Annotated in this window: 94 protein-coding genes and 5 tRNA genes (1 of these 99 running past the window's edge); 54 read left to right on the top strand and 45 right to left on the bottom strand. The window is 52.3% G+C overall.

Going from position 1 to position 115,343, the window contains the following annotated elements; genetic code table 11:
• From HW115_RS10695 to HW115_RS10675, 5 genes are all read left to right on the top strand, one after another.
• On the top strand, positions 1 to 2,644 hold the 3' portion of the coding sequence (locus HW115_RS10695) for a hypothetical protein (protein WP_178932731.1). 1,157 nt of this gene lie to the left of the window's left edge; the window shows 2,644 of its 3,801 coding nt (coding positions 1,158–3,801); its start codon lies beyond the left edge, outside the window; its stop codon occupies positions 2,642 to 2,644.
• A gap of 31 nt (positions 2,645 to 2,675) precedes the next feature.
• A complete protein-coding gene (locus HW115_RS10690) occupies positions 2,676 to 3,425 on the top strand; it encodes a hypothetical protein (protein ID WP_178932729.1) in 750 nt (249 codons plus the stop codon).
• A 60-nt stretch (positions 3,426 to 3,485) separates the two neighbouring features.
• On the top strand, positions 3,486 to 4,691 hold the full coding sequence (gene trpB, locus HW115_RS10685; protein ID WP_178932727.1) for a tryptophan synthase subunit beta: 1,206 nt from the start codon (positions 3,486 to 3,488) through the stop codon (positions 4,689 to 4,691).
• Between the two features lie 23 nt (positions 4,692 to 4,714).
• Positions 4,715 to 5,524, top strand: a complete 810-nt coding sequence (locus HW115_RS10680; protein ID WP_178932725.1) for an LpxI family protein — start codon at positions 4,715 to 4,717, stop codon at positions 5,522 to 5,524.
• A 128-nt stretch (positions 5,525 to 5,652) separates the two neighbouring features.
• On the top strand, positions 5,653 to 7,323 hold the full coding sequence (locus HW115_RS10675; protein WP_178932723.1) for an arylsulfatase: 1,671 nt from the start codon (positions 5,653 to 5,655) through the stop codon (positions 7,321 to 7,323).
• A 171-nt stretch (positions 7,324 to 7,494) separates the two neighbouring features.
• Here the strand turns inward: HW115_RS10675 and HW115_RS10670 are convergent, their stop codons facing one another.
• The 4 genes from HW115_RS10670 to HW115_RS10655 form a co-directional block, all read right to left on the bottom strand.
• Positions 7,495 to 8,424, bottom strand: a complete 930-nt coding sequence (locus HW115_RS10670) for a putative selenate ABC transporter substrate-binding protein (protein WP_178932721.1) — start codon at positions 8,422 to 8,424, stop codon at positions 7,495 to 7,497.
• Positions 8,425 to 8,550: 126 nt separating this feature from the next.
• Complete coding sequence (locus tag HW115_RS10665; RefSeq protein ID WP_178932719.1) at positions 8,551 to 9,669, bottom strand: ABC transporter permease; 1,119 nt, start codon at positions 9,667 to 9,669, stop codon at positions 8,551 to 8,553.
• The gene (locus HW115_RS10660) at positions 9,666 to 10,583 is read right to left on the bottom strand and encodes an ABC transporter ATP-binding protein (protein ID WP_227021434.1); all 918 of its coding nucleotides are present in this window, start codon (positions 10,581 to 10,583) and stop codon (positions 9,666 to 9,668) included. Before HW115_RS10660 ends, HW115_RS10665 begins: the two co-directional genes overlap by 4 nt.
• Complete coding sequence (locus tag HW115_RS10655) at positions 10,576 to 11,544, bottom strand: HlyD family secretion protein (RefSeq protein WP_178932717.1); 969 nt, start codon at positions 11,542 to 11,544, stop codon at positions 10,576 to 10,578. Before HW115_RS10655 ends, HW115_RS10660 begins: the two co-directional genes overlap by 8 nt.
• Positions 11,545 to 11,793: 249 nt before the next feature.
• Between HW115_RS10655 and HW115_RS10650 the strand changes: the two genes are divergently transcribed.
• Together HW115_RS10650 and HW115_RS10645 are read left to right on the top strand one after the other, a co-directional pair.
• Entirely contained in the window at positions 11,794 to 13,746 is a 1,953-nt protein-coding gene (locus HW115_RS10650; RefSeq protein WP_178932715.1) for a hypothetical protein, read from the top strand.
• A gap of 88 nt (positions 13,747 to 13,834) precedes the next feature.
• Positions 13,835 to 15,166 carry a dicarboxylate/amino acid:cation symporter gene (locus HW115_RS10645; RefSeq protein WP_178932713.1) on the top strand — a complete coding sequence of 444 codons (1,332 nt, stop codon included), beginning with the start codon at positions 13,835 to 13,837 and terminating at the stop codon, positions 15,164 to 15,166.
• Here HW115_RS10645 and gltS read toward each other — a convergent pair.
• Together gltS and HW115_RS10635 are read right to left on the bottom strand one after the other, a co-directional pair.
• On the bottom strand, positions 15,163 to 16,389 hold the full coding sequence (gene gltS, locus HW115_RS10640) for a sodium/glutamate symporter (RefSeq protein ID WP_178932711.1): 1,227 nt from the start codon (positions 16,387 to 16,389) through the stop codon (positions 15,163 to 15,165). The genes HW115_RS10645 and gltS overlap by 4 nt on opposite strands.
• Positions 16,390 to 16,459: 70 nt before the next feature.
• Positions 16,460 to 16,547: transfer RNA gene (locus HW115_RS10635), tRNA-Ser, on the bottom strand.
• Positions 16,548 to 16,758: 211 nt separating this feature from the next.
• Between HW115_RS10635 and fabD the strand changes: the two genes are divergently transcribed.
• A complete protein-coding gene (fabD, locus tag HW115_RS10630; RefSeq protein ID WP_178932709.1) occupies positions 16,759 to 17,685 on the top strand; it encodes an ACP S-malonyltransferase in 927 nt (308 codons plus the stop codon).
• A gap of 115 nt (positions 17,686 to 17,800) precedes the next feature.
• Positions 17,801 to 17,877: transfer RNA gene (locus HW115_RS10625), tRNA-Asp, on the top strand.
• A gap of 159 nt (positions 17,878 to 18,036) precedes the next feature.
• On the opposite strand, the gene HW115_RS10620 is transcribed toward HW115_RS10625, so the two are convergent.
• The 13 genes from HW115_RS10620 to HW115_RS10560 form a co-directional block, all read right to left on the bottom strand.
• Positions 18,037 to 18,690 (bottom strand): metallophosphoesterase family protein, encoded by a 654-nt coding sequence (locus HW115_RS10620; protein WP_178932707.1) that lies wholly within the window; start codon positions 18,688 to 18,690, stop codon positions 18,037 to 18,039.
• A 72-nt stretch (positions 18,691 to 18,762) separates the two neighbouring features.
• The gene (locus tag HW115_RS10615) at positions 18,763 to 19,434 is read right to left on the bottom strand and encodes a phospholipase D-like domain-containing protein (protein ID WP_178932705.1); all 672 of its coding nucleotides are present in this window, start codon (positions 19,432 to 19,434) and stop codon (positions 18,763 to 18,765) included.
• A gap of 212 nt (positions 19,435 to 19,646) precedes the next feature.
• Complete coding sequence (locus tag HW115_RS10610) at positions 19,647 to 20,078, bottom strand: ribosomal maturation YjgA family protein (protein ID WP_178932704.1); 432 nt, start codon at positions 20,076 to 20,078, stop codon at positions 19,647 to 19,649.
• 33 nt (positions 20,079 to 20,111) lie between these two features.
• Complete coding sequence (lepA, locus tag HW115_RS10605) at positions 20,112 to 21,908, bottom strand: translation elongation factor 4 (protein WP_178932702.1); 1,797 nt, start codon at positions 21,906 to 21,908, stop codon at positions 20,112 to 20,114.
• Positions 21,909 to 21,998: 90 nt separating this feature from the next.
• Positions 21,999 to 23,813, bottom strand: a complete 1,815-nt coding sequence (rho, locus tag HW115_RS10600; protein WP_178932701.1) for a transcription termination factor Rho — start codon at positions 23,811 to 23,813, stop codon at positions 21,999 to 22,001.
• A 508-nt stretch (positions 23,814 to 24,321) separates the two neighbouring features.
• A complete protein-coding gene (selB, locus tag HW115_RS10595; protein WP_178932700.1) occupies positions 24,322 to 26,235 on the bottom strand; it encodes a selenocysteine-specific translation elongation factor in 1,914 nt (637 codons plus the stop codon).
• An 88-nt stretch (positions 26,236 to 26,323) separates the two neighbouring features.
• A complete protein-coding gene (locus HW115_RS10590) occupies positions 26,324 to 27,865 on the bottom strand; it encodes a hypothetical protein (RefSeq protein ID WP_178932699.1) in 1,542 nt (513 codons plus the stop codon).
• A gap of 33 nt (positions 27,866 to 27,898) precedes the next feature.
• Positions 27,899 to 29,227: a hypothetical protein gene (locus HW115_RS10585; protein WP_178932698.1), complete on the bottom strand. Its 1,329-nt coding sequence runs from the start codon at positions 29,225 to 29,227 to the stop codon at positions 27,899 to 27,901.
• The gene (locus HW115_RS10580) at positions 29,214 to 30,767 is read right to left on the bottom strand and encodes a hypothetical protein (protein ID WP_178932697.1); all 1,554 of its coding nucleotides are present in this window, start codon (positions 30,765 to 30,767) and stop codon (positions 29,214 to 29,216) included. Before HW115_RS10580 ends, HW115_RS10585 begins: the two co-directional genes overlap by 14 nt.
• A gap of 3 nt (positions 30,768 to 30,770) precedes the next feature.
• Positions 30,771 to 31,757 carry a prenyltransferase/squalene oxidase repeat-containing protein gene (locus HW115_RS10575; RefSeq protein WP_178932696.1) on the bottom strand — a complete coding sequence of 329 codons (987 nt, stop codon included), beginning with the start codon at positions 31,755 to 31,757 and terminating at the stop codon, positions 30,771 to 30,773.
• A 77-nt stretch (positions 31,758 to 31,834) separates the two neighbouring features.
• Complete coding sequence (locus tag HW115_RS10570; RefSeq protein WP_178932695.1) at positions 31,835 to 32,134, bottom strand: hypothetical protein; 300 nt, start codon at positions 32,132 to 32,134, stop codon at positions 31,835 to 31,837.
• A gap of 18 nt (positions 32,135 to 32,152) precedes the next feature.
• The gene (locus HW115_RS10565; protein WP_178932694.1) at positions 32,153 to 32,530 is read right to left on the bottom strand and encodes a hypothetical protein; all 378 of its coding nucleotides are present in this window, start codon (positions 32,528 to 32,530) and stop codon (positions 32,153 to 32,155) included.
• Positions 32,531 to 32,563: 33 nt separating this feature from the next.
• Complete coding sequence (locus HW115_RS10560; RefSeq protein ID WP_178932692.1) at positions 32,564 to 35,278, bottom strand: coiled-coil domain-containing protein; 2,715 nt, start codon at positions 35,276 to 35,278, stop codon at positions 32,564 to 32,566.
• A gap of 432 nt (positions 35,279 to 35,710) precedes the next feature.
• Between HW115_RS10560 and HW115_RS10555 the strand changes: the two genes are divergently transcribed.
• The 3 genes from HW115_RS10555 to HW115_RS10545 all read left to right on the top strand — a co-directional run bounded on the left by HW115_RS10555 (position 35,711) and on the right by HW115_RS10545 (position 38,863).
• Positions 35,711 to 37,174: a PLP-dependent transferase gene (locus HW115_RS10555; protein WP_227021433.1), complete on the top strand. Its 1,464-nt coding sequence runs from the start codon at positions 35,711 to 35,713 to the stop codon at positions 37,172 to 37,174.
• Positions 37,175 to 37,578: 404 nt separating this feature from the next.
• Positions 37,579 to 37,806 carry a hypothetical protein gene (locus HW115_RS10550; RefSeq protein ID WP_178932688.1) on the top strand — a complete coding sequence of 76 codons (228 nt, stop codon included), beginning with the start codon at positions 37,579 to 37,581 and terminating at the stop codon, positions 37,804 to 37,806.
• A 541-nt stretch (positions 37,807 to 38,347) separates the two neighbouring features.
• Entirely contained in the window at positions 38,348 to 38,863 is a 516-nt protein-coding gene (locus HW115_RS10545) for a hypothetical protein (RefSeq protein WP_178932686.1), read from the top strand.
• A 127-nt stretch (positions 38,864 to 38,990) separates the two neighbouring features.
• Here the strand turns inward: HW115_RS10545 and HW115_RS10540 are convergent, their stop codons facing one another.
• Positions 38,991 to 41,264: a glycosyl hydrolase family 95 catalytic domain-containing protein gene (locus HW115_RS10540; RefSeq protein ID WP_178932684.1), complete on the bottom strand. Its 2,274-nt coding sequence runs from the start codon at positions 41,262 to 41,264 to the stop codon at positions 38,991 to 38,993.
• A 574-nt stretch (positions 41,265 to 41,838) separates the two neighbouring features.
• On the opposite strand from HW115_RS10540, the gene HW115_RS10535 reads away from it, so the two are divergent.
• Together HW115_RS10535 and HW115_RS10530 are read left to right on the top strand one after the other, a co-directional pair.
• On the top strand, positions 41,839 to 42,129 hold the full coding sequence (locus tag HW115_RS10535) for a hypothetical protein (RefSeq protein ID WP_178932682.1): 291 nt from the start codon (positions 41,839 to 41,841) through the stop codon (positions 42,127 to 42,129).
• Positions 42,130 to 42,274: 145 nt separating this feature from the next.
• Entirely contained in the window at positions 42,275 to 44,314 is a 2,040-nt protein-coding gene (locus tag HW115_RS10530) for an ATP-dependent helicase (RefSeq protein ID WP_178932680.1), read from the top strand.
• A 23-nt stretch (positions 44,315 to 44,337) separates the two neighbouring features.
• On the opposite strand, the gene HW115_RS10525 is transcribed toward HW115_RS10530, so the two are convergent.
• Positions 44,338 to 44,823: a hypothetical protein gene (locus HW115_RS10525; RefSeq protein WP_178932678.1), complete on the bottom strand. Its 486-nt coding sequence runs from the start codon at positions 44,821 to 44,823 to the stop codon at positions 44,338 to 44,340.
• 71 nt (positions 44,824 to 44,894) lie between these two features.
• A complete protein-coding gene (gene floA, locus HW115_RS10520) occupies positions 44,895 to 45,929 on the bottom strand; it encodes a flotillin-like protein FloA (protein ID WP_343219700.1) in 1,035 nt (344 codons plus the stop codon).
• A 279-nt stretch (positions 45,930 to 46,208) separates the two neighbouring features.
• Here floA and HW115_RS10515 point away from each other — a divergent pair, with 279 nt between their 5' ends.
• From HW115_RS10515 to HW115_RS10480, 8 genes are all read left to right on the top strand, one after another.
• Positions 46,209 to 47,360, top strand: a complete 1,152-nt coding sequence (locus tag HW115_RS10515; RefSeq protein ID WP_178932674.1) for a DUF3142 domain-containing protein — start codon at positions 46,209 to 46,211, stop codon at positions 47,358 to 47,360.
• Between the two features lie 47 nt (positions 47,361 to 47,407).
• Positions 47,408 to 49,492: a hypothetical protein gene (locus tag HW115_RS10510; RefSeq protein ID WP_178932672.1), complete on the top strand. Its 2,085-nt coding sequence runs from the start codon at positions 47,408 to 47,410 to the stop codon at positions 49,490 to 49,492.
• A gap of 62 nt (positions 49,493 to 49,554) precedes the next feature.
• On the top strand, positions 49,555 to 49,806 hold the full coding sequence (locus tag HW115_RS10505) for a hypothetical protein (RefSeq protein WP_178932670.1): 252 nt from the start codon (positions 49,555 to 49,557) through the stop codon (positions 49,804 to 49,806).
• A gap of 70 nt (positions 49,807 to 49,876) precedes the next feature.
• Positions 49,877 to 50,806 (top strand): hypothetical protein, encoded by a 930-nt coding sequence (locus HW115_RS10500; RefSeq protein WP_178932668.1) that lies wholly within the window; start codon positions 49,877 to 49,879, stop codon positions 50,804 to 50,806.
• A gap of 48 nt (positions 50,807 to 50,854) precedes the next feature.
• Entirely contained in the window at positions 50,855 to 51,394 is a 540-nt protein-coding gene (gene hpt / locus HW115_RS10495; protein WP_178932666.1) for a hypoxanthine phosphoribosyltransferase, read from the top strand.
• Positions 51,395 to 51,416: 22 nt separating this feature from the next.
• Positions 51,417 to 52,538: an LOG family protein gene (locus HW115_RS10490; RefSeq protein WP_227021432.1), complete on the top strand. Its 1,122-nt coding sequence runs from the start codon at positions 51,417 to 51,419 to the stop codon at positions 52,536 to 52,538.
• A 139-nt stretch (positions 52,539 to 52,677) separates the two neighbouring features.
• Entirely contained in the window at positions 52,678 to 53,781 is a 1,104-nt protein-coding gene (locus HW115_RS10485) for an N-acetylmuramoyl-L-alanine amidase (RefSeq protein ID WP_178932663.1), read from the top strand.
• Positions 53,782 to 53,837: 56 nt separating this feature from the next.
• Complete coding sequence (locus tag HW115_RS10480; protein WP_227021431.1) at positions 53,838 to 54,242, top strand: YkgJ family cysteine cluster protein; 405 nt, start codon at positions 53,838 to 53,840, stop codon at positions 54,240 to 54,242.
• Between the two features lie 18 nt (positions 54,243 to 54,260).
• Here HW115_RS10480 and HW115_RS10475 read toward each other — a convergent pair whose 3' ends face one another.
• Entirely contained in the window at positions 54,261 to 55,058 is a 798-nt protein-coding gene (locus HW115_RS10475; RefSeq protein ID WP_227021430.1) for an HAD-IIA family hydrolase, read from the bottom strand.
• A 254-nt stretch (positions 55,059 to 55,312) separates the two neighbouring features.
• Here HW115_RS10475 and HW115_RS10470 point away from each other — a divergent pair, with 254 nt between their 5' ends.
• Positions 55,313 to 57,391, top strand: coding sequence for a hypothetical protein (locus HW115_RS10470; RefSeq protein ID WP_178932659.1), 2,079 nt, complete (start codon positions 55,313 to 55,315; stop codon positions 57,389 to 57,391).
• Between the two features lie 87 nt (positions 57,392 to 57,478).
• Here HW115_RS10470 and HW115_RS10465 read toward each other — a convergent pair whose 3' ends face one another.
• Both HW115_RS10465 and glnD read right to left on the bottom strand, forming a co-directional pair.
• Positions 57,479 to 58,030, bottom strand: coding sequence for a dihydrofolate reductase family protein (locus HW115_RS10465; RefSeq protein WP_178932657.1), 552 nt, complete (start codon positions 58,028 to 58,030; stop codon positions 57,479 to 57,481).
• A gap of 42 nt (positions 58,031 to 58,072) precedes the next feature.
• Positions 58,073 to 60,835 (bottom strand): [protein-PII] uridylyltransferase, encoded by a 2,763-nt coding sequence (gene glnD / locus HW115_RS10460; RefSeq protein WP_178932655.1) that lies wholly within the window; start codon positions 60,833 to 60,835, stop codon positions 58,073 to 58,075.
• Between the two features lie 155 nt (positions 60,836 to 60,990).
• On the opposite strand from glnD, the gene HW115_RS10455 reads away from it, so the two are divergent.
• Entirely contained in the window at positions 60,991 to 61,965 is a 975-nt protein-coding gene (locus HW115_RS10455) for an archaemetzincin (RefSeq protein WP_178932653.1), read from the top strand.
• A 67-nt stretch (positions 61,966 to 62,032) separates the two neighbouring features.
• Here HW115_RS10455 and HW115_RS10450 read toward each other — a convergent pair whose 3' ends face one another.
• Positions 62,033 to 62,890: a metallophosphoesterase gene (locus HW115_RS10450; RefSeq protein WP_178932651.1), complete on the bottom strand. Its 858-nt coding sequence runs from the start codon at positions 62,888 to 62,890 to the stop codon at positions 62,033 to 62,035.
• 47 nt (positions 62,891 to 62,937) lie between these two features.
• Between HW115_RS10450 and HW115_RS10445 the strand changes: the two genes are divergently transcribed.
• Positions 62,938 to 63,390: a deoxycytidylate deaminase gene (locus HW115_RS10445; RefSeq protein ID WP_227021429.1), complete on the top strand. Its 453-nt coding sequence runs from the start codon at positions 62,938 to 62,940 to the stop codon at positions 63,388 to 63,390.
• Positions 63,391 to 63,424: 34 nt separating this feature from the next.
• Here HW115_RS10445 and HW115_RS10440 read toward each other — a convergent pair whose 3' ends face one another.
• The 4 genes from HW115_RS10440 to rsmB all read right to left on the bottom strand — a co-directional run bounded on the left by HW115_RS10440 (position 63,425) and on the right by rsmB (position 66,564).
• The gene (locus HW115_RS10440) at positions 63,425 to 64,189 is read right to left on the bottom strand and encodes a tetratricopeptide repeat protein (protein ID WP_178932649.1); all 765 of its coding nucleotides are present in this window, start codon (positions 64,187 to 64,189) and stop codon (positions 63,425 to 63,427) included.
• Between the two features lie 72 nt (positions 64,190 to 64,261).
• Positions 64,262 to 64,888: a nicotinate (nicotinamide) nucleotide adenylyltransferase gene (gene nadD / locus HW115_RS10435; protein ID WP_178932647.1), complete on the bottom strand. Its 627-nt coding sequence runs from the start codon at positions 64,886 to 64,888 to the stop codon at positions 64,262 to 64,264.
• 27 nt (positions 64,889 to 64,915) lie between these two features.
• A complete protein-coding gene (locus HW115_RS10430; RefSeq protein ID WP_178932645.1) occupies positions 64,916 to 65,056 on the bottom strand; it encodes a hypothetical protein in 141 nt (46 codons plus the stop codon).
• 248 nt (positions 65,057 to 65,304) lie between these two features.
• The gene (rsmB, locus tag HW115_RS10425) at positions 65,305 to 66,564 is read right to left on the bottom strand and encodes a 16S rRNA (cytosine(967)-C(5))-methyltransferase RsmB (protein WP_178932643.1); all 1,260 of its coding nucleotides are present in this window, start codon (positions 66,562 to 66,564) and stop codon (positions 65,305 to 65,307) included.
• A 62-nt stretch (positions 66,565 to 66,626) separates the two neighbouring features.
• Between rsmB and HW115_RS10420 the strand changes: the two genes are divergently transcribed.
• Positions 66,627 to 67,664: a COX15/CtaA family protein gene (locus HW115_RS10420; RefSeq protein ID WP_227021428.1), complete on the top strand. Its 1,038-nt coding sequence runs from the start codon at positions 66,627 to 66,629 to the stop codon at positions 67,662 to 67,664.
• A 102-nt stretch (positions 67,665 to 67,766) separates the two neighbouring features.
• Here HW115_RS10420 and ald read toward each other — a convergent pair whose 3' ends face one another.
• Positions 67,767 to 68,879: an alanine dehydrogenase gene (ald, locus tag HW115_RS10415; RefSeq protein WP_178932639.1), complete on the bottom strand. Its 1,113-nt coding sequence runs from the start codon at positions 68,877 to 68,879 to the stop codon at positions 67,767 to 67,769.
• 138 nt (positions 68,880 to 69,017) lie between these two features.
• On the opposite strand from ald, the gene HW115_RS10410 reads away from it, so the two are divergent.
• Positions 69,018 to 69,093, top strand: a tRNA-Thr gene (locus tag HW115_RS10410).
• 117 nt (positions 69,094 to 69,210) lie between these two features.
• Here the strand turns inward: HW115_RS10410 and HW115_RS10405 are convergent.
• A complete protein-coding gene (locus HW115_RS10405) occupies positions 69,211 to 69,561 on the bottom strand; it encodes a hypothetical protein (RefSeq protein ID WP_178932637.1) in 351 nt (116 codons plus the stop codon).
• Positions 69,562 to 69,713: 152 nt separating this feature from the next.
• Here HW115_RS10405 and HW115_RS10400 point away from each other — a divergent pair, with 152 nt between their 5' ends.
• Positions 69,714 to 70,472: a hypothetical protein gene (locus tag HW115_RS10400; protein ID WP_178932635.1), complete on the top strand. Its 759-nt coding sequence runs from the start codon at positions 69,714 to 69,716 to the stop codon at positions 70,470 to 70,472.
• A gap of 55 nt (positions 70,473 to 70,527) precedes the next feature.
• Here the strand turns inward: HW115_RS10400 and HW115_RS10395 are convergent, their stop codons facing one another.
• The 6 genes from HW115_RS10395 to dnaB form a co-directional block, all read right to left on the bottom strand.
• A complete protein-coding gene (locus tag HW115_RS10395) occupies positions 70,528 to 71,832 on the bottom strand; it encodes a type II toxin-antitoxin system HipA family toxin (RefSeq protein WP_178932633.1) in 1,305 nt (434 codons plus the stop codon).
• Entirely contained in the window at positions 71,829 to 72,179 is a 351-nt protein-coding gene (locus HW115_RS10390) for a helix-turn-helix domain-containing protein (RefSeq protein ID WP_178932631.1), read from the bottom strand. The genes HW115_RS10395 and HW115_RS10390 overlap by 4 nt, the downstream gene beginning before the upstream one ends.
• Before the next feature lie 628 nt (positions 72,180 to 72,807).
• Positions 72,808 to 72,881: transfer RNA gene (locus HW115_RS10385), tRNA-Arg, on the bottom strand.
• Positions 72,882 to 73,053: 172 nt separating this feature from the next.
• A complete protein-coding gene (locus tag HW115_RS10380; RefSeq protein ID WP_178932629.1) occupies positions 73,054 to 73,335 on the bottom strand; it encodes a CopG family antitoxin in 282 nt (93 codons plus the stop codon).
• An 11-nt stretch (positions 73,336 to 73,346) separates the two neighbouring features.
• Positions 73,347 to 73,625 (bottom strand): BrnT family toxin, encoded by a 279-nt coding sequence (locus tag HW115_RS10375; RefSeq protein WP_178932627.1) that lies wholly within the window; start codon positions 73,623 to 73,625, stop codon positions 73,347 to 73,349.
• Positions 73,626 to 73,725: 100 nt separating this feature from the next.
• A complete protein-coding gene (gene dnaB, locus HW115_RS10370) occupies positions 73,726 to 75,195 on the bottom strand; it encodes a replicative DNA helicase (RefSeq protein ID WP_178932625.1) in 1,470 nt (489 codons plus the stop codon).
• A gap of 475 nt (positions 75,196 to 75,670) precedes the next feature.
• Between dnaB and trkA the strand changes: the two genes are divergently transcribed.
• Both trkA and HW115_RS10360 read left to right on the top strand, forming a co-directional pair.
• On the top strand, positions 75,671 to 77,017 hold the full coding sequence (gene trkA / locus HW115_RS10365) for a Trk system potassium transporter TrkA (RefSeq protein WP_178932623.1): 1,347 nt from the start codon (positions 75,671 to 75,673) through the stop codon (positions 77,015 to 77,017).
• 16 nt (positions 77,018 to 77,033) lie between these two features.
• Positions 77,034 to 78,515, top strand: a complete 1,482-nt coding sequence (locus HW115_RS10360) for a TrkH family potassium uptake protein (RefSeq protein WP_178932621.1) — start codon at positions 77,034 to 77,036, stop codon at positions 78,513 to 78,515.
• Between the two features lie 72 nt (positions 78,516 to 78,587).
• On the opposite strand, the gene HW115_RS10355 is transcribed toward HW115_RS10360, so the two are convergent.
• Positions 78,588 to 79,142 (bottom strand): YqgE/AlgH family protein, encoded by a 555-nt coding sequence (locus HW115_RS10355; RefSeq protein ID WP_178932620.1) that lies wholly within the window; start codon positions 79,140 to 79,142, stop codon positions 78,588 to 78,590.
• Positions 79,143 to 79,557: 415 nt separating this feature from the next.
• Between HW115_RS10355 and HW115_RS10350 the strand changes: the two genes are divergently transcribed.
• The 6 genes from HW115_RS10350 to HW115_RS10325 all read left to right on the top strand — a co-directional run bounded on the left by HW115_RS10350 (position 79,558) and on the right by HW115_RS10325 (position 83,133).
• Entirely contained in the window at positions 79,558 to 80,460 is a 903-nt protein-coding gene (locus HW115_RS10350) for a thioredoxin family protein (RefSeq protein WP_178932619.1), read from the top strand.
• A 183-nt stretch (positions 80,461 to 80,643) separates the two neighbouring features.
• A complete protein-coding gene (locus HW115_RS10345; RefSeq protein WP_178932618.1) occupies positions 80,644 to 81,234 on the top strand; it encodes a TraR/DksA family transcriptional regulator in 591 nt (196 codons plus the stop codon).
• A 198-nt stretch (positions 81,235 to 81,432) separates the two neighbouring features.
• Positions 81,433 to 81,606: a 50S ribosomal protein L33 gene (gene rpmG / locus HW115_RS10340; protein WP_178932617.1), complete on the top strand. Its 174-nt coding sequence runs from the start codon at positions 81,433 to 81,435 to the stop codon at positions 81,604 to 81,606.
• A gap of 40 nt (positions 81,607 to 81,646) precedes the next feature.
• A complete protein-coding gene (rpsR, locus tag HW115_RS10335) occupies positions 81,647 to 81,898 on the top strand; it encodes a 30S ribosomal protein S18 (RefSeq protein ID WP_178932616.1) in 252 nt (83 codons plus the stop codon).
• Between the two features lie 111 nt (positions 81,899 to 82,009).
• Positions 82,010 to 82,798 (top strand): GTP cyclohydrolase FolE2, encoded by a 789-nt coding sequence (gene folE2, locus HW115_RS10330; RefSeq protein WP_178932615.1) that lies wholly within the window; start codon positions 82,010 to 82,012, stop codon positions 82,796 to 82,798.
• Positions 82,799 to 82,812: 14 nt separating this feature from the next.
• Positions 82,813 to 83,133 carry a DUF3820 family protein gene (locus HW115_RS10325; protein WP_178933356.1) on the top strand — a complete coding sequence of 107 codons (321 nt, stop codon included), beginning with the start codon at positions 82,813 to 82,815 and terminating at the stop codon, positions 83,131 to 83,133.
• A 336-nt stretch (positions 83,134 to 83,469) separates the two neighbouring features.
• On the opposite strand, the gene HW115_RS10320 is transcribed toward HW115_RS10325, so the two are convergent.
• Positions 83,470 to 83,967, bottom strand: a complete 498-nt coding sequence (locus HW115_RS10320) for a Fur family transcriptional regulator (RefSeq protein WP_178932614.1) — start codon at positions 83,965 to 83,967, stop codon at positions 83,470 to 83,472.
• A gap of 86 nt (positions 83,968 to 84,053) precedes the next feature.
• On the opposite strand from HW115_RS10320, the gene HW115_RS10315 reads away from it, so the two are divergent.
• The 4 genes from HW115_RS10315 (at position 84,054) to HW115_RS10300 (ending at position 85,711) form a co-directional block, all read left to right on the top strand.
• Complete coding sequence (locus HW115_RS10315) at positions 84,054 to 84,557, top strand: hypothetical protein (protein ID WP_178932612.1); 504 nt, start codon at positions 84,054 to 84,056, stop codon at positions 84,555 to 84,557.
• Between the two features lie 19 nt (positions 84,558 to 84,576).
• Positions 84,577 to 84,822 carry a hypothetical protein gene (locus HW115_RS10310; RefSeq protein ID WP_178932610.1) on the top strand — a complete coding sequence of 82 codons (246 nt, stop codon included), beginning with the start codon at positions 84,577 to 84,579 and terminating at the stop codon, positions 84,820 to 84,822.
• 81 nt (positions 84,823 to 84,903) lie between these two features.
• Positions 84,904 to 84,978: transfer RNA gene (locus HW115_RS10305), tRNA-Thr, on the top strand.
• 250 nt (positions 84,979 to 85,228) lie between these two features.
• Positions 85,229 to 85,711 (top strand): very short patch repair endonuclease, encoded by a 483-nt coding sequence (locus HW115_RS10300; RefSeq protein WP_178932608.1) that lies wholly within the window; start codon positions 85,229 to 85,231, stop codon positions 85,709 to 85,711.
• 833 nt (positions 85,712 to 86,544) lie between these two features.
• Here HW115_RS10300 and HW115_RS10295 read toward each other — a convergent pair.
• The gene (locus HW115_RS10295; protein WP_178932606.1) at positions 86,545 to 89,694 is read right to left on the bottom strand and encodes a DUF3427 domain-containing protein; all 3,150 of its coding nucleotides are present in this window, start codon (positions 89,692 to 89,694) and stop codon (positions 86,545 to 86,547) included.
• Between the two features lie 565 nt (positions 89,695 to 90,259).
• On the opposite strand from HW115_RS10295, the gene HW115_RS10290 reads away from it, so the two are divergent.
• Positions 90,260 to 91,549 (top strand): hypothetical protein, encoded by a 1,290-nt coding sequence (locus HW115_RS10290; protein WP_178932604.1) that lies wholly within the window; start codon positions 90,260 to 90,262, stop codon positions 91,547 to 91,549.
• A gap of 123 nt (positions 91,550 to 91,672) precedes the next feature.
• Positions 91,673 to 92,026, top strand: coding sequence for a RidA family protein (locus HW115_RS10285; RefSeq protein WP_178932603.1), 354 nt, complete (start codon positions 91,673 to 91,675; stop codon positions 92,024 to 92,026).
• A gap of 36 nt (positions 92,027 to 92,062) precedes the next feature.
• On the opposite strand, the gene HW115_RS10280 is transcribed toward HW115_RS10285, so the two are convergent.
• Both HW115_RS10280 and HW115_RS10275 read right to left on the bottom strand, forming a co-directional pair.
• A complete protein-coding gene (locus tag HW115_RS10280) occupies positions 92,063 to 92,749 on the bottom strand; it encodes a vWA domain-containing protein (RefSeq protein ID WP_178932601.1) in 687 nt (228 codons plus the stop codon).
• A 201-nt stretch (positions 92,750 to 92,950) separates the two neighbouring features.
• Positions 92,951 to 93,271, bottom strand: a complete 321-nt coding sequence (locus tag HW115_RS10275) for a hypothetical protein (protein ID WP_178932599.1) — start codon at positions 93,269 to 93,271, stop codon at positions 92,951 to 92,953.
• A 188-nt stretch (positions 93,272 to 93,459) separates the two neighbouring features.
• On the opposite strand from HW115_RS10275, the gene HW115_RS10270 reads away from it, so the two are divergent.
• The 3 genes from HW115_RS10270 to HW115_RS10260 all read left to right on the top strand — a co-directional run bounded on the left by HW115_RS10270 (position 93,460) and on the right by HW115_RS10260 (position 98,902).
• Positions 93,460 to 94,458 carry a helix-turn-helix transcriptional regulator gene (locus HW115_RS10270; protein WP_178932597.1) on the top strand — a complete coding sequence of 333 codons (999 nt, stop codon included), beginning with the start codon at positions 93,460 to 93,462 and terminating at the stop codon, positions 94,456 to 94,458.
• A 96-nt stretch (positions 94,459 to 94,554) separates the two neighbouring features.
• Positions 94,555 to 97,527: a PA14 domain-containing protein gene (locus HW115_RS10265; RefSeq protein WP_178932595.1), complete on the top strand. Its 2,973-nt coding sequence runs from the start codon at positions 94,555 to 94,557 to the stop codon at positions 97,525 to 97,527.
• Positions 97,528 to 97,543: 16 nt separating this feature from the next.
• A complete protein-coding gene (locus HW115_RS10260; protein WP_227021426.1) occupies positions 97,544 to 98,902 on the top strand; it encodes a glycoside hydrolase family 99 protein in 1,359 nt (452 codons plus the stop codon).
• Positions 98,903 to 99,135: 233 nt separating this feature from the next.
• Here the strand turns inward: HW115_RS10260 and HW115_RS10255 are convergent, their stop codons facing one another.
• Together HW115_RS10255 and HW115_RS10250 are read right to left on the bottom strand one after the other, a co-directional pair.
• Positions 99,136 to 100,083 carry a hypothetical protein gene (locus tag HW115_RS10255; protein WP_178932591.1) on the bottom strand — a complete coding sequence of 316 codons (948 nt, stop codon included), beginning with the start codon at positions 100,081 to 100,083 and terminating at the stop codon, positions 99,136 to 99,138.
• Positions 100,084 to 100,105: 22 nt separating this feature from the next.
• Positions 100,106 to 101,416 (bottom strand): purple acid phosphatase family protein, encoded by a 1,311-nt coding sequence (locus HW115_RS10250; RefSeq protein WP_178932589.1) that lies wholly within the window; start codon positions 101,414 to 101,416, stop codon positions 100,106 to 100,108.
• A gap of 662 nt (positions 101,417 to 102,078) precedes the next feature.
• On the opposite strand from HW115_RS10250, the gene HW115_RS10245 reads away from it, so the two are divergent.
• The 9 genes from HW115_RS10245 to HW115_RS10205 form a co-directional block, all read left to right on the top strand.
• Positions 102,079 to 103,461 carry a sulfatase-like hydrolase/transferase gene (locus HW115_RS10245; protein WP_227021425.1) on the top strand — a complete coding sequence of 461 codons (1,383 nt, stop codon included), beginning with the start codon at positions 102,079 to 102,081 and terminating at the stop codon, positions 103,459 to 103,461.
• A gap of 62 nt (positions 103,462 to 103,523) precedes the next feature.
• On the top strand, positions 103,524 to 105,116 hold the full coding sequence (locus HW115_RS10240; RefSeq protein WP_227021424.1) for a sulfatase family protein: 1,593 nt from the start codon (positions 103,524 to 103,526) through the stop codon (positions 105,114 to 105,116).
• A 62-nt stretch (positions 105,117 to 105,178) separates the two neighbouring features.
• A complete protein-coding gene (locus HW115_RS10235; RefSeq protein ID WP_343219699.1) occupies positions 105,179 to 106,723 on the top strand; it encodes a sulfatase family protein in 1,545 nt (514 codons plus the stop codon).
• Between the two features lie 208 nt (positions 106,724 to 106,931).
• On the top strand, positions 106,932 to 108,431 hold the full coding sequence (locus tag HW115_RS10230; protein ID WP_178932587.1) for an MFS transporter: 1,500 nt from the start codon (positions 106,932 to 106,934) through the stop codon (positions 108,429 to 108,431).
• Positions 108,424 to 109,068 carry an ankyrin repeat domain-containing protein gene (locus tag HW115_RS10225; protein WP_178932585.1) on the top strand — a complete coding sequence of 215 codons (645 nt, stop codon included), beginning with the start codon at positions 108,424 to 108,426 and terminating at the stop codon, positions 109,066 to 109,068. Before HW115_RS10230 ends, HW115_RS10225 begins: the two co-directional genes overlap by 8 nt.
• Positions 109,069 to 109,108: 40 nt before the next feature.
• On the top strand, positions 109,109 to 110,896 hold the full coding sequence (locus HW115_RS10220; protein ID WP_178932582.1) for a POT family MFS transporter: 1,788 nt from the start codon (positions 109,109 to 109,111) through the stop codon (positions 110,894 to 110,896).
• A 252-nt stretch (positions 110,897 to 111,148) separates the two neighbouring features.
• Positions 111,149 to 111,991 carry a PEP-CTERM sorting domain-containing protein gene (locus tag HW115_RS10215; protein ID WP_178932580.1) on the top strand — a complete coding sequence of 281 codons (843 nt, stop codon included), beginning with the start codon at positions 111,149 to 111,151 and terminating at the stop codon, positions 111,989 to 111,991.
• Between the two features lie 342 nt (positions 111,992 to 112,333).
• A complete protein-coding gene (locus tag HW115_RS10210) occupies positions 112,334 to 113,086 on the top strand; it encodes an SGNH/GDSL hydrolase family protein (protein WP_227021423.1) in 753 nt (250 codons plus the stop codon).
• A 263-nt stretch (positions 113,087 to 113,349) separates the two neighbouring features.
• On the top strand, positions 113,350 to 115,343 hold a 1,994-nt coding region (locus HW115_RS10205; protein ID WP_178932578.1), incomplete at its 3' end, for an alpha-mannosidase.

Here is a 115,343-nt window from a genome sequence, read left to right as displayed (position 1 = left end):
TCGCAATTACCCGGGCACGCCATGGGAGGTATACCGCGCGTATGTCCGCGGGGGAGAGGAATCCTTTGAGCCGGAATTGGTAGGGCAGGCTCCGGTTCCGGTGATGTCCCAATATGCCAACACCTTGGAAAGTGGTGACAGTCGGCCTCATTTGTTTGAGCAGGGGATGTCAAATTCCAAGATGAAGGCGCGTTTGTTGAGGCGCTCCCCGGTTCTATTGCGGGCTCAGATTGCCATCGATTATTCCGTCTCTCAGCCGATCGTAGTGAAAGACAGCTCAGCGCAAGGGGGCGCGGAATCCGATTATTGGGAGTTTTATCTTCGTATGCATTTTATGCCCTTGTTTGTGTTTTGGAACCCCTACAACGTGACGATGACCTCTGCGGGACAAGGGCACTATTCTTATTACACCAATCGAGATTGGGGGACAGGTGATCTGTCCACGCCAGTGCATTTTCACTTCCCCCAGAATCGATCATGGAAAGCATACCGCTATAAAGAAGGATATGGAAAAGGCGTTGTCGGCTCTGGCGATTTCGTAGGGGGAAAGCGTCTGTTCTATCCTTACGCCAATTCCTCTTACCGCTACGCCATCACCAGTATGGCATTTCAAATCCCGAGATACACACTGGAGCCAGGGGCTTCTGTTGTCTTTGGTCTGACTGAAAACCGAGAACAGAAAAGCGGCCGGGTGAGTCAGGCACTGACGGCCTTGACCGATATTTCCGAATCAGTTGGCCGCTCGGTGTACATGAAGCATATGAAAATCCGGGTGAAGAAGCTGCCCGGGGAGTCGATGGAGGACATGTTGCCTGAAATTGATCTGGGAGGGTTTCGAAACAGCGGAGATCTTGGGCGCCTGACGAGCGGGAATACACCGGGCTTTGAGAGGGTGAACTGGCTGTGGCAGCACGTGGTCAATGCCTCGAATGTGCCTTCTTTTACACCCACAATCGTGGATGACGGGCAGCGTTTGCCTGTGGCAGACGCGAATGGAACCGAGAGCCCGAAGTACGCCGGTGTGGTGATTCGCAAGATGGCTGACACCTCCCGGTACTTTGGTGAAGAAATGGGAGACTCCTTTGGTTCGGGGCACACCGCCGGGAGCTACGGAGGGCAAAGCTCAAACCGTTATCTTGCTCCATGGATGGCTCTGTATAATGGGGCCGGTAGTCGCCAGGGCGTTTACAAAGGTTTTAATGCTCCTTTTTTGTATTTGAGTGCCATTGCCTGCGGCCGGGGATTGTTTGATTTGGTTCAGCCGGACATGACCGCCGATGCCCAGGTTTATGTGGGTTACGATGATACGGTTACAGGCGGGGTTTCCAAGAGTGTGCTGTATCCTGTTCGCAGGCGTGAGCTCCGAATCATGTCGCTTGGACATTTTCGTCATCTGGATGTCGGTAAAATTATGAATAGTCTGACCAATGATATGAGTCATTCAGCTTCGACAGATTCTTTGATGCCCATGAATGCGATTGGCAATGCCATGGCATCACCACATTTGCCGCTCAATAAAACGTCTCTGGCGATGTGGGACGGGAAGTCATATGTGCCTCCGTTCAATATTTACGATCATTCATTCCGCTACAACGAGGCCCTGTGGGATCGCTATTTTTTGACCGGGCAGGAAAGCGGAGAGTCCTTTGACGGAGTGGACGAGTTTCAGCAAAAAGTGGCGAACCGATCCCTGCGTCCGGTGGGCGAGATTGATGCTGAGCTGATGAATGACGTCCACCAATCAGCGGGCCACGTGCTGGTGGATGGGGCCTTTAATATTAATTCGACTTCGGTGGAGGCATGGAAAGCATTTTTGTCATCCACCCGTGGGCTGCTCAGTTCTCCGGGCGATGTGATTTCGGATGATTTGGTGGGTTTTCCCAGGGGGATGTATGTAAATGCGCAGGCGGATGCCCAGCAACCGGTGGAAGTCAAAGACAGGAGGTATTACTCCGGTGCGGTTTACCGGGCTCTGACGATGGAAGAAATTGAATCTTTGGCTGAGCACATGGTCAGGCAGGTCAAGTTGCGTGGGCCGTTTTGCTCCTTGTCTCAATTTGTGAACCGGAGCCTTTCGACCGATCTGCAGTATCGAAAATCTGTCCTGGGGGCTTCGGTGGATCCGGATGCCGTGTTGTATGCTGGGACGGTTCAATCCGCGATTGACGCCACAGATATCAATGGCGTGTTTAATCAGAGCAATGCGGAGATTCCCGATGCTCAGCTTGGATCCGAATGGAACGAGTCCGATTACTTGAATGGCAAAGTCAACGCCAAGGCGATCAGGCATCATTCCGCGTATGGCACCCCGGGGACCTTGACCCAGGCGGATGTCTTGGCTCGCTTGGGGCATTTGATGACGGCCCGCTCTGATACCTTTACCATTCGCTCATATGGGGATGCGAGAAATGGCAAGGGCCAGATTGTTGCGAAAGCCTATTGTGAGGCCATTGTCCAGCGAGGACTCGACTACGTTGACGCTTCGGATGACTCCAGTGAGATGGCGCATCGATGGCAGTGGTCATCACCCGAGGATGGGAGTGGGAAGTGGAGTCAAAATGAGGACCTGAGTGAACTCAACCGTCGGTTGGGGAGAAGATTCCAAGTCATGCGGTTTCGTTGGTTGAGTGAGGATGAAATATAAGATAACTCAGACCGTATGAGTTCTCGTCACGATGAATGTTCTTTTGAAGTTGTTATACTGTGTTTTGGTTGCTTGGCTCGTGTGTCTGGAACCGTTACGGGCAGAGGATGTGGAAATTCAGGCGGCACTGGTCTTTTTGGTTCCGGCGAATGCGCCTCAGGCACGCTTGGTGGAAGGGCCGGCAAAGACCGGTAAATTGCCGAAAATTCACGGGAACTTTTTTATCCAATCCGGAGGGGATTATAGATCTGTTTCCTTTAAACAGGGGCGCCGGACAAAGTCCGTGAGCTATCGGGGAGGCAAGCGATGCGTGCTTTACCGGGGGGCAGAAACGATTGCCGAAGAAGAGGCGTCAGAGGAAAACCTCACCAAGTGGACTGAATTCCAGCTTCCCTCTTCGGGTGAATATTTGGTGGTGCTTACCCCCTCAGGCAAGAATGCAACGACGGTAACCCCCTTGGTCTTGCCGATGCACGAGAAGGTGCTTCCCAAAAACCACATCTACATGATGAACCAATCGGGCGAGGAACTAGCCTTCCGTCAAGGCAAGGGAAAACCTGTTCTTTTGAAAGCCGCTACCGGTCGGTCAACTCGTCTGATTCAACCCGATGTGGCCCACCTGCGTGTGTATCGTCTGCTCCCGGGCGAGGGGGGGAGAGCGCGTTGGGTTGAGCAAACTTCTAAGGCATATCCCTTGGTGGCCGACTCCAAGTCATTTTGTATCATTACTCAAAACGTCAGAACCGGACGTTTGGAGATGCGGTTTTTATCCGGTTATTAGTCTCGGAGGGGGGCAAAGTCCAGACTTGCAGGAAGCGAGCAAGGAGACTAGTTTGCGCGCGTGTCAGCGACAACCTCAACAGAACGACTCCCCGATGCTCACGGGCACTTCGGAACCTATGGCGGGATGTTTGTCCCGGAAACCTTGATGGACCCGATGCAAACGCTTGCGGAGGAATACGAAAAAACCAAGCTGGACCCCGAATTCCAAAAGGAACTCGACTATTTGCTGCGGCAATACTGCGGCCGTCCGACACCTCTGTATTTTGCCGAACGCTGGACCGAGAAGCTTGGTGGCGCCAAAATCTATCTCAAGCGAGAAGACCTACTTCACACCGGTGCCCATAAAATCAACAATGCGATTGGTCAGATTCTTTTGGCGAAGCGTTTGGGCAAAAAGCGGATCATTGCAGAAACCGGGGCCGGGCAACACGGTGTGGCCACCGCCACGGTGTGTGCCCGATTTGGTATGGAGTGTATCGTTTACATGGGAGCGGTCGATATGGAGCGCCAGGCATTGAATGTGGCCCGGATGGAATTGCTCGGGGCCAAGGTCGTTCCTGTGACCAGTGGTCAGGCGACTCTCAAGGAGGCCGTGAATGAGGCCTTACGTGATTGGGTTTCCAGTGTGGAATACACTCATTATATCCTTGGCTCTGCCTTGGGCTCTCACCCGTTCCCGATGATGGTGCGCGATTTTCACCGGGTGATCGGCCTGGAGGCCCGCGAGCAGATTCTTGAGCAGGAAGGTCGACTCCCCGATTTATTGGTCGCCTGTGTCGGTGGTGGATCCAATGCGATCGGCTTGTTTCATCCTTTTATCGGTGATGAATCGGTCCGTATGATGGGTGTTGAGGCTGGTGGAGACGGTATTATTCCCGAGCGGCATGCCGCTCGATTCCAAGGTGGAAAGCTTGGAGTTCTGCAAGGGTCGAAAACCTGGTTGTTGGCAAATGAGGATGGACAGATTGAATTGACTCACTCGGTCAGCGCCGGACTTGATTACGCCGCCGTTGGACCGGAACATGCCTACCTCAAAGATATCGGCCGGGCTGAGTATTCTTACGCAACGGATGACGAGGCATTGGCCGCATTCAAAGAGCTTGCTGAAACCGAAGGGATCTTACCAGCTTTGGAAAGTTCCCACGCGATGGCTTATGTCTCCAAAACCGCTCCATCAATGTCAGAGGACAGCGTGATTATCGCCAATCTATCAGGGCGGGGTGATAAGGACGTCGAGCAAGCTGCCAAGTACTTGCTTAAGTAATGTCTTTTCGCTAGCCTGCCCCCATGTCACGCACCATCGGAATCATTGCCGGTCGGGGGATTTACCCCAAGACCTTTATCGACGCGGCCCACGCATCGGGGGAAGACCTTCGTTTGGTTCTGGCTGGTGTGGTTGATGAGACCGAGCCCTCCTTGGTGGATGAAGTGGACGCCCACGATTGGTTTCGGGTGGGGCAGTTGGGGAAGATGATCAAATTTTTCAAGCGACAGAAAGTTGCCGAGGCGGTGATGGTTGGGCAAATCACCCCGCGAAACTTATTTGACCTGAGACCGGATGTTCGCACCATGATGCTGTTGGCCAGAGTGAAGGAGCGCAATGCCGAAACCTTGTTTGGAGGCATCGCCGATGAATTGGAAAAAGATGGTATTCATTTGCTGCCCGCCACTACTTTTCTCGAAGACCGCCTGCCTGGCGCAGGTATGGTCGTTGGCCCGCGACTGAAGGAGAAGGCTCTGGAGGATGCCCGCTTTGGTTTCCGGATAGCCAAGGAGACCAGCCGCCTGGATATTGGTCAAACCGTGGTGGTTCGCCACGGGACGGTGCTTGCGGTAGAGGCCTTTGAAGGTACCAATGCCTGCATCCGCCGCGGAGGTGAACTCGGTCATGGGAAAAACATCACCCTGGCGAAGGTTTCCAAACCCAATCAGGATTTTCGTTTTGATGTGCCGGTTGTTGGGCCGGACACCGTGAAAAATTGCGCCAAGTCAGGAGTGGGCGTCATTGCCATCGAGGCTGATAAAACTCTGATGTTGGGGCGCGCGGAAGTCGAACAATTGTGCCGCGAGCATAAAATCAGCATCGTGGCCTTGTAGCCCATAGAAGCGATTTTCTATTGCTTGTCTTAACTCCCTCCACTGGTTTGAGGTTGATGGAAAGGCGCATGGGGGCGTTGCCGATTGTTCTTGGCATGCCGTCGCGGGGATCTATGTTCGGGATTAATATGAATACAAATCCCTACCTTCTTTTCAGAAACTGTCATTTTCTAGCAATAGCAGCCGCACTGTTCATATGTTCCGGAATTGTTTGTAATTCGAGTCTTTCTGCTGAGAGTAAGCCCAACATTCTTTTGATCGCCGTAGATGATATGGGGTATTCTGATATCTCTCCTTTCGGGGGGGAGATTGCCACACCTAATCTGGATGCTCTGGCGAATCAGGGGGTGAAATTTACCAATTTCTATGCCGGTCCTAGTTGTTCCGCTACACGTTCCATGTTGTTAACCGGGCATGATAATCACGTTGCTGGCCTTGGTAACATGTATGAACGTTTATCGGAAAACCAGAAGGGAAAGCCAGGTTACGAGGGGAGTCTCAATGAACGGGTAATATCAGTGGCGAGTATCTTAAAAAAAGCACAGTATCACACATACATGGCTGGAAAGTGGCACCTAGGTCATACGCCTGAGCAAGATCCCTCTAAACGGGGTTTTAGCCGCTCCTTCACCCTCTTACAAGGGGGGGCGAGTCATTTTGATGACGAGTGGATGATGTACGCTAGCTACACCCCCACCTATCGTGAGGATGGTGTGCGTACTAGGGTCCCCAAGGGTTTTTACTCAACCGAGTTCTACACAAATCAAATCATAAAATACATCGATGAACAAAAAGACTCTAAACCCTTTTTCGCCTATCTTGCCTACACTGCTCCCCATGACCCTCTTCATGTTCCCGATAAGTGGCTGGAGCATGGGAAGGGGGATTACGAAAAGGGCTATAATCAACTGAGAAAGCAGCGTTTGGCTCGTATGAAAGCAATGGGGATTCTTCCCAAAGGCGCTGACTTGGGTCCTTGGGTCAAAGGAATTCCTACGTGGAAAGAGTTAAGCCATGAACAAAAGAAACATGAAATTCGCCGGATGGAAATTTACGCAGCAATGGTGAATAATATCGACCACCATGTCGGTCGCGTTATAGATTATTTGGAAAAGTCTGGGAAACGAGAAAACACCCTGATCTTATTTTTCTCAGATAATGGAGCCAATGGTTTTGAGATGCATATGTATCCTGGAACCGATGAGGCCTGGGTTGAGAGGAATTCTGATAATCGAATTGAAAACTGGGGCAAGCGTGCTTCCAGAATTGCTCAAGGCCCGGGATGGGCTCAGGCGAGTTCAACCCCCTTTCATCTCTACAAGCATTACCTGGCTGAGGGAGGCATTCGGTCTCCACTTATTATCAGTGGTCCCGGCGTGGCCTTTAAGGGGGAGACTGTACACGCGGTGAGTCATGTTATGGATTTGGCTCCGACTTTTATGGAACTTGCAGGGACCTCATATCCTAAAACACATGAGGGAGAGAAAATGGAACAGCCCTTGGGTAAATCCCTTGTATCCTTTTTATCCAAAGATAAGCCTTTCATCTACGGTCCAAATGATCCATTGGGCTGGGAATATAATGATCTCAAAGCTATTCGTATGGGTAACTATAAGGCATCTTGGGCTGTGAAACCCTATGGAACCGAGAAATGGCAAGTGTATGACCTCAGTAAAGACCCTGGTGAAAGTATCGATATTTCAGGGAAGGATCCCGAACTTACAAAACGGCTTATTGAAGCCTATGACAATTTCGCTCAAAGGGTCGGTGTTATCCCATTAGAAGCCGCGACAAAGTAGAAGTTTTTTTTGTGATGTCGAATGCTTTCAAGCTCGTCCTCACGTCACGCCATAAAGGCATGATTCTTGCATTTCTATCTGGAGTTAATCAATCTCAATTACATCAGTAACAAAAAAGAACCCACGCCCGAAGATGTGGGTTCTGTGATGTAAAAAGTGTTCGTGGCTCGTTTACTTGAGTTTCACCTTCTTCATGACATCGGCGATGCCCTGGAATGTGCTGTTGTCCACTTTGACAAATTGTTTGCGGTCGAAGGCTTTTAAAACCGCAGGGTCTTTGCATTCAAGCAGAGCTGTTTGCAGTTTGTCGGTGAATCCTTCGCCGAAGGTTTTGTCCAGATCACCGTGCGCGGTGAAGTTGTAGTCGGCATAGGGTGGAGTCTCCCAGATGACCAGACACTTTGCGGGGTCGATTTTCTTCTCCGCAACCATGCGGTCGTAAGTGCTGTAGTTCATGGCGCCTGTTTGGAAGACACCATTCTGAACTTGGATGGCGGTTTTATCATGCGCTCCTGAGAAACCAGGCTTCTGGCTGAAGAAATCGAGCGGCCCTTTACCGCTATTCTCCAGAATGAAGAAGGCGGGCATGATGCATCCCGAGGTCGAGCCGGAGCTGCCGAAGGTAAAGGTCATGTTGCCAATCCCTTTCGGGAATTCATCCGATTTGGTCAGGCCGGTGGATGCATTGGCAATGAAGTAGGATTTGAATTCGAGGTCCTTGGCTCCCGCAACGAGAGCTCGTGAGCCTTTGATCGCGTCACGGGCTTGCACTCCACTGACGCCGCCGAACCAGGCAAGCTGGATGTCGCCGTTTTCAAACTTATCCACCGATGCAGCATAATCGCTGGAGGGAACAAATTCGAAAGTGACGCCAAGCTGTTTGGATAGCCATTTTGCGGCCGGGGCATAGCGTTCGGTTTGGGCGGTGGTGTCTTGGTCGGGGATGGCTGAGAAGCGGAGCACTTTTTGGCTTGTTGCTTCGGCTGTTGTGCCCGTGGTCTCCGTGGATTCCTGTTTGGGTTTGCAGCTGCTGAACAAAGCTCCTGCGGCAAGGCTTGCTGCCAGGAGAGATGTCGGGGTAAGTTGGAACGTTGTGTTCATGGTGGTAGTTTGGTTTGTGTTGAAGACGCCCGCATCAGGGGATGCGAGGATTCACAAATCACCAGATAGCAACATGGGGAGACTGTCTAGTAAAAAGCCTGTGTATGACGGGTTGGCTCAAGTCCATTAATCCAATCTCTGACGAAACCTCAGAATGGCAAGGCTGAGCGTGACGATGAAAAATCCAGCCAAAAAGCGCATGTCCGCTTGGATGCCACTCCATTCGGCATCGCGCAGAATGATCCCCCGAATGATGCGCATGAAGTGAGTCATCGGGAGCAGTTCGGCAAGTTTCTGGGCAAGCACCGGCATGCCCTGATAGGGAAACATAAAACCGGATAAGAGAATGGATGGGAGAAAGATGAAGATAAACAATTGCATTGCTCCCATCTGATTCGGAGCAATGGTTGATAGTAGCAGGCCGAGCCCAAGGTTGGCGAAAATGAAAAGAAGGCAGCTGGTGATTAATAAAATCCAACTGCCTGAGACGGGCACCTGAAAAAGCAGTTGTCCGAGCCAAAGGATGATCCCCATTTGAATCAAGCCAATGAACACATACGGAATGAGTTTTCCTAACATGAGTTCAACCGTGTGGACAGGAGTGGCAATCAGGAGCTCCATATTGCCTCTTTCCCGTTCTCTTACGATGGCGATCGCGGTGAACATGACCATGGTCATGGTTAGGATTAATCCGAGCAGGCCGGGCACGGTATTGAGCTCGGATCGTTGAGCTGGGTTGTAGAGCAACGTGACTGAAATATCTCCCGGGTTGTGGGTGAAGGATGAGACGCCGCCGGGGATGAAGGGGAAGTGCCCCAGCGATTTGAGAGCGCTGGCCATGACGGTATCCGAGCCGTCGACGATGAGTTGGGCGACGGCTTCCTTGTCCTCGGCGTAATACCGTCGTTCACTGTCTTGCGGAATGTAGAGGCCGGCGGAAACTTCACCGTTGCGGACCATGGAATGCAGCGTTTCCGGGTGATCGACATAGGAAGAAATCGTCACCACTTGGGAGGCCTGAACATCCTCTGCTAGTTGGCGGGAGAATGAGGATGCACTGTGGTCGCAGACAGCAATAGGAATGTTGCGGACTTTGGTGTTGATTGAATATCCGAACATCAACAGTTGCATCAACGGAATGATGACGACCATGGCGAAGGTGAGTCGGTCACGCCGAAGCTGGGTGATCTCCTTAATACAGATGGCCCAGATCCGGGCCAGTGAAAAACCAACTCCGGACCTCATGCCCGTCTCCCTTCGCTGGTGGCTTGGACAAAGACATCTTCGATACTTGCGGCAACCGGCTCCACCGACATGCCAGACGGGAGAACCTCCAAGATGTCATGGCGGGCTGAATTTTTGGTGCTTAGCACCCTGAGGGCGATGCCAACCTGACTGACGTGGCTCACGCTGTCGAGCGCAGCCAAGACTGGAACCATCGGGGTGACTTCTCCTCCTTTGACCTCAAGCACTTGGTTGGGGAGGCTCTGCTTTAACGCCATGACTGCTCCGTCTGCTACGATTCGACCCTGATTCATGATCGTCAGGTGATGGCATCGCTCGGCTTCATCCATGAGATGGGTGGACACCAGAAGGGTGGTTCCTTGTTGGGCGAGATTAAAAAAGTGTTCCCACATTTCCCGGCGGGTGTTCGGGTCGACTTCGGAGGTCGGTTCGTCGAGAATCAGGAGTTCGGGTTGAGTCAGGACTGCTGCGGCCAGGGCAATGCGCCGTTTTTGCCCTCCCGACATCGGACCAACGCGTTGATGGGTCAGAGGCTCCAAGTTAAATTGTTCAAGTACTTCGCTGATTCTTTCGCGGCGGCGCTGGCGTTTCATACCGTGGACTTGGCATAAAAAACGCATGTTTTCACGAACTGTCATATCTTCGTAAAGAGAAAAGCGCTGGGTCATATAGCCAACATGGCGGCGAACGATGGCTGCTTGTTCCGGAACGGGCATGCCGAGTACGCTAATGTTTCCCCGGGATGCTTGCATCAGCCCACACATCATTCGGATGGCGGTTGTTTTTCCCGACCCGTTTGGCCCCAGAAAACCATGCACCTGACCACGGCGGATCGACATGTCGATCCCGTCCACAGCGGTCAAGGCTCCAAACTGTTTGGTTAGCCCTTCAACGGTTATGACAACATCATTCATGTGGCTCAAGCATTCGAACGGGCAGACCAAGTGGAAAATCTTTGGCTATTTCAGGATCAAGATCGATTTCCGTAACATAGGAAAGTCGGGAGCGGTCTTCCTCGGAAAGGGTATAATAGGGCGTAAACGATGCGTTGGATTCAATATGCCTGACCGTTCCTTGGATGGGCTGCTCTCTTCCGTCCACCATGATGTCGACCTGGTCGCCAGCTTTAATCCGGCTAAGCCAAGGAGCGGGAAGGTAGACACGGGCCCACGGGGCCTTACCCGCTAGGATGGTTGAAACGACGGCTCCAACCGGTGGTTTGTCACCGAGTTTGAATGGCAGGCTGTCCAAAAGCCCGGCCCGTTCCGCCGTCACGGTGTAGCGACTAAGTTGTTCTTTGGCGTGATTGAGTTCGGCCTGAGCTGCGGCGAGGTGTGATTTTGCCTGTTCAATTTCCTCCTTGCGGTAGCCTTTTTTGAGCATGTTGAGTTGTTCCTTGGCTGCTTGTTCCTTGGCCTGGGACTGGGCGTAGGCATTGGCGCTCAGGTTGACCTCACGTTGGCTGACGGCGGTGCTGTCCTTGAGTTCTTGTTTCCGTTGGTATTCGATCTCCATCGCTTTTCGGTTGGCCTGTGCTCCCTCGAACTCGGCTTGTGCTCGCGCGATTTCTTCACTGCGGTAACCGTGTTGAAGCTGTTGAAGGTTCCATGATGCTTGCTCCATATTGGCCCTCAGTCTGGCAACCTGGGCTTCTTGAACCCGGGTGTCCAGTTTGAGGATTTTTTGTCCACGCTCAACGGGTTCACCTTCCTTGGCGTATATTTCAACGATGGTTTCGGAGTCAACAGCCCGCCCGTTGATTCGGTCCCATTCCAAGGTTCCCAGAGCTTCTTCGCGTTGTTTCGAACACGACGGACCGATCAGCATGAGTAGGGATAGTCCGCCAAGTAGATAGGGAATGGAAAACGACATCATTGCATTGATCATAAAATCACGAAAGGGTCAGGTAAATGATAAAAAATTATCGCTGATGGTGAGTTTGAAATCGTTGAGTGATTGATAAACAATGGTTTAGGCGGTGGTGAGGTGGGGCGCAGCTTTGTTGTGAAAATAGTTAAGATGGCTGAAAAATGCAGATGTGGGTGGTCGTATTGCAGGTAACGGAAGCTGCCGAATGCTTGCCTGTCGAATGCCGGAGAGCGGCGTAGCGAAAGATCACACATCATGAGAGCGTTAAACATTCATTGGAAACACATGATCGTCCCTTCAGGGATTGTTCTGGTTTCGATTTGGACGCTTTATCTTGGTGCGGTAGCCATATTTAAGCCTGTTCAGAAAGACGGGAGTGATGAGCTCTCGAGCTCTGTGCGTGCGCGGTCATCTTCGACGGTGTTTCATGGTCGTCCGGCATCCTCCGAGCCCCTTGAAGTTCGGACACGGAGTGGGAAGCATGGAGGCGGTCCCTCCAAGGAGCCTGAGGCGGGAAAAAAAGCAACGGGGGCTAAGCCAAAAGCGGGAAAACAAGTGGCAAAAGCTTCACCGAAAGATTCTCAAAACGGAGCAAAAGGGAAAGCCAAGCCTGTTGCTGTAGCAAAGCGCCCCACACTTAAGCCCTCGGCAGCCGTGGCCAAGCACGGTCAGGATGCCAGAATGATGCTTCGTGAGAGCATCATGACCGAGGCTTTTTCTTTGGCCATGAAAAGTGAAAAGCCATGGCAGAATCTGATCGCCGTGGGTAAGGTGCAATATAGTCAGGGGCAAAAAGACGCTGCACGGGATATTTTATTGATGGCTGAAAAGATGGCAGCAGATCCCGACGATAGCCAAAAATCATCGATTGCGGTCAGAGAAGTTGTCAAGGTGATGCTGGCTCAACGACTGAATGATGAAGCCACGGCGGCATTGCAGAATATTCAAAACCCCTATGAACGGGAGCGAGCCATTTCCGAAGTGGCCGCGTGGTCGGCTAGACAGGGGAGGGTGGATATTGCCAGAAACCTCGTTGGTCAGATCATCAATGCCGGTGCCCGAGATGTGGCTTTGGTTGCGATTGCGGAAAGTGAAGCGTCTTTTGAAGGTGGCTCGTTGGCCATGCAGACCGTCAGCACCATCGTCAATCTGAATAAAAAGGATGATGCCTACAGACGTATTGCGATGAAACGCGCCGTCCAGAAAGATTTTATCCAGGCCGAGCAGTCGGTACAACTGATTCGAAATGACCGTGTAAAAAATGCAACGCTGGCTTCTCTCGCCCGCTACCGTGTGCGCTCTGGTGACTCCCTCGGCGGTATGAACTTGTTGCAGAGGATCACGGACCCCACTCTCGAGGATACAACACTCAGAGAGTTATCGGCTGAGTTGGCCCGCGTGGGCCGGTTCTCGATTAGTGAGTATGTGAGCAGCCGAATCCGCGGAGATTCTGAAAAATCGTATGCGCTCGAGACCCTCTCGGTAGAGCTCGCTCGCTCAGGAGATTTGAGCCGATCACTGGTCAGCACCTCCTCGATCCCTGTTAAATCAGTAAGAGAGCGGGCGCTGCGCTCGGTTTCTACCGTAACCGCTGATATCGGGAGTCCGGGCCTGGCCCGTAACGTCGCATTGCGTATCCATTCCGAACGTGAACGGAACCGGGCGTATCGTGGGATTGCTCAGGCCGCCGCAGCTGATGGAGACCATTTGAGTGCCTACAATACCTTGCAAGAGATTGATCGTCCCGACGAAAAAGCTCTCGCTCTCGTATCAATGGCGAGAATGAGGCAAAAACAAGGAGACAGCCGCCAGGCATTGTCGATGTTGGAGGATGCCGGCCGTGCGGCCGACCTGGTTTCCTCGATTGCGACTCTGGATCGTATCCAATCGGATCTCGCCGTGGCATATGCTGAACGCCGGGATGCGAGCACCTCCATGTTTTTGGCCGAAAAAATCAATAGCCTGAGTCGCCGTGATGCCACCTATGGGTATCTTGCAAGGACTTTGGTAGGCAAGCTGGATGTGACCGGCGCCCAGCAATCAGTGCAAGCGATCACTTCTGAAAAGCTGCGCCTGAAGGCAGAGGATGACGTGGCGAGGTCCTTGGCCCAGCGAATCAAGCCTCAAGAAGCATTGAGCCGTGCCAGATCGTTAGGCTCGAGCCGACAAAGGATCATTTTTTTGTTGGAAGTTTCCCGGAAGACCTGAAGCTTGCTTTTTTGTTGAGTGACATGACCTGTCATGAGGTGGGCTTTTACTATTTCCTCGGGAGTCATCTTGCGTTAGGGTCGCCAGCATGAAAAAACTTGCAGCACACTGGCAGATACTGATCGCTTTGTTATTGGCCACTCTGTTGGCCTCAGGATTCAGGGCCCTTGATGGGATCTTCGCTGAAGATGATTGGGGGAGGGGGGTGATGTTGAACACGATCACCGTTTGTGGTTTTGTCGGAGGGCTTTTTATTCAGGCTTTGAAAATGATCATCGTGCCCTTGGTGATGAGTGCGATTATTTCGGGGATCGCGAGTCTTGGTGGCGTGGAAGGGTTTGGCCGCCTTGGGTTGAAGACCGTTGGTTTTTATATGACCACGACTTTTTTTGCTGTGCTGGTCGGCTTGTTGTTGGTCAATACCATTCAGCCCGGCTTAAGCGGAGGGGAACCGGATTTAGAGATTCGTGCGGCGTTGGAGCAACAGGCTGCCGGTGCTTCGGATGAAGAAAAAGAAAAGGTGGCCGTCGCCGGAGAAAAAAAAGCAGGTGATTTTGCCGATCTCTTTAAAAAGATGATCCCTCCTAACGTGGTCCAGGCGGCATCAAATAACGGCCAGTTGTTGGGCTTGATTTTTTTCTCCATCCTCTTTGCTGTGGCGATGACTCAATTGCCGGTTGATAGGATGTCGCCCTTATCAGGGAGTATTCAGGGGATCTACGACGTGATGATTCGGGTTACGCAGTGGATCATGGCCTTGGCCCCGATCGGAGTATTTGGATTGATGGTGCCCACGATCTATGAAAGTGGCGTGGAGTTGTTTGTGGTACTCGGGAAATATTTTGGCACTGTGGTCGTAGCTCTGGGCTTGCATCTGTTTGTTGTGATGCCTCTGGTCTTGAAATACATCGGAAAGATCGACCCGCTGGCCCATTTCCGTGGAATGCGCATGGCATTGCTCACGGCATTTTCCACGGCATCGTCGTCGGCTACACTTCCTGAGACAATGCATTGTATCCAAAATAATGCCGGCGTTTCAAAAAGGATCTCGAGTTTTACTTTGCCGCTTGGGGCGACGGTGAACATGGATGGAACGGCTCTCTATGAATGTGTCGCGGTGTTGTTTGTTGCCCAAGTTATGGGGGAGAACTTTGGTTTGGCTGCCCAGTTTGCTGTGGTGGTGACCGCCTTGTTGACGAGCATCGGCGTCGCCGGTGTGCCGTCGGCCAGTTTGGTCGCAATTCTCCTGATCTTGAATAGTTCGGGTGTGAAAAATGCGGATATGGCAGTGGTGGCCCTCCTCTCCGTGGACCGTTTGCTCGATATGAGTAGGACCGCGGTCAATGTGTTTGGGGACTCCTGTGCGGCCGTCTGCATTGCCCGCTCAGAGGGTGAGGCGATTTACGCCACGAGCGATTAAAATTTACCGAGGAAATAGGGGATGAGCACGGCATTGGCGAGGTCGATGAAAAAGGCACAGACCAAGGGCACAATGATAAAGGCCAGGTGGGATGCTCCGTAGCGTTTGGCTACGGCAGACATGTTGGCCATCGCGGTCGGAGTGGATCCGAGCGAGATTCCCCCGAAACCTGCACAGACAACCGCGGCATCGTAGTTTTTGCCCATGGCTGGGAACACAACGAACAGGTTGATCAAAATGGCAATCACGAATTGGGCTGCAAGGATGGTGAAAATGGGTCCGGCCAGCTCAAACAAAGTCCAGAGCTGCATGCTCATCAGTGACATGGCGAGGAAGGTTCCGAGTGAAATATCGGCAACCATGGCCATGGCTGGTTTGCGGGCGGGCCAAGCGGTTCCCGTGATCCGAGGGAGGCCTTTGGGCGTGAGGTTGGTGACGAGGATGCCAGCAAAGAGACAGCTGACAAAGAGAGGGAGGTCCAGCCCGAGTTGGCCTATTCCTTGATTGATGAAGTACCCTAGGACGAGACAGACGTGAATGGCGAGAATGGCATCGAGGAAATCCATATAATCGACGCGTTTATCCTCTATTTGATCATTGGTGACTCCCACCTCGAGTTGTTCATCGGTATTTCCTTTGAGTTGATGTTTTTTGATGAGAAATTTGGCGATAGGGCCACCCATCAAACTGGCCAAAATCAAGCCGAAGGTGGCACAGGCGACACCGATCTCCATAGCATTTTCGATCTGATGGCTTTCCGCAATCTTGGGTGCCCAGGCAATGGCGGTGCCGTGGCCTCCGATCAGGGAGACGGAGCCTCCAAGCATGCCCACCGCTCCAGAAAGACCGAACAGGCTGGCAACCGTAATCCCGGTTAAGTTTTGAATCACCATGTAGCCAATGGTGATAAGGAGGAGGATGATCAGAGGCTTGCCTCCCTTGAGCAGGTCTTTCAGGCTCGCATTGATACCAATGGTGGTAAAAAAGTATACCAGTAAGCCGTCGCGTGCCGCCATGTCAAATTCAACGGCAACGTCGAAGGTGAAGTAAATGAGCGCAATGGTTACGGAGATCAAAAGACCTCCGGAAACCGGTGTGGGGATGCTGAATTCTTTCAATAGCTTGGATGCCCCGTTGATCCTCCGTCCGATGAAAAGGACGAGAATACCGAGGGTGACAGAAAGAAACGAGTCAACATAGAGGGTGCTGTCTGCAAAAGTCATGGCTGAGTATGTTGTGAGTGTAAGCTCTATAAATGCCAGACGCCAGCATATCCTGAGATATGCTGGCGTCTGGCAGAGAGGGTGGGATTCGAACCCACGAAGCCTTGCGGCTTGCCGGTTTTCAAGACCGGTGCATTCAACCACTCTGCCACCTCTCCATTGCTTTGATTCCGTCCCATTGCCGGGCTGAATCAGATCAAAATCATGATGATTTGTCGATCAGACGTCTGGCGGGAGTTTCCTCCTGCCGCAGAGCGATGGGAAATTCACCTAAAACGGGAGATTTGGCAAGTTTAGTTTTTGAAGAAATGGTAAGTATTTTCTGTAAGGCTTGCGTGTCGCATGGGGATGGTCTAAAGCGGATGCGTTATGAACAACGTTGTATTCTTATTTTCCGGACAGGGAGCTCAAAAAGTGGGTATGGGTGAGGATCTGGCCAAGGCCTATCCTGTTGCCCAAAAACTTTTTGAACAAGCCGATGCGGCTTTGGATTTCTCACTCAGCGAGGTGATGTTTTCCGGACCCGACGAAGAATTGACCCGGACATCCCGTTGCCAGCCTGCACTCTATGTGCACGGGCTCGCTTGCTTGGCGGTTCTCCAGGAAAAACTACCGGAATTAAAGCCCGCCGCTGCTGCCGGACTTTCATTGGGCGAGTTTACCGCCCACGCCGTGGCCGGAACCTTCGATTTTGAAACCGGACTCTCACTGGTAGCCCAGCGTGGAGCCTTCATGGAAGAAGCTTGTGATGCAACAGATGGCGCCATGGCTGCCATGATTGGTGGCGATGAAGAAGCGGTCGTTCAACTCGCCGCAGATTGCGATGTTGATGTCGCCAACTTCAATGCCATCGGACAGATTGTGCTGTCCGGTAGTGAGGAAGGCATTGATAAGGCCGTAGCCGAAGCCAAAGGCCGGGGGATTCGCATGGGACGCAAGCTGAAGGTTGCCGGTGCGTATCATTCCCGCTTGATGAGCTCAGCCCAGGACAAATTGGCTGGCGTTCTGGCAGAAACCTCATTGGCCGAACCTTCGATCCCCGTGGTTTGTAACTTCGAGGCCCGGAGCGTCTCAGGAGAGGCCGATATCAAGGCCATGCTCGAACAGCAGGTGACTGGATCCGTCCGCTGGACAGCATCGATGCAGCAACTGATTGCCGACGGCTACACGACTTTCGTAGAACTCGGACCAGGCAAGGTTCTGGCTGGCCTCATGGGGCGGATCGATAAGGCCGTAAAGGTCATTTCCATCGAAGATACAGAGAGTCTGGAGGCCGCCGTTGAGGCTCTGAAATAAAAATGCATTTTTTCGCAAAAAAGGTATTGCCATTGGCTGGGTTTCTGACTAGTTTCCGCCCGCCGACGGCGAGCAAGCGAAAGCTAAGCAAGCCTGAAGCGACAACAGCAAGCAAGGGGTGGTAGCTCAGTTGGTTAGAGCGCCGGCCTGTCACGCCGGAGGTCGCGGGTTCGAGTCCCGTCCATCCCGCCACTTGCAAGCAGCCAAAAGCCCGGGTCTACCGGGCTTTTTTGTGCCCTGATGTTCAGGTGCGGTTGCACGCCGGATGGACACCGTAGATTGGGCGACCTTGCCCGGGTCTACACCAAAGTTTGGGGACAAGGCGACCTTGCCCGCTGGTTTCTGGTGGGTTTAGAGTTTTCCCTTGCGAGTTTTCCCTTTTTGGTTGGCCTGCCAATACCGACCTGACTCCACGTCGAGGCATGTCAGCCAACCTTTGTTGCATGCCCAGGTATCGATGCAGATAGCGTGTTCTTCGGCGGTGGGTTTCCCATTTCGCTGAGGCGTGTGGCCACAGATGATGGTTTTTCCTGACATGTGGTGCTCCGTATCGAAAAAACGAAGCCAGTAGAGGGCTTCACCCGGCTGTTCGTCGAGCGTCATATCGGGGATGAGACCAGCATGAACGAAGATGTGATCGTTGGTTTCGTAATAGTCCTGACAGGATTGAAAAAACTCCCAACAGCTGCTGGGAATTTGTGCGAATTCGACCGCACAAAACGAAGTGAGGGTTTCGATACCTCCGTTCAGCAGCCAGTTCATGAGGTCTTCGTCATTGGTGCGGGCATCTTCCATCATGGCCTCATGGTTGCCTTTGAGGGCAATGAGCTTGTGGCTTTTTCTGAGCTCAATAAGGTATTCAATGACCCCTTTCGATTGGGGGCCACGGTCGATGTAATCACCGAGGGTGATCAGCGTGTCCTCCGGTTTCGGGTCTACAAAATCGACCAGTGTCTCAAGGGCCTTGAGACAACCGTGGATATCACCAATGGCGAGATTACGCATAACTAGTATTATCTAGGGGAAGTCAGGGCTCAGGGCGAGGAAAATCTGACAAAAAGAAGGAGCCGGCTGGGCTTAGCCCAATTGCTTCCAGAGCCGCTCGAACTCTTTTTGGAACGCGTGCACGAGCTTGTGCTGATTGGTGACGAGGATGTTCTCGTTGTTTTCTGTGCTGGCAGAGCGGGTCCAATTATAGCTGCCTGTAAGTAACAGATCGGCATCGGCGATGGCAAATTTATGGTGCATGTGCGCCGAGCTTTGGTCATACCTGCACGGGATCCCCAGTTGTTCCAAATACTCGATGTCAGAACCGAGGTCTTCCGATTTCAGATTGTCGGTGATGATTCGGATCTTTAGATTGCGTGACCAGGCGTCTTCCAGCTTTTGAACAATGCGGTTATCGGTCAGAGTGAACAAACAAATATCAAGTGAATGTCTACTTTCGGAAATCAGTCTGCGAATACGGTGAAGGCAATCATCTCCCGGGCTGAAGTAAGCGCTGGATTTAATTTCCATTTCATTGTTGTAGAGAAGTTTGATGACGCCTTGCAGCCAGTCCATGGCGGTGATTTCACCGACTTCTTGCATGGCTTTCGTCGCTAGACGGAACGCGAGTTGACGGACCTTTGCCTGTTCTGCTCGGTTTCCCTGGATGCTTGCAAGCATGGATTTAAGCTCCTTGCGTTCGGATCGAGAAATGGCGAAGTCTTCAAGGGAAGCTTCAAGCGCTTGTTGGATGTCGTTCATTATGTTGGGCGGGGATCCAACACTAGGGTCTATCGAAGGTGGGGGAAAGTAAATATGACGGTTGTTAGTATCGCATGTGTGAGGATGCGACGAGTGGCGGTAATCGATAGAAATTGACCATTCATGCCAAGTGTTGAATCAATCAAGCTGGGGCCCGTTCTTATTCAGTATTGTGGCTCAAACACGGATGGGGTGGTTGTTTTACTGAATGTCTAACTGCGTTTCGTATTTTGTATTGTGAGGTCGATGGCTCCGGCGACGAGGATGCCTGTGGCGTAGCACAGGAGGTCGGACCACAGAAAGCCGTGCCCCAGGATGAGGGCTCCCAATGGATGGTTTCTGATTGGGGTGATCCACTCGGATTGATAGAGCTGGGATAACTCGATGGCGTAAGCAAAGACGAGCGCTCCGGCCGCAAGGTGACGGATTTTAGCACGATGAAAGACCATCCTGATGGACCAATAAACGGCCATGGCCCAGAGCGTGTCGCCCGCGTATTGACCGAGAAACGATGAATGGGGGACGCTAGGTGAGCGGGAGAAGAGACCTAGACCGATGGTGGCAATCAGGATGAGCAGGGCCCAGCATCGGGATGTGGCTCGGGATGTGGCTCGGGATGTGGCACCACGGCGAAGTGCATTCATGATGGAGCGCCTGCTTTGAGAACGGTTCGTGCATCAATCATTCTTCAGCACCTTGATGAAGGCGTCCTGGGGGATGTTGACTTTACCGATGGCCTTCATTTTGGCCTTACCCTTTTTCTGTTTTTCCAGCAGTTTGCGCTTTCGGGAAATATCACCGCCGTAACACTTGGCGGTCACATTTTTGCGCATCGCCGAGATCGATTCCCGGGCGATGATTTTGCCGCCGATGGCAGCCTGCAGGGCCACAACAAACAGTTGTTGAGGAATGACTTCCTTGAGCTTTTTACAGAGCTGCCGACCGTATGGTGCCGCCTTATCTTGGTGCACGATTGAGGCAAAGGCATCCACGGGTTCACTCGCAATAAGAATCTCCATCTTGACCAGTTTACCGGGTTTGTAACCGGCGTGCTCGTAGTCCATTGATCCGTATCCCCGGGTCATGGATTTGAGCTTGTCGTTGAAGTCGATCAGGATTTCAGAGAGTGGCAGAGTGCAGGTCAGCATGACCCGGGTTTCATCGATGGTTTCGGTGTGCTCCATCTCACCTCGTTTTTCCATGACGAGTTTCATAATCTCCCCGATGTAATCGCTGGGGATCATGATGTAGACCCGGACGATCGGCTCACGGATTTCCTGAACCTCCTGGGATTCGGGAAGCATGCAGGGGTTATCGATGAGCAGCTCCTCTCCATTGGTCTTGGTCACCTCGTAGATCACGGATGGGTAGGTGGAAATGATATCCATGTTGAACTCGCGGCGGAGTCGTTCCTGAATGATTTCCATATGCAGGAGACCAAGGAATCCGCAGCGGAAACCAAAGCCCAGGGCCACGGAGGACTCAGACTGCCAGGTGAATGCGGCATCATTGATTTGCAGTTTGCCCATAGCCAGTTTCAGGGCTTCGAAGTCCGAGGACTCTACCGGATAGATCCCGGAGAAGACCATCGGCTGGATTTCCTTGAATCCGTCGAGGGGTTTTGGGCAGGGGTGGGTGTTGTCGGTGATGGTGTCACCAATCTTGACCTCGTCGGCAGATTTCATGTTGGCAATGACGTAGCCGACATCACCGGCCTTGAGTTCGTCACGTTTGCTCATGCCGGGAGTAAAGACCCCAACTTCCTTGATTTCGTAAGTCTTGGTGGTGTGGAACAGCTTGATGCGTGTGCCGCGCTTCATGCTTCCGGAAACGACCCGGACATAAGAAACCACACCTCGGAAATTGTCATAGACGGAGTCGAAGACCGAGGCCCGGAGTAGTCCATCAGCATCTTCGACGGGGGCGGGGACGCGTTCGACCACCGCCTCGAGGATATCTTCGATGCCAATGCCATTTTTAGCAGATGCCGGGATGGCCTCTTCAGCAGGAATACAAATGATGTCCTCCAATTGCTTGTTTACTTTGGGCAGGTCGCAGGACGGTAGGTCGATTTTATTGATGACCGGGATGATGGCGAGATCTTGTTCGTGGGCCAAATGGAGGTTGGCCATGGTTTGAGCCTCCACCCCTTGGGCTGCATCCACAATCAACAGCGCCCCTTCACAAGCGGCCAGAGATCGGGAGACTTCGTATGAGAAGTCGACGTGGCCGGGTGTGTCGAGCAAGTTAAGCTGATAGGTAACACCGTCTTTGGCGGTGTATTCCATGGTGACCGGGTGGGATTTGATGGTGATCCCGCGTTCACGTTCCAGATCCATGGCATCGAGATGCTGGTCCTGTTGTTCGCGTTGGGAGACGGTTTTTGTGTGTTCCAGCAGTCGGTCGGACAGCGTGGTCTTGCCGTGATCGATGTGGGCAATGATCGAGAAATTACGAGTGAGCTCGGTAGACATGGTGGTGGAGTCTGAAAGTCGGTAAGTTGGGAAGCAGGTTGTCCGTGTTGATAATGATTAATCATCTATCACGGATTACCAATCAAGGGATCAGCCTTTGATTTCGAGAAGCATCTGAGCGTTGTTAGGAAAGCGTTTCAGGAAAAACAGGAGACGTTCCATGGCTTCTTCCGGTCGGTGCCCTGCAAGGCCGCGCCGGATCAGGTTGATTTTATGCAAGAGGTGGTCGGCCATGATCAGTTCTTCACGCCGTGTTCCGGATTTGAAAATATCCACGGCGGGATAGATATACTGTTCGGCGATCCGGCGGTCGAGCATGAGCTCCATATTACCGGTGCCTTTGAACTCTTGGAAGATCGCTTCATCGGCGCGGGCGTTGGTTTGCACCAAGGCCGTAGCCAGAATGGTGAGGGAGCCTGCGTTTCGCGTATTGCGGGCTGCTGCGAAAATGCGACGGGGCATTTCCAGTGCTCCGGCGACAATACCTCCGCTTTGATACCCTCGTCCTTTGCCTCCTTTTTTGCCTCCGCCTCGGTTGGCGTTGTTATAGGCACGTGCCAAGCGGGTAATGGAATCCATCAGAACGAGGACATCCTTGCCCCCTTCGACCAGACGTTTGGCCCGTTCGATGCACATTTCAGCAATGCGCGCGTGGTTGCGTGCAGGGTCATCGTTAGAGCTGGCGTAGATTTCGGCGTCAGGCAGTGTCCGTCTAAATTCCGTGACTTCTTCGGGGCGTTCATCGACCAGAAGGATAATCAAGTGGATGGACTCATCGTATTTTTCTCTGATGGCTTCGGCCATATGCAGAAGCAGGGTGGTTTTTCCCGAGCGAGGTGGGGATACAATCAAGCCACGTTGGCCGCGGCCGACCGGGGCGATGATGTCGAGCACCCGGGTGGTGTAACGGTCGGGGGTGGTTTCAAAGGCAATCCTGCGGTTCGGGTTGACGGCTTTGAGTTCTTCAAAATGCGGCAATTTGAACGCTTCCTCGGGCGTGAGTTCGTTGATGGTGTCGATTTTGGTGAGCTGGGGGCCTCGGGGACCTTCCTGGGCGGAACCGTGGATCCAGACGCCAGCACGCAGGCCGTGGGTTCGGATGAAATCCGGTGGCACAAAGACGTCCATTTTGCATTGTTCGAATTTTTTCTCGGGGACGCGCAGGAAGCCAAAGCCTTTGGGGGCCAGTTCGAGCATGCCATTGACCGCTACCGGATCACCGGTGAGAACCACAGGTTTGCGTTCTCGTTTTTGCTTTCCGCGGTTGTTCTGGTTCCGGTTGTTTTGATTGCGATTATTCTGGTTCCGGTTGTTGTTGCGCTTGCCTCGTCCCTGACGTCCCTGACGTCCGTCTTTGGCAGAGGCTTCCGAAGATGCTTGGTCGTCTCTGCTCGAATCGTTTCCTCGGCGTTTGTTTTGGTTTCTCGACTGGGGTGAGCGTTCTTTTTTTCGAATGGGCCCCAAGCCTTTGACCCTGCCCATTTTGGGTGTTTCCTGCTCCTCTGGCGGATGAGAGTTTGCGTTTTCAGCTTGTTTTGGAGCTTGGGGGGGAGCGGGTTGGTCGCTCACCTCTGCATGGTCCTTGACGGGGGGCGTAGTCGCTACCGGGCGGGGTTCCGGGGCAGCTGGAGTAGGGGCACTTGTGGGTGCCGCATCGAGAGGAAGTTCATCCTGAATGATGTTTTTTTCTTGGGGCTTTGCCTTTTTTGCTGCCTTTTTAGCCGTTTTCTTGGCGGCTTTTTTAGCCGTTTTTTTGGCTGCCTTTTTTGCCGCTTTTTTAGCTGTTTTCTTGGCGGCTTTTTTTGCTGCCTTTTTAGCTGCGGGCTTGGCCTCTGAGCTTTCTGCCGGAGTTCCGGTTGAGGTTTTGGGGTCTGGGCTCAGATCCTGTGTGGATGAATCACTCATAAAAATGTAGGGGAAAGGGGAATCAAAAATAAATTTTTGGAGGAAAGGAAAGGGTAGGGTAGGGATGCGTGGGGCTGTTTTGTTGATATCTTGGATAGCGATATCGTCTTTGTCTGGATAGACCTCTGGTATGGAGTAGGTTAGATCAATCACGTCCTGATCGGGGCATTCAAGGTTGCGAGCCCGGGGAGGTGGAGATCTTGCACAGCAAGGGATGGTGGGGATGCGTAGGTGAACTGACCAATTGGTCGGATCGGGCTTGCTCCTTGTCCGGTGACTGACCAAGTCCAGCCGTCTCAGGCTGGTGATTGGCTTGATCGGGTGGATCGGGGGGCGGTCACGGGGACTGTCAGATGAACTGATCAGGAGCGAATGGCAAACCATTCCGGATGCTTCGTCGTCCAGACGGGCGCACTATGTAGGAAAGATGCGGGTTTGGCAAACTCTTTTTTGCGGCCCAGCGCTTGTGAAATAGTCAGAAAACCGATGTTTTTCCGTGGTGGCGGGCTTAGTTCGTCGGTTGAAGCGTGCGGTAGTTCTCGTTGCGGCTCGTGATGCCGATGGCGTCGAGGTGTTCGAGCAGTGGCATCACGACTTTCCGTGTGCTGTCGAGTTCTTGGCGCAGCTCGCTGGCGGTACCTTGGCCGCGGCTTGTGAGGAAGTTGGAGACGAGGTGAATAGCATGATCCCGGCTGCTGCGGCTGATGACCACCTTGGGGTCGAGTTCGATGACCTCCTTTGATCGAATCAAAAACTGCATCGCTTGCTGGGCTTGCGGGGTGGGGGTGAGTTCTGCTTTGTTGGGAGGTTGGAGTCCTGCCTGGTCCAGTGCCTTGAGGATGTTTTTGGCGTCGGCTGCGAGGTGTTCGGGCAGGGTCAGTTGGTGGCTGCTGTGGGCGATCCCTTTGCCTTGCCGTTGATACCCTTTTAATTCGAGGGCTTCGGGCAAGATGCGGAAGAGCACTTGGGGGCAATCGGGTAAGGACTTTTCAAGTTCTTCTAATGGCATGCTCGGAAGATCGGGCTGGGTTTGGTGCCATTGTTGGATAAGCATTTCGGCTTGTTGGAGGATCTGCTTCCACCAGGGGGCATCGAGTAGCGTATCGCCGTGGCGAATGATGCTGCCTTGCTCGATTTCATCGGTCTGAACATCTTGGATCGTTGATACGGATGCGGGGTGGTTGGGGAGAGCTTGGTCGGCTGGGAGCTGATGTTTGTAGTGGATCAGAGATAGCAGGTCTTGCCGCGGGGTGCCGGGGGCCTGAACCCGTTGCTGTAGGAATTCGGCCCGTTCATCGGTGCGGAAGCCCGGGCGCTCAGCCAGGGCATCGAGGATGGTTCCCCCTGCGAGAGTGTGTTGTTGGGCTCCGTCGCGAAGGACGATACGGTCGCCGCTCAGAAGCAGCACTGGAGTTTCCAGCCGTAGTTGAGCCAGGCAGGATTCTCCGGGTTGCAGTTGGTTCTGGCCGTGAAGAATCACGCGTGCCTGGCAGCGGGCCGACCCGTGGTGGAGGATGACGGTTTCGGTGTGACGGAGTGGTCGATCCTGGCTTCCGGGGATGGGGCGGCTCAGACGAGTGAGCAGGACATCGAGTGTGGTGCTTGCTTGGCCTGTGGTCTCGGTGGTCAGGGTGTGACCTCGTTGGGCCCCTGGCTTGCCGGGGCTGGCAATCGGCAGGTCGGGTAGGTTGAGTGCGGTACGCATTCCGGGCTGGGCTTGTTCCAGTGCCTGATTGTGGTTTTGGATGTAGCGGACGCGGGCGGGGATGCCGAGTGGCTGTAAGGTCAGTGTGTCCCCGAGGTTCACGTGGCCTCCGGTGAGGGTCCCTGTGACTACGGTACCTGAGCCTTTGGGAGAAAAAATGCGGTCGATGGCGAGCCTTGGCTTGCCGTTGTCAGCGGCTGCGGTGCAGTGTTTGAGTTCTTGTAGCAGGGTTTGTTTTAGCTGGTCGATGCCTTCCCCTGTGGTTGATGAGACCGGTACGATGGGGGCCTCGGCCATATCGGTGCCCTGAAGTTCATCGCGGAGGACTTCAATGGCAAAGGGAACATCGTCGCAGAGATCGCTTTTGGTCATCGCAATGATGACCCGCTTGACTCCGAGGTAGGTGAGGATGTGCAGGTGTTCTTCAGATTGAGGCATCCAACCGTCATCGGCTGCGATGATGAAGAGGGCGATATCCAGCGCTCCGACCCCCGAAACCATGTTGTTGACAAAATCGGCGTGGCCGGGGACATCAATGATCCCTAATTCGTATGTTTGGTGGTCGTCTTGCAGTGAGAGGTGGGCAAAGCCCAGCTCGATCGTCACACCGCGTGCTTTTTCCTCGGGAAGGCGGTCGGGGTCGGTTCCGGTAAGCGCTCTGACCAGTGAGGATTTTCCGTGGTCAATATGACCTGCGGTGCCAAGAATGAGATGCATGACGAAAGATTTCCCCCTGATGTTCCAACTTGCAAGTTTCAAGTTGCTCGAAACCTTCCCTGGAGGAGGCCAATCAAGTCATGGTTCGCTACCGGAGGTGGCTGCGCCGTTGGTTGGCTTCTCTATCGTAGATGTGGAAGTCAATTTGATGGAAGGCTTCAAGGTCGAGGGTGACATCTCCAAATGCCTGGCTGTAGCCTGAGAGTTTGCCATCTTTAAGCTGCTTGAGCTGTAGGGTGATGAAACCTCCTTGGTGGAACCAGCAGCGGACGTCTCCGGATTTCATGATCGGTTGGTTTTCCTCATCTCCGAGAGAAAGCGATTTGATGCGTTTGATGGGGATCTTGATCGGGGTGTATTCCGTTTCAACGATCATCCTGCCGTCTTCGACTTTGCCGACGGTTCCTGGAACTTCGTCGCCGTTGGTTAGGATGATGTTGTGTGGCGATTCTTCCGGTGCTTCCTCGCCATCGTCCTCATTCTCTTCGTCTGATTCTTTGCCGGAGAAGTTATTGTTGGAGTTGGGGAAACTGGTGCCATTCCACGGGGTGATGGTCAGGCCGGAGATTTCAATCGGGTGGCGTTCTTCGGCGACAAACGAGAGGTTGGTTCCGAGATCTTCCGGATCCGGGTTGGTGGATTGCAGCAGGCAGCCCCTCACGCCGTTGATGTAAACGGTGAAGGTCCCGGTTTTCCGGTTGGCAAAAATATCAAAATGAACTCGTTTTGAATCCGAGGGGATGGTGAGTCTCGGCCAGCGGCCTCCTCCGAAACGTTGCACTCCTTTTTTTGCTTTGCCTTTGGTTTGAAGGTAACAGTAGCTGCCGTTGAGCGTGATGTCATAACATGCGTTGGGTCGGTCACTGCTGAGGTCGTTGGAGTAGAGCAGCATGCGGAAGCGGGTGGAGTTGGTCCAGCTGAGGTCGAAGCTGATATGGGACTTTTCACCCAGTTTCATGTCACGTCCGATACCGCCGCTTGCCCGTGAGGCAAGGGCTCCATTGGAGAACTGCCAGCTCCCTTTGCCGGAGCTGAGTGTCCACTCTTTGATATTGTTGGGGCCGAAATAGCTTCCAGGGCTGTTGTTGATGATGCGCAGGGACTTCACCATTGAGCGTTTGATGGGGATGAGTCCGCCGTACCAGGTTTTGAGCGTGATGTGCTCGGGGCTCAATTCATGGAGGGCTCCAGTGATCGTGTCGCTGGTTGTGGGGCCGATGTAACGTGGCCAGAGCTGGATCCGGGCGAGGGTTGCCGGATATTCACGCATTTTCCAATTTCCCAACTGGAGGCGCAGCACTTGTTCGAGTGGGAAGGCCGCCGCTTGTTGCAGGCTTTCCGCGTTGAACAGGATTCTATTTTCCGGATCGAGGTCTTCGGGGGTCCCTTTGAGCTTGTCCCCGTTCATGAGGAAAATGCGAGAAGATGTCGGGTCTCGCTCCTCGGTCTTGCTTTCTTCTGTTTGCTCGGGAGTGTTGGCTTTGTCCGGGTCGGCGACTTCGACAACGGCAGCTTGCAGGGCTTCTTCCAGTGCCTGTTCAATCTGGACGTCCTGAGCCTGACTCATGAGCGGACAAAGCAATCCGATGAGACTACAGGAAAGAGCAGAAATATGCGTGAGAGGCTTCATGATAGATAAGGAACGGTCCGGGAGCCAGGCCGCTTAGGGAGTATTTTTACGTTGGGTGATTCGGGACACGGCGCTGGTATCGATGGTGCAGTTGCCGAGGATCGGATGTTTGGTGGTGATTTTTCCGCGGTCGAGTGTGGGGGACTGGAGTTGGAGTTGGCCACCTCCGACAAATTCGACGGTGTAGTTTCCTTGTGCGACCGTTGGGCTGTCTTTGTCCCTACCAAAAAACAGGGTGTCGATAAGCTTTCCCGGAACCTTGGCCGGCTTGGTGGCGTGCGGGCGGGACAGGGAAACGGTGAGTCCACCTTCGGCCCCCTTGTTGATCGTGAGGAGTTTGCCTGTCAGATGCTCACCGTTGATGTCAGCCAGAAGGTCACTGGTTTCCGCATATTTTTTATCTGTTAGTTTGCGGAGGTTTCCGGCGTTCCAGTTGCGGACGGTGAGCTGGTCGATGAAAAATCCGTATCCACGGTTGGAGCGGTTGTTGAGGATGATGTAGTTTCCTTCGGGGGCTTCAAAGGTGTCCATCCAGAATCCACGCTCAGCGCCGTCGAGCAGTAGGGTGATTTTACCCGTTTTGCGATCCACCCTGAGTTCGACGTCGAGTTTTTGTTCGTCGATTTCGTGAGGTTTGAGGTTGATGCTTGCCAGTGAGATTTGGGTTCGGTTGGTGAGGCAGCGGCTGATTTTCAAACCGGATGAATTGAATGTCAGTTCGTAACAATTCTGTTTGGTGGTGGCTTTGTCATTTTCCGCGCAGAAGCGGAAGGCGAAGTTTGGGCTTTCTTTCCAGACAAGGGATAAGTTGATGAGGAGGTTCTCACTCAGTTCGAGTTTGCGGGCAAGCGTCCCGACATTTTGGCATTGGTAGCCCTTGCCCTCGTTGTATGACCAACGTCCTTCACGGGTTGTCCATTGGGACGGGTCATCATTCCCCTGATAGATCAGCTTGTTTTCCTGAAGTCCGAATTGTAGAGCTCTGAGGTGTTCGCGCGGGATGTTGAAGTCACCTGCATACCAAGTGGAGATTTGCAGTGATTGGTCATTGAGCGCTATGACCTGACACGGGAGGATGTCGCCGTTACTCAGGGTGAGCTGCTCGTTGTGTTTTTCCGGGGTGGACTCTTTTGCTGAGAAACTGATATTGCCGATGTGTTCGGCTTTGATTGCCAGCGGGGTGGGGGTGAGTGGGGATTGGAGTGTTACGGTCTTGGCATCGAGCGCTTTGATATCCCCTGTGAGGACATCACCTCCTTGGAGTTCGATGATATCAGCGACCAGTGTTCCGGGCACAGAACCGAATACGGTCATGGCCACCGCAGTCAGAGGTTTGAGCAAAGAATGTTTAGAAATTGTCATCCCAGAGATCGAGTAGGCTGTTGTTATGTGAAAAGTCGATAATGTTGACGTAGTTCGTATTGAGTTTGAGTTCACCCAAGAGATCGTTGCTGATGCTGGTGGTGCCGTTTTGTGACTGGCTGGGGGTTCCTGAGATCCGGCCGTATGGATAGATGTAGAAATAGACGTGGCGGGCGGTGTCGGCTTCCGATTTTTTTTGTCCGTTGGAGGCAAGGTGGATTTCCTGAACTTCTTCGAGTGGGATCGTGAGTTCGCTGTCGTAGGACCCGACGAAACTAACTTGTTGGTTCCGGAGGTGTTTCAGGGTTCCTGAGAAGCGGTCCAGCCCGTTGTTGAGCAAGATGACGTCTCGCTTGCTGTGGCTCATGCTCTGGGCGGAATCCTTCATGCCATTCCAATGGCTGATGGCGATGTTGCTGACTCTGAGTTTGGCGTGGTTATAGCCGAGGTTACGAAAGGCGAGGTGGTTTCCTTTGCCGTCGTATGTTTCTCCAAGATCCCATTTGCACCGGAATTGACCATCAGAAAAGAGGAGAATGGATTTTTGTGGTCGGTCAATCCGTAGTTCGATACTTGTATGTTCTTTGCCTGAAAGTCCGAGTGACGCCCGTGTGTCATCGAAGCGGTTGGAGTGGGGTTTACCGTTGTCATCGTAGGTAATGGACGAGAGCGTGGCGCTATGGCTGGTGACGTTGAGAATATAGCAGTGCCCCGGCGTGTTGTTGTAGCTGCGGCTATGCTTGTGCTCTTCTTCCTGTTCTTTGGCTTCGGGTGGAGCGAAGTCGGCGTGGAGGACGACATTGGCGTAGAGCGATCCTTGCCATGCCAGATCAAAGCTCAGCTTACAGCGGTCGGGAAGGGCATTTTCCCGAACCAGATAGATCGACTTGTCCTTGCCTGCATACCATGCGTTGGCTACGTGCTGCCAGGTCGCTTGCTTTTTTTCTTTTTCTTCCTTGGCTTTGGCGTCCGCTTCATTTTGAGGCTTTGCGGCCTCGTTTTCCTGAGCTGGTTTTTCGGCTTTTTCTTCGTCTTTTTCTTTTTTCTTATCTTGGGTGGGCGCCATCGTTTTCCAACCTTCGGTGCTCAGTGGTCCATAGTAGAGCAGTTTGCCTCCGAATGGGCTTGGTGTCAGATGGGAGACCGTGTCTCGAGGAACATCAATGTTTCCGAGGTGTTCGGTTTGGATTTTGACGAGTGATTCATTCACCTCGGTAATCAGGCCGGGGATGACATCCCCATTGATCAGGTGGATCGCGGATGTGTGTTTCAGGCTCTGCCGTGCCTGGCCGTTGTTGAGTACGATGCGGTGGAGTTTTTTGGTTTGAAAGGTGATCGGCTCCTTGGATTCCGGGCTGCTCCATGTCAGGCTGTCTTTTCCTGCAAAGGAGCGAAATTCGCCATGAAGGGTATCCTCGTTGCTGAAGCGGATCATATCGCCGGGTTGATTTGCGGCGTCCGATGGAGAGGTTGCGGGCTCGGCACCCAGCACAGGGGTGGCCAGTAAGCCAAGGGTGATGAGAAAGTTACTTGGTTTCATGGTTTATTTTTCGTAGATCGGTAGGAAGCGATAGTTCAAGGCAAGTGAGAGCAGGGCTCCGGCTGTGCTGAAGGCATTGCCGTGGTTGCCAGCCCACGAGCCATCGGGCAGCTGGGTGACTGAGAGCAGGCGGATATTGTCTTTATTCCAGCTTTCCCAGAGTTCAACGTCGGCCTGGAACAGCGCTTGGGACATGTAGTAGCGGAAGTAGAATGGGTAGGTTCCTTCCTGGACCTTGATGTTCTGTTTGAGGTATTCGGTGGTTTTTGCAAACCCGGCTTCGTCTTTCTTTTTTGCCAGTGAGTAACAGAGTGAACCGATGGCACTCAGGGTGAGGCGTCCTCCTCCTTTGCTGGTGTATCCATAGGCTCCGTTCGAGCTGCGGCACGACTTCATATAAGCGAGGGCTTGATCGAGTGCTTTATCCGGGACGGGGATACCTGCATTTCGGGCGGCGAGTAGCGCGACAATCTGACAGCCTGAAACGGTGGTGTCGGCGGTCCGGGTGGTGGGGTCGTAACGCCATGCTTTGCGCGGGTTGCTTTCCTGGGATTTCAGGATCAAATCCACTGCTTTTTGTAATGCCGGAGCGATGCGCTTGTCATCGACCATGCCGTAGCATTCGGCCAGGGCTAGCGTTGCAAAGCCATGATCATACATTTGGGGCCCCATGTATCCCTGCTCGTTTTTCTTCTGAGCTTCGAGCAGAAAGTTCAGGGATTTACTGATTTTCTGGGCGTAGGGGCCATGGTTGGGATCTTCTCCGTGAGCCAGAAAGGCAAGCAGGCAGAGGCCAACCACACCTGGACGGGATCCGCTGTTGCCCCCGGCCCAGCACCCGTCAGCGGTTTGGGTGTTCGAGAGATAGCGCAGGCCTTTGGTATACATGGTTTCCACCTGCACCGGGATGACATCGTTCTGTCTTCTGGGAAGCGATTGAGCTTGCAGAAGCATAGGAGCGGCGAGAAAGATGCAAAGTAGACGTTTCATGGGTGGATGGGATGGATGACACCGCACTGGGTGGAGTCCTTCTGGAAAATGGATTGGTGGGGAATGTTTGGGGGAACTTATGGCTTCTTGAGTTGTTCTTTGGCTCCTTTGTTGTAGGCGTCCATGGCTTTTTGGAACTCACGGGGAAGGGAGCCTCCGGTGTTGCCTGAATTTTTGGGCACCCGACGCTCGCTGTTGGGATCGGTGTTATCCGGGTCTCCGGGTTGGCCTCCTCCGTCTGAGCTTCCTTGGCCGCCACCGCCGTTGCCTTGGCCTTCACCCTGGCCTTCACCAGGTTGCTGACCTTCGCCCGGGGCTTTGCCAACGTCTTGGCCGCCTTGCATCATGTTTTGCATCATTTCGAGCATGGAACCCATGCTCTTTTGGCTACTCTGTCATCCGCCGCCGGATTGCTGTTGTTTCTTTTTCGCAGCGTCGAATATTTTTTCGATGACCTCGGTTTCCACCGCGATGGTAGCACCTCCGGTATCGGTTTGCTCGAGTAAGTCGGTGGCTTCAGCCATGATGAGTTCGACCTCTCCGAGCAGTTTGATCACTTCCGGGTCGGTTTGTTCATCGATGAGGTCTTGGACATCGGCCGAAAGGTCGTCTTGTTCAAAGGCGAGTTTTTGGGCTCCTTTTTCATGTTGTTGAACCCCTTGTTCGATGGCTTGCCGATCAGGTTGGGTACTGGTTTTGGGATCTCCGGTTTCGCCCAGTAAAACCGGAGTAGTGATGGCCGCGCAGACCAGAGTGATGGATGAGAGCTTCATGACGATGGTGATGGTTTGAGTTATGATGGGGGGTTAGTTCGTTGGGGTTTCGAGCTTGAGTGAGCGTTTGAGGTCTTCGAGGGCCCGGGTCCGCTCGCGGATGTCTTGTTCTTTCTGGATCATGCGCATGACCTTCAGCATGAATTCAAAGTCTTTGTCTTCCTGGGATGGTTGGCCGCCGCCTTGGCCGCCGCCGCCGCCGCCTCCTTGGTCTCCTTCAAGTTGCTTGGCCCATTTGCGTAGTTGTTCAGCCTGCCGTTTGGCTTCGATCAGAGATTTGACGGAAATGTTGGAGGCAACTTGATTGGATAAGAATTCCATCGCTTCATCGATGCGCGAGCTGCGCATTTCTTCTACCAGAGTTTTATGTTCTTCTTTCTGGGTGCGAGCATAGTAGTGGGCGAGGTCCTCTTGAATCCACCGGACGTCGCTGGCTGTTTGCCGTTGCTGGTTGTGTGCCTCTTTGACGGCTCTCTGCTGGACCGGATCGAGTTCTTCGAAGGTGGCTCCGATCAAATCGTCGATCGAGTCGATGAAGGTGGAGGCAATACCGTCTTCTTCGGTGGCCGCCCGTTTCAGGCGGTTGACGAAGGTGCTGGCTTCAAAATTGCGGTTGGCTTCATTGGCGTCCTTGAGCGCCTGTTTCATTTTGGCGAGAGCTTTTTTTTGCTCTTCGATCGCTTCTTGTAGATCTTTTTTGGTTTTTTCCGCGGTGTTGCGTTGGCTTTGGGCGTCCTGAAGTTTTTGTTCGACCTTTGGCAGGTCCTGGGCCCCGAGTTCCCGCATGTTCTGGAGGGCTTTCCCCATTTTTTGCAGGGCCTCTTTATCGATCTCTCCGTTGCGGACGGCATCTTTGAAGAGCTTTTCCATCTTTTCGGTCAGGCGCTGCATCCGCTCTTTGTTCTCGCGCTCGGCATCTTGCTGACTCTGGATTTTTTTGAGGTTGGTCTCATCTTGTAGCTTTTCCGCATCATTGCGTTCGATCCGTTGGTTTTCGTCGTTGAGGTTTTGTTCCTTGCGGGCGATGTCTTCGAGTTCTCCGATGGCACGGTCAAATTCGTTTTTAAGTACTTGGGCGTGTTCATCACGGGTGAGGATGTAGAGCACGATCGGTTCCGAGTAGACTCGCTTGCGGTCCGGTTTGTAATCTTCGGTCCAGGAGCGGAGGATGAGCTTCTGGGGCTCAATGCCCATATTGATCGGAGAGAATGAAAAAGATTGGTTCAGGGTGGTTTTGGTCGGCGCTCCCTGAGCCAGGGTGAGTTCACCTTTGGCCGCTTGCTGGCTGGTTGGTTTGGTAAATTCACCCTCCCAGCTCAGACCGCATGCTTTCAATCCGTAATCGTCTTCAGCCAGAACTTCGAAACTGAGCGTCTCTTCTACCAGCATGATGTGCTGGCGCTCCACTCCCTGAATGTAAGTGGACGGGCTTTGATCTTGTGTGTTCTCGAGGCGGATTTTGAGCGAGGTGTCCGGCTTGAGGTTGTAGATATCGGTCCATTCCACTGGGATCAGGAGCGCGTGATCCGGCATGGTGATGGCCGGGGTTGTCAGCTTGCGTTCATTGATCGTGAGCACCATCTTTTGTTCGGGATGTGCGTCCGGGCTTGCCGATGGATCTTCTGTTTCAGCCGTGGTGGCGGATTCTGCAGCCTCAGCGGATTCTGGTAGCGGGAGAGCCTCGGGTGCTTCTTTTGGAAGGTGGATGACTTTGGCTCCGGCTGCCGATATGGCCCGGTTGATGGTCGTTTGGATGGTGACCTGGCTGCCTTCCAGCACTGAAAGGTAGCCGGCCCGGAGATCGGCACTCACTTTGTCTCTTTGGAGGTAAGCGGGTAATTCGATCATGGCTTGAACCTGTTCCATTTCAGGACGGATGACGGGCTCTACAGGCAAACTGTGTCGGGCGTCGTCCGCTTCAAGGTGGATATGGTCTTTGGCTCTTTGTCCTGGAAAGGTGAAGGTGTAGCTGCGGTTGACGAGTGGCGCTTCGATCCATTCGCCGTTGCCGTATTGGGCGCGGGCGCTATCAGGGTGGCGGTTGGTGTTTTCTGAAAGTGGGATGGTGATGCTGAAGGATTCTCCGTATGGGACGTGATGGGGTTGGGAGATGTTCGAGAGATCAAGTTGGGTGAAGGTGTAGCGTTCGGTGTTTGAGAGTGGCATGAGCCAGCGTTTCAGGGAGTTGATTCCGGCGTCGGGAACGCTGATCATTGCAGTGGCTGAAAGGGCAAGAAGAGCCATAACCACAAGCCCCCCTTTGCGGTGACGGGCTGCGGGCAGGGCGTCAAGCAGGTCGCGTTTCGCCGTTTCTGCTGCGACGGTTCGCATGGCGGCCGAACGAAGTTCGGGCGAGAGCGTTTCTTTGGTTTCCTGCTGGTTTTGGAGTTCGACCACTCCAAGGAGTCGGTCACCCAATTTGGGAAATCTGCGGGAAATGAGCCTGGCGAGTTGGTTTTCCTGGCGGTGGCCAAAGACCCAGCGTCTGATCCAGTAGGGGGCAAAGAGCGAAAACAGGGAGACCCCGAGAACGAGAATCAGCAGACGCAGGGAATTCGGGGTTTCCATGAATCGGTCCAAACCGAAGACGAGGAGGTAGGACAACAGCAGACCGAAAAACCCAGCGAGAATGGCTTCGGCGACTTTGATTTTCCAGAGTTGTGTTTTAAACTGTTCCAGCTGGGTGCGCAGGCCGTCGGGCATCGGGGCTTGCTTGGGAGGCGTGGACTGTGGTTGCTCGTCTGGCATGGGATGACTGAAAGATGGTGGGAGCTTGGCTTGTGAAATAGTGTCTGGCGGGGTGCCGAATACGTGCTGCCGAGAAACATGGCTTCTCTTTTGCTGGAATCAACTGATTCCGGACGTGTATCGACGGTATGATGGGTGTCTTGGGCGTCAGAATCTTCTGGGAGAGTCTTCTGGGTGCCCATATTCCCAAGGTCTAGATCCTTTACGTGGTATAGGCTCAGACGGTTGGGAATGGATTGCTGGTCTCAGACTTTCATGGACTGTAGCCCGACGCCAGCGGATTTCTCATAAATGTAACGCCAACGAGCTTTGTTTTTTTTGATTTATTCGACGGAAAACAGCACATGCTCTTTCTTGCTGTCGGATTTTATAAGAAAGTGGGCTTGTAATCTGGGCTGGCTGGACTATTGCCCTGCTCAGATTTTGAGAGACTTGAAAACAGAGCCTGCGTGGAACGTGGACGACCTGGGGATGCCGCTGCCGATTTCGCAGCATGCGTGTTCGGTGTGTCTGCCTACTTGGGATGCTGTTCTTGGATATGAGGAAGGCCGGGACAAGGTGATCAACCGGATGCGTTGCGGATACCCTCGTTTTTTTGTTCATCCGTCGGTGGCCCGTCTATTTGCTGAGGCAAAGGATGCCGTGGCGAGCCCGGGTTCCCAGGTGGTTGTTTTCCCTACCCGGGATGCTGCCCAGCGGGCTCAGCGGTTTGTTGAAAAGCGGACGGGCGCGGCCTTGAGGATTGTCAGTTACGAGGGCTTACAGGCTTTGATTGTTCCAGAGGACGATTATCCCGTGGCGATGGAATACTGGCGATATACGGGTGAGATCATCAGCAGCCGTCAGGCGGAGCGAGTGCTGCAAGGTAAAGGCGGGGAGCCTGGTTTTGCTGTCGAGGCCTTGCGCAAGGAACTTGCCGAGTTTGGGGATTATGCGGAATCCGATGTCTTTCTCTATGAGAATGGGATGTCGGCGATTTTTGCTATTTTCCGAGCCGTCACCATGATGGCTCCGGGGAAAAAAACGCTGCAGCTTGAGTTCCCATACGTCGATGCCCTGAGGGTGCAGAATCATTTTGGTAGCGGGGTGGTTTTTCTCAACCATGCGGAAGGAGAGTCTTTTGAGGAAGCGCTCCGTCGGATTGCCAAGGGGGAGTTTGCGGCTGTTTTTTGTGAAGCCCCGAGTAACCCGCTGCTTCGGACGATCGATTTGCCCGCGGTGGCTGACGCTTGCCGTGAAGGTGGGGTTCCTCTGGTTGTGGATGATACGACGTGTTCGGTGGCCAATATTCAGGTCGATCAGTATGCGGATATCATTACCACCAGCTTGACCAAGTGGGTATCAGGGAAAGGTGATGTCATGGCGGGGCAGGTGACGGTTTGTTCCAGCTCTCCGATGTATTCAGACTTGCTTGGTTTTTTTGACAATGACTGCCCTGGACGCTCCAGGATGTTCGAGGGGGACGCCCGGGTGTTGAACGAGAATATTGCCAACTTCGCCGAGAGGATGCACGCATCCAATGAAAATGGAGAGGCTGTGGCGGAAATGCTGCGTGAGCACCCGGCGGTTGAACACTTGTACTATCCGAAGTTCACCACGCCTGAAATGTATGAACGCATCAAGCGTCCAGAGGGTGGATATGGCGGATTGCTGTCGTTTGTGCTTAAAAACAGGAAGCGCTCAGCTAAGTTTTTTGATTCTTTGCAAATGAGTAAGGGCCCGAGCTTGGGGACGGATTTTTCTTTGGCGTGCCCGTTTACCTTGTTGGCTCATTACGATGAGCTTGCCTGGGCTGAAGGTTGTGGGCTGGACCGCCACTTGATCCGCATCTCTGTGGGAATGGAATCCACGGATGCCTTGCTCGACGCTTTGGGGGCTGCTTTGGAGCATGCCTAGTTGAATGGAGCGGAGCCCTGATGCTTAAGTGGCATTGTGCGGCAGCCTGTGTGACGACTTTGTCACAAACGCAGACTCGGATCCATGAGGGTTCTCGAGTGTTGTTTCAGCCGATCCACGAGTAATGGGCTTCGGGGCAGGGATGCTCCTCCGGTATCTATCGAAGAAGCTGCTGGTTGAGATGCTAGCGAGATACCCACATGGACGTTGCTATTCTCTGGAAAAGCTCCCCGATCTGCAATCCCTCGCAAGTTGATTGTGTGACCATTCAGACACTAATCATTAGTATCTTTATAAATATTATATTTTTATATTGCGGTATGCGAATTGCTGAGGTATACAGTGTTGCGTCAGCCGGGAAGAGACCGGACATTAACACAGAAATAGAAAACATCACTAGAATTATGGCTAAAAGTAAAACCCGCTTAGCTCTGCGTGTAAACGAAGATAACCCCAATCATCATCTGTGGAACAATCGAGGTGTGTGGTGGTGCCACCTGACGGTGCACAAAAGTGACGCCACATCCGAGCGTCTGAGGTTTTCGCTGAAGACCCACTGCTTGGAAAGTGCCCGTGACCGTCGCGATCGTATATTGCGCGACATTGCGGAGCATTACGAAATTGCAGCCTAGGCTGCAATTTCCACAGATTGAGCGCTACCGTTTCCCGGGCTTTTTGCTTGGCTGAAGCGCTTGTGGCTTGTTCACGAATGTGCCTTGCTGAGGCGCGAGATTCGCTTGTGAGGCTTTGTGCCGCGATCGACCTTTTATACCACTCAAATGGTATTACGTGTGCGAAGTAGTCAATTTTTATTAAGTAAATCCGGGGGATCATGAGTCTGCCGGATTTTTTTTATTTTTTTTGTGTGGAGGCGGTCTTATGGGGCTGGGGATATCGGCATAGAGTCAGGCAAGGGGAAGCTGAGGGAAGCCTATGGGTTATAGATGGGACGGGGTGTGGGATGGATGTGGGCCATCTGAAGGGCGAGTCATTTGAAGCGTGATCTCCAGGGTGGAATTTGAGGCATGTTGTCTTGAATGCTTGGCTGTTTTTTCGATTTTTGGTGGCGTTTTTTTAAAAGAGGGTAACTATGTTAGCTTATATGGGCTACGGTCTATACGATGAGCTCCCGTGTTTGGGGGCTCACAACAAACCCTAAAACAACTACACATTATGAAATTGATAACCTCATGCATGCTGGCGTCATCCTTATTATTGCTTCCTCTGGGGGCTGAAGATGGCGGCTGTTCAGGAAAGAAAAAATGCGACGGTGCAAAAAAAAGCGAAGCAACCCTGATTCAAACTGAGTGCGATAAGGGCAAGAAAAAAGGTGACGATGCAGATGATCCAGCCTTGATCACTGAAAAAAGTGATGACGATAAGAAAAAAGGAGCAGACAAAAAACATGATAGTGAATTGGCCTGCGACACTTGTGACGACCACAAGGATAAGAAGAAAGACGACAAGAAGAAGGAAGACGCCTTAGCTTGTGACACTTGTGACGACCACAAGGATAAGAAGAAAGACGACAAGAAGAAGGAAGACACCTTAGCTTGTGACACCTGTGACGATCACAAGGACAAGAAGAAAGACGACAAGAAAAAGGAAGACACCTTAGCTTGTGACACTTGTGACGATCACAAGGACAAGAAAAAGGATGATAAAAAGAAGGAAGACACCTTAGTCTGAGAGTTTCCATTTGAAATCATGGGCGCAGAGCCCTTGATTGGAGGCTCGGGCTATTGCTTTCAGCCACCCCTATGTGGGAGGCTTGGACTGTCGAAAAAAAACTCCATCATTTTTGGTGGAGTTTTTTCTATTTCCGCCTATCCGGCAGTCCATAAAAATTGCTAAGATCTGAGTCCCCTGGCAATGGCTGAACGGCGAGGTCAGTCTCTTTACCCGTATAAAGAACAATCTCCTCGCCTTTTTGCAGTGCAAGCTCGTATGTATTGTCGGCCTTTCTTGTGACTGACGACACTCGCCCCCCGATTTGCTTTAATGGTCCGTCAAAATTGGACTGTATAACACACGGTTCGCCAGCCAGACTTTTAACTCTGACCCAAAGGGTTTTCCCTCCCTTGGATTTTGCACTTACGAGGAAAGCTCCTTCAGCTCGTAAGTTATGAAAAATAGAATCTTGCCAAATTTGTGGTATGGCTGGAAATACGTGGATCTGACCTCCATGGCTCTGTAAGAGCATGTCCTGCAGGGATTTGGCTGCGAAGAGCGAGCATTCTATGACCGGTTTTCCTTCAACATACATCGTATTGGGCATAACAAACCGTTTCTGATTGTGGTGATTCAGTAACCATTCCAATGCCTTATTCCCATCGCCAAGCTGTGAGTAGAGGCACGATGCTGCCGCGCCCGACCACCCGAAAATTTGGCGACCTTGATCGACCGTCAGCCAGTGCCGGATCGACGTTTCAGCCAGTGCCCGCTCTGTTGGATCCTCTAGGTTCACCTGACAAAGTGGAAACAACATCTGCAAATGAGCCCAGTGCCGATGGGATTTTTTCATCGGCATATCCTTACCCATCATATAGCCAGTTTTATCAACCTGATAATCCACCAGTTTATCCAGTAGATCCTGCCATTTTGGTGCCAACTCATCATCCAGCTGGTAGCGTTTATTCAAATCAAGTAGAACCCCGCAGGCCCAGCGGCACATTGAAATATTGTAGTTGTTATCCGCGACTTGTGCGTATTCCGGAGACATCCAAACCGGAAGGTGATATTTACCATCGTCTCCCACTTTCATTGCGTGCAGATAGACGTTAACGCTTTTGCGTAGCATATCATAAAAAGCATGTCTCTCGCGGTCGGTTACCAGAGACTTATCCATCGAGTATTTGTAATGTTGCCAGTAATTAAACAATCCCCAGGTAAAGTCAGCCGGGTTAATGTATTTATCTGGGGCCGTACTTCCATTACCGCGAAGCCCTTCATAACAGGTGGTATGGGGAACTGTAGCCCCATTGTCGATACCATAGATATTTTTGGCATTTAGCTCAAAATTTTTTCGGTTCCGGTCCACCATTTTGGTAAATGATTCACCCAACTCCAGGTGATTGGCGGTATAGACTGGGCTGTAAGCGATCTGGATATTTAAATTCCACCAGACACGTGGCCAATAGGTGTCGACATACCAAGGGCCAAGCAGATCCATCGGCACGCCGTCACTGCGCGTCGCACAGGCCAGTTTGTGCATCTGAATCCAGTAAAAGCTTTCCATTCGGGTATCCGGGATGGAAATAAAACTTTTAGGGTAATACTGATGCCACCACTGTCGGTGCGTTTTTATCATGCTGGTAAATGACTTTCCGCATACTTCGTCGAGAGTTTCCAGAGCTTGTTTTTTTGCTTCACCTGATGGGTAGACATCCGCGACAGTTAAATAAACCAATCGTTTCCTCTCGCTTTTTACTTCACGCCAAGCCGTAGCATATTCACCTCCGCCAAGCCGCTTCTGCAGGGCAACTTGACCATGATCGGTTGACTCAAGACTGGGTGGAGGGTTTGGTTTGTCCTCTGGAAAGCGTTGCCTTTGAACCATGTTGCGAAAATCCAAGCCATGTTTGGGCTGAAACCTAAATACGGCAGCCTTTTCCTCTCCGGTGGCTGTCACTTCAACGGCGATAATATTCTCTCCGGATGGTGTTAGGGTTTGGATCGTCAGCTCTCCCTTGTCGGTCTTAACGGTGGCTGTGACTTCGGCATTCCAAAGATCCTGGCGCATGGTGCCACTCAGAATTTTTCCAGCTGTTTCAAGATAGAACTGCCCAATTGGTAGGCGACTGTTGTCGCGGCGATGTGATGTCACATCCGCGCGGCCGACATCCCAACGCAAGGCCCGGTCACCGTCTTGATAAATGACAGCCCCCATCAAACCATTGCCAAGAAATGCGCCTTCGTGCCATTTTCGAGGCATGGTTTCCCAAGTTAAGTCGTGACGACTAAGGAATTGTTCCCAGTTTACCTGATCCTTTACGACTGAAATTTCTTCAGCAAGCACATCTTGCCCTCCGATCATTTCCATACAGGCGACCGCTATAAGCGCTCCAGTCAGTATTTTTTGTATCTTCATTTTTCCTTCAAGTCCACAAGGACCCTCTTGGTTTGATTTAGCAAACACGCTCTGGTCTCATACAAGAACGAGGAAACACCCCAGCCATTCTCGGTCCATACGCGCTGCCTTGCGTTCATCTTTCACCGCCCTTTTCGGTGAAATCATCGTTATGGCCCTTGCTGCTACGATGGCTCATAGTGAAGGGTTTGATGATTTCGAGCGTTTTGCCAAACTCCGTGAAAGCTGGCTGGGGCTCAGAAGCGTTGTCTGTATGGAAGCCCGCTGAAAAAAAACAGCAGGGGCCTGCAACGTATCGAAAAACGTTACAGAGCTGCTCTCGAGAACATCCTGTTTTCTGGAAATTGAAAGTGAAGTAATCTGGTTGATGGCACAGAAAGATGAATCTTTTTTTGCAATTTTTGAAATGGATGCGAAACTCCCCGGATTCAGCGGTGTTTTCATACCTCTGTTTGCCTTTTCTCTGGAGTCCAGCACCTGATGGAGCTGTTCCGAAGAGGGGTTAAACTGAGAAATTCATCAGGAGATGGATTTCCAAACAACAAAACCACTAAACAAAACCACTAAACAAACCATGATTAAATTGACCATGACATTCCTGTTGGCATCTTCCTTTGCTGTGATGAACGTAGCGGCTGAAGACGGCGGCTGTTCGGGAAAGAAGAAAAAAGGCTGCGGTAAAAAGGATGAGGCGACGCTTCTTGTCGAAGGCTGTTCCGCAAAGAAAAAAGATTGCGGTAAGAAAAAAGGCTGCGACAAAAAGGATGAAGCCACACTGCTCGCAGAATCCTGCCCAGGAAAAAAGAAAAAGGACTGTGGTAAGAAGAAAGAATGCGGCAAGCAGGATGAGGCCACCTTGGTGTAATACTTTTTAAGTAAGATTTTAACTCGTATAGCCACCCATGGCGGGTGGCTATTTTTTTACCTGCGCTAAGTGTGGAGCTTAAGAATCAGGATTTCTTTGATATTGCCGCTTCTCATCGCGGTGGGGCTTGTTAATCTTTGCGGACATGGCACGTGAGTATCGGATGAAATCAGCTCGGTCGAAGCCGGGGAGTTCTCAGGGGATTTCCGGCATAGATTATGAGGCGGAGTTGAATGCTCAACAGTATGCAGTTGTGCGCTCGAAACCTGGCCCCGCACTTGTGATCGCCGGAGCGGGTTCCGGGAAGACCCGGACCTTGACCCACCGGGTAGCGTGGTTGCTTGATCAGGGGGAGGATCCAGGGAAGATCCTCTTGTTGACATTCACCAACAAGGCCGCCCGGGAGATGATCGAACGGGTTGAGCAGTTGATTCCTAGCGATGTCAGCGCTCTGTGGAGTGGAACCTTTCACTCGATTGGAAACCGGATATTGCGCAGGCATGCCGAGGACCTGGGCTATACCCGGTCGTTTTCCATTTTGGATCGGGATGACCAGAAGGCCATGATGAAGCAGGTGATCAAGGAGTTGCCGCTGGATACTGGTGGAGCCGCCAGTAAGCGTTTCCCCAAGGTGGATGTCTTGATCTCGATTTTCAGTCTGTCCGAGAATACTTGTGAGAGTATCGATGATGTCGTCGAGTATCAGTTCCCGCAGGTGGCTCGTTGGATAGAAGAGATCAAATCGGTGCATCGGTCATATCAGGCGAGAAAAAAACAAAACAACTCGATGGATTTTGATGATCTCTTGGTGCAGACATTGAAGTTGTTACAGCAGCACGACGATCTGCGGAGTCTCTACCAGCGGAAATTCCGGCATGTGTTGGTTGACGAATATCAGGACACCAACCGGGTCCAGTGTGATTTGATTGATCTATTGGTTGGGGATCGTCAATGTTTGATGGTGGTGGGAGATGATGCCCAATCGATTTATTCGTGGCGTGGTGCGGACATGGATAATATTTTATCGTTCCACAAAAAATATCCGGACGCCGAGGTGTTTAAAATTGAAACCAACTACCGAAGTGTCCCCGAAGTGCTCGAGCTTTCGAATGCGGCGATTCGTCCGAACCGGGTGCAATATGAAAAGGAGCTACGGGCTGTGCGGGACGGCGGAGCCATGGTTCCGGCCTTGGTTCCATTGGATGACCCGTCGTTTCAGGCGGAATTTGTGGCTGAGAGGATCGAAGAGTTGATCGGCGAGGGCTTGGAGCCGAGTGATATTGCGGTTTTGTATCGAGCGCATTACCAGAGTATGGAGATTCAGATGGAGCTGACCCGCCGCAAGGTTCCTTTTCAGATCACGAGTGGTTTACGGTTTTTTGAGCAGGCCCACATCAAGGATGTTTCTGCTTTGATTCGTCTGGTGGTGAATCCAAGGGATGAGGTGAGTTTCAAGAGGGTGGCGCTGATGCTGCCAGGCGTGGGAGATAAAACCGCTGATAATCTGTGGCGTGCTTGGTCGGCTTGTGAGCTGGGGCAAGGGATCAGCGTGCCGGAGTCGTTTTCGCCGATCATGTTGACATTCCGGGTGCCCGCCAAAGCGAAAGATAGCTGGCAGCAGTTGTGTTATACGCTCGATGAGTTGGTGGTGGATGGTGGCTTCGCCCGCCCGTCCGATATGTTGTTTAGCATCCTGGAGGGCGTCTATGATGATTATATGCGGGCGAGTTTTGATAACTACGAACACCGCAAGCAGGATATCGAGCAGCTCATGGAATATGGTGAGGGGTTCGATGATGTGCTGGAGTTTTTGGCCCAGCTGTCACTGATGTCATCGGTTGACGGAGATCCGCAGAAAAACCAACGCAAAGAAGATGACGAGAGCGTCATGCTGTCATCGATTCACCAGGCGAAGGGACTGGAGTGGAAAGTGGTTTTTCTGGTTTGGTTGGCCGACGGCATGTTTCCCAACGGCCGCGTCCTGGAGACGGGGGACGAGCAGATGTTTGAAGAAGAGCGCCGCTTGTTTTACGTCGCCGTGACCCGTGCCAAGGATCAGTTGTATTTAACCTATCCGATGACCAATCCGAAGAGCTATACCGGGGAATACATGATGCGACCGTCCCGATTTCTCGATGCCATTCCGGATGAGATGACCGAGGAATGGAAGGTTTCTTCCTGGTAAGCCGGAGTTTCCTGATGCCGTTGTTAGCTTTGCAGGGATTTGGGTTTTCCCAGAATCTCATGAAGCAGGATGGCCTGCTGTGCGGATTGGGGAGAGCTCAGTAAATCGCGGATGTTTTGTTGCCCTTTGGAGCGTGTGTTGCGGCCTGAGCGCGAACGCTGCTGGAGGTTGGCGAGAGCCGCTTGTTCGGCAGCGCTGAGTTGGGGACGTTTTACCTTGCGGACTTGAGGTAAGGGGTCAGGGATATATTCCTGTTGAACAGGGGCTGCTACGGGTAGGGGTGGGGGCGTGTTCTCTCTGGCGTGATGCGGAACTTGTTCTTCGATCGGATCCTGTAGCTCTGTCTGACGGCGCCGGATCTGTTCCCGGAAGTCGTCGTAAATTTCCTCGAGGTCTTCTGAGACGTCGTGAGGTTTTTGTCCTTTATTTTTGACCTGTTCGACAAACCATTTGATCCCACTGATCAAAACAAAGAGCAGCAGAAAAATCAGTTGGCCGTCAAATTCCATGAGTAGTCGGGGGGCGTGAGATTGAAGGTGTGCGGGGAGAGCCGGTTTAAGGACTCTCCCCGGCTTGGGAATTATTCAGATGTTTCAGTGGCATCACCTCCGGCGATGGAATCGCGCATGCGGGTGTCTGCGGTGACATTCTGGTATTTGACGAAGTCCATGATGCCGAGGTTGCCGTTGCGGAAGGCTTCGGCCATGGCCATGGGGATCTCGGCTTCGGCTTCGACCACCTTGGCGCGCATTTCCTGGGTCCGGGCGGACATTTCCTGCTCGGCGGCAACAGCGGCGGCACGACGCATTTCTGCTTTTGCCTGAGCCACTTGCTTGTCGGCTTCGGCTTGTTCAGCCTGAAGGCGCGCTCCGATGTTATCGGCCACGTCCACATCCGCGATGTCGATGGAGAGAATCTCGAAGGCTGTCGAAGAATCGACTCCCTTTTGTAAAACCAGTTTGGAAATGGAGTCCGGGTTTTCGAGCACATTCTTGTAGGAACCGGCTGAACCGACGGAGGTCACAATGCCTTCGCCGACCCGGGCGATGATGGTTTCCTCGGTGGCTCCCCCGACGAAGCGGTCGAGGTTGGTCCGCACGGTGACTCGGGCGCGGGCGTTGACGGCGATTCCGTCTTTGGCCACGGCCGTGATTTTGGTGCTGCCGCTTGCCGGGTTAGGGCAGTCGATGACTTTCGGGTTGATGGAGGTTCGGACAGCTTCGAGCACGGTTTTTCCTGTGTCTTTGGTGGCGAGGTCGATCGCGCAGGCTCGGTCAAAGGAGAGGGAGATGCCGGCTTTGTCAGCCGCGATCATTGCCAGCACGACATGGGCAACGTCACCACCTGAAAGGTAGTGGGCTTCCAACATTTCGGTAGTGAATGGGAGTCCGGCTTTCACGGCGGTGATACGGCTGTCGACAATCAGTCCGAAGGGGACTTTTCGAAGCCACATACCGATCAGGCTGCCCATGCTGACGGTCGCTTGGGAGAGCTTGGCCCGAAGCCAGGTTTTGAAGAACTTCAGAAGAATCATCAAAAAGACGAATCCGAAGATAAGGGCGATAACGAGTAGGATGGGGCCGATGGGAAGTTCGGCTAGAATGGGTGCTGGCATCATGGTGTCTCAGGAATGGGTTAAAATCATAGCTACTCTGTCTGGAAATTACCGGCTTGCAAGCAAACATGATCAAAATTGCCAGGATTTGTTTTTCCCAGATTGCATTGAGGGTTTCAGCCGCTAGAAAGGGGAGGTGTTTGAATGGCAATCATGAGATCGGCGGCGATAGAAAATAAGCAAAGAGCAAGGACGCTGTCAGTTGCTGGATTTCTGGTCTGTTTGCTTGTCGGATCTTTGGTTTTTCTAAAGGACAATAAAACGTCGCCGCTTCAACCGATGGCGCAGGAGGTCTATGTTTGGCAGCGGGTGTGGACTGATCCGGTGGGGGCTGCTGTCAAGGAACGGGCCGAACAATTCGACGGAGTTTGTGTATTAGTGGCTGAGGTGGATCGAAAAGGTGATGGTTCGTGGGAGGTTCAACGGTTTGCAGATCCGGAGGCCTATGCCCGTGGTCACGAGGTTTCACTAGCCGTCCGGATTGCCTCCGGAGCTTCGATATCCGCCTGGGACCGGGAAAGTTGTGACCGGATTGTGTCTTTGTTGGGCCACTATGCCGGGATGACCTCTGTTTTTCAAATCGACTACGACTGTCCCTCTGGCAAGCTCTCGGATTATGTTCGCTTGTGCGCTGCTCTTCGCCGTGCGTTTCCTGATCATCGGCTCGAGCTGACGTGTTTGCCAGACTGGTTGGGGCGGGACGGGTTTAGTTCGTTGGTGGAGTATGCTGACAGGTATGTGATGCAAGTGCATGGCTTGTTAGGATATGGGGGCGGACAGCGGCTGTGTGATCCTGAATTGGCGCGTGAGGCAGCTTGGCAGTGTGGTGAGTTGGGGGTTCCTTTTTTGATTGCCTTACCTACGTATCGTCATGCTGTGGGGGTAGGGGTGGATGGTGGGATTCTGGATGTTGTTTCCGAGGGGGAGGAGCTGCGGCAGGGGGTGACCTATCAATTGAGAGGAGCGGATCACCAAGAAATGGCATCTTTGGTTAGGGAATGGGAAGAGAGCCGACCTGAGTCCATGATCGGCGTGATCTGGTATCGACTTCCGGTTGACGGTGAGTCGATGAATTGGACTTGGGCCAGCCTGCAGCGTGTGATGCAGGGGATGGAGGTTGAAAAGCAATGGTCGATGAAAATGGAACCTCAGGATGATGGGATGTATCTACTCAAGCTGGAAAACAAGACCGTGGCCAATCTTGAATTGCCGAGGGTGCTTCAGGTTTCGTGGTTGTCCGGCTATTGCCTTACTTCTGATGGTATGGGAGCATACAAGGTGTCTCATTTGGAGCGCGACTCAAAGGCCGTGCTGAAGTGGCAGGGGGGAGACCCTCGGCCCATGCCGCCGGGAACGTCTTTGGCTGTGGCCTGGTTCCGTTATCATGTTCAGCCTGAGGCCGGGTTTCGAATCATCGAATGCCGGGAATGATTTGATTTTTTCTGACAGATGTAAAAAATGCAACGAGTAGTAAATAAATGATGGCTAAGGAATGGTTGTGGTCGCAAGGAAAGGGGGCGTGGCTCGCTTCGTTGCTTGCAGGTTGGGGCATGGTGTGGGCCTGTAGCCCTGAGTATCCGATTCGGATGCTGGGCTGGGGGAATAAGTTGTTTCAAGCATCACCTACGGCCTTGTCTTCGATGTTTCCTCTGGCCAATGAGCCTCCTCCGGCTGTGGAGAAGGGGCTCTGGCAATTGGATGCTCAGCGATCCCGGACATTGGAGGTGGATAAGCTGGATTTGGATGCTGCAGCTCCCGGTTTGAACGATGAGTTTTTTGATGCTTATTGTCGGTGCCGTTTGCAGATGCAGGGGATTGATCAATTGAAGGATCAGGATTTCGCTGCCTTAAAAAAGAAGTGGGAGTTGGATGTTTGGCTCAAGGAGTTGCCACGTGAATTTCAACATTATCTTGAGGGGGCGATCGCCTACCATCGAGGCGATAGCGCTGCAGCCCGGCGTGCTTGGATTGAGTTGTTGGCACTGCCCGGTGATGAACGCATGTACCGGACCAGTTGGGCGTATTGGATGCTGGCAAAAACGTCGTCGGGGCCAGGGAAATCGCTGGGTTGGTTTAAACAGTTGGAAAAGTCGCTGGATGAAGGATTTCACGACAGCCTGGAGATCGGTAAAAATCGGCAGGGGTGGAGGGCTCGTTTTGCCTATCTCAGTGGTGAATATGCACTGGCGCTGGATACGTACCTTGAGATGGGGGCGTCGGGGGATTTGGATGCCGCCGAAGCGGCTCGAGCTGTAAAATTGGTTTTGAATTTGGGCTTGCAACAGGATGGGGAGGCGATGATGGAGATGTGTGCTCTCAAGCCTGAACGCCGGCAGGCCTTTTCTCTTTACCTCTGTAAGCTGATCGCCTCAGGCTTGCGCTGGGGTGACGATTCGGAAGACTCCAAGTCGATGGCGGATGCATGGCTGAAAGTCTTGGATGGGCATGAAGTCGCTCAATCTGAAGAGATGGCGGGGGTGCTTGCCCGGGTGACTTACGAGGCGGGGATGGATGCGCAGGCTTTGCGATACGCGGCTCTGGCTGCGAAAGAGAATCCGGACGTTTACTGGGTGAAGGGTAAATTGGAGGCCAAGGGGGGACGTTTTGCACAGGCTGAAAAGTCATTTGCATCCTATCTTGCTTTGATCGATCCCGAGCAGGATGGTGGTGAGCAAATTTGGGAAAGCGAGTTCTATGCCACTTCGGGTAAGAAGCAGTGGCTCCGCCAGCGCCGGACATTTGCCTACGGTGACTATGCGGCGGTTTTGCTGGCTCAGGAAAAATATGCGGAGGCGTTGCGTGCGTTTCTGGATGGTGGCTTCATGAGTGATGCTGCCTATGTTGCCGAGTCGTTGATGGGGGTTGAGGAGTTGTTGGTATACGTTCGAAAACAAAACATTCAAGATGCCGCTGGTCACGAATGGTTGTCCCGGTTGTTGGGACGTAGACTTGCTCGTGAGCGGTATTTTAAAAATGCCCGGACTTATTTGCCGGAGGCTGATTGGAAGGCCTTCGATTCTTATGTTGAGCGATACCGCCGGGCAATGGACGAGTCCTTGCCGAAAGAACAACGTGCCCAGCTCCTATGGTCCGTAGCCGAAGATCACGTGACTTATGGGCGTCGCTTGTTCTGGTTGAGTAACGGATGCCGACCATACCCCCGGGCGGTGGCGGCCGGCTTGATGGAGCCATACCATTCTTTTGATGTGCCCGAGCCCGTGCCCTCGATGAGCGCGGGGGAGTTGAATCGTTTGAAGCGCTATGGTCGCTCCGTCACGACGATGACCCCCGTTCACTACTATGATGCAGGGGAGTTGGCATGGAAGGCTGCTCATCTGCTGCCCCGGCAGGACCCTCGGGCGGCAGCGATGTTTTGGCAGGCCGGGATGTGGATTGCCGCTCAGGATCCGGAGCGGGCGGATCGTTATTACAAGGCATTGGTTCGCAGGTGTGGGCAGACACCGCTGGGGAAGCTCGCAGATGAAAAACGATGGTTTCCGGTATGGCAGGAGGAATGGAGGATTCGCTGGGACGCGCCCGAATCCGGGATACTGACGCAATAGCCAAAATTCCGGGGTAATGTCGCCTTGCTTTCCTGTCGGGATGCGGTATGGAAACCCCTGACATGAAACAAATCATCATCAGTGCATTCGCTATCGTCGGTCTGTTCTCCTTCATTTCCTGTGAACGTCATGAGTGGGAAGATCAAGGAGAAGAGAAGGGGACCAAGCGCCTGTACCCTGTGCAAGAGCACGGTCATGGCGGGCATGATACCCATGGTGATAAAAAAGATCATTCAGGTCATGAACAGGCCGATAAAAAGACCAAGGACTCCTCGGCTGAAGCCAAAGACGGCCATGACGGTCACCAACACTAATTTCGAATAAACCTTCCCGTCGCACGGTCGATTCCCCAACTCGCGGGCGGCGACAGAAGGAAGAACACCGATGGAAAAGAATCGACCTCCAATCTGGTTATTGCCCAATTTGTTGAGCCTGGACGCTCCGCTGGTGGCGGTGGCGTGGATGTGGATGTTGGCCCGGGCTTTGAGGGTGGAGTATGTGCACCCGACCGCGTGGTGGGTGCTTCCGGCCGCTATCTGGTGTGTGTATGTGGCCGACCGATTGTTTGATGGTTGGAGTCATCCGGATATCCGGGAGTCTTCGCCCAGACATGCGTTTCACTGGCGATGGAGGTGGTTGCTGGTGGTCTTGGTTCTGGGGATTGGGAGTGCTTGCATGTACCAGGCCCTGTATGTGTTACCCCGCTCGATGTTTTCAGCCGGTTTGGTGGCGATCATGTTATGTGGTTTGTATTTTTTGGTGGCCTTTTTTCAAGGGCGCGATGTCCCCTTTGTGAAGAATTTCTTGGCGGGGATGATTTTTGCGATGGGGGTGGGGATTCCGGTGAATGCGGCCAACGCGAGCTTATTGGTGACGGATTTTAATGACGTGGTGTACGCCATGAGGAACACAGGATTGATTGACGCCATTTGGAATTTTGGCTGGATGGTGATTCGGACACTACTCGTGATCTTCCACCAGTGCCGGGAAATGCTTATCTTTGGTTTGCTCTGTATGATGAACATCACCGCCATTGATTTATGGGAGCGAGCGGAATCGGCTCCGGATCAAGAAACCGCGTATGGGCATGAGTCCACCCTGACCTTTGGTTTGATTGTGCTTGCCGGAGGCTCCCTGGTGTTTGCCGCCATGTATGCGGATGAATATTCCAAACCTTTTTATTATGCCGTGATGGTTGCGGCAGCTGTATTGCAGGGGGTGAACCATTATCGTGACCATTTTTCCGCAAACGCCCAGCGGGTTCTGGCTGATATCGCGCTTTTGATCCCTCTCCCGATCTTTTTGGTGTTTTGATCAGGATGGCGGTTGGAAGCCCGCCCGTTTTTTGCTAGGGTTCGACCCATGCATGAGGATATAGAGAAGGTTCTGATTGATGAGGATGTGATTCGTCGCCGTCTGGTGGTGTTGGCCGAAAGGATCATTGCAGACTTTGAGGGGAAGCCGATGGTGGCCGTGGCCTTGTTGAAAGGAGCTGTGTTATTCGTTGCGGACCTGATCCGCCATATCCCTTTGCCGATGGAGTTTGAACTGCTTAATGTTTCCAGTTACCATGGTGGATTGAAGAGTAGTGGGGAGGTGCTTTTCCTCGATAACCATCAGCCGGACCTTCATGGTAAACATGTGCTCTTGCTGGATGATATTCTCGATACTGGCCTGACCATGGAGGCAGTGACGAAAAAGCTGAAGGATCAAGGGGCGGAGGATGTAAAAACCTGCGTCTTACTGGCCAAGGACATTCCGAGGGATACGGTGAAAGAGGCCGATTACACCGGCTTCGTCATCGCGAATGAATTTGTTGTGGGTTATGGGTTGGATTATCAGGACCGTTACCGCAATCTTCCCTATGTCGGGATTTTGAAAGAAGAGGTGATTTCATCTTAAAAGAGAAAACGGGAGAAACATTATGGGACGTCAGGTATTGAGAGAGATCGATAGTATTGCTGCATTTCGTCGTCAGCATGGGAAGCTCAAGGGAGCGGTGGTTCAGGGCCTGGACCTTAGGCTCCAGGATTTGGATTGGTCCGAAGTTGATTGTGAGGGAGCGGTGTTCCTTGGTTGTGGCTTCCCCGATGGCGTGGATCTCGAGAGTTTGCGGAAAAAAGGAGCTTTGATTTTTCCGACCATTCCGGGTTTGCCCTACCACCCTCATCGACACGCCTTGTATTCTCGTGAGGAATTGATGGAGGGCTGGACCCACGAGGAGGACCTCAGCCGGGATAAACGGATTTACGATCATTTCCACGAGCAAGGGAGAACCCAGGCCGATGTGCTTGAATTAATGGCCCAGCGAATCCATGACCACGCAATCGATGACGCCTTGGGCGATTTGCTTGAAGGGAGGGTTGAAAATGACGGTAAAAAGAAAGTGGTCGGCATCATGGGGGGGCACAGCACGCCTCGGACCGATCCGTATTTCCGCAAGGTCGCTCTGATTGCCCGAGCGTTGACCCAGAGAGGTTATTATATCGCTTCCGGCGGTGGTCCCGGGATCATGGAGGCCGCCAATCTGGGAGCATGGATGGGGAACTCATCCGTGGAGGCATTGGATGAAGCTCTGGAAATTCTTTGTGAAGCTCCAGTCTATACCGATGAACATTATGTGCAGCGAGCCCAGCAAGTGCTGGAAATGCATCCACATGGGTGCTCAAGTCTGGCGGTTCCCACCTGGTTTTACGGGCATGAACCCACGAATTTGTTTTCACTCCGAATCGCGAAGTACTTTTCCAATAGTATTCGGGAAGATGGCTTACTCGCCATTTCCCATTACGGGATCATCTATGCCCCTGGAAGTGCCGGCACCACTCAGGAGATCTTCATGGATGCCACCCAAAACCACTACGTTACCTTCGATTACGTGAGCCCGATGGTTTTCCTGGGTAAGCAGCGCTATCAGCAAGACACCATGCTTTTTGATTGTATCTCGCAATTGGCAGAGGGGAAAAAATACGCAGATTACCTGCTCTGCACCGATGATGAAAATGAAGTGGTTGAAGCCATTTCATCATACCAGCTGGCTGGTAAATGATGTCCTTTCGGGCGGTATTTTTGACCTGCCTTTATGTTGGGGGGTGGTGTTAATCATCGCAATTCCTTGCGGCCCGGACGATGACAAATTTTTTTAAAACATTTCTTTAGTTAAGTTAAGTTTACGGTATACTACCGGCATGAAATGGGGTAATTGTACTTGGCTCTGGAGTGTTGGCGCGGTTTTGGCTGCGTTGACCTGGTCGGCTTGCTCATCCCAACCGTCCCTGACAAAGAAAGACAGGTCGGGGGCAGGGTCGGATTACGGAGCGACGGCCTCGACCGGCGGGATGTTTGTTCCCTCCAAACCCAAAAAAAGCCCGACGAAGCTGTATGCCGAGGCGAATGTCAAAAAGTCGTATATCCCGAAAGGGCGTCACGGACGGAAGGTGACGCGACGGATGAATCCTCGTTACATTACGATTCACAGTACCCAGAACTATTCTCCTAGCGCCGATGCCTGGCGCCACTCGCTGGCCTTGAACAATGGGAAGCTCAGAGCCCGTAAGCGCCGCGGTGGAAACCGCATCGGGTACCTCACCTGGCACTATTCAGTGGACCAGTACCGTTGTGTGCAGCATCTGCCAACCAACGAACAAGGTGAGCACGCTGATTTTGACGGACCCGGGAACAACTACAGTATCGGGATTGAAATGTGCGAAAACCGGGGGAATAGCCGCCGGGCAACCTTGGAGCGCACGGCCAAACTGACGGCCTGGTTGATGTATAAACACAACATCCCACTGCGCAAGGTGGTTCCACATTACCACTGGCGCCGCAAAGGGCTTGCCGTCGAGCACAAAAATTGCCCGCATTTTCTTCTCGATAACGGACATCCGGGAGCCAAGTGGCAGGCGTATCTGGCAAAGATCAATAAATACCATAAATCGATTACAGGGGGAACTCCCGTTGCCGCTCCTCGCACGACCAGTAGCTCAGTGGTAAAAACCGTGCCTCGGCCATCCTCATCGACCAGTCCAACGACCTCTCGGAGCACAGCTTCTCATACATCGCAGTCCCTGCCCAAAGGAGTCACTCGCACAAGCTCGAAGCCCAAGACTGTCAGCACGCGCAGTTCTTCCAGCTCCCGCTCGTCTTCCCGTTATCACACGGTGAAGAAAGGGGACACCTTGTATGGTTTGTCACGTCGCTACAAAACCTCGGTCAGCGCCATCCAACGCGCCAATGGGATGAGTGGGACGATGATCGGTATTGGCAAAAAACTGAAAATCCCAGCATCGTAGCGTTTGGATGCTTGTCGGGTGATTGAAAAAAGCTCCGCGGCTGATCTCAGGATCGTATGACGATGGAATCCGAGGTATCAAAGGAACCCGAAGTGTGGTACCAATGTGACCGATGTACGGTCTGTTGCAAGTGGCCTGGTGATGTTCGGGTCGAACCCGGGGAAATCGAGAAGATTGCGGCATTTCTCGGTATGGAGACGCAGGCATTCATCGACCGGTTTACTCGTTTGCGGACCAATCGCAGCGGATTGTCCCTGATCGAAAAGGAGAACCACGAGTGCATCATGCTAGATGGCAAAAACTGCCGGATCAACCCGGTCAAGCCGGAGCAGTGTAAGGGCTTTCCCAATTACTGGAATTTCCCGGGGTGGCAGGAGCAGTGCCAAGCCAAACCCATCCCCATGGATCGCGCCAGGGAGATGGGATTGGTGGATGAGAGACCCGGCCCCCGGGCCGTGTGATGGATCTTTTGCGGCTCACTACCCGTGGGTGAGATAAAACGTTTCCGGGATCTCGTTGAGACAGGAGGCCACAAGGTCGGGTGCGTAGGCGTAGTTGCTGATGCTTTTTTCTTCGGTGTGGCCACTCAGGACGAGCACGGATCGGTATCCCATCTGCACGGCTCCGAGCACGTCGGTGTACATGGTGTCCCCAACCATGATGGTTTCATCCGTGCTGAGCCCCAACTCTTTTCGAGCCATACGCATCATCACTGGACTTGGTTTTCCTACGGAGAACGCTTTTTTTCCTGTGGCGCTTTCGATCATGGCGACAATGGCACCACAGCCCGGGCGAATACCTTGTTCCGTGGGGCAGACGGCATCGAGGTTGGTGGCAATCAGGGAGGCTCCCTTGGCCACGAGGCGGACGGCTTTTTCAATCATTTCGAAGTTGATGGTCCGTCCCTCCCCGACGACAACAAAATCGGGTTCGTCATCGACGACCGTGTAGCCGTTTTGGTGGAGGGCCGCGGTCAGGCCATTCTCTCCGATGACATAGGCGGTTCCGTTTGGTTTTTTGAGTGCCAAGTAGCGAGCGGTAGCCATGGCGCAGGTGAAAATTTCCTCTGGTTTGGCTTCGATCCCCATCCGGGTGAGTTTCAATGCAACATCCCGGCGCGTTCGCTGGCTGTTGTTGGTGAGAAACATGTAGGGGATTTCGAGGGACTTGAGCTTTTTTAGGAAGGTGTCAGACCCTGGAATGAGTTCATTTCCACGGTAAATGACACCATCCATGTCGAGAAGGAATCCGACTTTCTTGAGTGTAGATTGAGACATACACGGCATCAATAGCATGTGGCATACCAAGACACAGCAAGCATGTGACAGTTCACTCACTCGGCTGAGATAGGAAAATTGACGATGAATCGATGTAAGAATCACCTCGTCTCCGGCGTTCACACTGGGTGATGGACAATTTACAAGGGCCAAAGAAACAGCAGCTTTTTTTGAAATGTTTGCGAGTTTCTTGTCTAGTTTTGTTGGGGCAAGGTGACTTGTCGGCCGCGGATTCAGTAAAGAACAAGCCAGCAATGAGCCAGAGCTTGGAAGTGGAGGTGTTGGCGGCCAAGGGGAAGTGGAGCGATCAAATCCGCGATGCTTTTATAGCCCAAGCCAGAACCGAGATGCTTTCCGCATTGAAGGCCTCGGGGAAGAGCGTTTCAGCTGAAACCGTGGCCTGGGTGGATGCGCATGAGGATGCTCGATTGGCTGTTTACGCATCGGTTTCACCTGCTGATCCCCGGATTTTGATAAATCTGGACCAGCTGCGCACAGAACTCGGGGATGAGATGTTCCAGCGCTACCGACAGTTTTGTTTGGGGGCCGCTGTGGCTCGCCGTAGTATCGGAGTGGGGGCGATTGCCGGTGCTGCCGTGAATTTGAAATTTGCCAAGCTTTACGAGTGGGGGGACGAAGCCAGAGCGAAGGGCGTGGAGCCTGAAGCCTACCTTGCCGGGACCAGAAAGGCAGGTGGGATTGAGAAGTATGCCGCAACGGATAAAATATCAGCGTATCTCAAGCAGCACGCATTGCCTTTGAAGGATGCCTACGTTCAGGATTCCCACCGCAAGGCAATGGAAGCCATCTTGACCGAAGCAGGAGTGAAAAAGGCGGAGCGGGCACTACCTGGAGTTCTGCGCAGTATCATGCTGGCTCAGGAGCTGCGTCCGGCGAAGCGGAGTGACTACCCACGGGTGTCCGAGTATCTGGTTTTCTTGGATAAAATATACCAAACTCCGGCGTCGCAACTCAGCTTGGAGGATGGGCAACGTTGGCCGCTCTATCCGGTCAAAGAGTCGCCATGGCCGATACTCATGCCCTTGAGTATGACCTGGCCTCTGGATGAAGCCGAACACATTTGGGAAAAATACCAAGGGAAACACGGAGGAAAGCGGCTCCACACATACGGGCCATATAACCGCTTCCCTGTTGGTGTGGATCGCTCCTTGGAACCGAGCCCATGGCATTGGAGCTCCTGGCCGTCCACGATCACCACGGGGGGCGTTTGCGGCACCATGAGCTCGATTGCCAACGGAACCTTGACTTCCCTTGGTGTGCCGATTGTGAAAGCGGGGCAGCCTGGTCACTCGTGTATTGTCCGTTACGATATGAATGAGCGGCGTGAATATTTGGCGGCGGTTGGTCAGGCCGCCACAGGTGGACCTGATAAAACCACGGCTCCTTGGCTTTTTGCCGATCAACCGAAGGTGAGAAGTCGCGGGAAATTTTCCGTATACTCGGAGTACCATTTTGCCCTTGCCCAGGCGATGAACGCCGGACTGGATTCTTTCCTTGATACGCGTATTGCACTGCACATGTATCGAGCCATGCCTGAACCCCTGCGGCTGAAAACTGGTCGTGCTCTGCTACTGAGTGCGCTAAAACGCAACCCATATAATATCGAAGCCTGGTACGTGTTGGCGGAGGATTCAAGATCCGGTGCCGAACTCGTGGCTCTGTTCGACTCCTTCAACCGAGAGCTCAGTGTGAAAGCTGAGAGGGAGCGTCAGGAAGACCGGGATGCATCAGCAGACTTGGGAGAGGACAAGATCAACCCCAAGTCGTCTACCGAGAGTAAAATCGCTACCTTACGGCATATCGGGCAGGAGCAAATGGCCGTGATCGCACTGCGTGATCTCGATCGTTTCTCCAAGCAAGATTTACAACTTGTATCCTCACGACTCAATAGATTGATCGAATCCGGAGATGTGCATCTCACTGCGATGCTTGACCGTTGTCGTTGCCGGATCGAGGGCGTGGCAACGGTGCAGTCTGATATCTCTGCTGAACTAACACGGTTTTTGGCAAAGCCACCCAAAGGGCGGAAGAATATGAAACGCGCGCAAGCTAGACTCAGTCAACGGATTGCCACCGTGGCATCGTTTCCTGGTCCGAGAGATGCTCGGGAAACATGGTTGAGAAGCTTGTTGGATGCCTTTTCCGATGACCGGAAAGTGGTGGTCAGTAAGAAAAAAGGCAAACAGTTGGATAAGTTTTACGGAACCGTGTTGGCTGAACTAACAAAAAGTTTGAAAGCGAAACCTGCAAATAAAAAATCTCTTCGTGAGCTGAATGCCAAACATCAGCGACTGTTAAAGGGCGAAGTCTGAAATCGGACCGGTTTCTAACTTTTCGCTGAGCTAAGGATTGATCGTTCTTGCTTGTTCCCTCAAGATTCAAGCCGAAAGGTATGTATGCTAGGTGATCTTTACCTTTGTTTTTTGGATTCGGTAATGATCCTGAACAAGTCCGTTGGAAAATGACTTTGAGTCGAGATGCTTGAGCGGGATTTCTTTTTCAAGTCTGTTGAAGAGTGAGATGCCCGACCCGAGCAGCAGGGGGGCTCTGGTTAAGATAAGATCGTCAATCAGATGAGAGGCCAGGAACCTCCTGATGGTTTCACCGCCATCGATGTAGAGGTGTTTGAATCCCCGTTTGGCAAGATCGTTGACGATTTCTTCCGGTTCTCCATGCATGCACTCCACGGTGTCGGATAATGTGTCAGGGATGCTTGTGCCTCGCTGACTAAGAACGGCTACCTGTTTGTTTGCGTAAGGCCAGTCGTTGAATGAAAGTACTTTCTCGAAGGTTTTTCGACCCATGACAAGGCAGTCCACCGATGCAAAAAAGGTGCCGAACCCGTAGTCGCTTTCAGGATCCTGATTGAAGGAATCAAGCCAACTGACGTCTCCATCATCGCGCGCAATAAAACCGTCGGTTGAGATGGCAATATAGACTGAAATGTTCATGGGCGACGGGTTCCTGAATCTTTCTTATGCGAGCATACGTGATTAGCTGATGAGCTTACCGAGTTTTTCTGTGATCTCCTCGTGCTTTTCTTCATTGATGATTTTGCTGCCATCCGGCCAGGTGACGTAGATGGTATTCATCGCGGCTCCTTTTTCTGTGCAAATACGTGCGTGTACGGTGGCTAGCCCTAACTGGTCGACGGCATAAAACAAATCGTGGAGTAAGGCGATCCTGTCCAGAGCTTGGATTTCAATGGCGGTGCAGGTGTCACTCAAATCATTGCTGATATGCACACGGGTGGGGAAGGGGATCCCACCTTCAGAGACATCGGTCCGGAGGAAATTGGTTTTACGTTTGAGGTATTGGTTTGGGTCGTAATGTGTCTGAGGATCCGGATCCTGATTGATGGCCCGGAATGTTTCCAGAACACGCTTTTGATCACGTTCCAATGTCACCGGTTCGTGGTCGACGGTGCACACCTGGAAAATATCGCAGACCACGCCGTCGAGCCGGGTGTAAACATCCGCGCCGATGATGTTGATTTCCTGGGATGCCAGCGCACAGCAAACTTTTTCGAGGAACAATGGACGGTTCCAAGCGGTGACCACAAGCTCGGTGTGGGATCGGTCCGAGCGGTCGATCCAACGCATGTCACATTCAAAGGCCCCATTGGATTTTGCGTTGCGTTTGAAAAATTGGTAAACGGACTTGATGTGAATGGAGATATTGCGCGGTTCCCTGAACCGGAAATAGGCATTGGGCATCAGCTCGAAGTGCCGCTCCATCTCTTCGTGATAGGACTTGGATAGAATTTTACGGCAGCGGGTTCGCAGTTCGTCTTTATTGTCGGTGAGGGTGTTTTTGAAGTGCTCCTTACCTTTTCTCAGCCAGAGGCGGGTTGCCTCATAGAGTTGAAGCATCAGGGATTCTTTCCATGGCGACCAGGCCTCTTCATTGGTTCCGTTAGAGTCGGCCCAGGTGAACAGCAGCAGTGCATCCAGATTGGCCTTGTCTTTCATGATGTTGGCAAACTCTTCGATCACGGTGATGTCGGATAAATCCCGGCTGGTGGCATAGCGCCAAAAAGTGAGATGGTGGTCGACGAGAAACATAATCAGGCTTCGGCGCCCTCCTGAGATTCTGAGCCTGCGGCAGACTTTATCCGCGAGAATGGTTGAGCCGTCAATGTGCTCGCGAACATTTTCAGCCCGACCGGTGTCGTGCAGGATGAGTGCCAGATAGAGTGCGTAGGGATCCTGGATGTTGTGTAAGAGTCTGCGGTAGAGTTTGCGCCCACGGTCGGTTTCATCCGGAGAATCGACCAAGCTGTCTAATTGGTCAATGCAGCGAAGCGTGTGTTCGTCTGCGGTGTAGCGGTGGAAGAATTCGTGTTGGACCAAGCAGTCGAGAGCTCCGAATTCGGGAAGGTATTTGTCGAGCACGGTGGTTCGGTGCATCAGCCTAAGGATACGTCCGACCTCTCCCTTGCGTTCGAGAATGGCGCGGAATGTTTCGCGGTTGGCTTGTTTGTAGCGGAACGAGCGGTCGATTTTTTTTGCTGCGCGGTGGATGTAGCGCCGGGCTTGAGGGCTGAGCTCGAGTGATTTTAGCTGGCAATGTTGGAAGAGGCGCATCAAGCGGTTGGGGTCTTCTTCCAATGCCTCTTTGTAGGCGAGGGAGATTCGGCCGTTGCGGGCAATGAATCCATCGAACTTTTCGGCTTTCGCTTGTTTGGTTCGAAACGGGAGGATGCTGAGCAGCCCTTGGGGTTTGCGTTCCTGTCTTTCGATCTCGAAGTATTCCATCAGCGAGGTGCTGTGGGTGTAGATGGCCCGGGTGTGCCGGTAGTAGTCGCGCATGAAAAACTCACAGCGGCGTAAGATGGTTTTTTGGGGGTAGGCAAAGCGGTTTGCCACCACTCCTTGCAGGCGTAGCGTCAGGGTGTCGGTGCAGCGCCCGTTTTCATAGTGCAGTTCGTTGCGAACTCGGTGTAGAAAGTCGAACCCCGCCTGAAGTTGCTGGCAGGTGCTATTGGTGATGATTTTTGCCTCGACCAGTTCTTCGAGCGATTTGAAGCCGCGCTTGACACGGGCAACCCAGAGGACGTTTTGATAATCCCTCAAACCTCCGCAGCTTTCTTTGACATGCGGTTCTTGAAGGAACACCGTGTGGGAGTACTTGCTATGGCGCCGCCTGAGGTCTTCACGTCTCAGGTTAAAAAAATCTTCCTGGCCTTTTTGCACACATTCTTTCTCAAACTTCCGGGTGAAGTCATCGAAGAGTTTGTCATCCCCCGAAATCAGGCGGGCGTCCATCTGAGCGGTTTTACTTTGTTGGTCAGCTTTGGCCTCACTGATGCATTCACCGATCGAGCGGCAGGCGTGGCCAACTTTAAACCCACAGTCCCACAAGGTGTAGAGAACTTCCTCAATCAAGGTGGATATGGGTTTGGGCAGTTTGTGTGATGCCTTTGGCAGCAGAAACAGAAGATCGAGGTCTGAGGATGGATTGAGTTGTCGCCGGCCGTAGCCACCCTGTGCGACCAGACTGACCGTCGGTGTTTTCCCTTCCTGCCTGCGAATGGCCGCACGAAAAAGAATATCCAGGACGTAGTCGAGTAGGTTTGACCGGGCTTCGGCTATCTCCAGACCGCCGGCGCCGTGCTGGTGGAGTTCCTGGATTTCCTCTTCCTGATTTTTGATGTACTGCATCGCCAGTGTGGCGGTTTCCTGAGCAGTGAGCTGACCATCGAGGATGGCATGGAGCGCATGTTGCGCGTTAACGGATATTTCTTGCTCAGACACGGGATGGCACAATGTGGGTGAAAGAATAACAGGATCGGGTGACAATCAGTGACCCGATGAGGCTGACAGCCATGGGTATAACGGTGGAGCAAAATGATAGACAGTCAAATTTTAGCTTAGAAAGTCATGATGAAATGCGTTATATCTGTATCGAAATGAATCGGACAAATATCGGAATCCTCGGGTTGGCAGTGTTGTGCTCACTGCTGGTCATCGTTTTTACCAGTATGGTGGCAGCTGAGTTCCAAGTGCCCGATGCCTCAACTCGCAAGGCGGCCGTAGGCTCTCTTCGTGGCTTGGACCATGAGATGCGGGTTGCGTTTGGCGATGATCGTAGCTTCGCCTCTTTTCCTGAGCCTGGCTTTAATGACTGGGTGTCCCAGCATCCGGAAAAAGGGCAGACCTACCGGCAATACAGTGGCTCGAGATATAACAAAATTAACCAGCAAAGGCGGGTTCTCTATATCCAACCGCTCGGAGAGTTTGACGAGAGGCTCTCGCCATCGCTGGAGGCCTTGCGTGATTTTACAGCGGCGTATTATTACCCGATGAAGGTGGTAGTGCTGCCTGCGAGATTACCGGGGAAAGTGACTAGCCGGCAGAACGGAGACTTTAAGCAGTGGCTGACCGGAGATGTGCTGGATGATTTACAAGCCCGAATACCAAATAATGCATACTCGTTGTTAGGTGTGACGATGACGGATCTCTATCCGGATGAAAGCTGGAACTTTGTGTTTGGTCAGGCCCGCTACCGTGCCAGAGTCGGGGTGTTTAGCTTCGCCCGTTATCTACCGCAGAGTGGTGACGAGGGTTCGGTGATGGGAGAGGAACAAAACCGCGTGCTTCTTAAACGGGCTGCCAAGGTGCTCACTCATGAGACCGGTCATATGTTCGGAGTGAGGCACTGTATTTACTATCATTGTAATATGAATGGGGCCAATCACTTGCAGGAGGCAGATGCTGCACCGATGCATCTGTGCCCGGTCTGTTTGCGCAAGCTCCATCGGGTGATTGGCTTTTCTCCACTGAGTCGTTACAAAAAGTTGAATGCCTTTTACGTGAAACACGGGATGACAGAGGATGCCCGTTGGGTTCAATCCCGTCTGGAACAAATGAAGAAAAAGCAATGACGATTGGTAGGGTGGACCTCAATCCACCGCTGTCAAGTTCCTGGGGGTGGGGGTATTCATGGGGCCCTCACGAGATCTCCTCGGAGCGTAGGGTAAGGATGGCAACTTCCGGTGCGCAGGCAAAGCGCACGGTTGTGCCGACGGTTCCCAGGCCACGGCTGACAAAGATGCTCGAGTCCCCGACCTGGTAGTCCCCGTAGATGTAATTTCTTCCGTATCTCACTTTCACCGGTGCGTAGCCGAGTAAGGGCACCCGGCACTGACCACCGTGGGTGTGCCCGGATAGCTGCAGGTCGACACGGTGGTCTCGCTTGATGATGTCAAAGACGTCCGGTTCGTGAACCAGTGCCAGAACCGGATCGCACGGGCTGTGTCCACCGTAGCATGACGGGAGATGGACACGCCCGGACCAAATCGAATCGGTGCCATAGATGAATAAGGGAGCTCCGCCAATGTTGATCCGGCTTCCCTGATTGAGTAGGAATTCGAGACCAGCCTTGCGGAAGTGATTTTGGAAAAGTGAAGGCGAGGCGCTCCAGCCGTCGTGGTTTCCCATGATGCCATAAATCCCATGTTTGGATCTGAGTCTGGAGAGGTGCTCCATCAATGGCGCGAGGGCGTCGGGAGACTGGGTGATAAAATCTCCGGTTAGGCAGATCAGGTCGGGGTTGGCTGCGTTGACTGTGGCGACAGCATCGGCCATGAGCTGGTCTTGATGCTCGGGCTGGTAATGGAAGTCGGTGAGTTGGGCAATACGCAAGCCGTCCAAGGCCGACGGCAGACGGGGGATATGGATGTCCCGCTCGGTCACGGTCAGCAGCCGCGGTTCTACCCACCGGGCGTAGGAGAAGGCCCCGATCGCACCCATGCCGGTAACGCGGATGAAGTTCCGGCGGTTGAATCGTGATCGTTTTTGGTCATCCATGGCAAATGCGCTCGACAAGATAATGCCAGTTATGCCAGACCTTGTCTATGCAGATAGACCTCGCTGTAGAAAATGACCGCATCACCATTCCCCAGTATGCGATGGCGCTGGCCCACGTCGCGAGCCTGAGGTCCGAGGATCCCTTTCGCAAAGTGGGGGCCGCCGCGTTGGACTTTGACAACCGGGTGATTGGGACGGCTTATAATGGTCTCGCCCCGGGGTTTCAAGCTCCGGAAGGGTTTTGGGACGACCGTGAAGGCCGCCAGAAATTCATGCTGCACGCGGAAGTCAACCTTTGCAGTTTGTTCAAACGCGGCGAGGTGAAAATCATTGCCTCAACCACGATGCCCTGTACTGCCTGCATGCAGACGCTTTGCGCCTATGGCGTGAAGGAAATCTATTACCGTGACGTTTATCAGGCATCGGACGCGCCTGAGATTGCCAAAACCTACGGCATTGGATTTGAGCGGGTCACTGATTACCCACTCAACCCAGCGTAATCGACCTCTGGCCGATTTTGCTGGCCTCTACGCTCTAGTCTTCCTGGGACTCTTCGGTGTCGCCACCGTAAAAGCTCCGGATGTAGCCGAATTCAATCAGCGTGTCCTGCCAAGCGGCCAGGGCGGCATCGTTTTTCCAGACGTAGCGGGCGTTGCGCAGTTCTTTTTCGGCACCGATTTTATCATCGGCATCGTAGGCGATGGCGGCTCGTGAGAAATAGTAGAATGGGGAATCGTCCCAGGCGTCGTGTTTGTTTTTGAGTGCCAGGGCTTCTTCTTTTTTGTCCAGTTTGAGTTTACAGAGGAGGAGTTTGAATTCGCACAGGCGGATCATGGCCTTGTTCTGTTTTGGTAGCAGAGGAATGATTTTTTCGAACCGCTTCTCCGCGGACTCCCAATTTTTGGTGACGAAGTCGACTTCGGCCAGGTTGAAGAGGACGTTGGTATTGTTTGGCGAGACTCTGAGAATTTCGCTGAAAATGGCATTGGCTTTGTCAAAAGCTCGGATTTCAACATAGCAGGCTCCCTTGATGTTGAGCGCTGCCGGGTGGTTTGGGTAGATTTTGTCGAGTTCGTCGATTTTTTCCAGAGCATCAAAGATGCGTTTCTGGTTGAAGAGGTTTTGCACCTTGATGATTTTCTGAGCGTATTCCTCACGTGTCTTTTTCGGGAGGTTGCTGAACTCCTGGTTGATTTCCTCAAGGCTGGCCGGTTTTTTTGCAGGTGCGTCCTGGGCATGCACAAACATGGGAGATGCCAGGCCGAGGGTGAGAAGAAGGGCGGTGATGCTTGGTTTCATAATGGTGGAGTGAACTGTCGTGATCCTGATGATCACGGGCTGAAAGCATATAAGCGTTAATTTTATTATACGTCAATCATCGGCTTCACCAGCTTTTTGCTCATTCCCATGCTGGTAGAGCCGGTTCTCCTGAATATAATCGTAAACCGCAGGGTGAAGCCAGGATTTTGCCGCCTTCGGAGTATTCCTGATTTGAGTTGCCGCTGCCGGATGATCCCCGTGGATGGTGTGCAGGCGATAGTTTTTTAGAGGCTTGGCGGGCTCACCACGGCTGAAAACAATAAATTCAACGAGTTGAGCGAGTTCGTCCGGGCGGTGCCAGTGGGGGAACGCCTTCCATTGATCGGTCCCCATCAGCCAGAACAAGCGGGCTCCGGGGTAGCGTTTGGCCATGGTCCCGGCGAGCCGGTGCGAATACGACGGGGGCGGTGCTGTCAGGTCGTGGTCGTCAACTTCAGCCCATTCGATATCTCTGGTAGCCAGTTGGCACATCTTCAAGCGATGGTGTGCATCGGCATGTTTTTGGCCTGCTTTGTGCGGTGACTGCCCGCACGGTAGAAAAAGAACGCGATCCAGCCCAAGGCTGTCGACCGCGGCCTGGGCAATGTGGGTGTGGCCGAGATGAATCGGATCAAAGGTTCCTCCGAACAAGCAGAGTGTTTTGAACGGAGAGCCCGTTTGCGAATCGTGCCCGGCCATAGTCGGAGAGTTGCCTTTTACCGCAATCTATTTCTTTTCGACGGGAGTGTCAGTGAACGGACCTTCGCTGAACTCGGTGGTTGAACTTCCATACCAAAGGAATATGGCAGTGCCGACAAAGCCAATAACAATGACCAGGGCGAGTATCAGGCTGAGACAGGATTTCATCTTGCGGCAGAGACTAGAGGGAATGATTTAGGACGTCCAGATTATCCTTCGGAAGATTGTGCAATGCTAACTGGAACATGATGCACGGTAGGGCTGATTGGCCTCAATCAGCCGCCTGAGATATGATGTTCGGTAGGGCTGATTGGCTCAATCAGCCGCCTGAGGTATGATGTTCGGTAGGGCTGATTGGCCTCAATCAGCCGCCGATGAGCGAGCGGGATCGGGTATCCCTCATGGCTGTCCAGAGCTTAATAGGATGGTATCCGTGAGATTCTCGCCGCATAGGCGCCGTCACTACCGTCCCGGAATGGGAGGGCTTGATGTTCTTCTTCGATTTGCCACTCGGGGTGAGAGGTGAGGAATGTTCTGATCAGATCGCTATTTTCTTCCGGTTCGATGGAACAGGTGGAATACACCAACCGTCCGCCTGGTTTGAGACAGGGCAGGGCATTGGCCAGAATCTGTGACTGAATACCGGTGAGTTCAACGATGTTCTCACCGCGTAGTCGCCATCGGGCATCAAGTCGCCGACGCATCACGCCGCTGTTGGAGCAGGGGACATCGAGCAGGATGGCATCGAATTTCCCCAGCCACTCCTCAGGGGCTGTCTGGGTCCAGTCGTGTGCCTGCACGGCAGCAATATCAATCCCGAGCCGTTCCAGATTGGTTTCCAATCGGGGGAGGCGTTTGGAGTTGCTGTCGGTGCAGAGAAGTTCTCCTTGGTTGTGCATGGCAGCAGCGATCAGGGCGGATTTTCCGCCGGGCGCGGCGCAGGCATCCAGAATGGATTCTCCCGCTTGCGGGTTCAGCAGGTCCACACAGTGGCGGGTGGCCGGGTCTTGAATGTAAACGTACCCTTCTTTCATCCAGTCTCCCGGCGGTGGGCCGTCAATTTCGAAATAGTTTTCCAATCCATCAACCGGCTTGGCATGATCGTAGGATTCGACCGCTTCACGGGCACCCTCTTTGAGTGGGTTGACCCGTGCCAGTGTCGGGGCTGGCAGGTTGTTCCACGCCATCAGGGAGTCGGCTTCCTTTTTGCCATAGGTTTTACTCCAGCGTTTATATAACCAGTCAGGGTGGGATAGTCGGACCGCGGGAGGAAGGTCGTCGAGCTCTTCCATCAGTCGCTTGCGCCTGGTGATTGCCTGACGTAGGACCGCATTGATCAGTCCTCGGACCGGGGCTTTGCCGCAATTGACGGTTTCATTGACGGCGGCATGGTCGGCGATGCCGAGCAGTAGGAGTTGGGCTACACCCACGCGGAGGATGTCGCGGGTTTCGTGGTCGAGTTTTCCCCGTCTGAGTTTGCCGATCCAGTGATCGAGTAGTCTCCGGTTGCGTAACACGGAGGAGACGATGGATTGCAGGAGAGCCCGGTCTTGCCGACTCAGGTGGTTGCGGGTGGCATGGCGCTCAATCAATGAGTCCATATAGGCGTGGCCTTTGGCCCATGCTCGGAGGGCTGAAACCGCCGCTCTGCGGACGTTGGTGGCTTGTGACGACATGATGCCGGAACCTAGAGGTGGATCGATCGGAAAACCAAGTAAAAATGGAAATAAATCATCCGATGATACGAGGAATACTTGCGGGGGGGCGGTCGATCCATTATCACCAGAGCGTGAGTCGATTCCAAAAAGTGGCCATGGCGGCCTGTTTAGCGGTGATGGTGCTGATCTTTGTCGGTGCCATCGTCCGGGCCACCGGCTCGGGGATGGGGTGTCCGGATTGGCCTACATGCTGGGGCTGCCTGATTCCCCCCACCAGTGCGGATCAGATCGACCCGGAAAAACTCGACATTGAAAAATACCGCCGTCGAGCGGCCCGGCACGGTATCGCTCCGGAAACCATCACCCGGGAGTCGGTGATTGCGCAATTTAATGCGACGCACGTCTGGGTGGAATACATCAACCGTCTGACGTCCCTACCAGTGGGTTTGCTTACCTTGGGGACGTTTATTGGGTCCTGGTGGCAGTGGAAAAAGCGCAAACGAGTAGTCCTGGTGGCGACATCGGCCATGGTGTTGCTTGGCGTAAACGCCTGGATGGGGGCCCAGATTGTGTTTAGTGGATTGAAACCCGGAATCATCACACTGCACATGGCGCTAGCCATTCTCCAGCTCTGTCTGCTGGTGTATGTGGCCTGGCGTGGTTGTGATCAGCCGTGGCGGTTTCCCCGGGCTCGTGGACTCAAGGCAATGCGGCAGCTTGGCTATGTGCTTTTTGCCCTTGTCCTTGCGGAAGGGGTGCTGGGGTCCCAGATCCGGGAGAAAACCGATGCCTTGAAGCAAAGCCATGAAATGGCACCGCGCTCGGAATGGGTGGCGGAGCTTGAACAAAGCTCGGTCTACTTGGTGCACCGCAGCGGGTCGTGGCTGATCTTGCTGGTTGCCGGTATGTTCTTTTTGCGGGGTCTCAGGGTGCAGTCGGGAGCCGCGTGGCTCGAGCGTGTGGTGCTCGGTATGGTCTTGGCCCAGATGGTGCTGGGATTGGTCTTGTCCCAGGTCGGAATTTTACCCATTGCGCAGGTCTTGCACATCGGGCTGTCCTCCATTCTCGTCAGTGCCTTACTGCTCTGGCTACTGGCAGCGAGACCGCACAAAGCTTGATGGATTGCGCTAATCCACCGCAACACGTCGTTCTCTGATTGCAGCCGTAACAGTAGGGAGGATTGTCCCCAATCCTCCGCTGTTATTACCGCGGTTAAAGCTTTAGCCCGTAATCAGTTCAGCCGGATCGACGGATGCCAGATCATGGGCCTCTCCCACCGGGGGACAGGTGAGTTTTCCTCCGGTGCAATTAATACCGCCCAGCAGTTCGGGACGGATTTTGCAAGCGGCTGCCACACCTTCATCAGCGATCAGTGTGGTCCAGCGCTGGGTGCAATTATTCAGGGCCTGAGTCGAGGTGCGGGAGTAAGCACCAGGCATGTTGGCCACGCAGTAGTGCAGGACGTCTTCTTCGTAATACGTCGGCTCGTCGTGGGTTGTCGGGCGGGTGGTTTCGGCACAACCACCTTGGTCCACAGCAATATCCACAAAGACACTACCGGGCTGCATCATTTTGAGCATCTCGCGGGTGATGAGTTTCGGCGCTGCCGCTCCGGGAACCAGAACCGCTCCAATCACCAAATCAACCCGAGGGAGAAGGTCCGATAAATTGGCTTCATTCGAAAATACCGTGTGAGCCCCCTCCATCGTGATGTCGAGAAAGCGCATCCGGTCGAAATCCACTTCCAGAATGCTGACATCTGCTCCGATGCCAGTGGCTACGCGGGCTGCATTCACCCCGGCGGTTCCACCACCAATGACCACCACGCGTCCCGGGGCCACACCCGGAACACCGCCGAGTAGGGTGCCCCGCCCGCCACGATGTTTTGCGAGATGGTAGCTGCCGACGATCGATGACATCCGGCCAGCGATCTCACTCATGGGTTCGAGCAGCGGAAGGCGGTTATTGACCTCGATGGTTTCATACGCAATGGCTGTGCAGCCAGAGGCGACCAAGGTTTCGGTGAGATGTTTGTCCGCAGCGAGGTGCAGGTAGGTGAATAAAGTGTGTTGTTCATTGAGCATGGCGACCTCGGACGCCTGGGGTTCCTTCACCTTGACGATGAGTTCGCTCTGGGCAAAGACCTCCTCGGCGGTGCCGACGATTTCAGCTCCTTGGGCCAGATAGCTTTCATCCGGATAACTGGCTCCAGCACCTGCCTGGGTCTGGACTAGAACGCGGTGTCCCCGGCGGGTTAATTCCCCTACAGATGAAGGGATCATGGACACTCGATGCTCTTGGGTTTTGATTTCTTTGGGTATGCCTACGGTCATGAATGGCAGACTAATCCTAGCCGATAAATATTCCAGAGCATTTCTGTCAAAAAAACTTGCCAAACAGGCAAAATTGGAAATACTCGCGCCGCTTTCGGCACATCGCCGCAGGCCAAAACAAAAACCCATCAAGAAAAAGCCGGTTTAGCTCAGTTGGTAGAGCAACTGATTTGTAATCAGTAGGTCGTCGGTTCGAATCCGTCAACCGGCTCCATTTCTTCAAGAAGCCCTCCCTAAAGGAGGGTTTTTTTGTGGGCGGGTGATGGATGAGAACGCAGTTCGAGCGCACCGCGTAGCGCCATGTGTCACGGATTTCATGTGCTCCAAGTTTCTAAATCAACCAACTGAGATCGTAGACCGAGTATGCGGTATAGAGCAGTATCAGAAAGAGCACTGAGAACAAACCCGTGCTAAGCCAAAAAGCACTTTTACCACCGCACATGATACAAAACCCGTGACCCATAAGAAAAATCACAGAACCGAGAATCATACCGAAAAAGACAAATACAAATACAACATCCTCCCATGATTCGTGCTCTCCCAGAATCGTGCACATGGAGGTGAAACATAAGGCGCTGAGTAGGTTGATCCACTGGACTACATCTGGCATATCTTCATCCCAAGACACGAGACGCCTCCTTGTCTGGTCGGGTCTCATGAGATCCTCGAATTTTTCATTCATAATGGTGCTGTGCTAAGCCGTCAGTTGTTGATCCGCTATTATAACAAATCGTAGATCTTGTAATTTGTTGCTGCCGTGAAGTATGAGCGGACGGCGCTTGCCCAGCGGATGTTGGTCTTGATGTTTGATTAGGTTAGGTTAGAAATGTATCCATGAAGCAGGTTGTTTTCTGTTTGTTTGCTTCTTTCGTCCTGATGGGGGCGTTAGTCGAGGGGGCGGGGAGTAATCTCAAGAAAAGCACTTCGATGTTGGATCATCTTGAGGTTTCTGGGGTTCCGAGGGAGTTCATGGGGTTGATTTCCAGTTATGTAGAGGTTTCCAGTAACGATGTCCCGTATCCTGGCCTAGAAGAGGAGAAACGGGAGGCTCAAACTATAATAGTAGATCAGATCATCAATGATTATCCGGATACGGCTGAGGGATACTTTCTGGAGGTGGTATCGACAAATGGGCACTCCTTATTACGCCGATATGCCTATAGTATCTTTTTCAAGACAGAGCTTAATAATGGCTTGATGCTAGATTATGCTAGGGAGGCTCTGCGAGCCAGGGACTGGGAAGCTGGCGTTCACCTCGATTACGATATTCGGAATCAGTTGCGGGTGCTGGTTGTTTATGGCGATGCGTCTGATGTGGGGCTGTGGAATCGTATCTGGGCTAGAATGGATGATCGTGAGCGTCATTCATTCAAGGGTTTCGGAGAAATGATCAAGAGAGGGGCTGCCGGCAAGAAGGCTCCTGAGAGGAAGCGAATGCTTGAGGAGTATGAGCGTGGATCGGGGGCTCGATCCAAGGGAGAAGAGCAGGGGCTTGTCGATTCATTCGGTGGAGCTTGGCCTATCGCTTGCCTGTTGATAGCTACTCTGGGGGCTGGCTATCTGATATACGCCAAGGTAAGAAAGGGAGTTTGAATGCTCTGCTTTATGATATTCTGCACCTATTGATGATGCGCTCCTCGGGGGGGTATCAGAATGAATCAAGGCGTAGATTACCGTGTATTTCATCGCGTTGATCAGGGCGAACCCCTGCTTCATCGGCATAGTCTCGCCATTTAGATACAACTGTCTGAATGTCAGTAAGCATGGACTTTGCTTCTCCCTGTTTCAGGCGGGCAAGTTGACCGCAAGACTCAAAATCGCGCATTGCGAAGTTGTCTCGTTTTTGGTTCAGGGTCATTTGATGTGCCGATGTCCAGTCACCTGCCGGGTTATAGCTGTAGGTGACATCGAATGCAGGAGACAGAGACCAATGGCCTTGTCTGTCCATGAGAAAAGCGATGTTCTTGACGTGATCATCTTGATTTCTAGCTACGATATTGAAGACCATACGTCGAAATTGTTGTTCGATGGCATCGGGGCCTAGCTTGAGCTCCTGAATAGCCATTATTGCCTGCTCATACCCATAAGCACCAGCCATGTTGAAGTCGAAGTGAGCAAGTGCGGCCAATGATTGCATATGGAGCTTGGCCCCCTTGTCTGTCCGGTCAAATCGCTTCGTCATGAAGTGGCGTCTTCCGTTTTCCTCAAACAACCGACAAGGCGTCATGGATATTCCGGCATCCTTTGCCATGCTGTAGTAAGCGTATTCAATCGCTCCAAAGCCTTCCGGATCTGCCAGTTCCTTATCGCGGTTGCTTTTGACTCCGTCAAACTTCATAAGCCAGTACTCATAGCCCGGATCGGCAGTGACTTGTCCCGATCTCACTTCGTTGGTTTGTGGGTTCCAGGCGATGAGGGCCTTGGCTCTTGCCCCGCCAGCTGATGTGCCTACACGTAGAATTTCTCGGACAGCTTGGTCTTTTTTGCGATCCGCAAACACGGTAGAGAGTGATGATCGGTGGGATAGAATTTCTGAAGCGAGCTCAACCAGTCGGCCTACATGGATTTGTGTTTTGCTCGGTCTGCCCAGCGGTTTTGCGGGTTTGAATTCCAGTGCTCCCATTCCTCTTGTTCCGATGTAGCATAGTCGCTCCACTGCGTTGAACGTTTCCGGTTTTCGACCCATGGTTGCCAACCAGATATCAATGATAGCGTTGCCGAATTTGTCGGGTAATGAGTCTGCCAATAATCCTGGAAGTCCATGAAAAGACCCGAATGGAAGTTCTGGAAAACGGTAGACGCGTGATGCTAAGGGGAGGCTAAGAGGTGCGATTTCGATGCCGCTGCGGAGGAAGTCGCGGTCATACTCAAAATCGGCAATTTCCTGATTTTCTTCAAGGTTGAGGTAGCCGACGTCCGTCCCCCAAAGTCTGACGATTGCCTGTGTGCTCATGCCTCATCTCCCCATTTCCAGTTTTTCATTGTGGTACGATTCGTTTTTTTCTTCGACGCTCTTTTCGGAGGATTGTCTCGCTGTTTGACGGCGTGCAGCGGGCGGGTGCCGGGTTCAGGAAGTAAGAGCTCTAACTTTTCGAACAGGTCGAGTTCACGAAAGATGCGGAACAAGGTGCGGGTCTGGGTTGTCTCTCCAGCCTCAAGCCTCTCGAGGGTTCGTTTTCCCACACCCGCTCGTCGGGCCAGATCTGCCTGAGTCAAATTCATGTCGATGCGGAGCCTGGCCAGCCTTCGCCCTAACTCTTGCAGAGTGGCAGCGTCATGATGTAACTCTTGAAATTTCATGCCTTTATCATGGTTGGTTTAATATCATTTGCAAGTCGTAATATAAGACGAATTTTCAGTTTTTATTTATTTTATTCGTAATATATGACGAATTAATTATTCATGATAAATGATGGAAGAGGTGTGTTTTGTTTTGATTGAATTCGTATTTTATGACGAATTAACTGCTATAATTCAACTTATTCGTTATTTATGACGATTTAAATGTTGTTTTATTCGTCAGCCAATTTTCAATTGGTTTTGGCTCAGAGCTTTAGCGGCTATTGGTTGTTGTCGGGTCGTCAACCTTGTTTCCCCTCCTTTCATAAGTCGTTTTTTAATTCGCAACTCGGACTTGAGGTGACGTTGAGACGTGTTGGGAAGGGCTTCCTAGAAACTGGTGTAAGTCTTCTGGATGTATTTTCGGGGAGATGCGTGATACACGCGCTACGTGTGCGCACGAACCATGGTTCTCATCCTGTCGTGCTTTTTAAAAAAGCACGCCCGACAGGATTGACCTGGCTCCGCTGCAGTCTGTGCGGGGATGCAGAAATCCTCCTCCGGATTTCTGATGGATGGAAAATGCGTGATGCACGCACTGCGTGTGCGCTCGAACCATGGTTCTCATCCTGTCGTGCTTTTAAGGAAGCACGCCCGACAGGATTCGAACCTGTGACCTACGGATTAGAAATCCGGTGCTCTATCCAACTGAGCTACGGGCGCTTTGAAAAATGGTGGGCACGGTTTCCGTGCGGCGCGGATGTAAAAGAGAGTCGCGATTTCGTCAAGTCAGGAATCTTTGATCGAGACGTGGTCCTTTGGTCCGGTTCTGTGCTTGTGAGCATCAGGCCTGTTAAAGGGGGCATTGTGTGACCTCGATTCCCGGACGGCAGGGTCAGCCGTTGGGGAGGTTTTTGTTTTCCTCCTCGATGCGTTCTGCCAGCCATTGTTTCATCATCGATTGGTAGTTGAGGAAACGTGAGCGGGCCAGGCGTTTGATGCGGGCCAGCATGCGGGGGTCGAAGCGCAGGGTGATGGTGGTGGACTCGCGGGAGTCCGGCTTGTGGGTGGAGCTGACCATGAGTTTCGGGTCGAGCTCGTGGTCCATCCAGTAGGTGGCCTCCTCAGCTTCGGATTCAAAGGTGGGAATGTCTTTCCAAGAACTAACGGTATTCATGTTGGGATGGATTAGTTGATTTCGCCGTAGTTGCGCTGGTAGAAACGGATTTCGGCATCGGTCATGTCCCGAGCGGCAATGATGCGGGCCGTTTTACCGTTGGTCCAGAAGGCGAGAAAAAGGTGTCGGTCTTGAACCGTGCGCCCAAGGGTGTAGTAGCGGGCCTCTCCATCTTCGCGTTCCAAGTCGGGAAGGAAGCGTATGGCAAAGGGATCTTCGAGGATTTCCTCCAACTCGCGGGGAGTGGTGGCCTTGAGATCGAGGGAAGAGTCTGTGAGATCAAGTTCCATAAAAATGATGGCTAGAGCGTGGCTGGCCGATTAAATCACAGCTGAAATGATTTGAACACGGTTTTTTTACATCTTGAGGCACGGCTTTTCAGGCGGGATGTTACTCTCCTTCGAGTTCGCCGTCGCGCCACTCACGAGTTTCGAAACGCATGATTTCTTTGATGAAGCTGAGAGGGACGTCACCAGTCGGGCCGTTCCGGTTTTTGGCAATCACGAGGACGGCTTCGCCGTCGCGCTCGTTGCGGTCGGCTTCGTTGTCGGCATAATAGGCTGAGCGGTAGAGCAGGCCAACCATGTCGGCGTCCTGCTCGATGGATCCGGATTCACGGAGGTCGGACATACGGGGTTTGCCACCTCCGCCGGTTGTTCCGACCCGGCCTTCCGGTCCCCGGTTGAGCTGGGCAAGCACGATGACCGGGATTTCGAGTTCTTTGGCGAGGGCTTTGAGTCCGGCTGAGATCTCAGCCACCTCCCGTTCCCGTGAATTCTGGGCCTGTTTGGAGTTCGAACGCATCAGCTGGAGGTAATCGATGGCGATGACCTGGATATCGGCCTCTTTTTTCTTCCGTCTGGCCTTGGCCCGAAGTTCGTTGATGGAGATCGAGGGGGTATCATCGATGAAGAGTTTACAGTCCTTGATGGTTTCCGCTGCCTTTTTGACGTTGAGTAGGTCGGCTTTGGATGGGTTGAATCCTTTGGTGATGTTGGATTTGGCAAAGCGGGCCCGGGCGTAGAGTAAACGCTCGACGAGCTGGGCGGAGCTCATTTCCAGAGAGAAGACCATGGCGGGGTTTCCTTGGTCGAGGCAGATGTGCTCGACCAGGTTCATGGCGAAGGAGGTTTTTCCCATCGAGGGGCGGGCTGCGATAATGAACATTTCACCGGCTTTCAGGCCGCTGGACATCTCGTCGATCTTTATGTAGCCGGTGGATAATCCGTTGCCTTGTCCTCGGCCTGAGATTAGGTCTTCGAAGGTTTCGAGCACTTGTTTGACCGTAATTTCCATCGAGAGCCCTTCTTGCTTTTCCGCGCCTTCCCGGATTGCCAGCACCTGCTGTTCCACGTTGTCGAGCAGGGATTCGACTTCTTCCTGTTCTTCGTATGCTCGGGAGATGGCTTCGGTGCAGTGGCTGATGATCGAGCGCAGCACGTACTTGTCTTTGACGATCTCGAGGTGGTGGGAGAAGTGGGCGTGGGTGGGGGCGTAGGTGTAGATTTCCGTGATGGCGGCGGGGCCTCCGACCGCGGTCATCAGGTCTCGGTCCATCAGTGTCTGGGACAGGGAGACGAGCTCGATGGGGAGGCTTTTTTCGAAAAACTCCAGCATCACACGAAACAGGGATCCGTGGGCGGGTAGGTAGAAGTGCTCCTCGGTGAGCTTGTTTTCAATCGCTTGGGCGATGTATTCCTGAGGATCCTGGAACATCGAGGACAGCAGGCTTTTTTCCGGTCCGATTGCATGCGGCAGGGCCCGGGCGGCACTTTGATGTTCCTCGTTTTCAGGAGCTTTCTGAAGTGCGGGGCCTTCCTTTTTTTGTTTTTTGAATGGTTCTGCTGTCTGGGTAGCCATGGGTGCAGCCCCTTGTAACGGAAAATCCGGCAAGGTCAATCTGGGGAATGTAAGAAATGAATGGGAATAAGTTGGGGAGAAGTTTGAAGTGGAAATCCGGAGCTATTGGACATTTTTGTGAATAAACTATGAGTAAGATATGAATAACTTTACATGCGATGGAATCAATCGCTTTTTTTTAGGTTGAAAATGCGAGCCTGCTGAGTCTGAACAAGTCGTGAGTAAGTTGTGAATAAGTTGAAAATTGAGGGGCTAGAGAGGCCGGAATGGTCGTCGATGGGGCAGCGAGGTGGAGGAAGATTTCGTGGATGTAGACGGGGTTGTTTTCTTGGTGTGGAGTCGATGCATTGCTTTGGGTAATAGGACGAGTGTGGTGGTGCGGTGAGTCTGTATGGGGTGCTGGGGGGGCGGTGTGATCATCCTTGCAATTTATGCTAGAGGGTGGCAAAACGGCTCTGCGGCCGAGGCTGCACGTATGAATATTATCATTGTAGGAGCTGGAGAAATTGGACGCCATCTGGCTCTGTCCTTGTCTCGTGAAGCACATAGTATTGTGGTGATTGAGCGGGATTCACAGGTGGCAGCGGAGCTTGAACAACAGATCGATGCCCGGGTGCTGACCGGCTCTGGATCGGGAGCAACGCTTTTGGTGGAAGCCGGCGTGGCGGAGTGTGATTTGTTTCTGGCATTGACCAGTGACACGCCGGTGAACCTGATGGCGGCATCCATGGCGAAAAAGCTGGATGCTAAGAAAGTGATTGCCCGGGTGCATCCGGGCCTACAGCGGGAAGAATGGCTTTTTGATTACCGTGGGCATTTCGGGGTGGATCATACCTTTAGCTCGGAGCGATTGACGGCGATTGAGCTTTCCAAGTTTATCCGGAACCCGAACTCCCTGCTCGTCGAGGAGGTTGCGCGCGGTCGGATTGAGTTGCAGCAGGTTCGTATCGGTCAGCGCAGTGACGCGGTAGGAAAGCGCTTGGTCGAGCTCAAAGCTCCTGAGCGGACCCGGGTGGCATCGATCACCCGTGGCGGTGAGCATTTTGTGCCGACGGCCAGCGATTCGTTGCAGGCGGGTGATGTGGTTACGATTTTTGGCGACCCGAATAAGCTGAGGAAGTTGGCTCAGCGGCTTCAGAAAGGTGAGGGGTCCCAGGATGCCTTGCGGGTGGTGATTTTTGGTGGTGGTGAGTATGGGTTTTCCTTGGCCCAGATGCTGGAGAGCTTCCAGTGCAAGGTGAGAATCCTCGAGCGGGACCCTGAGCGAGCCGAGGAGCTGACCGGTTTGTTATCCAACACCACGGTGATCAATGTGGATGGAACGGTGCTGTCTGAGCTGGAAGAGGAACAGGTCGGAGATGCTGACTTTTTTGTGGCAGCTTGTGGTAGTGACGAGGATAACGTGATGTCGTGTTTACAGGCGCATGATTTGGGAACCAAAAACTGTCTGACTCTGATTCACCGGGCGGACTACGCCAAGGCGATCAGCGGCAGCGGCCGTCATTTCGGGGTTTTGGCTGCAGTGAGTCCGCGTGATGCGGCTCGGAGAGAAATTGAACGCTTCCTGACCTCTGATAATTTCCATACGGTGAAAAAAATGGGAGCCGGTGAGGTGATCGAAACTCAGGTGACCAGTGGGTCTCTGGCCGCAGAACATATGGTGTCCGAGGTCGAGTGGCCCGAGGGCTGTATTCTGGTCGCCCGCATGCGGGGGTTACATGCCACCGTTCCCGGACCGGATGATGTGCTGCACCCTGGAGACACGATCTATGCGATGGTGGCTCCGAAGGTGCGGAAGAAATTCCTGAAATTAGTGCGTTGATGCGCGGATCAGAGAGATGAATTTTCGTATTTTAGGTCGGTTTCTAGGTGCCTTGCTCTTGCTGGAAAGCATTGCCATGGCGGCGTGTGGTTTGTTTGCCTGGATTGACTCGTTGTCGCATGATGATGACCCCTATCCCTTGTTCCTAGCGGCGATGATTACCGCTGCGGGAGGTGCGATGCTGATGTTGGGGGGGATTGTGAAGATTGATCGTATTCCTCGGCGTGAGGGGATTGTGGTGGTTGGTCTCGGCTGGGTGTTGTGCGGGGTGTTCGGAAGTTTGCCTTACATGCTCGGTGATCCCAGCCTGCCGCCAGCAGATGCCTTGTTTGAGTCTGTTTCGGGGTTTACGACTACCGGATCGACGGTGATGACGGATATTGCTTCCTGGCCGCGGGGGATCTTGATGTGGCGATCTGTCACACAGTGGATGGGAGGGATGGGGATTCTGGTCTTGTTCGTTGCCATTCTTTCTTATTTGGGAATGGGGTCAAAGTCCCTGTTTCGCAATGAATCTTCGTTTCAAACTGGTGAGGCAACAACGGCGAGGATTCGCGACACAGCGATGACGCTATGGTATATCTATGTCTGTATTACGGCAGTCTGCGCGGTGGGGCTCAAACTCATGGGCCTGACGACATACAATGCGATCAGCCATGCCTTTACGGTGGTTTCGACCGGTGGGTTCAGTCCGCATAATGCGAGTATTGCCCACTATTCGCACTGGACGAACGGGTGGTTGATTGAGTTGTGGCTGAGCTTGTTTATGGTGATCTGCAGTATCAGCTTCCTATTCTGGGTGGTGCTGCTTCGCAAGCGGTGGAAGCGTCTCAAGGATGACGAGGAGGGTTTGTTTTTTATCGTCCTTTGTTTTGCTTCAGCGGTGGTGATCGGTAGTGGGGTGGCTGCTTCCCAAGGAATGCATCCTTTGACGGCTCTTCGGCACTCCTGGTTTACGGTGACATCCATTGCCTCGACGACGGGTTACGGAACCGTGGATTATGCCTCCTGGCCGGGGTTTGCACTTATCCTGCTGGCTGGGTTGATGTTGCTAGGTGGCTGTTCGGGGTCGACGGCCGGTGGCTTAAAGGTTAGTCGCCTGATCGTGTTTCTCAAAACGGCCCGGTTTGAGATTGTGAAAGCATTCCGTCCGAATCGGATTTTCCGGATGCATGTCAATGGCAATGCCTTGGGGGCGAATGACCGGGCTCAGACGATGGTATTTGTTTCCCTCTACGCTTTTATTATATTGATCTCGTGTTTTTTGGTGGCCTTGGTTGAGGCGTCGAACGAGATGGACATGATCACCGCTTTTGGTGCCGTAGTGGCTACCTTGGCCAATATTGGTCCCGGGTTTGGAGAGGTGGGGCCTGCGGAGAACTTTGGCCATTTACTGCCGGTGACCAAGGTTTTTCTCTCCCTGCTGATGATCCTAGGACGTCTGGAGCTTTATGCGATGCTGGTGTTGTTTATGCCTTCGGTTTGGAAGCGTTATTAAGAGGTTGCTTTTGTCCTGAAGGGCGGGCAACCCGGCATGAGGTGGGCTCAAGAAGTTTCTAGCCCGGGGGGGCTAGTTGGAGAAAATATCGTCAGGGGCTTCCGCCAGAATCTGGTGGTAGGGGGAGATGCCTCGCAGGAGGCGGCCCCAGAGGTTTTTATCATGGTCCAGTGAAAGCAGTTCCTGATTGGCGTTGGTCGAAATCCAGGAATTGTGGCGCAGTTCGTTTTCGAGTTGTCCAGATGACCAGCCGGAGTAGCCGGCGAATGCCCGAATCAGGGTTCCGGGTTGCTGTGAGCGTTTGATGGCTTCACTGGCCGGGATCCTGGTTTTGAGTCTGACCTGCTTCTGAGTGGAGGTGAATGCGGCAAAGGTGAGGTGCTCCTGACCAATCGGCCCTCCGAGGTAGACCCGGATGTTATTCAGCTCTTGAAATTCGTTTGAGGGGAGGAGATCACCCACGGTTTGTTCGGTGGGGTGATTCAGGATCAAGCCGTAAGCTCCATCTTCGAGATTGTGCTCGGAAAGAAAGACCACACTCTTGTGGAAGATGCCATCACGCAGCGATGGGTCGGCGAGTAAAAGCTGACCATCCAGTTGAATCGGGCTGTCTGGGGCGTTGGACATTGTCGTGTGGGATTGCGGATTGAGCAGTGACGGATTTGCTCCTTGAGAGATACGTTGGGATCGAGAACGCTGCCACAAGAAAGTGATGTTTTTTTAGCCCGAGACCCGCTCCGGGGGCATTGCCGCCTACATCGTTTGGGTCCGACCATTTAACTGGGGGGGATGGTTTCTACACCTGTGAGCATAGGGCAGGGGGCTGACGTCGCTTTCTGATTTCTGTATTCTGAAAATGCACAGCGCTTCCTGCTGCCCGTCATTCCGTCATCTTCTCTATTCATGGTTGGTGGGTTCCTTTTCGATATCTGGTGCTTGGGTGGATTTTGTTCGTATTGAGTTGGTGAGTCTCTTCGGTTTTGCATAGACGGCGTGGAAATTGCGGATTGCCAAGGTCTGTTCTCCTTGGCATTCTTTCTTTATGTGCTGGCGCTTTTGTCTGAGTCTACTGCTTGCCTGTTTGGTGGTTTCTTGCTCTTCCACAGCTCCCGAGGATGACCCCTTGGCGGGTTTGGATGCCTATAAACAAGCTGGTGGTAAAGTTCGGGGGCATGACGTATTACCAGTTGGTGCTGACGTAAACGTTTCTGTGTCTGCTGCCGGAGTAGTATCGGATGATGATATTGTTTGGGCTCCGGAAGATGATTCGGTTCCTATGCCCGGCGGTTTGGAGGAGCTGTGGAAAAAGCCGGAAAACAAGTCTTGGCACGAGAGTTACGTGGAAGCCAGTAAGCAATCTCGTCATACCGGGCAGCCCTTGTTGATCTGGTTTACCGACACCCAGCACAGTCCATTGTGTCGCAAGCTGAGCAATGAATTATTCTCCCATGGGGATTTTGATGGTTGGGCTTCGATGAGTGTGGTCCGATTGCGGGTGGACAGTTCGATCCCCTCGAAAGAACGGGGGAGGGACATTGGGGTGCGCAAGCTTAAGTACATTGAGAACCTTAAAAAACGTTACAAGGTCAAAGGTCACCCAACGGTCTTGATCCTATCTCCGAGGGGGGCTGTGGAAGCCAGATACCGTGGTTTCAAACCAGGATATGCCGATTACTACTGGGGCCGAATGAAGGGGGATGTCAATAAAGCCGCCGACGACTACGGTGCCTGGAGAGAAAAATTGGAAAAAAAAGGCTACCGGATGTGGACCAGTCGGGATGGTCGCAAAACCTTTGCCAAATTATACCGCTTTCAGCCGGGGAAAGTTACCTTGATCGATCCCGATGGTAACCGCGGGTCCACCTCTTTCCGCAAGCTGTCCGATCAGGATCAGTCGTGGGTTATGTTAGAGAAGAAGAAGTATGAGGCTCGCAAAAAGCACTGAGCTTCAAAGGGTCCTGAATGAGGCCAGGGGCTGGGCTGAGTATTGGGCGTCGATAAATCTTGGAATTTTCGCTTGCAGTCGGAGTCGATAACGATTAGCGATTGCCGCCCTTCAACGTGGATAACGACTGTTGCCGGGTATCCATCCCCTCTGGAATAATGATCATTCCATTCTCTCAAAACCATGGCTGCTAAGAAAAAAACAACTGAAAAAACGACATCTCCCGCTAAAAAAGCTGCGAAAAAAACCGTGAAAAAGGCTGCAGCCAAAAAGACAGCGAAAAAAACCGTAGCTAAAAAAGCTGCGGCTAAGAAGACTGAGGCCAAGCCTGCTGAACCCGTCAAGCCTGTCGAACTCAAGGGATTTGCCAAAAAGCAGCATCAGCGCTTGCTTGACCTGCGTGATGGATTGCTTGATGCCATGTATGGGGTGACCCATGACACATTGAAGAACACGGACGGCATGGAAACCGGAGCGGGAGGACAACACACCGGTGATGCTGGTAGTGATTCCTATGACCGTGATTTTGCCCTGAATCTGCTCGCCAAGGAGCAGGATGCTCTGAATGAGATCGAGCAGGCGATCGACCGCTGTAACCGTGGAGTCTACGGAGTCTGTGAAATGTCCGGTGAAAAGATCCCGAAAGAGCGCCTGGAGGCTATTCCTTTTGCCCGTTTTACCGTGCAATGCCAGATGAAATGGGAGCAGGAGAACAACCAGAGCGCCCAGAGCACACGTTCGGATTTCACATTTTCAAGCGGAGCCATGCGCTAAATGAGGAGAAAAATCGCAATTCCTCAGATTCTCTGCTTGACCAACGCCCCAAAATGCGTAGTTTGCGCGTCCCCGCCTTCTGCGAGGGCTAAAGCCGAGTGATCCGTTCGGTTTTTTCCAGAGATGGCCAGGCGCTGAACCGCCTGCCACTTGAACGCCTCACAGCTATTTATCCAGACACTTTACCACTACAGAACCATGCCACGCGACATTATCATTCTCGAATGCACGGAAGCCAAGGCTGAAGGAAAGCCGACTTCCCGCTACACGTCTACCCGTAACAAGAAGAGCCTGAACACACCGGGCCGCTTGGAGAAGGTTAAATACAACCCTTTCCTGCGTCGTCGCACTCTGCACCGCGAGCTTCGATAGTCCGTTTGCTCTGATTCAATTATTTACCCAATCATTTATCATGTCCTCGATATCTACTCCAAAGAACAAGGAACGTCGTATTGCTTACTGGAAGGCAAACCGTCCGATGCCACACCGTCGTCACGACATTCCTGAAGCTGAGATCAACTACAAGAACTTTGAGCTTTTGAAGCAGTTCACCACCGAGACCGGGAAGATCCTTCCTCGTCGTGTGACCGGCGTATCTGCCAAGCTTCACCGTAAGATCACCCGTGAGATCAAACGCGCCCGCGCTTGCAACCTCATCGGTTAATTTGTAGGTGAAGTGATCTAGATCATTTTCAAGCCTGTCCGATGATTCCGGGCAGGCTTTTTTTGTCGAATCATTTTTAAAGAGAAGGCGAACGAGAGAGCTGGAAAGACCATGCAGGAGCTAAAGGATACACAGAACGAGTTTGATGATCGGAATATCGCGATTGATCGCGTGGGCGTGAAGGCGCTGCGATTTCCTCTGGAGGTTCGCAATAAAGACGGCAGCACGCAGCGCACCATCGCAACAACGGCCTTGGCTGTGGATTTGCCCCACCATTTCAAGGGCACGCACATGAGTCGCTTTGTCGAGGTGCTGAATTCACACGGAAACTGCCTCGATGTCAGGGAAATCACCGCAATCCCAAATGAATTGCTGGGTAGGCTGGATGCGCGTAAGGCGCATGTGGAATTCCGCTTTCCCTTTTTCCGGACTAAGGAGGCCCCGGTTACCCGTATGCCCGGGGTTATGGACTATGAAGTCGTTTTTGAAATTGAGGTTGATGTTGAAGGAAGTGCGGATTTCGCCCTGACGGTGGAAGTCCCGGTTGCGACGCTCTGCCCATGTTCGAAGGCGATTAGTGAATATGGTGCGCATAACCAGCGGGGGAAGGTGACGTACACGGTGCGTTCAAAGGACCCGATCTGGATTGAAGATCTGATTGACCTCGTGGAGGCATCGGCAAGCTGTGAACTCTACAGTCTTCTGAAACGCCCTGATGAGAAGGCCGTGACAGAGCGGGCGTATGAAAATCCGGTCTTTGTCGAGGATCTGGTTCGTAACATTGCCGCTCGTTCTGATGCCCAGGAGAATATCACCTGGTATCGTGTAGAGGCTGAGAATTTTGAGTCGATTCATAATCACAACGCTTACGCAGTGATTGAAAAGGCAAGCAATGCGTAAGGCGCTTAGTGGTGATGGAGTTTTCCGACGGTGAACGTGAAGACTTCCGTGAGCTGCTGGAGGAAATCGGCAAGGTGTCGATGCCCTTTGGCCGTTTTGGCCCCGGGGAGTTTCCACCGCGTGGCATCCCGATCATGGATTTGCCTATAGAATACCTGCAGTGGTTCTCTGAGCGTGGCTTTCCCAATGGACGTTTGGGAGAGCTGATGCAGACAGCATGGGAAATTAAATCCGTTGGGATGGATTCCGTATTTGATCCTCTGAGGGGCGCACAGGGTGGGCGCCGTTCCGTGCGTAAACGAAAAAATCGCAGAGGTGATAGCGAACGGTTTTAAACGTAATACCAAGTAGTAAAACAGACGGGACGATAGCCGAGATGAATGAGTTCTTTGGTAAGGCGCGACGAAGGAATGGTGCGGGCACCATGACTAAGGAGAAACAAAGCCAAAGGAGTCATTCATCCGGAACTCTCATGGATCACGCAGTGCTTTTCCAAATATCTCAACAACGATCAATCGTCTCGTCTGTTTTGCGGAGTGGTATAACGCCATTTGAACGGCTATTTTGGAGGAGCGGCTTCCAAGATGTTTGAGGTGAAAGGGTGCCAGTTGGGCAGGGGAGGTGCCAGTTGAGCAAGGGGTCGCAAGACAGCCGCATGGCGGTGATGCCCTCTACCGGTGTTTTGGCAGGCGCTTGCCTTGGATGCGGGCTTCGATCAGGTTGTCGCAGCGCCCGTGGAGGCGTAATGCTTCGCAGCAGGCCTCAATTTTGAGCGATTGCTTGGAGGCTCGGAACCCGAGTCGACGAGCGGCGCAGTCGTTGAGCAGGCGGATGTTGTCGTCTTCAAACTCGATCACCTTACCACAATCGATACAGACCAGATGGTTGTGTGCCGGGCTGTCGATAAAGTTGGGGTCGTAGGTTTTCTGATCGTCCCCGAGGTCGATTTCATGCAGGAGTCCAGCCTCGACCAAGAGTGAGATGGTGCGGTAGACCGTCGCCCTTGATGATTTTGACTGGGTTTTTCGGATGCGGTCCCACAGTTCATCCGCGGTAAAATGTTCGTCCGAGGAAAAGATGGCTTCCACGATGGCGTCGCGTTGGGGGGTATTGCGCAGCCCTTTGGTTTGAATAAATTGTTGGAGACGGGTGGCGACGGTGGAATCCATGCGAAAGATGATAGACAAATTCTCTGCAGATGGCGATTTGGAAATTTCGATATTGGTTTTTTTGTGAATCAGCTTTAACTGGGCGTGTGCGTAAGTTGAGTAATACTTTTAAGGTTTTGGCTGTCGGGGCGTTTGTCCTGAGCTCATGCTCAAACCAAGAACCGGACCTGTTGACGGTCAGACATTTTCATTTGCAGGATGTGGATCCTGTGGACGATAAGTCGGAGATGGCCAGAGGTGATCAGCTTTATCGGTTGAGAGGCGCAGTGACGATGGAGGAGCGCAAAGCCCGTTTGGGGCATTATTACACCGTCAGTTGGCAGAACGACCAGGTGGGTGGTGGCGATCTCGAAGTCGTGATGGATTATCAGCAAGCCGCTACCGCATCCAAGATCATCCGCATGAGTCGGACGGTTCCGGGTGAGGAGGAGTCGGGCAGGGTGGAGTTTAAAATCGCCGGTGAGGATTACCGTGTTGGTGGTCGGGTCTTGGCTTGGCGGGTGCAACTGCGTCGGGGTGCGAAGGTTCTGGCTGAGGAGCACTCGTATTTGTGGAAAGATCAGGCTGATTCCGGTAGGCAAGAGGGGTGAAACGGGCTATAAGAACGGCATGCAAAAACATCAGTGGCGTGAAGATTCTGAAGATGGCCAGGTGCTGTTCCGGGCGACATATCATGCAGGATGCTGGAGTTTGGCGTCCCAGTTGAAAGGTGACGAGGGGTGGAGTCGCTATGACCCCATTCCCCGTGAGTTGCTGGAAAAATTACGTCAGGTGATTTGGAACAAGTACCAGCGTGGCCGCTGTCCGCACAAACTGGTGACCAAAATTGATAAGATGCTTGAATCCGAGGATTGAGCGATCTTGGGCTTGCCTCATACATTTTCTGTGCTAAATACATGGCCGCGCGCCGTCAAACCAGGCTCGCATCCTTTTAAGGCCACTGTAGCTCAGGGGTAGAGCAATTCACTCGTAATGAATAGGTCGCCGGTTCAATTCCGGCCAGTGGCTCCATCCTCCATTCCATAAGGGATTGGGGGCTTTTTTATGCTTATTTTGAGTCTGTTTGCTTGGAGTGTGTGACCAAAAACTAGACCAAAAATGCCGATATTTATGATGTAAGCTCAGCGCTTGCTTCAAGATTGAAATGAAGGTGCTCGAAATAGTGATGTGCCGTATGATGAGACATTGTGGTGTTATGTGAAGGTGCTTCGGTGAGCCATGTTCAGCTTGGATAATATTGGCTATGGTCTAGGGTGGTGGTGTGACTGATGTTTTCACAAAGGAGAAGCGTAGCTGGGTGATGTCTCGGATACGTGGCAAGGATACCAAGCCGGAGATGCTTGTGCGATCAATACTGCATAGCTTGGGGTATCGGTTTACGGTCAATGCTCAGAATAACAAACGGCTGCCTGGAAAACCTGACATCGTGTTGCCGAAGTGGAAGACCTTGGTTTTTGTGCACGGCTGCTTTTGGCATGCGCATGAAGGGTGTGCTGCTTTTCGGCTGCCAAAGACTCGGACCGAGTGGTGGAGGGAGAAGCTGGGGAAGAATCAAGTGCGCGACAAGGCCAATGTCCATGATCTCCGGAAGCAGGGGTGGAATGTCGTGGTTGTGTGGGAATGTGAGCTATCCAATGTGGCCAAGATCGAGGCTCTCACAGCACGGTTGCCCTACCTGATCGAGCGTCGGTCGATGGAGTATCACTTTGCCGCCGAGGAGGATGTGGAATATGGGCTGGCGTGAGAGGGGCTCTTTACCTCGGAAAACACTGAATACACGGAAGAGAGGAACTGAGTCAGCGTGAGCGGTTACACTGCAGGTTGATTGTTGAGGATTTCACTCCAGGGGCAGGAGACTGCCATGTATTTCGAGCCGGATCTGTGTTTGCGGTGCACAGAGTCTAGAGACAATGGCGTAATATTGGCGTGCTCGGCAAATTCAAAAAGAAGGTAGTGGGCGACTGAGCTGGGTTTGAATTTTCCAGGTTCAAGTTTCCAGCTGATTCCGGATTCTTTTTACTGGGTCTTGGCAAGAGGCGGTAGCCTACGGAGATAATAACGTCCACATTCTAGAGCCCTGAGGATCATGTTACCTCTCGATCGTCCTCATTTTGAACTGTTGTATATTGTGCAACAGTTGAGATTTCTTCGAGTGCACCTTCTGAAAATATCTCTTTAGTGTGCTGGTATGTAGTAATTCTGAGTTTCCAGCTTCTTTGAGTCGCATGGTCAGCCATGGGAAAATTTTTGAGCAGGTATTCATGTAGGCGTTTGGTGGCTCAGATCACGCTGGGATCACACTCGGTAGCCGACGCAAATAATGACGTTCAGGTTGTAGAGTCTGACGGGTTTACATTGTTTTTTCCTTCAGTGGCTCTGTGGGGAGTGGTGTGTCGGGAATCTCGACATGCCACTAGCTACTGAAATTCGGAAATTCCGAATTACTGGATGCTGCTAGCTTCTTGGAGCGCTACTTCGGCGCAGTTGTTGTAAAATTTGCAACAACTGGAATCTACACTGATTCTGTTTCCGCGCATAGATGTTTGGAGTGATGGTCCGTGATGTCAGGGCGCTATTTTAAGCAATCCCTGCAGCCAGCTTGGCCTCATGAAAAAATGAATGTGTGACTGGATGGTTGAGTTCCCATACCATTTCGATGGGGCGATCGCTTTTCGCGCTGATAAATTGCGCTGGGCCAAGGTAGGTAAATGGGCTGGTGAGTCTTCCTTCGGACTTGCGGAGGCGAGCGAAGAAGAGAACCGTGTAGCCTCGTTCTTGATGATGGATGTAGTTTTGTCCCGTTGGTGTTGCTTGGCTGGTATTTGACTGGCTTTCCCAATGGAGTTTGCTGCGAGAGCTGAGGTAGTCGCGATACATGGTGCTTTCGGAGAATAGTTTTTCGTTTTTTTCAAAAGTGACAAAGTGGAGATAGAGCTTGAGTTCTTTGACTGGGATGACGCCTGTTCCTGCAGGGCCTGATGATTCTAGACTGGCTTTGCCGAATGCCGATGAAACCTCACGCATGGTATATTGCCCATGGAGTTCGAGCGGGCTGGGGAAGGGAAGTGAAACTTGAACTCGCGTGGTTTGATTGCTTCGGGCATATTCGAGAATTTCTAAGAGGTCGCTTGTGTATCTTTTGTTTTCTTTGAGTAGGCGAAATGCCTCAAAGTAGCTGGTGAATCCGGTCACCTTACTGGGTTTGTTCCAGAGCAGGTAATATGCGGATGGTGTGTATGGATTTTTGACGAGCTCTTGAAGCTGGGCGGTTGATGCATAGAGTAAGTCATGCAGGTGTTGTAGGTAGCGCGGAGAGGTGATCATGCTGGCGCGTGCGAGTGAATGAAGCTCGGGAGCCCGACCGTTGCATTCCGGTATTGTTTGGAATTGAGACGCCTCCTTCCAGTCGCTCCATGATTTACGGGTAAGAATTTCCGTTGGTATTTCTTCGCTACGATGAATGAACTCTTTAAAACTAGGTGCTTGATTCCCTTTCCATTCGGAAAATGCTTCGTCGACTCTGATGTCTGGGTTGTTATAGGTTCGGCGAATATTCCTGATGACACGCTCTTTAGCGGTTCGCTCAAACTGAATGGAGCAACCTGCGGGGAGATGGGGAAATCCCACATCGATTTCTTTGGTGAGATCGTTTCGTTTCCCTGGTAGGAGCGCTTTGAGTCTGAGGTCGTATCGGAACTCTTTGCGCTCTTTTCCTATGAAGTCCAATATGGTGACCTGTTCTTTATCTTTACTATGACGGAGGCCACGGCCGAATTGTTGAAGGTAGATAACATGGCTCTCAGTCGGGCGTAGAAATAGCAGGCAATTAACGGACGGGATATCAACGCCTTCGTTGAATAAGTCTACGGTGAAGACGAAGTTGATTGCCCCAGACTTAAGGTCATTTCTAGCTGAGCGCCGCACATCAGCTGGTGTGTTTGAGTCAAGGGCTGTTGCTCGTATTCCTGCTGCGTTGAAACGGTCTGCCATGAAGTGTGCGTGATCTTGTGAAACACAAAATCCTAGGCCTTTGACATGAAGGTGATCAAATGTATCAGGATCGAGCGGGGATGGTAAATACTCGATGATTTTTTTGATGATGAGGCTGACTCTCAGATCGTCTCCCGTTAGAAGGTTGTTAAGTTCTGTCTGGTCATATTTTCCACGCTTCCATGATAGTGATGAGAAATCCACGTTGTCGCTCACGGCATAGTAATGGAACGGACAAAGAAGTTTCTTTTCCAGTGCATCAGGAAGTCGGATTTCTGAAGCTAAGGGGGAATCGAAATTTTCCGCGATAGTGGAGCCGTCGGTTCGTTCAGGGGTAGCCGTTAGTCCTAGAAGGATTTTGGGGTTGAGGCTGCGTAGAATATTTTGGTAGCTGGCGGCTTTGCCGTGATGCGCTTCGTCGAGAATGACGATGTCCCAATAGTTGGGACCAAATTCAGTGATTAAGCTCCGTGAGTTAAAACTAGGGACTGAGCAGAAGAGGTGGTCGTGTTTTGCCGGTTGCCGTCCATCGTAGAGCGAATCTCCAAAATCGCCATCGATGAGAACTTGGCGAAATGAATCTTGTGCTTGTTCTAGAATTTCTTTGCGGTGGGCTAGAAATAAAAGTTTGGGCCTTTGCTTACCCTCCTCACAGAGCCTTAGGTAATCAAAGGCAGCGATCATGGTCTTCCCTGTGCCTGTCGCCGCGACGACAAGATTTCTGAACTGGTCTCTTTGGGTTCGGGCTTCTTCGAGTTCATCGAGCACAATAGATTGGTGCTCGAAAGGTCTCAGTGTGAAGGTCGTAAGCTTTGTGGTTGTATTAGCTGTGGGGTATTTTTCGCGCCGAGTCGCCTCGACAAGATATTCAAAATCATCATTGTGGTAGGCTTTGAACGATGGGGATTCCCAGTAACTCTCGAATTGTGCTTCACAGCGACGGAAGAGGTCGGGCAGCTCCTGCATCGGGAGCTTCACTGTCCATTCCAGACCGCTCGTCATCGCCGCATGTGAGATGTTTGCCGAACCAATATAGGCACATGAAAGGCCACTATTTCTATGAATGAAATAGGCTTTGGCGTGCAGGCGTGAATGCTTGGTGTCGTAGCTAACCTTTATCTCGGTGTTGGCTAGGCTTTTGAGTTTATGGATTGCGGCTGGATCTGAGGCCCCGAGATACGTCGTGGTGATGATACGTAGTTTTCCTCCACGCTGAGTGAATTTTTCGAGGGCGGGGTAGAGCAGGTTGATTCCTGCGGTTTTAATAAATGAAACAAGCATGTCGACTCGATCAGCACTTTCTAATTCAAGTTCGAGTTCTTTGCCGAGTTGGGGGCTGCCAGAGGAGCCGGTGAAGAGCGAAGGGGAGGCAAGTGGTGTGGATGGGCGAACTATTGATTTTGTGTCAGGCTCAGATATTTCAGTGAGTAAATTCTTTTCCTCATCCATGTAATGCTGATCACTGAGGAAATCCAATGATTCGTCGTATTCGCTAATGGTTTGAAGAATTCGATTTGCCAGTTCGTAGCGTTCCCGCTCGTTGTTTTTCGCCTTACCTACGATATGAAGTGAGCGTTTGATGTGCTCAGCTAGGGAGCGGGTCAAATAGTCCGCCGTAAGCGCTTTGTCGGGCGTTTCAAGACGAGCAATACGGTGCTTCTGATCTAGAGCTTTTAATTTCTGACTCAGCTCATCTGTGAGTAGGTTCTCGTAAATACCTTCGTTTAGCTTTTCCATCTTTTCTGTATCTTGACTAACACGACCGCTGATTCAATGCTTAACATGCGGTATACATCAGAAGTTGATCTGCAGCAGTTAGCCAGGTCAGCTTCTCGTGCCTGATCATTGAGGAGTTTGCCGCACGGCCAAGCACGTCGAGCTTGCGCTCGACTTCCCGGAGTAGCAGAAGTCCACCTTACGAGCTGATGTCTACCCCTCTGAAATCAACGGAAACTTTACGGCTTTGGCAGCTTGCAAATTCAAGCTCGGTCTGCTCACATTTTGTCGTCGAGCGAATGGTTATGTTTTATGATTTAAGCACCTTATAACAAGTGGCTGATAACAATCGCGTGACTCTTTTTATGAAATATCCGGGGCAGGCGTTGAGGCCGGCTCTTCGCTGGGCAAATGGCATTGATGTTTTCTGGAGGTTTTAAGTTGTCAGACCGGTTCTCTATTTGAGTTAATCAAGGTGATGGCCATCTATCGTATGATTCAACGTTTTCTGCACCAGAGAGAGAAGCGAGAGCCGCATGGAGAGATACTACCGCAAGTTAGGCTCCTAGATCCGCACGAGTTCAGTATGGAGGAGCTCTGGAATGATTTTGATCGGCGGACATGTGAATACGGCGATATTCAGGCTCCATTGTCGAAAGAGGCTCGGCGATTGTTGAATTGGGTGGGATCGGTCGATTATTCCGGTCGCACACGTGAGAAGTGTCTTCGTGAGTTGATTGAGAACTTTGAGCCAGGGGACGAGAACCGGATTTTGCTTCGATTGTCCGATTGGGTCCCTCAGCTCCAGGCAATTGCAAGGGCGTGGATTCTCGAACATTTCCACGAGATGTCGATGGATGCGGTTTTTGCTAACCAGCGCTTGATCCTCTATTTGTCGCGGAAACAACGGCTCATGCAGGATCCGGGCTTACGTGCGATGATTCGCAATCTGTTGGAAAGATGTGATTCGATGCCACGTTCCCGCTTTTTCGAATTTGAGGGGATGTTTCGAAGGCTTCTGTTTCTGCAGTCGATACATTCCAACGGCGGACTTCGTCATTGGATCTTGGATGACCCGGAGCCGTTTAACCGGCTGCAGCTTTTGAACTGGTTTGAGGTCGGTGATCTTGCAGAAAGCGAAAAAGAGAGATTGGCTGGTGATGGCTCTATTTTTGTTCGCCGACGTTATTATTATACTCTGGTTCGCTCTGGAACAGAGCCTGAGCGGAGTGAGTTGCTCGCTCTGGCGGTGGATACCAACAAAAGCTTGCGGGAATTCGGGCAGTATTACCTCAAGAAGTTTTACCAGGAGGATGCGTATGCCCTGTACAAGGCCAGCGAGGGGGAGCGGTTTTATTATATCGCCGATTATGCCCGTAGTGAGGACTCGGAATATTTTCTGGATGGGGTGAAGCTGGGCGCTAAGCAGATTCAATTGAATTGTTTGAGAGCTCTGGCATTTAGTGCGGAAGAGCGGATGATCGAGCTTGACCTGCCGGTATTGCTTGCGCAAAACCGGAAGATCAGAGCTGTGATTATTCCTGTGCTTCCACGGATCATGTCGGCGGATGAAATTGTGAAATTGCGCGAAGTTTTCGACAGCGCTTCAGAGCACGGGATCATCAGCTTTTTGCGTATACTCGAAAAGAAATCGTTCTGGGCGTTTGTCGATGTTGGCTTGGATGAACTATTAAAGGCTCCGTCTGAGCTCTTGAGAGACTTCATACGACAAACGGTGCGAAGCAAGGTTTCTATCTGTGAATCTCTTCCGCCAAAAAGACGCGGAGGTATTCAGGATAAAATCCAGACACTGCGAAGGGTGGATGCTGAGGAGAATGCTGAATTGATTCGGATCCTTGAGTTTATCATGGGATGAGACGATGCCTTCTAAGCAAGGCCAGATTAACCTGTGACACCCACCCCAATCTATTCCCTGGCTTGTCTGACACTGCAGGAGTTTGCGCTTTCCTCCTGAGGCTATAGAGGCTAACTCGTGGGTATGAGTATTCAGCGACAGGAAACCAAGCAGCGTATGAGCCGTATCGTCATTCACAACGACACCGTTTATTTATGCGGGCAGGTTTGTAAAGACGCGACCCAGGGGATTGCTGAGCAGACAGAGACGATGCTTGAAAAAGTGGATGACTTACTGCTGCAGGCGGGATCTGACCGTGAGCATATGTTATCGGCTACCGTTTATGTGCGGGATATGAAGGATTTTGCAGCCATGAATGAGGTTTGGGATGCTTGGGTACCGGAAGGGCATGCTCCAGCGCGGGCTTGTGTGGAAGCGCGAATGGCCCGGCCTGAGCTGCTTGTGGAGGTCTCCGTGATTGCCGCTGTCAAAAAGTAGCGCCCATCAGTGGGAGCGGGCTAAAGCTCCAGCTGATTACTTATCATGCGAGCTTTGTTTTTTCGATTCTTCTTCGATGATGGACGATAGGTCGGCATCTGCTGTGAGCAGGTCTTCCGGGGTAGCGCATTTTTGCATGATGTTGCGCGAGCTTCTGATCTTGCGGGAGAAGCTTGCTGAGGAAGAGTCGAAGCCCTCTACACTGTAAGAAACCGCTGAGGCATTTTTGCGGTCGATCCCATAGGCTGCAGCGGTAGCAATGGCATCTTCATTGGCAGCGAGGAAGAGGAACTCCCATTGGTAGTTGTCCGTTTGGTGTCGGATCATTTTTGAGATTTGTTGAGCTGTGTAATCGGTCGAAGCGTTTTCGTAGCCGTCGGTGTAGATGGCGATGATGACTTTACCCGGGCGGTCTTTTTCCGGTGTCTCGGCCAGCTGTTTGCCGATGTTATCGATGGTGCGGCCAATGGCATCGAGCAGGGCGGTACTGCCTCGTGGTTGATAAGTTGTGGTGTCGAGTGGTCGGACTTCGGTGATGGGTGTGCGGTCGGCATGAAGCAGATACTCGTAGTCAAACAGGGCCAGCGTGAGGTTTGCCTCTCCAGTTGTTTCCTGTTGGTCTTTGAGAAAGTTGTTAAAGCCTGTAATGGCCGCTTCAGTCAGAGGATCCATTGAGCCAGATCGGTCGAGGATATAGGCGATTTCGGTAAGTTTCTTGTTCATGATGTTTGGTTGTTTGTGATTGTTTTTGGTTGGTTGGGTTTCTTGATTGTTTATGTTTCTTTATTTTGCCTGGAGACGACGATGGCTCCAGATGAGGAGCCATGTGCCGTTATTTTCTTATGTTTGATCGAATCCTACGTTCCGGGGTGGGACAGGGAAGGGGGGAGGTTGAAGAATGTTGAATGTTGAATGAACACTGAGCTAAATTCTGTGAACCAATGTTTTTACTGGGTGGCCAAGTAGATGTTGTTTTGATTGAGCTGCTGTGCGGTTCTTCCGGGGGGCAACCTTGCGAAAATACCGAGCGTTCCAGCCGACTTCTTGGCTGTGTCTTAATCGAGGTTTGCCCACTAAGATTAGCGCAGGGAGTCCGTCGGCCCCGGCCTCAACCGATTGGACACAGTAGATTTCTCCTTCTTCGATGACTCCACTCGGGCAGGAGAGGTCGAGATCTGCGATGTCGTCGTTTTGAGGAGGATGCGCGCTGTAGATGACTTTATCGTTGGGGCCGAATGTGCTCATGGTTTGGAATGTAGAGCATGGGGTGGGACAAAAGATGGGGGAGGGAAGTTGGGGAGTTGGAAGTTGGGGAGTTGGGAAGTTGGGAAGTTGGGAAGTTGGGAAGTTGGAAGTTGGAAGTTGGGAAGTTGGAAGTTGGAAGTTGGAAGTTGGAAGTTGGAAGTTTTACTCGACTATGTTAGTGGATAAGCATGAGTGGATTTACTGGTGGTGGGAAGGTGCAGATGGTGCGGATTTATAAGATCCTGGATGCTTTGAAGGCTGGGGATTTTCCGAATTGCCGGAAGCTGGCTGAACAGCTGGAATTTACCCAGAAGACGATTCAACGGGATGTGACGTATATGCAGGATCAGTTGGGTATCCCGATCCGCTACAATGCCTCGATGCATGGCTACGAACTGGATGGGGATGTCGATTCCTTTCCGGTGTTCGATGTACAGGTGGAAGACCTTGCGGCCTTGTTTTTGGCGCGCCATGCGATTGGGAGTGTGTCGGGGACGAAGTTGGCGGAGGCCTTGAGTCCTGCATTTGAGAAGCTCACCCGGATGTTGGAAGGGAAGGTGAGTATGAACTGGCGGGATCTCGATCGGGCGTTTTCTGTAAAGGAGCCAGGGGTGGTCAATACGGATCTGACGATGTTTGGTAAGATTGCCGAAGCGGTGCTGAACGAGCAAGAGTTGAGTTTTACTTATCGCAAGGTGGGGGCTGCGACATCAAGTAAGCGTCGTATCCAACCGTATCATGTGGGGGAGATCGGTGGCGGCTGGTATGTGATCGGCCACGATGTCGGGCGCGAGGGGTTACGCACGTTCGCCCTTCAGCGGATCAGGGGGCTGAAGGTATTGAAGTCGACCTTTGAACGACCTGTGGATTTTCAAATAGGAAAACATCTTGGCGGCAGTATCGGCGTCTGGGATCACAACGACGAAGGGCAGGTTGAAGTGGTGGTGGAAGTGACGGATTGGGTGGCCCGGATTGTGCAGGAGCGCTTGTGGCATCCGACGCAGAAGACGAAGGTGCTCGATGATTTGGGTGATCGTGTGGAGTTGCGGATGCAGCTAGGCAACATCGAGGAGGTGCGTCAACTCGTGCTGGGTTGGGGGCGTCATGCCAAGGTGCTGGCTCCGGAGGCGCTCAGGCAATGGGTGAGGCAAGAGGCATCAGCAATGGTCAGGAACCATCGAGGGTGAGAACATTGAGCTTGCGGCATCGCCGGTTATGTCTGCCCGGATAGGCTTTCGAGTATTGGACTTGCTAATTGTTATGGCTTATTCATGTTGGGAACCGTGAAATATCTGACGCTTTTTGTTGGTTTGTTGATTTCGCTCGGTGCCGGTTTTGCCGCCCCCTCTTTCCCGCCGAAGATAGTCAACCAGTCCGGAGCATATCCTGTATCTGTTGGAGAGGATTTTGCTGCTTATGTTGTCGCTGAGGGTGATGACCTTTCATACCAGTGGTATCTGGGGACTTCTCCGCTCCCGGGGCAGGTGACAGACACCTTGCTGCTTCAAGATGTGGAAGTGAGCAATGCTGGAAATTATCGGGTCATGGTTTCCAATCCGCTGGGACAACGTGAAAGTCGTCCGGTGAGCTTGAAAGTGGATGTTCCGGCTGATCTCGGGGTGTTGGCGGGGGAACATAAAACAGTGATGGTACCCAATACCATGGCGTATTACGACCTGTATTTACCTTCCGGTTATGGTGCTGCTGATGCGGTGTTTCCCATATTGTTTACCTATTCACCAAGCGGTGGAGGGATGGTCAATCATTTCAAAAACGTCGCGGAAGAAAAACAATGGATCGTGGTTGGTGTTTCGCAGAGTAAAAACGGTCAGGGGTATCAGGGGGAACTTTTCTTGTTTCATTCGGTGTATCAGCATGCTCTGGCACATCTTCGTTATGACCCTAACCGTATTTTTGCATCCGGGATGTCTGGCGGCGCATGGACTGCCTATAATGCGGCCAAGGAAAATGCGCCATTGATTGCGGGGGTGTTTGGGATGGGGGGCTGGCTGGGTGACCAGTATGACCCTCAAAGGGATATTTATGTCCCCGGCTTATTGGTTGCCCGGGCCAACGGGGACTCGGATGCCGGTGCAAATGGCAGGTTGTATTACGACCGAAATTACATGCAGAGGTGGCTGGATACCGCAGACATCAAAGATTGGAGCTTTCCCGGGGGGCATGTGGCTTCTCCGGAGTGGGTTCAGCGGGAGGTCTTCGATTGGTTTCTTTCTCGAACCATCCCTTCGACTGCTGACGAACGGGCTCAAGCCAAGGGAAAAAAAGCCGAATGGATGGCCCGTATCACCGCAGGAGAAACCAATCTGGTTTTCGAAGAGCTGGTGTCCCAGCAGTTTGACCACCCACGGAACCCGCTTGCCGTCGCAGCATGGCAAGCCAACGATTATTTGTTCTCACGCTATGATCTTTTTTCGAGGAAAGAGCCACCTTCGTTTTCGGCTTTTGACAGAGCGGACCATCTTTCCGCCCATTTGCTATATGCTCTTTATTGCTATATCCAGTGGGATGATCCATCTCGCCAGCATTCGGCGCGCCTGGCGACTATGGCACTAGATGATATCTGGGATGCTACCATGTGGAACAATGACATGTGTCTTGTTCAGGGGGTTCCTCCAACGGCATTTGATCGGTATGTGCTGGATCAAGGGCTTTATAATCGACCAGGAAAGCCTTTGTTCGGTGATTGGGATGCCGATGGGGTTTATAACTTTTCTGAGTATGTGTTTGGTTCAGATCCTTTAACTCCGGACTGCCGTCCCATTGTTGAGACTGAGGTGAGGGGAGACGATCTCTATGTTGTGTTGCCTGACCTCCGAACGTTAGCTGGTGCTCGGATGTATTGTATAAGTAACGAGGAGCCGGTGGCGGAGTTCTGGGACATCGCGAATTCCGATACTTGGTCGAATCTACTTCCGTCCGGGAGATCTGAATTCTTTTACCGAAAAAAGGATGCCGTTATGGAAGGCCAGCATTTTGTACGAATAGGGGCTACGGTTCATTCAGGATGGATGGATTACAATGGAGATGGGATACCTCTGGATTTGGATGTGAAAACCCCTGGTTTTTCCTATTTTCCTTTTGAGTATTCGAGTTCCCCTGACAGCAGGGAATACACTCTTGTTCCCGGAGGCGCTCCCCGTTATCTCATCTATCTAACATCTGCCAGTATTTTTCAAAACTCCGGGATGACTGAATATTCCCTGCGTTACCATCCTTTGCTGGCTGGATACAACGGCTATCTGTATCATGAGGTGTGGACGGGGGTTTCCGGCTCTAGCCTTGCCGGTGCGCGCTCCGTCATGGATCAGAAGCCGCCGAATGGTAGGCGCCTGATGACCACGAGTCAGGCTGTTTGGTTTGGGGGTGAACGATACGATTATCTCGGGTCGAATTACTTGGAGAGGACCAGGGGGTATATTGTTCCAAGTGAAAGTGGTGAACATACCTTTGCCATTTCCGGGGATGACCAATGTGAGTTGTGGCTGTCGAGTGATGAACAACCATTCAACGCTGAGAAAATTGCCTTTGTCGCTGGGTGGACCGGGTATCAGAATTTTTCGTCTTCAGGGGACCAAACATCGACGTCCTTGCAACTTGAGGCTGGGAAGGCGTATTATGTCGAAATTCTGCATAAAGAAGGAGGAGGCGACGGCCATTGTGCCGTGGCTTGGAAAACACCAAGCATTACTGACTTCACCATCATTGGAGCTGAACATCTTCGCTGCCTCCCCGCGAGCTATATTGAGCCTGAGCACCAGTGGTTCAAGGAAGTGTGGACGGAGGTCAGCGGGACTGATATTACCTCCCTGCAAAATGTCATTCTAGCAGGAACGGAGCCAAGCTACACTTCCTCGATGTCGGTTTCCGAAATTCCGACAAACATCGGGAGTAATTATGGCGTCAGGATCCGGGGTAAGATCATTGCTCCAGAAACCGCAGATTATACTTTCTGGATAGCCTCGGATGATATGTCGGATCTCTATCTTTCTACCGACTCGGGTGTTGCAAACAAGCAGCGGATAGCGTATGTGAACGGCTGGACGTCTGAACGCGCGTATGATGCCAACCCATCTCAAAAATCGGCGACGATTCGCTTGCAGCAAGGTGAGGAGTATTATGTTGAAATTCTCTATAAAGAAGGAGGCGGGGATGATCACCTCAGTGTGGCGTGGAAATACAATGGGCAACCCAGGCAGCCAATCACGGCTGAGCATATGAAGGGGTTCTCTGAATGAAGAGGGGGTTGGGGAAATGAAGGATCGGCTGAGAGTGGTATTCAAACTTGGGCTGTTGTTTGGATTTTTTCCGATTGTGGTTCAGGGGCAGGGTGGCGAAACCCGCCAGGAGGTTCTGGATCGGATGCAGCCGTATACTGGCGAGCATCATGCCGGGGTGGATGTGACCACCCTCAAGGGTAAGGTGATGTGTGGTTATCAAGGGTGGTTTTCAGCCAAGGGAGATGGCTCTGGTAGAGGGTGGGTTCATTATGGGACAGGTCACAGGGGGCACAACGGGCACAAGGTTTTCGAGCCTGGCCATTGTACGATTGATCTATGGCCGGATGTTCGAGAGTTGGCAGCAGACGAGAAGTTTGCAACCCGCTTTCATCATCCCAATGGAGATACGGCTTATGTTTTTAGCTCGTATAAGCGCAACACGGTGTTGAGGCATTTTAAGTGGATGAAGGAGTATAAAATCGATGGTGTTTTTTTGCAGCGTTTTGGTTCAGCCCTTAGGCAAGCGAAGAGTCTTCATCACCGGAATGTGGTCACGGCGAATGTGCAGGCCGGCGCCAACCTGCATGGTAGGAGCTGGGCGATGATGTATGATCTCTCGGGGCTTCAGCCCGGGGAGATCGACAAGTTGGTGATTGAAGATTGGAAACAGCTCATCGACAGGATGAAGATCACCGGGGATAAGTCGTACCAGCGTCATAAGGGGAAGCCCGTGGTTGCTGTCTGGGGGGTGGGCTTCAGTGATGATCGGAAATACACCCTGTCGGAGTGTGAGAAGTTGGTGAATTTTCTCAAAACCGACAAACGATACGGTGGAAATGCGGTCATGCTTGGGGTGCCTACCCATTGGAGAAATTTGAGTCGAGACTCGGTTCAGGATGAGAAGCTACACCGGATCCTCTCGCAGGCTGACATTGTGAGCCCGTGGACGGTTGGAAGATACCGGACTCCGCAACAAGCGAAGCTCCATGCGGAATCGATGGTTCGGCCCGATATCGATTGGGTGAAGAAGAACCGGCTCGATTATCTTCCCGTGGTCTTTCCTGGATTCAGTTGGCAGAACCTGCAGAAGGCCCGAGGCAGAGGTGCAAAGCTGGATCAGATTCCACGGCTTGGAGGGCAGTTTTTGTGGTCACAGGCAAGGTCTTTCAAACAGGCGGGCGCAGAGATGCTCTACGTGGCGATGTTCGATGAAATCGATGAGGGCACGGCGATTTTCAAGTGTTCCAACAAGCCACCGCAGGGTGAGAGTCGTTTTCTGACCTATCAAGGGTTTCCGAGCGATCACTACCTTTGGCTCACAGGTAAAGTAGGCAGCCTGTTACGAAATGAAATACCCGCGACTGAACAGGTCCCTCCCCGGAACGGTCGATGATTCGGCCGTTCGCTGCTCAGCTTGATGGGGCTCACTTATTGCGTTGATGGGTCGTGATCGCGTTCTCTCTGATAATACCACTCCGCAAAACAGACGAGACGATTGATCGTTCTTGAGGTATTTGGAAAAGCACTGCGTGATCCATGAGAGTTCCGGATGAATGACTCCTTTGGCTTTGTTTCTCCTTAGTCATGGTGCCCGCACCATTCCTTCGTCGCGCCTTACCAAAGAACTCATTCATCTCGGCTATCGTCCCGTCTGTTTGACTGCTTGGTATAAGACGGTAACAAGGCGAGTATGAGGAGTGGGAGGAGCCAGTGGGAAGACCGAACGAGCATTTCAGCTACCCAAGGGTCGAGACCGTTGTATTTCAGGGCCGGGTTATAGTGGGCCAGCACTCTGGCCAGGCTGGTCACACCTCCCCATAGGATCATGTAGTATAGTGCGGGTCTCCGTAGCGCAGGAATCAGAATGGCTGCGGCTACGATGAAATCGAGCACGCCTGCAAGGTAGAGGAATGCTTTCGCCTGCTCCTCATCAACGCGAAGGATGGTCATGCTCATTGTCTGGAAACTCCAAGGGAGCGGGAAGTGCCCTGCGGCGTAGAGTCCGTGGCCAAGGAAGCAGGAGGCAGCCAACAGGCTGACGATCCAGCCCCAGGTTCTATTCCACTTGTGTCGTGTCAGTGCCATGAGCAGGGCCAGTGGGGTGCCCACTTGCAAGGCGTATTCCATCGCCATCGCCGCGTCGTAATCTTTGTCTGCAAGATTGCCAAAGGCGTCCAGGGTCATGATGAGGAAAGCGGGGACGAGGCTCCATTTCAGCCATGCCAATTTGGGAACACGGAGAAGTAGACAGAGACCACTGATGATCATGAGTGTGATCCCCAGCCATTCGATGCTGCTGGTGATATAGGGATCGGAATGAAGGGCATAATCATCCCAGCTGGAGTCCGTGTATTGTTCGATCCACGGCGTCAGCAACTCTTCGTTCCAGCAGAGGCCCCGGATATGGCTGTCCCAGCGAAACATCAGCCAACCACGGGAAAGGAGGGTAAGCGTGGTGCAGAGCTGGAGCACAGCAAGCCAGACATTGGGAAAGCGGCTTTTCCAGCATCCTTCATGCTTGCCGGCCCATGGGCCATGCAGCAGATGGGATGTGATGTTTACGGCTTTGCTCATCCGGGGGGGCGTTTGGATTTTTTTAGCGTTTCGCCGGAATGGTCAGCACTTCTCCGCCCTTGGCTTGCCAGAGTTCCAGACCTTCGGGGGTGGAGAACGGCTCTGAGGGGTCGATGGGCTTGACCTTGAGTGCTCCGGTAGAGGCGTTGCGAATGGTTTTGATTTCGATTTTTTCAGGGGTGACGTGGATCCAGTCGAAACCATTGAACTTGTCGCAGTCGAGCGTCCAGGATTTGGCGTCGTCAGCGCCACGCAGTGGAGCGCCCCAGCAGCCTTCTCCGATATAGACTTGAGCCTTGGGGTCGTTTCGAGCGATGCTGAAGCCCTCGTCGCCATTTACATCCGGCTTGATTGGCAGGGTGCGCTTCATGCAGTGGGAGTCGGATTCGATGGCGAGCGTCAGCCCGTGACGGTAAAAGATGGGGGCCCAGTGGTAGGGGTTGTCACCTTCTTTCTTTTTGGAGACATGGGGGCGCATCGGGTGGTGGTATCCGGCAATCGTGTGCGTGACCTTAGCCGTGTGGATTGACAGGTCCTTGTCCAGCCATTTTCCCTGCTCTCCGTTGGCCGGGAGCATGCTGTTGAGTGTGTAGTATCGGAGTAAGTTTCCTCCGATGTTGAGGGCAAAATAGACATCTTTAGGGGAATCAAAGACTTTGTGGATGCTGTCTTTTTGCCTTTCGTGGTTTCCGCGGTGGGGGATGATGGGGATGATGGTGCCGTCATCAGAGATGACATGTTGCCAGTCGTCAAACCAGGCGTCCCAGCGTTGATCGCTGTCGGTGGACACCATGTCTCCGGTGAAGGCAATGAACAGAGGCTTGAGGCGTGAGGCAATGGTGTTCAATTCGGTGCGGACCTTGCGATTGTTTCTGGAGTCTCCCCCGGCGATGAAGGTGAAGGCTTGGGGCGTGGCGGGTGCGGTTTGGAATTTCAGCCTACGACTGACGCCTGCTTTGTCCTTGATGCAGAAAAAATACTGGGTGTCCGGGCTGAGGTTTTTCAGGCGGGCGAAGCAGTTTTGGCCACCTGCGACGGTTTCGGCTCGGTGAGGGGTGATTGAGTTCGGGTAGAGGTGGTGTTTGCGTTGGTTATCGGTTTTGCCGTAGTGGACGATACCCGGGGCTCCCTGGGTTTGTTTCCAGCTGACGATAGCCTCGGTGCTGGGGTCCGCTACCCAGACCACTCTGAATTTCTCGGTGTTGGAATCGTTTTCGTTGATGGCTCCGACTCCTTCGGTGGCGAGTAATGGGGGCAGGTTCAATCCGATCAGACTGCAGGCAAGTAAGAAAGGGCGGCGTAGGTCGTGGGGCGGCGTAAATACGGTCTTCATGAGTGGGGTGATGGTGTGGATGTATTACCTTAAGGGCATTCGCAAACTTGCAAATGATCGGCGTTTTTTCAGGAAAGAAGTTTTAAGGAATATGTCCCTGCGTGATGATCGTGGCAAGGGATGAAAGGTGAGATTTTTTGCAGATGATTCCAGTGGTGAAGCTTATTGAGGGCGATCTACCGTTGAACCGGAGATGCGGGTATGGGAGCGGCATGCCAAAAGGGTTCTCTGTTTTGTATAATACCACTCCGCAAAACAGACGAGACGATTGAAAGTTTTAAGGCTGTGAGGAAATGCACTTCGTGGTCTACCAGAGTTCCGGATAAATTTCTGTTCTGGCTGCGTTTCTCCTCAGTCATGGTGCCCGCACCATTCCATCGTCGCGCCTTGCCAAAACAGAAATTTATCTCGGCAATCGTCCCGTCTGTTTTGCTACTTGGTATAGAAGTGATTCGGGCTCGTCAGCCTTCAATGATCCACTTTTTGTAAAATCGCTGTTATTTTGTGGGCGCATACGATGTATTATATTAAAACATTGTTTGACAAGGGGAACCATTGAGGTTCAATTGATGTCGAACTATGACAAACCGAATTACAGATTGATCACGATTATGACTCATGCAACGATGGTGTTGTCACCACTAAGACTATTTCGTTTTCTTTTGACCATACTCCCGATGGTTTTGGTTTCGGCTCAGGGGGACGATGCGCGTAAGCCCAATCTCATTATCATCTTTACTGATGATCAGGGATACCAGGATTTGGGATGTTTTGGTTCGCCGGATATCAAGACCCCTCGAATCGACCAAATGGCCAAAGAGGGGATGATGCTCACTGATTTCTATGCGCAGACGGTTTGTGGGCCTTCACGTGCAGCCCTGATGACCGGGTGTTATCCTTTTCGTAACGCCCGCAGGGATAAGGGTGAGGTTCCGCACCCTAAATTAGCACTCGCGGAAATCACGATGGCCGAAGTGTTGAAGTCTGCCGGTTATGCCACAGGGATGGTTGGGAAGTGGGATTTGGCAGGCCACAGCCAGACAAAATTTGACATGAATCTACGTCCTGGAAAGCAAGGGTTCGATGAGAGTTTCTGGACACCGGGCAGTAATGATGCCTTCGTCAATCTCTTGCGTGATGATCAATTGATCGAGCGAAAGGCTGACCTGTCCACCCTGACCCGACGTTATACCAATGAAGCGATCCAGTTCATTGATCGTCATAAAGAAGGACCTTTTTTTCTCTACCTTGCGCATACGATGCCTCATACCAAGCTGGCCGTTTCCACGCAATTTAAGGGGAAATCAAAAGCCGGACTCTACGGGGATGTGATTGAAGAAATCGATCATCATGTGGGGCGCGTGCTTGATCACGTGAAGAAATCGGGGCTCGACGAAAACACCTACGTGGTTTTTACCAGCGACAATGGCCCATGGTGGGTCAAGAAAGATCATGGAGGGCACGCCGAGCCCTTGCGCGGGGAAAAATGTACCACCTATGAAGGGGGGCTGCGAGTCCCCTGTGTGATCCGAGCTCCTGGAAACATCAAACCGGGTAGACAAAGCTCCCAGTTGGCGGCGACCATTGATTTGCTGCCAACCTTTGCCGCTCTGGCCGGTGCCGAGGTGCCAACAGACCGGGTCATTGACGGGGTGGATATGAGTGCATTCCTTCATGGCGAAGCAAAGGAGAAGGATCGATCCTTTTTCTTTTACCAGCATAAGTTTCTACGTGCGGTTCGAGTGGGGAAATGGAAACTTCATGTTCCACATACTCAAAGTCACCGTCAGGGTTTAGGAAAAAAATGGAGGGTTCATATGCGCCCGGAGAACCGCCCTTTTATAGAGGAAGTGACGCTGTATGATCTGGAGAGCGATGTCGCTGAATCAAAAAATGTGGCTTCGGATCATCCCGAAGTGGTCGCCAGACTGATGAAGCGGATTGCCCATATGCGAAAAGACCTGGGTGATGGTGGATATCGTGGTGAGAATGCCCGGGCTCTAGGGAAGGATGATTATTTTGGCCGTGGGATCGAGGGGAAGTAAACGAATCAATAAACGCAATGCCCAGCAATCCATGAGCCTGGGGTTTTAAAAGAATTAAGAACATGATGAAATCTATCCAACTACTCAGCTTTGGTTTTTTCTTTGCCGTCTCTGTATCGGCGAAGCAAGCACCTAATATTGTTCTGATCAATGCCGATGACCTTGGCTATGGTGATGTGTCTTGTTATGGGGCAAGCAAGATCCAGACTCCAAATATTGACCGACTTGCAGCAGACGGTCGACGCTTCACCGATGCTCACTCGAGTTCGGCTGTGTGTTCGCCCTCGCGGTTTGGGTTGATGACCGGAATCTATCCGTCCAGAGTAAATTTATGGGGGCCGCTTGGTTCGGATCAGCACTTGGTCATACCGACGGATCAGGCGACCATTGGCAGCCTGCTACAGGAGGCGGGTTACAGGACGGCGATCATTGGCAAGTGGCACCTAGGCTTGACTCAAGGTGTGGCTGATTACAACAAGCCGCTCGTCCCCGGTCCCAAGGAGGTAGGTTTTGGTTACAGCTTCATTGTTCCGACGGTAAACTCCGGACCTCCCTTTGTCTTCGCCGAAAATGGCTTGGTTGTCGGTTTGGACCCCAATGATCCGATCAAACGAGGAGGTAAACCGAACTACGCCAAAAAACTCCCCGAGAAAGGGGGGGATAAAAGATTCAGCGGGGGAAAAAAGGCGCATGAACTATACGATGATTTTCGCATTGGGACCAAGCTTGCCGAACAATCACTCAAGTGGATCAACATGCAGGATGATAAGCCGTTTTTTCTCTGTCTGATGACTACCAATATCCATCACCCCTTCACTCCGGCTGAGCGATTTCAGGGGACCAGTCAGTGCGGTGCCTATGGAGACTTTGTCCATGAGCTCGACTGGATTGTGGGAGAAGTGGTGAAAGCCGCTGAAGCACGAGGCAAAGCAAATGGGCGTGAGACTCTGGTCATTTTTACCTCCGACAACGGAGGGATGCTCAATATGACCGGGCAAAAAGCGTGGACAGCTGGGCACCGACTCAATGGAGACCTGCTAGGATATAAGTTCGGAGCATGGGAAGGCGGTCACCGTGTCCCGTTCATCGTGAAATGGCCAGGTAAGGTTCCTGCTGGATCAGAAACAAACAACCTTGTTAGTCAGATTGACCTGCTGGCGACATTTGCTGAGATCATAGGACAGACGGCCCCAACGGGGGTCGACAGCATTAGCCAACTGGATGAATTTCTGGGTCGAAATGAAAAGCCGCTTCGTAAAGATCTGATCGTGCTGTCGAATAGTTCCAATCATATTTCAGTGCGAACCAAAAAATGGCTCTATTTGCCGGCTCCCGGCCCCGGTGGATTCAGCGCAAAATGGGGGCATCATTTAACCGGTGGTGTCGCGGCTTTAGCCCATACCAAACAAGCGAATAGTAATGTCGAAAAGGGGCAGTGGAAGGCTGATGCTCCTAGAGTGCAGCTTTATGATCTCGAAAACGATCTCGGACAAAGTACCAATTTGGCGAGAAAGCACCCCGAGCTCGTCAAGCAGCTTCAGCAGACCGTGGACCGACACCGCAAACAGATTGCCGACGTTCCTCGCTTGGGCTGGGTCGCTCCCGGGAACAAGGCTGCACCTCAGCGAAAAAAGAAGAGCAGGGTTAAGAAGTAGAGGTGATGTCTGGGTGTCTTACTTATATGATTCCAATGCGATCAGGGATTCGATTCTTATTTTTGTTAGCTTGTTGTGCCTGGCCCCTTGCTGGTTCCGCCGCAGGGGATGGCCTTCAGGCGAGGAAGCCGAATGTTATTTTTATTCTTACGGATGATCTAGGCTACTCTGATTTGAGTTGCTATGGGGCTAAAAAAGTCAAAACGCCGCATCTAGACAAGATGGCGCAAATGGGCATGCGATTCACTGACTTTCACACCGGTGCAAACATTTGCTCTCCTTCTCGGGCCGCCTTTTTGACCGGTGCATATCCTCAGCGTGCCGGGACCTATATGGGTATCAACTATACGCGCATGCCGCATTGGTTTCTCGGACTAAACCCTGAAGAAATCACTATTGCTGAGCAATTTAAATCGGTGGGATACAAGACCTTTATGATCGGGAAGTGGCACCTTGGCACCCAAGCGATGTTTCATCCGAAAAAGCATGGGTTTGATAGCTATTACGGCCTTCCTTGCAACTATAGCAAACGTTTAGATGCCCGTTTTTGGGATGAGGACGAGGTGCTCTTTGATGATGCTCCGCTGGATCGACTGACCGAACTCTACACAGCACGCGCTGTAAAGGTGATTAAGGAAAATAAGGAGGAGCCCTTCTTTCTTTATCTAGCACATAACTACCCGCACACACCGTATAAGGCTGGGGCAAAGTGGCGTGGATCATCGAAAGACGGAATGAGAGGCGACGTGATGCAAGAGTTGGACTGGGGCATTGGCGAAGTGATCCACGCTCTCGAAGAGGCTGGCATCTCAGATAACACACTTGTGATTTTTAGCTCGGATAATGGCCCGGTTTCACCGAAATATTCAGCTCCATACCGTGGCACAAAGTACACCACTCTCGAAGGGGGGCATCGGGTTCCTTTGATTCTCTGCTGGCCGGGTAAGGTTCCTGCAAAAGTGTCGGACACCCCCGTGGTTGCGATGGATCTGTTTCCAACACTGACCGAACTCATGGGTGCCAGCATGCCAAGCGACCGCGTCTATGATGGGGTAACTCTGACTCCCTTGTTTAGAAACGAACCTATTGCCCGCAGTTCGAGTGCTCCATTTTTTTACTACAATGCGGGAAGTTTGCAGGCGGTGAGGATGGGGCAATGGAAACTGCATTTACCTCGCACGCTCGACTCACTTCCTTTTTGGGAAAAGACCAAAGCTTTTGGGGCTCTCCAGTCTCCCATGCTTGTCGATTTGAAGCAGCCGCAATCCGAGACATCAAGAAAGAGCGTGAACATGCCCGAAGTGCGCAAGACCTTAATCGAGGAGGCAATGAAAATGCGAGCTGAGCTTGGCGATTACCTGCAGCGAGGTTCCGGTCAGCGTCCGACCGGTTCATCAATCCCCGGAGTTCCCATTGTCTCACACGGCAAGGATTGGGAATTGTTAGTAGATGAGGAAACGCGAAACATGGTTGCCGATTTGAAAGAAAAGCATGGTGTGTTGGAGTCGCTGGGCAGAGGTGATGTTCCTGGCAATGAAAACCAATCGAATGCCGGCAGAACCACTGGTGGGGCAGGAGGTAAAAAATGGAGAAAAAACAAGAAGTAGGCATGCCTGTAAGCTTGTCCTCTTCAGGGATTCTAGCCACGTATTCTGGTTAGGATGGAGGTGTGACCTTTTGGTTTTACTGAAGATCACTTGGATCTGTTTGAGATAATCTGTCACCTAAGGTGACCGGTGTATCCTTGCGATTATTTCTCGACTTGAGCGTCGCGAGATTGATGATGACAAGGCCTCAAAGAGCCACTTCTTATTTATGATTAAAGCTGTCACCGATTATTTTGCGGAGTTCAAGATCCTGAAGACTGCGTCCAAGGACTTCTGGTTGACCAATGCGATCCAGTTCTTCGACGGGTTGGCGTTTTTTTCAATGATCACCGTTTTGACCTTTTACCTTACGGATAACTGTGGGTTCAGCGATGTGGCATCGGGTGCATGGGTCGGAATCTGGAGTTTGTATGTGACGGCCTTTGCTTTTGCTGTGGGGTCGATCTGCGACACGATCGGGATTAAAAAATCGTTTTACATTGCGTTTGGATTGGTTGGAACGGCGAGGGCCATGCTTGGTTTTTCCCCCTTGTTGGTGACAGGCGATACCCTTGGGTATGTTGTTAAGACGGCGATCATCATCATGGCTTTGGGGAGTGCCTTTATGGGGCCGGTGATCAAGACGGCGATTCGGCGTTTTACGACCAAAAAGAATCGGGCGACAGGGTTTAACTTTTATTATTTGATGATGAATGTTGCAGCGATCATTGCTGCGGCTCTGGTGATTGACGGCTTCCGTAAAGGGTTTCCCTCATTTGCAGCGGTGTTACCCTCGTTTGTCTTTGAAAGGGTCGTGAACTTTTTTGCCAACGGCTTCGGCCCGATCAATGGTAACCTGGCGATCCTCGATTTTGGTCTCGCTATGTCAGTGCTTGCATTCATTTGTGTGACGAGGCTGGATGAAAATAACTACGCTGAGGAAAGTGAGCGAGTGAATACGGATGAGGAAACCCGGCGCCCGCTGGCAATTTTTATGGAGGTCTGGAAAGAGAAAACCTTCCAGAAGTTGTTGCTCTTCCTGGCCTTGACGATTGGTGTGCGCTTGGTCTTTACACACCAGTACCTGGTGATGCCCAAGTTTTACCTGCGGACCATGTATAATGATTTTGAATTGGGGTTGTTCAACTCGATCAACCCCCTGATCATTGTGGTTGGCTTGATTGTCCTGATTCCGGTCATCAACCGCTATTCAACCTTGAAATTAATCATCGTAGGGATGGCCGTTTCCGCATCTTCCTTGATATTACTGGCCTTGCCGATTCATTGGTTTTTGGCACTCCCGGGGATTGATGACTTAAATGAAGCCTATATTTTTATCATCCTGACCCAGATATTAATCTTTGCTCTCGGTGAGTTAATTTTCAGCCCGCGGTTTATGGAGTATGTGGCCTCGGTCGCCCCTCAAGACAGGGTGACCTCCTATATGGTGCTGGCGGAGTTGCCGACCTTTATTTCCAAACCGATCAACGGTTTTGTTAGTGGTATTCTGATTTCCAGATATTGTTACGATGGCATCCGGCCCAAGATTGAAACAGGTAATGTCACTTACTACGAATCTCCGGAGATTATGTGGTTAGTCTATCTTGGCTTGGCGGTGTTGAGTCCGGTGGCGGTGATTTTGCTGCGTAACTTTGTCACTGACGAGTCCTCACGCTCTGTGGCGGAGGAGGTAAGTGAAGCTTCGGAGAAAGGAGAAGATCATGAATAAAATCAAAACGATTATCATCGACGGCATCATTTTATTTGCGGCATCGACGGCGTTTGTATTGCTGGCGGACCTCATCTTTTCCCAGCTCAAAGACAAGGAGGTGAAGGATAACCCGCTGGTAACTTCAATCAATCAGGGGAAGCTCGACGAGCTCAAAAAGCAGATTGAGTCCAAGGAATACGACTTGGCTCAGGTGGACGGCATAGGCAGAACGTCGCTGATTCGTGCGGCGTATGTCAATTTTAACTCACTGGAGAAGACCAAGGATACTGATAAAGAGCGGGCTCCGATGATTCCTCTTTTGGTGAGCCACGGAGCGCCGGTTGATCACGTGGATGAAGACGATTGGAGTGCTCTGATGTGGGCCTCATGGAGTGGGTTGCCATTGGTGACCGAGGCATTACTGAAGGCTAATGCCGACATCAGCCTCACCGGAGGGCAGGGGAATACCGCCTTAACGCTTGCGGCGTCACGAGGGAATGATGATGTGATTGAACTTTTACTTAAGGCCGGGGCTGACAAGTCGGTTGAAAATAAATCCGGGAAAACGGCTCTCGACCTCGCCGAGGAAGGTCAAGCCAAGGGGGGCAACCGTCAGTCGCGGTATCTGCGCACTATCGAGCTGCTGAACGATTAAGCCTTCCTAGAATATCTAACATACCTAGATCCTTCAAGATATGTCCTACCGAAGCACTCCTACTGATACGACCGGTTACCCGAAGGGGATCCCCTATATTATTTCCAACGAGCTAGCCGAGCGTTTTTCGTTTTATGGAATGAAGGCGGTTCTCGCTATTTTTCTGACCACTCACCTGGTGGTGATGGGCGAACAGAACATGAGTGAGGAGCAGGCCACGGCTTACACCTCGTTTTTTAATTCGGCCGTCTATTTTGCACCCATCCTCGGTGCGATTTTATCGGATGTTTTCTGGGGGAAATACAATACCATCCTCCGTTTGTCCTTGGTCTATTGTCTGGGGCACCTTTGCCTCGCCTTTATGGGCACGGGTGGCGTGGTGCAGCTCTGGTTGGTGATGGGGCTTGGTTTGATTGCTGTGGGGGCCGGCGGTATTAAACCTTGTGTGTCAGCTCACGTGGGCGACCAGTTTGGAAAGAAGAACTCTCATTTACTGAGTAAGATTTTCAACATATTCTACCTTTCCATTAATATCGGGGCCGCCATTTCGGGTCTCGCGATTCCTGTTGTTTTGGATAAATGGGGCCCTCATTGGGCGTTTGGCATTCCGGGGGGCTTGATGGTTTTAGCGACTTTGTTTTTTTGGATGGGGCGCAACAAGTTCATCCATGTGCCACCACAGGGAAAAGCCTTTTTTAATGAGCTAAAAAGCCGGGAAGGGCTCGTGGCGCTGGGTAAGTTGATTCCTCTTTTCGCCTTTGCTGCGATGTTCTGGTGTTTATTTGATCAGGCATCCAACCGTCTGGTTTTTCAGGCGGATAAAATGGATCGGGAATTGTTCGGGGTTGAGATTCGTGCCGCCCAGATGCAATCGGTGAACCCGGTGATGATTCTCATCCTCATTCCTTTATTTACCTGGGTGATTTACCCGATGGTTGGGAAGTTGGTGAAGGTAACACCCTTACGTAAAATCGGAGCGGGCCTGTTTACCATGGCGGGTTCGTTTGTGGTGATCTCCTTGATTCAAGAAGCGATTGACCGGGGTGGTTCCCCCAGTATCGGGTGGCAGATTCTGGCGTATGCGATTTTTACCTGTGCGGAAATCATGCTGTCCATTGTTTGTCTGGAGTTTGCCTACACGCAGGCCCCCAAAAAGATGAAGTCCTTTGTCATGGGCGTGTTCCTTTGCTCGGCGATGATGGGTAATTTGTTTACGGCAGGCATCAACTTATACAACCAAGCCGGACGCCCGAAGCTCGAAGAAGGAACGCCTCACGCCGGGATGGATAAAACGTTGGGGACCGTGGACGATATGGTGCTTGAGGACAACAAAGTGACCTCCGCAGTGACTCCCCAACTGGATAAGGCTCTGGCTGAGATCCAGAGGCATTTTGATCAACACGGCACCCTGCCATCGACTTTGGATGCCTTACCGGAAGACCCGTGGGGGAACCCCTTAAGTTATACGATTCTTCATGCCAAATCAGCGCGGGTAGCATCCATGGGGCCAGACAGCGAGCAAACGACCAAGTGGGATTTGGGTGTTGTGGTTACCATTGAGCCGAAGAAGGAGAAAAAAGATGAAACCTGGCTCGACCGACAGAAACAAGATCAGGGCTTGCTTGATGAGGTGGTCGAGACCGAGGACGACCATGGCTTTGGAACCTTGAATAAACACTATTTCGCCGGTGGTCAAAGTCGTCTTGAGGGGGCTGCCTATTTCTGGTTTTTTACAAAGTTGATGTTCGGGACCTCACTTGTCTTTATTCCTTTTGCGATGGCTTATAAACCTCGGACGTATCTTCAGGAAGACGGCGGAGCGGCATGATCGGGTGTCCGGGATCAGTCAGAGCGAACCCGGCATAGGAGGGGGTGCTTCGATCAACTTGTTACTCGAAGAGACAATCAATCATCTCTTCCCGTCATCTGAAATCATGATTTAATCGTCTTGAGTTTGCCATGAAAAGAAACGTCCCGGCTGATGTTTCATCTCATCAGAGAGGTGGCATGCCCATTTCCTGAATCGTTCCTCGTTCGGAGCGATTAGGATCTACCCCAAACTAACAAATATAAAAATAGAATGAACACAAAAGCAACAATAACAGCACTCGCCGTGGTTAGCCTCGGCATCAGTGCGGCACAGGCATCTACCATTGCCTGGGGTGGCGGAGACGGCAACTGGAATACCGAAGGGGTTGCGGATGCTGGATGGAGCGGTGGCACATCGCCAACAATGGATGGCACGGATGATGCCGTCATTAACGGCGGCACTGTTAGCTATGATGCGGGTGCACTTGGAGATCTCGGCGCAGGTTGGGGGTCATCTCATTTAACCCTTAACGGTGGGGTATTGACACAATCAACGACTCATTGGTCTGTATTTGATGGGTCTGGCACCTTCACCATCGCTGGTGGCACATTCAATTCAGCAGCAGACCGGGTGCAAATCGGAGCATCCGGCACAGATACAGCACAGTTTGTGATGACGTCCGGCTCATTCATTCACACGGGTTCTGAAGTTGCGGTTCGCGGCGGTAATACATTCACCGTTTCAGGAGGATCGATGTCTGCGAACTTTTTCAGCTTGGGCGACTTTGGCCTTGCGACGATTGATGTTGCAGGCGGCACGGTGCGATTAAACGATGGATCGTCAGGCGGAGGTTTCTACATTGGGACGGCTGGCAGCGCGATCAACCTGACTGCTGCGGGGGTCTTTAACATTGGCAACACCAATATTGCGGACGCTACGGCCAATTACCTGGATACCGATCGAGTCGTATTTGGTATGGATGGTAACAATGCACTTCTCCAGGTTGTTGACGACGGTGCCGGTGGGGTGAACATCTCCGCAGTTCCAGAACCCACCTCGGCAGCCCTTCTCGGCCTTGGTGGCGTTGCTTTGATCTTGCGTCGCCGCAAGTAGGGGTGACACTATTCTTCGATGAAATCCCATCCCGCTTCGGCAGGGTGGGATTTTTTGATGGTGATCTCGGCAGGGTGCTTTGACTCGGGGGGCAAGTCCGCTGTGGGTTGCTAGAGAGAACCTCTAGCGGAAGGCAAGATGAATATCGGATGAAAAGGCATCAAGCCTATTGGGAAAATCTTGAAATGTTGATGACGGTACTGGCATGATTGATGGCGAATAGTCAGGAATAAACGTCTGTCCGTTTATCTCTTGTGGGTAATGAGTCCTTTCTTGAAAGGGGGTGGGGAAAGAGGCTGTATGGTATCTGGTGCTGGGCGATCTGGTCATGCACTATCAAACATGGCAAAGCGAATTATGAGGCAGTCAGTATTATTCATCTTGTGTTTATTGGTTCCTTTCTCCAGCGTGATGGCTGATAAGGGTTACGTCCCTGAAAAAGGATCCGCGGAGTTGGACAAAAAGGGTAAAAAAAAGAAAACCGGGAAGGCGACAAAGATTGACCCGGCATTGCCCATGGTCTTAATCATCGGGGATTCCATTTCCATTGGTTACACCGGCAAAGTTCGAGCCCAACTCAAGGGGAAAGCCAACGTGTTACACAATCCTGGGAACAGTCAGGGGACTACAAATGGACTGGCAAAAATCGATGCCTGGCTTGGTGACACCCAATGGGATGTGATCCACTTTAATTTTGGTCTCCATGATTTGAAGCGGGTGAAGAAAGCCGGGACAGCCCAAAATTCGAATGATCCTGATGACCCGTATCAGGCAGACCTCAAGACATACACCAGTAATATGGAACAGCTGGTGAAGCGGTTGAAAAAGACGGAGGCCAAACTGATTTTTGCAACAACCACACCATTCCCCGGCGGGGTGTCACCCTATCGGGCCCCTGAAGATGCGGCCAAATACAATGCTGCCGCTTTGAAGATCATGAAGGCAAATCAGGTCGAAGTGAACGATTTATATGCTGCGATCTTACCTCATCTTAAAACCCACCAGCGACCTGTGAATGTTCATTTTTTACCGAAAGGTTCTGAGTTGTTGGCCAAGGAGGTCAGTGCCAAAGTTGAAGCTTTGCTCGCTCGTTAGCGGCACATCGTTGTGGAGATGGGTCTTTGATTTGCCTGTTTGAGGCTTCGGGTTTTGAGTGGCGCGAGGGACCTTCAAAGTGGAAACGTCCGATGTTTAGGACGTCGGAGTTGGGGTCAGTTTAAGGAGTGAGATCTCTCATGAGAGATTGGAAGAAGGGGGGCGGCGGCGCGGTGTTGTCAGGCAAAGCTGTATCTCCGGGGGACTGGTAGCTTCATCGTTGAAATCGGTGTGCCCCAGCCTCATTATTTGCCTCAACTGACATGGAAAAGTTACCGAAAGTTTTTGAACAACGTATTGCTGTGGCTGGTGAACGCATCATCGAGCCGTTTCTCTATCCTGAAAAATCGCCGATGAACATCGAGGCGATGGCCGTTGGAGGTGAGCCCATTCCTTACGAGGAAGCGGTCCAGAGATCCTTTGCGCCTTTTGCCGAAGGTGACAAGTGGGGCTCGAAGTGGGACACTGTTTGGTTTCATTTTACGGCAGAAGTGCCGGCCGGCTGGAATGGTCAATCGGTAGTGGCTTTGATCAACCTGAGCTGGCCACAGTATGAAGGGTTTGGTCGTGAAGGGTTGGTTTATATGGATGGTAAACCGGTGATCGCCATCAACCGCAACCGTGCCGCTGTGCCATTGCTGGACAGTGCGGAAGGCGGTGAGAAAATTGATTTTTACGTGGAGGCTGCCTCCAATCCGGTGGGTGCCTTGCATTGGGGGGACGGAGACCTCTTGATGCCCGAATATGACAGCGAGCCCTTGTTCCATTTGGAGCAGGCACAGCTTGCAACCTACAACCCGGAGGCCTTCCAACTGAAGATGGACTTCGAGGCCTGCCGCCAGGCGATGATGGAGCTTCCCGAAAACGAAGCACGCCGCGGCCAACTCCTGCGGGCCCTGAATAAAACCTGTGACGTGCTCGACCTCGGCGACCCCGGTTGTATCGCTCCGGCCCGTGCCGAGCTCGCCCCCGTGCTCGCCAAAAAGAATGGAGACACCGTGCACAAAATCTCCGCCGTGGGACACGCCCACATCGACACCGCCTGGGTCTGGCCGCTGCGCGAAACCATCCGCAAGTGCGCCCGCACGTTTACCACGGCTTTGCGCTACATGGAAACCCACCCGGACTACCGCTTCGTTTGCTCCCAGCCGCAGCAGTATGCCTGGATGAAGCAATACTACCCGAGCATCTACGAGGACATCAAAGTGGCCATCCAACGAGGCCAGTGGGAAACTGTCGGCGGTATGTGGATCGAGGCCGACTGCAACATCACCTCCGGTGAGTCGCTGGTGCGCCAGTTCATCCATGGGAAAAACTTTTACCAGGAGGAGTTCGGCATCGAGGTCAAGGACCTGTGGCTGCCCGACGTCTTCGGCTACGCCGCGGCCCTTCCCCAGATCCTGCAGAAGTCCGGGATCGACTGGTTCCTCACCCAGAAAATTTCCTGGAGTGATACAAACAGATTTCCGCATCACACGTTTTACTGGGAGGGGCTGGACGGCTCCCGGATCTTCACCCACTTCCCGCCGGTGGATACCTACAACTGCCAGATGACAGCGGCAGAAATGAAACGCTCCGAGCACAACTTCCAGGAAAACGACCGCGCGACCCGTGCGTTGGTGCCCTTCGGCCATGGCGACGGCGGTGGCGGGCCGAGCCTCGAGCACATTGAGCTGGCCCGGCGCTGGGAGGATTTTGAAGGGGTGCCCCAGGTGGAAATGACCAGCGTGCTGGACTTTTTTGACAAGTGCAAGGAGGACGCGGTGGATCCACCGGTCTGGCGAGGCGAACTTTACCTCGAACTGCACCGTGGCACGCTGACCAGCCAGGCTTACACCAAGTACATGAACCGGAAATGTGAGTTGATGCTGCGCGACGCCGAGTTCCTCCAGGTGATGGCGCAGCGGGTCAACCCGGGTGCCCTGCTCGGCGAGGATCCGGTGGCGGCGGATGATCGCCCGGTCTGGGATGTTCCGGCCCACATTGCCGAAAAAGACGGCGACGTCACAGCGATGGCCATGGACCGTGCGTGGAAGACACTTCTCTTGAATCAGTTCCACGACATCATCCCGGGATCATCGATCCACTGGGTGTATGAGGATGTTAAAATCGATTACCCGAACGTCGCCAAGGTGGCAGCCGCCGTGCGTGATGCCGCGGCAGCACGGATTGTGGAAAAGGTCGACACCAGCGGCGTGGAGAACCCTGTCGTGGTGTTCAACACTCTGGCCCAGGAACGTCAGGAAGTGGTGGAACT

The organism is Oceaniferula marina (genome assembly GCF_013391475.1).
Lineage (GTDB): Bacteria > Verrucomicrobiota > Verrucomicrobiia > Verrucomicrobiales > Akkermansiaceae > Oceaniferula > Oceaniferula marina.
The sequence above is the reverse complement of the archived record's forward strand: the minus strand, read 5'-3'. Positions and strand labels throughout refer to the sequence as shown.

Excerpts from the sequence above, each read along its gene's own strand:
- HW115_RS10690 (WP_178932729.1), top strand. The coding sequence starts at position 2,676 with ATGAATGTTCTTTTGAAGTTGTTATACTGTGTTTTGGTTGCTTGGCTC.
- HW115_RS10680 (WP_178932725.1), top strand. The coding sequence starts at position 4,715 with ATGTCACGCACCATCGGAATCATTGCCGGTCGGGGGATTTACCCCAAG.
- HW115_RS10675 (WP_178932723.1), top strand. The coding sequence starts at position 5,653 with ATGAATACAAATCCCTACCTTCTTTTCAGAAACTGTCATTTTCTAGCA.
- HW115_RS10670 (WP_178932721.1), bottom strand. The coding sequence starts at position 8,424 with ATGAACACAACGTTCCAACTTACCCCGACATCTCTCCTGGCAGCAAGC.
- HW115_RS10665 (WP_178932719.1), bottom strand. The coding sequence starts at position 9,669 with ATGAGGTCCGGAGTTGGTTTTTCACTGGCCCGGATCTGGGCCATCTGT.
- HW115_RS10660 (WP_227021434.1), bottom strand. The coding sequence starts at position 10,583 with ATGAATGATGTTGTCATAACCGTTGAAGGGCTAACCAAACAGTTTGGA.
- HW115_RS10655 (WP_178932717.1), bottom strand. The coding sequence starts at position 11,544 with ATGATGTCGTTTTCCATTCCCTATCTACTTGGCGGACTATCCCTACTC.
- HW115_RS10650 (WP_178932715.1), top strand. The coding sequence starts at position 11,794 with ATGAGAGCGTTAAACATTCATTGGAAACACATGATCGTCCCTTCAGGG.
- HW115_RS10645 (WP_178932713.1), top strand. The coding sequence starts at position 13,835 with ATGAAAAAACTTGCAGCACACTGGCAGATACTGATCGCTTTGTTATTG.
- gltS (WP_178932711.1), bottom strand. The coding sequence starts at position 16,389 with ATGACTTTTGCAGACAGCACCCTCTATGTTGACTCGTTTCTTTCTGTC.
- fabD (WP_178932709.1), top strand. The coding sequence starts at position 16,759 with ATGAACAACGTTGTATTCTTATTTTCCGGACAGGGAGCTCAAAAAGTG.
- HW115_RS10620 (WP_178932707.1), bottom strand. The coding sequence starts at position 18,690 with ATGCGTAATCTCGCCATTGGTGATATCCACGGTTGTCTCAAGGCCCTT.
- HW115_RS10615 (WP_178932705.1), bottom strand. The coding sequence starts at position 19,434 with ATGAACGACATCCAACAAGCGCTTGAAGCTTCCCTTGAAGACTTCGCC.
- HW115_RS10610 (WP_178932704.1), bottom strand. The coding sequence starts at position 20,078 with ATGAATGCACTTCGCCGTGGTGCCACATCCCGAGCCACATCCCGAGCC.
- lepA (WP_178932702.1), bottom strand. The coding sequence starts at position 21,908 with ATGTCTACCGAGCTCACTCGTAATTTCTCGATCATTGCCCACATCGAT.
- rho (WP_178932701.1), bottom strand. The coding sequence starts at position 23,813 with ATGAGTGATTCATCCACACAGGATCTGAGCCCAGACCCCAAAACCTCA.
- selB (WP_178932700.1), bottom strand. The coding sequence starts at position 26,235 with ATGCATCTCATTCTTGGCACCGCAGGTCATATTGACCACGGAAAATCC.
- HW115_RS10590 (WP_178932699.1), bottom strand. The coding sequence starts at position 27,865 with ATGAAGCCTCTCACGCATATTTCTGCTCTTTCCTGTAGTCTCATCGGA.
- HW115_RS10585 (WP_178932698.1), bottom strand. The coding sequence starts at position 29,227 with ATGACAATTTCTAAACATTCTTTGCTCAAACCTCTGACTGCGGTGGCC.
- HW115_RS10580 (WP_178932697.1), bottom strand. The coding sequence starts at position 30,767 with ATGAAACCAAGTAACTTTCTCATCACCCTTGGCTTACTGGCCACCCCT.
- HW115_RS10575 (WP_178932696.1), bottom strand. The coding sequence starts at position 31,757 with ATGAAACGTCTACTTTGCATCTTTCTCGCCGCTCCTATGCTTCTGCAA.
- HW115_RS10570 (WP_178932695.1), bottom strand. The coding sequence starts at position 32,134 with ATGGGTTCCATGCTCGAAATGATGCAAAACATGATGCAAGGCGGCCAA.
- HW115_RS10565 (WP_178932694.1), bottom strand. The coding sequence starts at position 32,530 with ATGAAGCTCTCATCCATCACTCTGGTCTGCGCGGCCATCACTACTCCG.
- HW115_RS10560 (WP_178932692.1), bottom strand. The coding sequence starts at position 35,278 with ATGCCAGACGAGCAACCACAGTCCACGCCTCCCAAGCAAGCCCCGATG.
- HW115_RS10550 (WP_178932688.1), top strand. The coding sequence starts at position 37,579 with ATGGCTAAAAGTAAAACCCGCTTAGCTCTGCGTGTAAACGAAGATAAC.
- HW115_RS10545 (WP_178932686.1), top strand. The coding sequence starts at position 38,348 with ATGAAATTGATAACCTCATGCATGCTGGCGTCATCCTTATTATTGCTT.
- HW115_RS10540 (WP_178932684.1), bottom strand. The coding sequence starts at position 41,264 with ATGAAGATACAAAAAATACTGACTGGAGCGCTTATAGCGGTCGCCTGT.
- HW115_RS10535 (WP_178932682.1), top strand. The coding sequence starts at position 41,839 with ATGATTAAATTGACCATGACATTCCTGTTGGCATCTTCCTTTGCTGTG.
- HW115_RS10530 (WP_178932680.1), top strand. The coding sequence starts at position 42,275 with ATGGCACGTGAGTATCGGATGAAATCAGCTCGGTCGAAGCCGGGGAGT.
- HW115_RS10525 (WP_178932678.1), bottom strand. The coding sequence starts at position 44,823 with ATGGAATTTGACGGCCAACTGATTTTTCTGCTGCTCTTTGTTTTGATC.
- floA (WP_343219700.1), bottom strand. The coding sequence starts at position 45,929 with ATGCCAGCACCCATTCTAGCCGAACTTCCCATCGGCCCCATCCTACTC.
- HW115_RS10515 (WP_178932674.1), top strand. The coding sequence starts at position 46,209 with ATGGCGCAGGAGGTCTATGTTTGGCAGCGGGTGTGGACTGATCCGGTG.
- HW115_RS10510 (WP_178932672.1), top strand. The coding sequence starts at position 47,408 with ATGATGGCTAAGGAATGGTTGTGGTCGCAAGGAAAGGGGGCGTGGCTC.
- HW115_RS10505 (WP_178932670.1), top strand. The coding sequence starts at position 49,555 with ATGAAACAAATCATCATCAGTGCATTCGCTATCGTCGGTCTGTTCTCC.
- HW115_RS10500 (WP_178932668.1), top strand. The coding sequence starts at position 49,877 with ATGGAAAAGAATCGACCTCCAATCTGGTTATTGCCCAATTTGTTGAGC.
- hpt (WP_178932666.1), top strand. The coding sequence starts at position 50,855 with ATGCATGAGGATATAGAGAAGGTTCTGATTGATGAGGATGTGATTCGT.
- HW115_RS10490 (WP_227021432.1), top strand. The coding sequence starts at position 51,417 with ATGGGACGTCAGGTATTGAGAGAGATCGATAGTATTGCTGCATTTCGT.
- HW115_RS10485 (WP_178932663.1), top strand. The coding sequence starts at position 52,678 with ATGAAATGGGGTAATTGTACTTGGCTCTGGAGTGTTGGCGCGGTTTTG.
- HW115_RS10480 (WP_227021431.1), top strand. The coding sequence starts at position 53,838 with ATGACGATGGAATCCGAGGTATCAAAGGAACCCGAAGTGTGGTACCAA.
- HW115_RS10475 (WP_227021430.1), bottom strand. The coding sequence starts at position 55,058 with ATGTCTCAATCTACACTCAAGAAAGTCGGATTCCTTCTCGACATGGAT.
- HW115_RS10470 (WP_178932659.1), top strand. The coding sequence starts at position 55,313 with ATGAGCCAGAGCTTGGAAGTGGAGGTGTTGGCGGCCAAGGGGAAGTGG.
- HW115_RS10465 (WP_178932657.1), bottom strand. The coding sequence starts at position 58,030 with ATGAACATTTCAGTCTATATTGCCATCTCAACCGACGGTTTTATTGCG.
- HW115_RS10455 (WP_178932653.1), top strand. The coding sequence starts at position 60,991 with ATGAATCGGACAAATATCGGAATCCTCGGGTTGGCAGTGTTGTGCTCA.
- HW115_RS10450 (WP_178932651.1), bottom strand. The coding sequence starts at position 62,890 with ATGGATGACCAAAAACGATCACGATTCAACCGCCGGAACTTCATCCGC.
- HW115_RS10445 (WP_227021429.1), top strand. The coding sequence starts at position 62,938 with ATGCAGATAGACCTCGCTGTAGAAAATGACCGCATCACCATTCCCCAG.
- HW115_RS10440 (WP_178932649.1), bottom strand. The coding sequence starts at position 64,189 with ATGAAACCAAGCATCACCGCCCTTCTTCTCACCCTCGGCCTGGCATCT.
- nadD (WP_178932647.1), bottom strand. The coding sequence starts at position 64,888 with ATGGCCGGGCACGATTCGCAAACGGGCTCTCCGTTCAAAACACTCTGC.
- HW115_RS10430 (WP_178932645.1), bottom strand. The coding sequence starts at position 65,056 with ATGAAATCCTGTCTCAGCCTGATACTCGCCCTGGTCATTGTTATTGGC.
- rsmB (WP_178932643.1), bottom strand. The coding sequence starts at position 66,564 with ATGTCGTCACAAGCCACCAACGTCCGCAGAGCGGCGGTTTCAGCCCTC.
- HW115_RS10420 (WP_227021428.1), top strand. The coding sequence starts at position 66,627 with ATGATACGAGGAATACTTGCGGGGGGGCGGTCGATCCATTATCACCAG.
- ald (WP_178932639.1), bottom strand. The coding sequence starts at position 68,879 with ATGACCGTAGGCATACCCAAAGAAATCAAAACCCAAGAGCATCGAGTG.
- HW115_RS10405 (WP_178932637.1), bottom strand. The coding sequence starts at position 69,561 with ATGAATGAAAAATTCGAGGATCTCATGAGACCCGACCAGACAAGGAGG.
- HW115_RS10400 (WP_178932635.1), top strand. The coding sequence starts at position 69,714 with ATGAAGCAGGTTGTTTTCTGTTTGTTTGCTTCTTTCGTCCTGATGGGG.
- HW115_RS10395 (WP_178932633.1), bottom strand. The coding sequence starts at position 71,832 with ATGAGCACACAGGCAATCGTCAGACTTTGGGGGACGGACGTCGGCTAC.
- HW115_RS10390 (WP_178932631.1), bottom strand. The coding sequence starts at position 72,179 with ATGAAATTTCAAGAGTTACATCATGACGCTGCCACTCTGCAAGAGTTA.
- HW115_RS10380 (WP_178932629.1), bottom strand. The coding sequence starts at position 73,335 with ATGAATACCGTTAGTTCTTGGAAAGACATTCCCACCTTTGAATCCGAA.
- HW115_RS10375 (WP_178932627.1), bottom strand. The coding sequence starts at position 73,625 with ATGGAACTTGATCTCACAGACTCTTCCCTCGATCTCAAGGCCACCACT.
- dnaB (WP_178932625.1), bottom strand. The coding sequence starts at position 75,195 with ATGGCTACCCAGACAGCAGAACCATTCAAAAAACAAAAAAAGGAAGGC.
- trkA (WP_178932623.1), top strand. The coding sequence starts at position 75,671 with ATGAATATTATCATTGTAGGAGCTGGAGAAATTGGACGCCATCTGGCT.
- HW115_RS10360 (WP_178932621.1), top strand. The coding sequence starts at position 77,034 with ATGAATTTTCGTATTTTAGGTCGGTTTCTAGGTGCCTTGCTCTTGCTG.
- HW115_RS10355 (WP_178932620.1), bottom strand. The coding sequence starts at position 79,142 with ATGTCCAACGCCCCAGACAGCCCGATTCAACTGGATGGTCAGCTTTTA.
- HW115_RS10350 (WP_178932619.1), top strand. The coding sequence starts at position 79,558 with ATGTGCTGGCGCTTTTGTCTGAGTCTACTGCTTGCCTGTTTGGTGGTT.
- HW115_RS10345 (WP_178932618.1), top strand. The coding sequence starts at position 80,644 with ATGGCTGCTAAGAAAAAAACAACTGAAAAAACGACATCTCCCGCTAAA.
- rpmG (WP_178932617.1), top strand. The coding sequence starts at position 81,433 with ATGCCACGCGACATTATCATTCTCGAATGCACGGAAGCCAAGGCTGAA.
- rpsR (WP_178932616.1), top strand. The coding sequence starts at position 81,647 with ATGTCCTCGATATCTACTCCAAAGAACAAGGAACGTCGTATTGCTTAC.
- folE2 (WP_178932615.1), top strand. The coding sequence starts at position 82,010 with ATGCAGGAGCTAAAGGATACACAGAACGAGTTTGATGATCGGAATATC.
- HW115_RS10325 (WP_178933356.1), top strand. The coding sequence starts at position 82,813 with ATGGAGTTTTCCGACGGTGAACGTGAAGACTTCCGTGAGCTGCTGGAG.
- HW115_RS10320 (WP_178932614.1), bottom strand. The coding sequence starts at position 83,967 with ATGGATTCCACCGTCGCCACCCGTCTCCAACAATTTATTCAAACCAAA.
- HW115_RS10310 (WP_178932610.1), top strand. The coding sequence starts at position 84,577 with ATGCAAAAACATCAGTGGCGTGAAGATTCTGAAGATGGCCAGGTGCTG.
- HW115_RS10295 (WP_178932606.1), bottom strand. The coding sequence starts at position 89,694 with ATGGAAAAGCTAAACGAAGGTATTTACGAGAACCTACTCACAGATGAG.
- HW115_RS10290 (WP_178932604.1), top strand. The coding sequence starts at position 90,260 with ATGGAGGAGCTCTGGAATGATTTTGATCGGCGGACATGTGAATACGGC.
- HW115_RS10285 (WP_178932603.1), top strand. The coding sequence starts at position 91,673 with ATGAGTATTCAGCGACAGGAAACCAAGCAGCGTATGAGCCGTATCGTC.
- HW115_RS10280 (WP_178932601.1), bottom strand. The coding sequence starts at position 92,749 with ATGAACAAGAAACTTACCGAAATCGCCTATATCCTCGACCGATCTGGC.
- HW115_RS10275 (WP_178932599.1), bottom strand. The coding sequence starts at position 93,271 with ATGAGCACATTCGGCCCCAACGATAAAGTCATCTACAGCGCGCATCCT.
- HW115_RS10270 (WP_178932597.1), top strand. The coding sequence starts at position 93,460 with ATGAGTGGATTTACTGGTGGTGGGAAGGTGCAGATGGTGCGGATTTAT.
- HW115_RS10260 (WP_227021426.1), top strand. The coding sequence starts at position 97,544 with ATGAAGGATCGGCTGAGAGTGGTATTCAAACTTGGGCTGTTGTTTGGA.
- HW115_RS10255 (WP_178932591.1), bottom strand. The coding sequence starts at position 100,083 with ATGAGCAAAGCCGTAAACATCACATCCCATCTGCTGCATGGCCCATGG.
- HW115_RS10250 (WP_178932589.1), bottom strand. The coding sequence starts at position 101,416 with ATGAAGACCGTATTTACGCCGCCCCACGACCTACGCCGCCCTTTCTTA.
- HW115_RS10240 (WP_227021424.1), top strand. The coding sequence starts at position 103,524 with ATGATGAAATCTATCCAACTACTCAGCTTTGGTTTTTTCTTTGCCGTC.
- HW115_RS10230 (WP_178932587.1), top strand. The coding sequence starts at position 106,932 with ATGATTAAAGCTGTCACCGATTATTTTGCGGAGTTCAAGATCCTGAAG.
- HW115_RS10225 (WP_178932585.1), top strand. The coding sequence starts at position 108,424 with ATGAATAAAATCAAAACGATTATCATCGACGGCATCATTTTATTTGCG.
- HW115_RS10220 (WP_178932582.1), top strand. The coding sequence starts at position 109,109 with ATGTCCTACCGAAGCACTCCTACTGATACGACCGGTTACCCGAAGGGG.
- HW115_RS10215 (WP_178932580.1), top strand. The coding sequence starts at position 111,149 with ATGAACACAAAAGCAACAATAACAGCACTCGCCGTGGTTAGCCTCGGC.
- HW115_RS10210 (WP_227021423.1), top strand. The coding sequence starts at position 112,334 with ATGGCAAAGCGAATTATGAGGCAGTCAGTATTATTCATCTTGTGTTTA.